The sequence below is a fragment of the Xanthobacteraceae bacterium genome (assembly GCA_019454205.1).
Taxonomy (GTDB): Bacteria; Pseudomonadota; Alphaproteobacteria; order Rhizobiales; family Xanthobacteraceae.
Genome location: CP075369.1, coordinates 2319208 through 2430574, shown reverse-complemented (window position 1 = coordinate 2430574; position 111367 = coordinate 2319208). Strand labels below are relative to the sequence as shown.

The following is a 111367-nucleotide window of genomic DNA, read 5'->3' as shown; positions in this document are numbered from 1 at the left end:
ACCGCCGTGCAGATCTTCAAGGATCGCGGCGTCGAGACCGACGTGAAGACCGGCCTCGAGCGCGACGAACTCATCAAGATCATCGGCGACTATGACGGCATCGCCATCCGCTCCGCGACCAAGGTGACTTCGAAGGTGCTGGAAGCCGCGAAGAAGCTCAAAGTCGTGGGCCGCGCGGGCATCGGCGTCGATAACGTCGAAATCCCGGCCGCGACCGCCAAGGGCGTGATCGTGATGAACACGCCGTTCGGCAACTCGATCACCACCGCCGAGCACGCGATTGCGCTGATGTTCGCGGTCGCGCGGCAGATTCCGGCCGCCGACGCTTCCACGCAGGCGGGCAAGTGGGAAAAGAACCGCTTCAACGGCGTCGAAATCACGGCGAAGACGCTCGGCATCATCGGCTGCGGCAACATCGGCTCCATCGTCGCCGACCGCGCCCTCGGCCTGCGCATGAAGGTGGTCGCGTTCGATCCGTTCCTCTCCCCGGAACGCGCACTCGACCTCGGCGTCGAGAAGGTCGAGTACGACGAGCTGCTCGCCCGCGCCGACTTCATCACTTTCCACACGCCGCTGACCGACAAGACCCGCAACATTCTCGACGCGGCGGCGCTCGCGAAGACCAAGAAGGGCGTGCGCATCATCAACTGCGCACGCGGCGGCCTCGTCGACGAGAAAGCGCTCGCTGCGGCGCTCGACAGCGGCCATGTCGCGGGTGCGGGCTTCGACGTCTATTCGGTGGAGCCGGCGACGGAAAATCCGCTGTTTGGCCATCCGAACGTGGTCTGCACGCCGCATCTCGGCGCTTCGACTTCCGAAGCGCAGGAGAACGTCGCGCTGCAAGTCGCGGAGCAGATGTCGGACTACCTCATTCGCGGCGCGATCTCGAACGCGGTGAACTTCCCGTCGATCACGGCGGAAGAAGCGCCGAAGCTGAAGCCCTATATCGAGCTTGCCGAAAAGCTCGGTTCGTTCGCGGGCCAGCTTACCGAGACCGGCATCAAGAAGGTGCAGATCACGTATGCCGGCTCGGTCGCGGGCATGAAGATCAAGGCCATGACCTCGGCCGCGATTGCGGGCCTGTTGCGCCCGAACCTGCGCGACATCAATGTCGTGTCGGCTCCGGCAATTGCGAAAGAGCGGGGCATCATCGTCGAAGAGACCACGCGCGAAGCGGTCGGCGACTACGACAGCCTGATCACCGTCTCGGTCACCACTGAAAAGCAGACCCGCGACATTTCCGGCACGGTCTATGCCGATGGCCGCCCGCGCATCGTGAACATCAAGGGCATCCGCATGGATGCCGAGTTCGGAGAGCAGATGATCTACGTCACCAACCAGGACAAGCCAGGCTTCATCGGCCGCTTCGCGTCCACGTTGGGCGACGCGGGCATCAACATCGCGACCATGCATTTCGGCCGCACCGCGCCGGGCGGCGACGCCATTGCGCTGGTGCATATCGACAGCGCCGCGCCGGACGACGTGCTCACGAAGATCACCAAGCTGCCGCTGGTACAGCGCGTGAAGCCGCTGCGCTTCTGATCGCTTCAGACGAATCGAAAAAGCCCGGCTGTCCCAAGTCGGCTATGGCCGACTTGGGCATTTTAAATCTTGGGCATTTTAAATTTAGAAGTCGGGTAAACCCGGCTTCTACGCCGGGCTTCTTTTGTGCGCAGGCTTATTCAATTCTCATTTCGGGCGAAGGCGGGATGAGCGCGTGCCGATGAAAATTCCGATCAGCACGAGGGAGTAGCCGATGGCGTGGAAAATTTCCGGACGCTCGCCAAGGAATGCGATCGCCATCGCCGAGCCGAACACCGGGATCAGGTGATAGAACGGCGCCGAGCGGTTCGGGCCAATCAGTTCCACGCCGCGGTTGAAGAACAGATAGGCAAGCAGCGACGGAAAGATCGTGATGTAGCCGAGGATCAGGAACGATTTCAGGTCGAGCGGGAAGGTGCGGCCGGAAGCGAGTTCCAGCGCATAGACCGGCGAGAGCATCAGCGCGCCGGCGCCCATCGTGAAGGCGAGAAACGAAATCGGGCTGATCTTCGGGCGGCTTTTCAGCAGTGTCGTATAGAAAGCGTAGATGATCTGCGCGATGAAGAAGGCGAGGTCGCCGCTGTTGAAGCGCACGTCCTTCAATACCGTGAAATCGCCGCGCGTCAGTACCACCAACACGCCGCAAAGTGAGAGCGCGATGCCGATTGTCTGCCATAGCGTCAGGCGGTCGCGATAGAGGATCATGCTCCACGCCGCGACCAACAGCGGCTGGCAGGATGCGATCAGCAGTCCGTTTAGCGCCTGCGTATATTGCAGGCCCCAGTAGGCGAGGCTGTTGTAGATGGTGATGCCGGCAAGCGTCAGCAGCAACATGATGCCGATGTTGGTCCGGATCGTCTGCCAGTCGCGCTTCAGGAACGGCCAGGCGAAGACGATCACGATCAGGAACGCGCCGGTCCAGCGCACGAAGGCCAGCGCCACTGGCGGCACATGGCCTGCCGCGTAGCGGCCAAGCACGATGTTCCCTGCCCAGAACAGGGAAGTCAGGGTCAGCAGGAGGTATGGGGATGCAAAGAGGCGCGTGCCCAGATTCTGCATTTGCTTTTGCCGCCGCGCCTTTCAAAATGGCGGTTGCTCTTAGCCTGTCCTGCCCGTGTGCTCAACGCGAGGGACATGCGTTTCCTGCAAGGGGACATGCAATGGCGAACGACCAGACCCGAATCCGCAAGGCGGGCGCGAAGCGCGGGGAAAAGCCCGGCGAGGGCGCAACCGCGATGCGCCTGAAAAATCCGGCCGGCAAGCTGACCGCGATGAACGGTCCCGCTGCGGGAAAGGTTTTCATGCTGGACTATACGCGCGTCACGGTGGGGCGCGGCCCGAACAACGTGATCCGGCTGGACGACGACTACACGATCTCGGAACACGAGAACGCGATCTTCGAAACGAAGGGTGGCAAGGTCGTGCTTATCGACGGTGGTGGCACCAACGTGGTGCTGCTGAACGGCCAGGAAGCGCCGGGCGAACACGCGCTGAAATTCGGCGACCTGATCGTGATCGGCGAAACGACGCTGCGGCTCGACCCGCCTTAGCCGGTTACGCGCACGATCACGTCCGCGCGCCACGGATCGGTGAAGCGGAGTTCGCGCGCGCCGGTTTTTGCGACCGCGACATTCGCGGCTTCGAGCCGTGCGGCGAGTGCCGCAACGTCCCGCTCCTCCGGCAAATCCAGTTCCAGCGAAACGAGGCCCGCGGTGTCCGGCGAAGGCAGGCTGCCCTTGCGGCTGTCCCACACATTGAATGCGAGATGATGGTGATAGCCGCCTGCCGAGACGAACAGCGCGCCCGGCATCGTCGCGGTTTTCTCGAAGCCGACGAGATCGCAATAGAACGCGGAAGCCTTGGCGAGGTCGTCCACCTGTAAGTGAACGTGGCCGATGCGCGTGCCGTGCGGCATGGGGTTCGCCGCAAGCGCCGCTACATCCGGTTGGGAAAGCAGGCCGGGAAAATCCAGCGGCCGGTTCGCCATCTGCACGGTGCCTTCGCGCCAGTTCCATTCGCCGCGCGGACGGTCGCGGTAGATCTCGATGCCGTTGTTGTCGTCGTCCCAGAGATAGATTGCTTCCGAGACGAGATGATCGGCTGCACCGAGGCGCACGTCGTTCGCAGCGAGCCGCGCAATCGTGCCGCCAAGCGCGGGCCGGTCGGGCAGGAGAATCGCAACGTGATAAAGGCCGGTTTCATCTTTCCGGCGCGGCGCTAGGCCGGGTTGGATTTCGAGAATCAGCACTGCCTCGCCGCCCGCGCCGAGCGTCAGGCGCGAGGGCGTCTGTTCGAGGCGCTGCAAGCCCACCTTGTCCACGTAAAAGGCTGCTGCGCGCCCTGCATCGGGGACGCGTAGCGTCGCAGGGCCTAGTTGCAGGCGGGCGGGAAGGGGATTGCTCATGTTGCCTCTCACAGGGCGGCAGATCGTCACTCCGGGCGGTTCCCGCAAGCGGTTAAGTGCTTGCAACTACGCATCTTCGCTGGGCCAATCTTGCCTCGACGCCAGCGATTGGCTACCAACTTTCGGAACCGCCCCGGCGCTTCCCAGTGCCGGGGTTTCTGTTGTGTGCGGCTGATTTCGAGGCATCGCTTTGACGAACGTGGTCGTCGTCGGCTCCCAGTGGGGCGACGAGGGAAAAGGCAAGATTGTCGACTGGCTCTCCGAGCAGGCGGATGTCGTGGTCCGCTTTCAAGGCGGCCATAACGCCGGCCATACTCTCGTTATCGGCGGCAATACCTACAAGCTGTCGCTGTTGCCATCCGGCGTGGTGCGCCCCGGCAAGCTAGGAATCATTGGCAACGGCGTCGTGCTCGATCCGCATGCACTGGTGAACGAGATCGACCGGCTCGCGGGGCAGGGCGTCGAAGTCTCGCCCAGTACGTTGCGCATCGCGGAAAACGCCTCGCTCATTCTCTCGCTTCACCGCGAACTCGACGGGTTGCGAGAAGGCGCCGGTCCGGGGCTGAAGATCGGCACCACCAAGCGCGGCATCGGCCCCGCCTACGAGGACAAGGTTGGCCGCCGCGCGATCCGTCTCATGGATCTCGCCGAACCCGCGCAACTCGATGCGAAGCTCGACCGGCTGCTGGACCACCACAACGCCATCCGGCGCGGTCTGAAGCTGGACGAGATCAGGCGCGACGGCCTGCGCGAGGAATTGCTTTCGGTGGCGCCGCGCGTGTTGCCTTACATGGATCGCGTCTGGCACCTGCTCGACGAGGCGCGCCGCCGCGGCGACAGGATTCTGTTCGAAGGCGCGCAGGGCGCGCTGCTCGACGTCGATCACGGTACTTACCCGTTCGTCACGTCGTCGAACACGGTGGCAGCACAGGCAGCGACCGGTGCGGGGCTTGGCCCGAACGCAGTCGGCTATGTGCTCGGTATCACCAAGGCCTACACCACGCGCGTCGGCGAAGGTCCGTTCCCGACTGAACTCAACGACGCCACCGGCAAGCAGCTCGGCGAGCGCGGGCATGAATTCGGCACCGTCACGGGCCGCCCGCGCCGTTGCGGCTGGTTCGACGCCGTACTTGTACGGCAGGCGGTGCGTACCGGAGGTATTCAAGGCATCGCGCTGACCAAGCTGGACGTGCTGGACGGCCTCAATCCGCTAAAGGTCTGCGTTGGCTACAAGCTCAAGGGTCACGCCATCGATTACCTCCCTGCCTCGCAGGGCGCGCAGGCGCAGGTGGAACCTGTGTACGAAGAGATCGAAGGCTGGCAAACTTCCACCCGCGGGGCGCGCTCCTGGGCGCAGCTACCGGCGGCGGCGGTCAAGTATGTCAGGCGAATCGAGGAATTGATCGACTGCCCCGTGGCGCTCGTATCCACGAGCCCCGAGCGGGAGGACACAATTCTGGTGCAAAATCCGTTTGAATCCTGAGGCAACCGTTTCGGCCGTTCTGCGTTCAACCAATCGGGGCCAATGACCGACTATCGTCCGCTTCTTTCTCGCGCGATTGCGAACCTCGACCCGAATACGGGCGAGGCGCGCCGTGCCGTGTACGACCGCGCGCGGACGGCGCTGGTGAACCAGTTACGCGGCATGAATCCGCCGCTCGCGGAAGCCGACATCACGCGCCAGCGCCTCGCGCTGGAAGAGGCGATCCGCAAGATCGAAGGCGAGGCTGCGAGCGCGCAGGCTGCGCCTCCGCCTCCGCAGCAACCTGCGGCTCCGCCGTCTTTCGACGATCGTGCCCCGCGTGCGCCGATGCCGCCCCGCGCCGATGCGCCCTCCCGTGGCGCGCCGCCACCGCGCGATGCCTATGACAATGGAAACCGCGAAGCGCCGCGTCCGCCGCGCGAGCGCGACCCGTTCGCCGATGCGCCGCAGGCGGGCCGTGGCGCTCCGCCGCCAAGAGGCCCGCGCGAAGACGAATATCCTCGCGAGCGCGATCCGCGCGACACACGCGATCCTCGTGATCAGCGTGGCTTCAACGGCCGCGGTGCCGGTCCGCGCGGTCAGCGTCCGCAAAATGATCAAGGTTCGCTGCGTCCGCGTCATGGACGCGGCAAAAGCCCCGCGGATTACGCGCGCGAAGACGCGCGCCGCGCCGGCCGTACCAAGCTCGTGGTTGGAACAATCTTCTGTATTCTTCTTATTCTTGCGGGCACGCTCGGCTATCTGCATCGCGACAAGGTGTTCCGCCTGCTCGGCCGCGCCAAGACGGCGGTGACGCAGACGCAGACCGATCCGAACCAGAACAAGCCTGCCGACCGCATCCAGCAGAACGAACAGACGCAGCAGAACCAGCAGTCACCGCAGCCGCTGCCGCCGTCCACGCAGCAGACCGCAGGTGCGATCCGCGCGATCCTGTTCGAGGAAAGCCCAGGCGGACAGCAGTTCGTGAACTTCAACGGCACCGCCACCTGGCGCATCGAGACCATCAATCCGGGTCCGGGCCGGCCGGCTGATATCGGCGCGCGTGTCGATGTCTCGATTCCGGAGCGGAAGATGACGGCAGTGATCACCATCCGCCGCAATCCCGACCCCGCGCTGCCGGCCAGCCACTACGTCGAAGTGCAGTTCAACGCGCCCGACGATGCCAATGGGGGCATCGCGCAGGTGCCGGTGGTGCGCATGAAGAACAACGAGTCCGCGCAGGGCATTCCGCTCGCGGGCCTCAGCGTTCGCGTCATGCAAGGCTATTACCTGATCGGTCTTTCCTCGGTCGAAACCGACCGCGACCGCAATCTCGTTCTGCTCGGTTCGCAGCCGTGGTTCGACGTGCCGTTCGTCTACGGCAACGGCCGCCGCGCGGTGCTGGCGTTCGAGAAGGGCGCTGCCGGTGTGAAGGCTATGGACGAAGTGTTCGCTGCGTGGGGCTATGTCAAGCAGCAGGCGCCGCCGCACATCCAGCAGCAGTAACAAAAAAGCCGGGACAGATGTCCCGGCTTTTTCTTTTCGGTTTGTCGCCGTCAGTGCGCGGCGAGCGCCAGCGGCCGTTCGTCCTTCTGGATGCGCTCAACCACGGCCTTCTGCACCTTCTCGAAGGCGCGGACCTCGATTTGGCGTACACGCTCGCGCGACACGCCAAACTCCTCGGCCAGCTCTTCGAGCGTGACCGGATCGTCGGCAAGGCGGCGCGCCTCGAAGATGCGGCGCTCGCGATCGTTCAGTACGCCGAGGGCACCTTCCAGCGCCTTGTGGCGGTTCGAGCGCTCCTCCTGATTGGCGAGGACTTGCTCCTGGTTGTCGCTTTCGTCCACCAGCCAGTCTTGCCACTCGCCGGATTCGGAGTCGGTGCGGATCGGCGCGTTCAGCGAGGCGTCGCCGCCGAGACGGCGGTTCATCGAGATCACTTCTTCTTCGCTGACGCCGAGCTTGGTCGCGATCTGCTTCACGTGTTCCGGCTTCAGTTCGCCTTCTTCCAGCGCCGAGATTTTGCTCTTCGTTTTGCGCAGGTTGAAGAACAGCCGTTTCTGCGCGGCGGTGGTGCCCATCTTCACGAGCGACCACGAACGCAGGATGTATTCCTGTATGGAGGCGCGGATCCACCACATCGCGTAGGTCGCGAGGCGGAAGCCCTTCTCCGGCTCGAAGCGCTTCACGGCCTGCATCAGGCCGACGTTGCCTTCGGAAATGACCTCGCCGATCGGAAGGCCATAGCCGCGATAGCCCATCGCGATTTTCGCGACGAGGCGCAAATGGGACGTGACGAGCTGGTGTGCGGCGTCGCGGTCGTCATGCTCGCGCCAACGCTTCGCGAGCATGTATTCCTGCTGCGGCTCCAGCATCGGAAACTTGCGGATTTCCGCGAGGTAGTGCGACAGGCCGCCTTCGGAGACGGCCGGAAGATTGCCGGTAGATACGCGGGCCATGTTTGTCCCCTCTTTCCCGATCCCCGTAGGCGGATCGAACGCCGCTGCTTGGCTAAGCCAGTGGCAACGGACACATATAGGAACGCACTTGGCGGCTTTAAGGTGCCGCAGATGAAATATTTTTAACCTGCGCGTTTCGCCGGTTTTCGCAGCGAATCCCGCAATTTCCGAAGTTCCAGCGGCAATTTGCTTTCAAAGGAGAGCAATTTGCCCGTTCGCGGGTGTGAAAAAGCGAGACGCCAGGCATGCAGCGCCTGCCGCCCCAGCGCGTCGAGCGCGGCGCGCGGCGCTTCGGGCAGCAGCGCCGCCTTGGTGCGATAGCCCGGCCCGTAGACCTCGTCGCCGAGCAGCGGATGACCGCCATGCGCGAGATGCACGCGGATCTGGTGCGTACGGCCGGTTTCCAGTTCGCAGGAGATCATAGATGCGAGCGCGCTCTTGCCGTCCATGCCCGCGTAGCTTTCCAGTACTTCGTAATGGGTGATCGCCTCGCGCCCTTTTGCGCGCACGGCCATCTTCACGCGCGAGCGCGGATCGCGGTCGATAGGCGCGTCGATAGTGCCTTGCCGCGGCTTCGGCTCGCCCCAGACGAAGGCGAGGTAGCCGCGCGCGAGATCGCCGGTGCGGCCGTGATCGGCGAATTGCGCGGAGAGGGAGCGGTGCGCAGCGTCGTTCTTCGCCACCACCAGCAGGCCGCTGGTATCCTTGTCGAGACGATGCACGATGCCTGGGCGTTTCTCACCGCCGATGCCGGAGAGCGAATCTCCGCAATGTGCGATCAGCGCGTTGACCAGCGTGCCGGTGCGGTTTCCCGCGGCTGGATGCACGACCAGCCCCGCGGGCTTGTCGATCACGATCACGTCCTTGTCTTCGTAGACGATGGCGAGCGGGATTTTTTCGGCGGCGGGTTTCGCCGGTTCTGCCTCGGGCAAGACAAGCGCGATCTCGTCGCCCGCGTTGACCCTGTATTCCGGGTCTCTTACTGTCCGGCCGCTCACTTCGACTTCGCCTTCGAGGATCAGGTTTTTCAGCCGCGTGCGGCTCAACTCCTTGATGCGTTCCGCAAGAAAGCGGTCGAGGCGCGCGCCTTTATCTTCCGCGCCAGCGGAAATCCCGAAACGCTTTTCGTCCGAATTGGACATGATTTAGTTCTATGGCCGCCAGAAAAAAGAATCCCGATCCGCAAGATACAGAAGTCGCGCTCGATCCGCAGCAGGAAGCGATGGTGCGCAAACTGAAGCGGATGGCGGTGTTTTCCTCCGTGCTGATGATCGCGGGTTTCCTCGCGATCTTCGGCGTGATCGCCTACCGGCTCTCGAATGCGCCCGCGCCGCAAGCCGCCACGATCCCGGCGATCACCAACGCACTGCCGAAAGGCTCCCGCGTCGTGAACACGGCGGTGAGCGACGGCCGTATCGTCGTCACCATCGAGCGCGACGGCGTGACGGAAATGCGCGTGTTCGATCTCGCGACCCTGCAACTGCGCGGCACGCTGCGGCTTGAGCCGCAATAATACGCCACGATAGCGCATGGACCTGATCGTATTCCTCGCCGTGCTCGCGGGCGCCGTGATGCACGCGGGCTGGAATGCGCTGGTCAAAACCGGCCTCGACCGCACCACCTCGATTTTTCTGCTCGCGGCGTTTCAGGGAATCATCTCGCTCGCTCTGATTCCCCTCTTTGTGCTTCCCGCCGCACTGAGCTGGCCGTGGATCGCTGTGTCAGCGCTGCTGCACAGCGGCTACAAGATTTTTCTGATTCGCGCCTATGAGCACGGCGATTTCAGTCAGGTCTATCCACTGGCGCGGGGCAGTGCGCCGCTGATTGTCGCCATCGCCGGCATCTTCCTGCTGAACGAGAGCCTGACCGCGATGAAGTTCGCAGCCGTGTGCGCGATCGGGCTGGGCGTGATGCTGATGTCGGCGAAGTTCGGGGCAGGCGAGGCGATGCCGAGGAAGGCGCTCCTCTTCGCGCTTGGCACGGCGCTGTTCACCGCAAGCTATACGCTGGTCGATGCGGTCGGCGCGCAGCTTTCGGGAACGGCATCGGGTTTCACGCTGTGGATGTTCGCGGGCGACGGCATCCTGATGACGCTCTACGCGCTTCTTGTCCGTGGGCGCGGGTTGGCCGCTGCCGTGCGAGGCAATGTAGGAAGCGGAATCGTGGCCGGCGTGCTGTCACTCGGTTCCTACTGGATTGCGATCTGGGCCTTCACGCTGGCGCCGGTCGCGCTGGTGGCGGCGCTCCGCGAAACTTCGGTGCTGTTCGCCATGCTGATCGCAGTGTTCCTGCTCGGCGAGAAGGCGGGCGCGCAGCGCTGGCTGGCTGCGGCGCTGATCCTCGCGGGCATCGTGTTGATCCGGCTGTAGTTAATAAGGAGGCCCGCCGCTCGCTTGCTCCGCCCTGCGGCGCGCTGCTAGAACCCGCTCACGCTCCCTTCGTCTAGCGGTTAGGACGCGGCCCTCTCAAGGCTGAAGCAGGGGTTCGATTCCCCTAGGGAGCGCCAATTTTTTCGCGGGTCGTGCGTAGGGTTCTCATGAAAGCGGTAATTCTGGCCGGCGGTCTCGGCACCCGGCTCGGCGAAGAAACCCAGACGCGTCCGAAGCCGATGGTCGAGATCGGCGGCATGCCGATCCTTTGGCACATCATGAAGATTTATTCCGCGGGCGGCGTGAACGACTTCGTCGTGCTGTGCGGCTATCGCGGTTACATGATCAAGGAATTCTTCGCGAACTACTTTCTGCACAACGCCGACGTCACCTTCGACATCGCGAAGAACAAGATGGAAGTACACAACGCAGCCGGCGAACCGTGGCGGGTGACGCTGATCGACACCGGCGACAACACGCAGACCGGCGGCCGCATCAAACGCGCGAAGCGTTTCGTCGAGAATGATGCGGCTTTCCACGTCACCTACGGCGACGGCGTCGGCAATGTCGATATTCGCGCGCTGGAGAAATTCCATGCCGCGCACGGCAAGATCGCGACGTTGACCGCAGTGCAGCCCGCCGGGCGCTTCGGCGGATTGCGGCTGGAGCAGGATCGCGTCAGCGCGTTTCAGGAAAAACCGCTGGGCGACGGCGGCTGGATCAATGGCGGCTTCTTCGTGCTCTCGCCGAAAGTGTTCGACTACATCGACGGCGACGCCACGATCTGGGAGCGCAAGCCGTTGGAGCGCCTCGCGGGCGAGGGCGAACTGCACGCCTATCGTCATCCCGGCTTCTGGCATGCGATGGATTCGCAGCGCGACAAGGATGTGCTGAACGAGATGTGGCAGAAATCCGGGGCGGGCTGGAAAGTCTGGTGATGAACGCGGACTTCTGGCGGGGAAAACGGGTTTTTCTCACGGGGCACACCGGCTTCAAGGGCGGATGGATGGCGCTCTGGCTGGAACAGATGGGCGCCGAGTTGTCCGGCTATTCACTGCCGCCCGCGACAGAGGCGAGTTTCTTTGAAGCAGCGCGGCTATCGCGCGCAAACGGACGGTTCGCCGATCTTGCCGATCGTGATGCGCTTGCAAACTCGATCCGCGCGCATGGTCCCGACATCGTTATCCACGCCGCCGCGCAGGCGCTGGTGCTGCCCTCATATAAAGAGCCGGTCGAGACGTTCGCGACCAACGTGATGGGCACGGTGCATGTGCTGGACGCCGTGCGGGTTCTCAACGAGAAGCATGGCGGCAAGGTGCGCGTCATCGTCAACGTGACCAGCGACAAGTGCTACGAGAATAAAGAGACGACGCGCGGCTATCGCGAAGATGATCCGATGGGCGGACACGATCCGTATTCCGCGAGCAAGGGAGCGGCCGAACTCGTCACTTCCGCCTATCGCAATTCCTTTTTTGCGAAGGCGAGCGTGCGGGTGGCGAGCGTTCGGGCGGGCAATGTGATCGGCGGCGGCGACTGGTCGGAAGCGCGGCTGGTGCCGGACATTTTCCGCGCCTTCGCGCGCGGTGAGAAGGTGCATCTGCGCCATCCGAAAGCGGTGCGTGCGTGGCAGCACGTACTCGATCCGGTGCGCGGCTACCTGATGCTGGCGGAGCGGCTTTGGGAAAATGACGGTGCGAAGTTTGCCGGCGGCTGGAACTTCGGTCCGCCGCCGGAAGAAATCCACGACGTCGAAACCGTGACGCGCCTGTTCGCGAAGCGCTGGGGAAGCGGCGCGGGTTTTGAAATCGAAAAGAACGCCGCCGCGCCGCACGAAGCAGGCTTGCTGCTCCTCGACAGCGCGCGCGCGAACGAATTTCTCGGCTGGAAGCCGCGGCTTTCGTTCGAGCAAAGCCTGGAGTGGACTACCGACTGGTATCGCGCCTTCTACGAAGGCAAGAACGACATGCGCGCGTTCTCGCTTTCGCAGATCGAGCGGTTCGCTTCCGGCGCGGCCTGATCGTCATGGCGCAGGCTCGTTGCAGGTTCTGTTCGGCGCCGCTCTCGCGCGTGCTGGTCGATTTGGGCCTTAGCCCGGTCTCCAATTCGTTTCTGAAGAAAGAGCAACTCGGCGGCGCGGAGCCGCGCTTCCCGCTGAAAACCTTCGTTTGCGACGAATGTTTCCTGGTGCAGATCGAGCCGTTCGGGAAGCCGGAGGAAATCTTCGACGATTACGTTTATTTCTCCTCCTATTCGCAATCCTGGCTCGCGCATGCGAAGCAGTATGCGGAGACGATCGCGAAGAAGCTCTCGCTCGGCGCGAAAAGCCTCGTGGTCGAGATCGCAAGCAACGACGGCTACCTGCTGCAATATTTCCGCGCGCTCGACATCCCGGTGCTCGGCGTCGAGCCGGCGCATACGGTGGCGGAGGCCGCGGAAGCGAAGGGTATTCCGACGTGGCAGCGCTTCTTCGGCGTGGAAACGGCGAAGAAACTGACGGCGGAAGGAAAGCAGGCCGATCTACTGATCGGCAACAATGTGCTCGCGCATGTGCCCGACCTGAACGACTTCGTCGCGGGCCTTGCGCTGGCGTTAAAGCCGCGCGGCACCATCACGATGGAATTCCCCCATCTGATGCAGATGATCGAGAACACGCAGTTCGACACCATCTATCACGAACACTACTCTTATCTTTCGTTGGTGACGGTGCAGCGCGTGTTCGCAGCGCACGGCCTCACGATCTACGACGTCGAGGAGATTCCGACCCACGGCGGTTCGCTGCGCATCCATGCCGGACACCCGGCGGCATTCGCATCGCCTTCCGCGAACGTGACGAAGTTGCTCGAGACCGAGCGCGCGAAAGGCTACGAGAGTGCGGCCGCCTACGAAGGCTTCGCCGCGAAAGTGGACCGGATTCGCGACGATCTGCTGCGTTTTCTTCGCGCCGCGAAGGCGCAGGGGAAGAAGGTCGCGGGCTACGGCGCGGCGGCGAAGGGCAACACGCTCCTGAATTATTGCGCAATCGGCGGCGATCTCATTTCTTTTGTAGCGGACGCGAATCCGCACAAGCAGAACCTGTTTCTGCCCGGCAGCCATATCCCGGTCGCGGCGCCTTCGCGCATCTTTGCTGAGCGGCCCGACTATGTTCTGATCCTGCCCTGGAACCTGACGGACGAGGTTTCTTCGCAGCTCGAACAGGTCCGCGAATGGGGAGGGCGCTTCGTCACCGCCGTTCCGCACCTGCGGATTTTCTGACGGTGTCCATGCGTTTCGTCCCGGCAATCATCGCAGGCGTTTTCATCGTCGAGACCGATGTCTCGGAAGATATGCGCGGCAGTTTTGCGCGCGCGTTCTGCGAGCGCGAGTTTTCCGCTGCCGGACTGAACACGAACTGGCCGCAGCATAATTTCTCCCGCAATACGAAACGGGGTACGATGCGCGGTCTGCATTATCAGGTGCCGCCGCATGGCGAGATCAAGCTGATCCGCTGCGCGTCGGGCGCGATCTTCGACGTACTGGTGGACGTGCGCGAGAATTCGCCGACGTTTGGCAAGTGGGAGGGTTTTGAACTCTCTGCCGCAAATCACCGCGCGCTGTATGTGCCGGACGGCATCGCGCATGGCTTCCAAACGCTGGAGGACGACTCCACCGTGCTCTATCTGATGTCGGCGTTCTACGTTCCGGCCAGTGCGCGCGGCATTGCGTGGAACGATCCCGAACTCAATATTCCATGGCCGGTGGCGAACCCGGTGATCTCGGACGCGGACCGCTCGCACCCTTCGCTGCGAGCGATGTTCGGGAGAGGCGGGTAGCGAATGGCACGTTTCACCGTATTCGGATCGAACGGATTCGTCGGGCGTCATCTCACGCGGCATTTACGCCGGCAGGGGCACGAAGTCATAGCGGCGACGCGCTCCACGATGCCGAAGCCCGATACCATGATCGGACACGCGATTTTCTGCATCGGGATCACCGCCAATTTCAGGAACGAACCAGAGGCGACGGTTGAGTCTCAGGTGTTCGTGCTGACCGATATCCTGAAAAGATATCGGGCGGAATCATTTCTCTATCTTTCTTCTGCGCGAGTCTATGACGGAGCGGTAAGGACCGGCGAGAACGCGGTCTTGTCCGTAAGGCCGGGGTTGGATCATCTCTACAATCTGACCAAGCTGACCGGAGAAGCGCTGGTGCTGGCGCACGACAACGCTGCGTTCCGCGCCGTGCGGTTGTCGAACGCAATAGGGCCCGGTGCAAAGCCGGTGGCTTTTCTGCCGAGCGTGGTGGAGGAGGCGCGCAGGACTGGCCGGATCGTGTTTCGCACCGCGCCCGACTCCGCGAAGGACTATATCGCCGTGGAAGATGCGGTTGCGGTTATGGAGCAGATTGCGCTGCGCGGCGGACAGCGTCTTTATAACGTGGCGTCGGGCGCCAACACGACCAACGATGAAATCGCCGTGCTGGTGCGGAAATATCTTGCGGCGGAAACCGTTTTTGCCCCAGATGCCCCGGCGACGCGTTTCCCCGCTATCGATATCGCGCGCATTCGTGAAGAGTTTCAGTTTTCGCCCCGGACATTCGAGCAAACCTATGTGCGCTCGCTCGAACCGGAGCCGTCCGAGGTTGCAACATGATTACGAGTATCGACGAGGAAAAGGGCGAGGTCGTCGTCCGAGCTGGCGGCAAGGAGACCCGTTATTCGCTCGACAGTGCGGAGGGGTTTGCGGCCGTGTCGCGCGCATGGGTGCGTGCAACCTGGGATTCGAAATACATCTACAGCTTTAGCTGGTTCGGGCGTCCGGTGATCCAGCTACCGGACGACATGATGCGTATTCAGGAAGTGATTTACGCTGTGAAGCCGGACGTGCTGATTGAAACCGGCGTTGCGCATGGTGGTTCGCTGGTTTTTTACGCCAGCCTGTTCAAGGCGATGGGTAAGGGCCGTGTGATCGGCATCGATATAGAAATCCGGCCTCATAACCGCGCTGCTATCGAGGCGCACGAAATGAAGCCGCTGATTACGCTGGTCGAGGGCAGTTCGATTGCGCAGTCCACTTTCGACCAGGTGAAAGCGATGGTGCGTCCGGGCGAACGGGTGATGGTGATGCTCGACTCGAACCATCTGAAAGACCACGTCCTTGCCGAGTTGCGCTTGTATGGTCAGCTCGTTTCAAAGGACTCTTATATCGTTGCAACCGACGGCGTGATGGAGATCGTGGCCGGCGGGCCGCGGACGAAGCCGGACTGGCCGGAGAACAACCCCCGGCAGGCAGCGCTTGCCTTCGTGCAGGAGAATCGGGATTTCGTGATCGAAGAACCGAAATGGCCCTTCAACGAAGGCACGGCGAAGGATCGTGTCAGCTACTGGCCGGATGCGTTTATCAAGCGTGTGAAGTAAAACGGTCGCTCACTTGATCAGCAACAAGCGCATCGACGAATACGCGGAAAGCATGTTCCGTTACGAACGCCCACATGTGCGATGGATCGATGCCTGCGCCGCCTATCTGCGTGATGTTTTTGGCGGTGCGATCGAAGGAAAAGTTTTCCTCGATTATGCTTTCGGCCGAGGTAACTGGTCGCTAGCTGCGCGGAAAGCGGGTGCGGGGAAGGTGATCGCGGTCGATGCTTCCGCAAGTAATGTGCGCCGCTTCAGTGAATTCTGCCGCGAAGAGAGCGTCTCCGGCATCGAGATCGTCCACGGCAACGCCATGCTGGAACCGTTATCTGTGCGTGCCGATATTCTTTGGATTTACGGCATTCTCCATCATATCGCCGAGCCGGTGATATTCGCGAAGAACATCGCCGGATTGCGCAGTGACGACAACGCGCTCGCGCTATTCTATTCCTATGATCGTGGAAGCCTTCGCGAAGCCGTGGTCGAGAGTGCAAGAAGCGGATTTGTATACGAGAACGCGCAGGAGTTTTTTTCGGACTCTTTTCTTTATTCTCCTGCTGCGCGCCTCCGGGCGAGGGACGATCTGACCGCGCCGGTTGTGCAATGGCATACAGCGGAGGGGCTGGGGGAAATTCTGAAGAAAGCCGGGTTCGCGATCCGGCAGCAGTGCCGCAGCTTTTCCGAATTCGGCGGCGCTAAACAGGACGGCGAGTTTTCCCCGCATCATTTTCTTTGTGGGCTTGGTTCAGGTCAGCCGGTTTCGCTGCGCGAACCGGATCGCCCGGATGCAGCAGATTTCCCGATCCTTACTGCGCTTGCCGAGCAAGTTTTTGCAGCGGCGGATAAGGACCAGAAGCGCAAGCTTGCGATTGGGTTGTGCAACACGCACTTCGCTACGCTGCATGCGAACCCTGCGGCGAGCGCTTGCGTCATCGAGGATTATACTTTTCTGGCGAACGCAGGCTTCAGGCTTGGCGTCATGGATGACCGGCTGCCAGCTTCGTTGGCGCCTTATGCCGATGCCACACGAGCGGCGATGGAGGGTAGGTCGAGAGGATTGCCGGATAGCGTGCTGGAGAAATCTCCACTCGCGCGATTTCTCGACAAGAACACAGTTCGATTCTGAGGCTCGTCCGCCTGGTTTTTATGACTTGCCGAATGCCGTTCGTATCGCGTGGCGGACGCGCCTGCGCCAGATCGTTCGTGCCGGCATGATTTTTCTGGCCATGAAATGCAGCAGAAACAGCCGCCAAGTCGCGGCACGGACAGGGTTTGAAATTGCTTTGTCGATCCACTGCGAGCCAATGCGATAAAAGCGCTCGCGAAGCATAACTTCGAAATCTAGCTTCTCCGTGATCGTGTCGCCTTTTTTATACTGATGCGTGGCGCTTACTGGCGCGTCCTTTTTTTCGAAGCGCTGCATCGTGAACGTGGTGTCGTTTGTGCCTGCGATCAGCCCGTTTAAGCCGAAGTAAAAGAGCACGAGCTGGTCGCAAGCCCATGGTTCGACGTATTCAGCCAGCGCCTGTTCCAGAACGGGCAACAGAACGTCGTGGTCATAGATTCCGTATACCCAGCTTGGCGTTGATTTGAGCAGCAGACGCATTCTCGCGATATCGCCGGTGCCGACTTGCGGGAAAGGTATTTCGCCGCGAATTTCGCGCTCGGCGCCATCGATGCGTTGCTGAATAGTTCTGGCGGCAACCAGTCTGCAGTGAGGGCTGGCATCGCGTGTCGCAATCAGCTTCTCGAGATAATCTGGCGCCCACAGGTCGTCATCGGCCCGCCACATGAATAGCGGCGAACCGGCGCGCCGTAACCCGTCTGCGAAATTGATCAGGCCGGGTATATGTTCGGGCTGTCTTAGGTGACGAAAACGGGGATCCTTGGCGCAAAACTTCGAGGCGATATCGGCGGTCGCATCAGTCGAGGCATTGTCGAGGATCAAAACGTGGTAGTCGCGATGCGTCTGTGCTGCAATGTTATCGAGACAACTTTGAAGATATTCACTGCGATTGAATGTCGGTAGTGCAATGGTCAGGCGGGATTCGGGAGAAGGCATCGATCGGTTCGTCCGAGGTCGGTTCTTTGGGCGCCGGGCTGCGAGAAGGGCGCTTGCGAACCACTGTGCCGGACTTTTCGCAGGAAGAGGCAGCTTTGCCCAGCCAACTCTTTTTTGCCCTGCGGACCAACTGACGCAGGCAGATGGGATATTCGTTGGGAAATGCCATCAGTGGAGGCAGTGCATAAGCCTTGAATCCTCTGTCTTTTTGGGCGTTTGAACAGCCTATGGGGATGGTGTAACAACCCCGCATGCGAAAATTAACCGATCAGGAACTGGCCCGTTTTGAAGAGCATGGCTACGTCGTTGCGCGTGGTTTCTTCGACGGCACCTCATTTCTCGACCAGACTTCGGCGGAAATCGAAACGCTCGGCAAGGTATTCGACGCGAGCTTCAGTATGCCGGAGGCAACCGGACGGCTGGAAAAGATGGCCGGTCCCATTCGCGGAAAATTCTACGACGCGTTGCGTTATCTCGTGACGCTCAACCAGCTGGCTTCAGCAGAGGCTCTTACCGGCGTTTCCAGGCAACTCGGCCTGCAACTGCCTGCTGTGATGAAGTCCTACAACATCCGTATGGACATGCCTTCGGAAGACAATCGTCTGTTTCATTGGCATCAGGACATCACTTACCTTTTGGGTTCGCTGAATTCGCTCACCTACTGGATTCCATTCGGTCCGGTCGGTGCCATGCATGGCAGCGTCGAGGTCGTATCCGGAAGTCACAAGGAGGGTATGCTGCCGGTACGTTACACGCGCGATGGAACGCCGCCCTCTAACAAGTCGATGTCGCCGACCGATCTGGTGCTCGTGAACGAGCCGACCGAGAACGGTGAAGTGGTAGAGGCGGATCGCGGCGATCTCGTCGTGTTCTCTCAATTCATCCTGCACCGGAGCGTTCCCAATCGTAGCGACAAGGTTCGCTGGACAGCGCAGGTGCGTCACGCCGATCTGGCCGAACCGGAATTCGTTGCCGCAGGCTATCCGTGGGGCGATGTGACAAATATCTATCACACTAATTATCTCGCCGAAGCGCGCCTAAAATGAAGGACAACGTGCTCGCCGAAGTCGGCATGTCGCGCGACCGCAACACGGCCGACACCCTTTCCTATTACGACGATCTCGTTGCGTTCTTCCGCGAGGACGACACCGGCGACCTGATGAAGCTGCGGTCGTTTTCGGTCTATACGCCGCGGCAGGCGATCAGCGATTTTCTCGCGCGCTATGAACTGTTCCGGCAGATCAAGGACGTGCAGGGATCTGTTCTGGAATTCGGCGTGTTCAACGGACAAGGGTTGATGTCCTACGCGCATTTCAGCTCCATTCTGGAGCCGAACAACCTGACGCGTGAAATCGTAGGGTTCGACACCTTCGAGGGTTTTCCCGACATCTCCGACAACGACAAGCGGGGCGATTCGGCGCTTGTGAAAAAGGGCGGCTTGCGCGCGGATTCGTACGAGCGCTTGCAGCGCGCAATCGCGCTCTCCGACCGCAATCGTTTTCTCGGCCATATGCCTAAAACCCGCTTGGTGAAGGGTGATGTGCTGGAGACGCTGCCCAAATTTCTTGACGAAAGCCGTCATCTCCTGATCGCGTTGCTCTACCTCGATCTCGATATCTATGAGCCGACGAAATTCGTGCTTGAGAACTGCCTCAAGCGCGTTCCCAAGGGCGGGATTGTTGCGTTCGACGAACTCAATCACCGCGCATTCCCGGGCGAGACCGCAGCGCTGCTGGACGTGCTCGATGTCGGGTCGGTGGAAATCAAGCGCGTGCCGTTCTGCTCGCGCATTTCCTATTTCGTCCGTTAGTTTTCCAGAAAAGTACGCATGGTGATTATTCTCGGCCTGCATCGCGACCCTTGGCACAATACCGGCGCGGCTCTGATCCGCGATGACGGCAAGGGTCCCCATGTCGTCATGGTGTCCGAGGAGCGCCTCGATCGCGTGAAGGATTCGCGCGCGTTTCCGAAGCGCGGCATTGAAGCCTGCATGCGCGATGCGGGCGTGAATTCGCTCGATGAAATCGACATGGTGGTGCTCGATTACATTCGCGTTCCCGACTGGCGGCGCGACGTATTCGAGAAATCATCGATTGCGGGGACGCTGCTGGAGAAAATCGATCCCGCGCGTATCCATGTCATCAACCATCACCTTGCGCATGCCTGTTCGACATTTTTCTCCTCGACGTTCGAAGATTCCGCGATTCTGATTGTCGATGGCCGCGGTTCGGACAACGAGACGCAAAGTCTATTTGAGGGGAACGACCGCGGAATTCGCCGCGTAGCGCATACCGATACCATCGGCATCGGTCTGATGTACGCCGCGGTGACGCATGCGGTCGGTTTCGGACTGTTGCAGGAAGGCAAGACGATGGGTCTCGCCCCATATGGCCGCGATCTGCCAGGACCGCTTCTGCACATCAATAAGCATTACGACGGTATCGTCACGGATTACTCGGATTTCTGCGTCGAAGGTGAGTATGCACTGCGCAATCCAGTGAAAATCGAAACCTTCGACGAGAAGGCGCGCGCTTCTTTTGATGCGCAGAAGGAGTGCGAAGAGGCGCTACTGCACCTCGCGGCCTATGCAAAGGAAATGACCGGCAAGAAACGGTTGTGTCTGTCCGGTGGCGTGGCGCTGAATTCGGTTGCCAACGACATCATCCGCAAGAGCGGCATTTTCGAAGAAGTTTTTATCAATCCCGCGTCGTCCGACACCGGCATCCCGCTCGGCGCGGCGCTGTATGGTTATCATGTCATCGCCAACCGTCCGCGCATGACAAAGGAAGTTTCGCCCTATATCGGGCCGCTGTATGGCAAGGACGACGTGGAAGCGGCGGTGAAACTCGCTGAAGGCCGATGCAAGATCGTGCGGGAAAATGTGCTGGAGCAAACCGCTGACATGCTTGCGGCCAACAAAATCGTCGGTCATTTCCACGGCCGTTCTGAAATGGGTCCGCGCGCACTCGGCAACCGCAGCATGCTGATGAGTCCGATGAAAGCCGAGAACAAGGACACGCTCAACGCGCGGGTAAAGCATCGCGAAGCGTTCCGGCCATTTGCGCCAGCTTGTCTGGAGGAACGTGCGGCAGAATTTTTCGAGATCGACTGCCCTAGCCCGTACATGCTTCTTGTGCCGATGGTGCGAGAAGAGAAGCGCGCCGTCATTCCCGCGGTCACGCATGTCGATGGCACGGGACGGCTGCAGACGGTAAGCGAGAACGACAACCCGCGCTTCCGCAAGCTGATCGAATTGTTCGGGCAGCGCACCGGCGTCCCCGTTTTGCTCAACACCTCGTTTAACGACAATGGCGAACCGATTGTGGAGACGCCTGCCGATACTGTCCGATGCTTCCTCAAGGTAGACCTCGATGCGCTTTTGCTCGACGATGTGCTCCTGATCAAAAATTGAGCGCTGGGGTCTGCTTACAGCGCCGGCTTTTGCAAGAATCGTAACTGGTTCTATCGAGCCACTTGTCTTGCCTCCGTGCCTGTAGCAATTTTGCGCTTCTATGCGCGACCGCTTTCTCCAACTGATCTGGCGCGAACTCGACAAGATCGACGAGAACGACGCCTCCCAGCGGCAAGCGGTCTATGACCGTATGCATCGTGCCCTTGTTCGCGGTTATGCCGGCGGGTCTCAAGGTTCCGCCGATCCGGCCTACTTGGAAGCTTCGCTCGATCTCGATGACGCCATCGCCGAAGTGGAAGATTATTTCCATGCCGCGCCCAAAGGCAGGGTGGAGCGAGCCGTCGGTGCTACTACGAGGGGCTTCAAACTCCTGAAATTGCGCTACGGCGCATTCGCAGGTGCGCTTACGTTTCTCGGCGACCTTCTGAAACCCATTGTCGAACTGACGCAGCCGGTATTGATCGGGTCGGTGTTGTTCGGCGGGCTGTTGCTGATACTCAGGCGTTTCGCTGGCGGAATGAAAGCGCAGGTCACGAATGGCGCGCAGTTTTGCGGCGTCCTTTTCGTATGCAGCGCAGCGCTGTTCGGTTTGCAGAATGCCGTACCTAACGCCAAGACCAACGGCGCGATAGCCGAGATCGTACCGGGTGCCGGGGCCGTGCAGAACGCGCTGCTTGCCGCGCTGGGACGCATCGAAGCACAATCGCAGCGTACGGCGGACATTCTTGAGCGGCAGGAGAAACGGCAGCTCGAAGAAAAACAAAAAGCGGAAGAGCAAGCGACTGCCACCGAGCAGGCCACGCTCAAGGAGCACCGGGACACTATTCTTGCCGCCGGATACTCACTGGATGCCGAAGGCGTGGTGAAAGCCTATGCCGATCAGCAGTACATGCTTCAGTTTCACTATCAGATGCTGAAGATCAGGCCGACGGAGGAAGCGACGCGGAAAATATTATCCGAATTGCGAAATCCAGAATTTGCCAATCTCATAGGACGGATGGAGCTTGATGCTGCGATGTTTCCTTTCGGAAAAGGAATCGTGCAGCAGGTCAAGGAAAAGCGTAACCGCCTGTCTTCCGTCAATTTCAACAATCCTGAAACGCTCGGTATTCTTTGCCAGCCTTCATCCTACGCGCCGAAGATCGACGAGCAGTTGCTGGCGAGGATATGCGCGAGGGACCGGCGCTCGGCCGAGTTTCTCAGCAGTCTCGCCGTGTTCGTACAGCAGAACTACTGACTGTGCCGCGCAGAAGAAGAAGGCTTCGCCGCGCCTAACTGTGCCGCCGCCCGCAACCGGCAACGACCCCCGATTGCACCCGATTTTTTTCTACTTATAGGCCGCAACCCACACGCGAATCCAAAAGAAATTTCGCGCGCCGCTATAGCGCTGCCCGAAACGCCTTCCTAGATGCCGCCGACCGCCCGTTCCGGGTGGATAGAGGGAAGCATCATGAACGCACCGGTCCGGGTTCGCGACGAAAGCATCACGCTGCATCAAGCCAAGAAGCTGGTGCAATGCATGGCCCACGAGCAGAGCTTTCTTCTGCTCTCGCCCCCGGGCATCGGCAAATCGGACATCGTCTATCAGGCGGCCGCCGAGGCCGGGCTGCCGTGCCGCTCGCTGCTCGGCACCCAGATCGCCCCGGAAGACGTCAGCGGCATCCCGCGCATTGTGGGCGAGCGCTCGGTGTTCTGCCCGCCGCGCATCCTGCTGCCCGAAAACCCGGAGCCGTTCTGCCTGTTCCTCGACGAACTGCCCGCCTGCGCGCCGGACGTGCAGAAGGCGTTCTATTCGCTGCTGCTGGAGCGCCGCCTCGGCGAGCACCAGTTGCCGAAGGGCACCTGGGTCGTTGCCGCCGGTAACCGCGCGCAGGACCGCGCGCTTGTGCGCGCCATGAGTTCGGCGCTGGTCAACCGCGTCACCATCCTGCACCTGCGCGCCGACGTCTCCGAATGGCAGGCGTGGGCCGCGAAGAACGGCGTGCGTGCCGACGTGCGCGCGTTCATCTCCTACATGCCCGACGCGCTGATGCGCGAGGTCCCGGCCGATCCGGTGCCGTTCTCGACACCGCGTGCATGGGCGCAGTTCTCCCGCGCGCTCGACATGGCGGAGCAGGCCGGCGTGCTCAACGACGAGTCGCGCCGCGCGCTCGCCTTCGGGCGGCTGTCGGCGGAAGACGCAGCCGTGTTCTGCGCGCTGGCGGAAGAATCCATCGGCCAGATGCAGCCGATCGAGGACTACATCAACAAGCCGGACCTGTTGCCGAAAACCGATGCGGCGCGCTGGTTCGTCCTGAATTGCATCCGGCAGAACCTGCGCGACGGCAAGCTCGCGAACCTGAAGCCGCGCGCGGTGAACAAGTTCCTCGAAAGCCTGCCGGCGGAAGCACGGCTCACCGTCATCAGCGAACTGGTGGAGCCGTGGGGCGCGCTCGGCGCGGACAAGGCGATGCTGAAGCTCTTGAAGGAAGTCACCTCGATATGAGCGACGTCCCTTCCATCGAGCAGACGCTTGCGCGTATCCGGCGCGGACTGAAGCTGGTCACGGTGCCGATGCCGCACCTGGCCGGGCTGGCCGCGGCGGTGCGCCCGGAGATCGACGACCGGATTCCGACCATGGGCATCTTCGCCTCTGGCCGGATGATCGCGAACCGGCAGTTCACCGCCAAGCTGAAGGAGAACGAGCTGATCTTCGTGCTCGCGCACGAACTGATGCATCTTGCGCTGCTGACCCACGACCGCGCCCGCGGTTCGGGGCGGCTCGAGTTCAACTACGCGCACGATTACATCATCAACGACATCCTGCGCGCCGAACTCGGCTTCACCTATGTCCCGGCGGGCGGCCTCGACATGCCCGGCGCGAAGGAAAAATCCGCCGAGCAGATCGTGCTGGAGATGCGCAAGCGCGGCAACGAAATCCAGTCGCGCACGCAGGTCTGGAACGGGAAGGAGACATCGGCCCGCAATGCCCTCGATCCCGCTTCGCCGGACCGCAGCAGCGAGCAGGAAGGCGAGGAGCCGGGCGACGTGCTCAGTGCCGAGCGCGAGCGCGAGATGTTTCCGGACTGCAAGGGCGACCAGCAGGACGCCATCAAGAAGGTGCGGGCTGCCGCCGCGCGTTCGAATGCGCTCGGCAAGGCCATGGGCGCGGCGCAGGGGCGGGGTTCCGCGAGCGGCGGCACCGTGCAGGCGGTCACCGCGCTGCGCGGTGTCTACCGCACGCCATGGGAAATGGCGTTGCAGAAATGGATGGAGTCGGTTGCCCCGGGCGAGCGCACGTTCTCGCGGCCTTCGCGACGGGAGGCGGTGCGCGGCGACATCGTGCTGCCCGGCCGCAAGCGCGAGTCGTGGATGCTGAACGTCGTGCTCGATTCCAGCGGCTCGATGACCGAGGCGATCCCCTATGCGCTCGGCGCGATCGCGGACTTCTGCGACGCGGTTTCGGTCGATGAAATCCGCCTCGTGCAATGCGATGCCGAAGTCACCAGCGACGAGGTGCTCTCGCCGCAGGAACTCTCGCAGTATCAGGTCAGCGGCTATGGTGGCAGCGATCTTACCCCCGCCATGCGCGCGCTGGCCGAAGATCCGCGCATCACCGCCGTCGTGGTCATCACCGACGGCGACATCCTCTATCCGCAGGACGAGATGCCCTACGGCGTCCTGTGGGTGCTCACCGCGCAGGGCAATCCTTCGTTTCGTCCGTCCTACGGACATATGATTACGATGCAGGGAGGCCGCTCGTGAAAGTCGTGCAGGAACTCGTTCAATATTTCGACCGGCGCGGGCAACTCACGCGCAAGCAGATCCACGCGCTGCTGGAGCAGGGCTTTCTCGCGGGAGAAGCGCCGAACACGATGCTTGAACTCGGCGACCAGATCGGCGCGAGCTATTACTTCCGCGTGAAGGGCAATCCCGAAGGGCAGGTCTGGGGTACCGGCACTTATACCGGCGACTCCAATGTCGCGACCGCCGCGATCCATGCGGGTCTCGTGAAGGCGGGCGAGGTTGTTGTGGTGAAGGCGACCGTGGTGCAACCGCTCCCCAAATATCAGGGTAGCAACATGCACGGCATTACCAGCCACGACTTCGGGCGCTACGGCACGGCGTACAAGCTGTCGGCGATTTGACCTGAGAGAGCAGCCGGCACAGGCCCGGCTACTGCGAAGCGAAAACAAAAACGCCGGCCTCTAGGGCCGGCGTTTTCCTTTTGAATTCCGCCGCTCAGCTTGCGGGCGCGTCTTCGGCCTTGGCGTTGCGCTTGATGTCCATGCCATGCGCGCGCTTGTAGGACTGGATGTCCTTGAACTTTCCGCCTGCGTCGCGGACTGCGTAGAGCTTCTTGCCCTTCGAGCTGTAGAGGACCGTGCGGCGGCCCTTCTTGCGCTTGGCTTTCTTCTTCTTGGCTTTGGGCGCAGCCTTCTTGGCCTTTACCTTTTTTGCCTTTTTCTTTTTGGCCTTCTTCGCCTTTTTCTTCTTTGCACGCTTTGCCATCTGGATTCCCCTTTATGGTCTGCCGCGAAATTCGGAATTCGTACATTAGCCCTTGCGTCCGATTCGCCGTCAACTGCATTTCACGGCCTTCCCCAATTCGATGGCGACGTATTTGGCAATGCGAAAGCTCTGACGCATACTCGCCGCCTCACAAAAACAGAACGAAGCCAAAGGGAGTTGGAAGCGTATCGCCATGTCCGCACAACAGAACCGCCGTATCGTCCTTGCCTCGCGCCCCGAAGGCGAGCCGAAGCCCGAACACTTCCGGCTCGAGACCGCGCCCATTCCCGAACCGAAGGAAGGGCAGGTGTTGTTACGGAATCTCTGGATGTCGCTCGACCCTTACATGCGCGGGCGCATGAGCGCGGCGAAGTCCTATGCCAGTCCGGTCGAGGTCGGGGAGCCTATGGTGGCAGGCACCGTCAGCGAAGTGGTCAAATCCAACCGCCCCGAATTCGTGCCCGGAGACATCGTGCTCTCTTACACGGGCTGGATGGACTACGCGCTTTCGAACGGTTCCGATCTGCGCAAGCTAGATCCGAAGGCCGCGCCGGTGCAGACCGCGCTGGGCGTGCTCGGAATGCCGGGCATGACCGCCTATCTCGGTATGCGCAACATCGGCATGCCGAAGCAAGGCGAGACCGTTGTAGTCGCTGCCGCCTCCGGGGCGGTCGGCTCCTTTGTCGGCCAGTACGCCAAGCTGAAAGGCTGCCGGGCGGTCGGCATCGCGGGTGGTGCCGACAAATGCAAATACCTCATCGACGAACTGGGCTTCGACGCGGCAGTCGATCATCGCGATCCGGACATGGCGAAGAAGCTGGTCGAGGCCTGCCCGAAGGGTATCGACGTTTACTTCGAGAATGTCGGGGGCAAGGTATTCGATGCGGTCTTCCCGCTGCTGAACGATTTCGCCCGCGTGCCGGTTTGCGGTGTGATCGCGAACTACAGCATGACGGCGCTCCCCGAAGGACCTGATCGTACGCCTTTGCTGATCCGCGCCATCCTGACGAAGCGGCTGACCTTCCGCGGCTTTATCGTATGGGACTTCGCGGAACAGGCCGGCGACTTCTATCGCGAGGCGGGCCAGTGGCTGCGCGAAGGGCGCATCAAGTATCGCGAGGACGTGGTGAACGGTCTGGAGAACGCACCGGAGGCGTTCATGGGTCTTCTCAAGGGCAAGAACTTCGGGAAGTTGCTGGTGAAGATCGCTTGATGCTTATGTATTATGCGCACCCTCCCCTGGACGGGGAGGGTGGCTTCGAGCGTAGCGAGAAGCCGGGTGGGGTGTGGCAAACGAAGTTGCGCGAAAACTTCGCAATAATCTGACTCCGCAGGAGCTTGCCGTGTGGCGACGCTTGCGAATGCTCAGGCATTCGCATGGCTTTCATTTTCGAAGGCAAGCTCCCATCGATCGTTTCGTTGTTGATTTCGTATGCTTTGAGAAACGATTGGTGATCGAAATAGATGGCGGTCAGCACGCGGCTGATACAAATATTCTAAAGGATATGTCTCGCGACGGTTACCTGAAGCGCCATGGATTTCGTGTGCTGCGCTTCTGGAATAACGACGTGAACGCAAACCTGGACGGCGTAGTCGAATCCATACTGCTCGAGCTACGCGCTCCCCCACCCCGGCGAGCTTTGCTCGCCGACCCTCCCCGCAAGGGGGAGGGTTAAAAATATTCAACGCCGCTCCACCCCCGTCACCCGCCCACCGTCGATCTTCACGATGGTCTGCGCCAGACGCTCGATCTCGTCGCGGGCGTGGCTGACATAAAGGATCGGGATTTTCGCCGCCGTCACCAGCCGCGTCAGGTAGGGGATGATCTCGTCCTTGCGTCCCGCGTCGAGGGAAGCGAGCGGTTCGTCGAGGAGCAGCGCCTGCGGTTCGGCCAGCAGCGCGCGGCCGATGGCGACGCGCTGGCGCTCGCCGCCGGAGAGTTTGCGCGGGCGGCGGGCGAGCAGCGGCTCTATGCCGAGGAGCGTGACGATCTCGTCGAACTGCGCGTCGCGCTTCCTGCCTGCGAGCCAACGTCCGAACATCAGGTTCTGCGCCACCGTGAAATGCGGGAACAGGCGGCTTTCCTGAAACACGATGCGCACGCCACGTTTGTGTGCGGGCAGGTCGATGCGTGCCTCGCTGTCGAACAACGTACGGCCGTTGACGACGATCTTTCCGCGCGCCGGACGAAACAAGCCTGCAATCGCCGCGACGATGCTGGACTTGCCCGAACCGGAGGGGCCGGACAGCGCGGTCACCATCGTTTCGCTTTTGAACGAAACGTCGAGATCGAATTCGCCGAGCGTGGCGGCGACGGAAACATCGAACATGCGTCAGCCTTCGATCCGCGCAGCGGTCTTGCGTGCCAGTATTTCCGAAATCACCAGCGCGCCGAGCGCGATGACCATGGCGACGGCTGCGAGCCGGAATGCGCCCGCGTCGCCGCCCGGTATTTGCGTGAAGGTATAGATCGCAGAGGGCAGCGTGCGCGTCTCGCCGGGGATGTTCGAGACGAAGGTGATGGTCGCGCCGAATTCGCCGAGTGCTTTCGCGAAGGAAAGCACGAGGCCGGCGAGGATGCCGGGCAGGGCGAGGGGCAGCGTCACGAGAAAGAAGGTCACGAGGCCATTCGCGCCCAGCGTGCGCGAGGCGTCTTCCAGGCGGCGGTCGGTGCTCTCTAGCGAAAGCCTGATCGCGCGCACCATCAGCGGGAAGCCCATCACCGCGGCCGCGAGCGCCGCGCCGGTCCAGCGGAACGAGAATACGAGGCCGAAGGTCTGCTCCAGCCATGCGCCGATCGGACCTTTGCGTCCGAACAGGATCAGCAGGATGTAGCCGGTGACGACCGGCGGCAGGACGAGCGGCATGTGCACCAGCGCGTCGAGGATGATCTTCCCCGGAAAACGCCAGCGCGCGAGCGCATAAGCCACGAACATGCCGAGCGGCAGGCTCGCCAGAATACCGATCGACGCGACCCACAGGCTCAGGCGGATCGCGTCGATTTCTTCTGCGGTAAATTCGAACACAGGTACGTCCGCGAAAATCAGTCCACGCCGACCATGACGTCGGAAGCCTTGATGATGGCCTTGACCGAGCTGCCGGTCTTCAGGCCGAGTTCATCCACGGCTTCGTTCGTAATCGACGCGGTGATGGTGGTGCCGCCGATGTCGATTTTGACGTGGGCGGTGGTTGCACCTTTGGTCACGGCAGTAACCTTGCCTGCGATCTGGTTACGGGCACTGATTTTCATGGTTTCCCTCCGCAAGTTTAGTTGGTCGGTGCGGTGACGAGCGTCGCGAAGCCGTGCTTCGTGAAAATCGCGCGCGCCGATGCCGAGTTGAGCGCCTTCAGGAAATCCGCCGCCTTCGGGTTCTTCGAGCTTTCCAGGATGGCGAACGGATAAATGATCGGCTCGTGCGTCCCGGCCGGGAAAGTGCCGGCGATGGTGACGCCCTTTTCCGAGACAGCGTCGGTGCGATAGACGATGCCGTAAGGTGCCTCACCGCGCGAGACGAAGGCCAGCGCCGCGCGGACGTTCTCGGCTTCGGCGATCTTGCCTTCCACCGACTTCCATACGCCGAGCTTTTCCAGCGCGGCCTTGCCGTATTTTCCTGCGGGGACGGTCGCGGTCGCGGCCATCGAGAGGCGGCCGTTGCCGAGCAGCTTCGCGAGATCGAAGTTGGGGGCGATTTTCACTTCCTTGACCGGAGCGTCCTTGCTCGCGATCAGGACCAGCGTGTTGCCGAGCAGGCTGATGCGCGTGCCCTTGCGTACGAGGTTCTTCTTCTCGACGTAGTCCATCCAGTCGAGGTCGGCCGAGATGAAGAGATCGGCGGGGGCGCCGTTCTCGATCTGCTTTGCGAGCGCGGAGCTGGCCGCATAGCTGATCTTCACTTCAACCTTGTTCGCCTTCGACCATTCGGCCGCGATCTCATCGAGCGCATTCTTGAGGCTCGCCGCGGCGAACACGACGATCGGCGGATTATCCTGCGCCTTGACGGGCGTGGTGAGGGGAAATGCAACAACGAACGCGAGCGCGCACAACGCAACGCGAAGCAGAAGCCGACGCTTCATGACAAAATCCTCCAGCGGCGCTTCCGCGCCTGGTTGTTTTCTTCTGAGAGCGCCGCGGCTTTCGCTCCATCGAGCGGCAGGCGGGCGAAAAACCGCCTTCTCCGGCGGGCCGCGCGCAGCGGCGGTATGACCTTACGCGGAAAGGGAGGCTGCCGCCAAGCGCTGCACGGGCGGCGGTTTAGCGCGGGCGGCTTTGCAGGTTGCGGATGCGCTGGGCCAGCGAAACGCGGCTGTCGCCGTTGGTGTCGCCATTATGGTGGCCGTTGGTCTGTGCGGCGTCGGCGGCCAGAATCCGCTCGATCGGCGAATCCACGCCCTCCATGTTGGCGACGAGGCGCGCGACTTCCGCCGCGACATCGTTGATGCGCTCGCGCAGCAGCGCGTTCTCGACCCGCTCCTCGGCCCAGCTTTTTTCCGCTTCGCTGCGCAGGTGCGCGAGTTCCGCGTCCAGCTTGCCGCGCTCCTCGCGCATCTGGTTCATCGCGCCTTCGAGCTGCGCCTTCTCGGCGCGCAGCGTTTCGATGGTCGCGTGGAAGGAGGCGCTGGCCTGCTCGATCTTGTCGTGCATCACGCGCGCTTCCGCGCGGTTGCGCTCGATTTCATCCAGCGCAGACGACAGCTTGCTTTCGCGCTCCGCGATCTGGGCCATCGCCTGAATTTCGGATTTCTCGAGCATGCGCTCCAGATCCGCTTCGCGGCTCTTGCTCTGCGCGAGGAGATCGGCCTCGCGCTTCGCCAGATGTGCATGCAGTTCCGCTTCGCGCTCCGCGAGACGTACGGCGAGTTCGCGCTCGCGCTTTTCGGAAACGTCGGAGGCCTTGCGCGCTTCCTCATTCAGTTCGGCGAGGCGTTGCGTGAAGCGTAATTCCATTTCGGCTTCGCGTTGTTCCGCGAGTTCGACGGCGTTGCGAAGCTCGCCGTTCAGTTCGGCTTCGCGCTCGGCCAGACGGTGCTGCAATTCCTGCTCGCGCTGCTCGGCCAGTCCGGCTGCCTTGTGCGCCTCGTTCTTCAGCGCCTCGATGTTTTCGGCGAGCGCTTCCGCCTCGCGCTTGCTGGCGGCGAACATTCCTTCCATTTCGCGCAGGCGCGTTGAGAGGTCCTCGACGTTGTTCTTTTCATGCGAGAGCGCGTCGGCCGCAGCCTGCGCGGCGTCGCGTTCTTCCGCGAGCCGGTGCTCGGTCGCCGCGATTTCGAGTTCGAGCGTTTCGATGCGCTCTTTCAGCGTGTCGCGCTGGGTGGTGAGCGCGACGATCTCGACCTGACGGCTGTCGGACTCGGCATTCACGCCCGCGAGCGTGCGTTCGATATTGGCGAGTTCGGTGTTCTTGGCGGCGAGGGCCGCTTCCGCCTCGCTCAGCATCCGCGATTTCGCGGCGAGTTCTTCTTCGGTCGAGTGGAGCTTGTCGCGCAGCGTGCGTTCCTGCGCGTCGAGCGCCATGATCTTCGCGGTCTTTTCCTCGACCTCGTTCTTGAGCAGGCGGATGCTTTCGCTCTTGCGGCCGATCTCGGCGAACTGTTCGGTGGTCTTGAACTTGAGCTGTTCGACGCTGTTCTCGAGGCGGCGCGTGCTCATCGCGAATTCGGCGCGGAGCTGATCCTTGTCGGCCTGGATCTCCGACATGGAAACGGGAATCGCACCCTCGATGCGCTTGGTCGTGAGGCGGACCGCGCGATGCCAGACCGCGGACAACACCACAAGCGCGATGAGAGAAGCGCCGAGAAAGCCCAGCGCGAAATACATGATCGCTTCGATCATGCGCCCGGCTCCATTTGTATGACGGTTTTATACGCTCGGATCACGCAACACCTGCCCCGTGGCGCGCACCATAGAACAAGGAAACGCCCGCCGCCACGGTCTGCGGCAGCGGGCGGCTTACGGAAACGCGAAATTGAACGGCGGCGTTAATGCCGTAATCGCGTCAAAGCGGATTCCACGTCGAAGTCGGGGTGAATTTCAGGTAGCCGACATTGGCCCCCAGCCGCAGTCCAACGCCGGAGCGGATCGGGACGATCACGACGCGGTCCCACGTTACCGCCGTCATGCCGAGGCCGCCCACGAAATAGGCCGAGCCGGAAATACCGACGTAACGGTTCCAGAGCGCATCGATGGCGGGCAGGTTGTAGACCAGCATCATGACGCGCGCGCCTTCGCCGCCCACGTCGAAACCGATGGACGGACCCTGCCAGAATACCCGGCGGTCGCCGGCATTGCGGGTGTAGAGCGTGCCTTCGCCGTAGCGCAGGCCGACGGTGATCGCGCCGCCGCCTTCCTCGCCGAGGATGTAGCCGTTGGGCTGGCCCCATTGCCGGGTCGCGCGCTCCACCAGCAGGGCAAGCTCGCGCGAGGTGGTGCCGAAGAAGCGGTGACCCGCGTCGACTACCTCGTTGTTGGAATAGGTCTGGCGATAGTTGTTGGGCTGGGGTTGTTGCGCGGACGCGGGAGCGGCAGCGAACAGCGCGGCAAGCACGAGGGGGATAGCCCGTAACAGCATGTTGTCTCTCCGGCAGATCGGTCGGGCCTATGCCTCGGCAGGAAATGCGCCCTTTTCAGGCCCGGAGCGGGGCCTTAACGGGCCGCATACCCACGCCACCTACATTCGCCGAATCAAAGCCCACGGCGCGGAGTCTCGCGCCTTTGGGCCGGGAAGGGAATCGCGGACATGGCGCGGAAGCTGGGATCGGGCGGACTGGCGTTGCTGTTGAGCCTGCTGTTCGGCATGGGCGCGCTCAGGGCCTCGACCACCGAAATGATTGTCAGCGATCCCAGGTCGGGCGCGGCGCTCTACGGCATCGACCCGGTCTCCTACTTCATCGAAGGCAAGCCGCAGGAAGGGCGAGACGACTACGAGCTGCGTTTCGGCGGACTGGTCTGGCGCTTCGCCAGCGCGGCCAACCGCGCCGCCTTCGAGGCTTCGCCCGCACTCTATGTCCCGGAATTCGGCGGCTACGATCCGCTCGCGATCGAGGAAGGCTATCCGGTGCCCGGCAACCCCGCGCTGTTCGCGATCGCGGGCGACAAACTGTTCCTGTTCTCCAGCGTCGAGCATCGCGAACGCTTCCTCGCAAACGTGCCTGCCCGCACCAAGGCGGCGCGCGCGCAGTGGGAAGAAGTGAAGAAGAAGCTGGTGCCCTAGAACGCGACGGCGGAAGCGACGAAACTTTCCGCCTCATAGCCTTCGCTGCGTTTGCCGTAATGCAGCGGCTTGCCTTGCGGCGTTCGCATGATGCCGCCTGCCGCCTGCACCAGCGCGTGACCGGCGGCGATGTCCCATTCGCTGATGGAAGCGAGCCGCGCATAGACGTCGGCCTTGCCTTCGGCGACGCGCGCGAACTTCAAAGACGAGCCGACCTTGATCGTCTGCGTGATGCCGCGCTGCTTCAGCCATGCCTGCGTCGCGCTGTCGGGATGCGAACGGCTGACGACTGCGACCGGCTCTTTCGGTTTTGGGCGAACCCGTATCTCTGTCTGTTCCGCCCGCGAAACTTCCATGCCCGGCGCAAGCGCGAGGCGGAACGCGCCGTTCGCGCCGCCGGCGAACAGTTCGGCCAGCGCGGGCGCATAGATCACGCCGAGCGCGGGCGAGTGGTCGATCAGGAGCGCGATGTTGACGGTGTATTCGTCGCGCTTTGCCATGAACTCGCGCGTACCGTCGATGGGATCGACGAGAAAGAAACTGCTGCCCGGCTTCACCTTCACGCCGCGTGCATAGGATTCTTCGCCGACCACCGGCACGCCCGGCAGCAGCTTCGCGAGGTATTCCTCGATGATCGCTTCCGCCGCCTCGTCGGCTTCGGTGACGGGACTGGAGTCCGGCTTGGAGCGCGCGACCACCCCGGCTGCAGCCATCTCGCGGATACGGGTGCCGGCGCGCGCCGCGGCTTCCACCATGCCGGCCAATACGCGCGCTCGCTCGGTTCGATTCATTTCCGCTCCGGGGTGATGCCGTGCCTTATCATGGCACTGCACGGCCCGCTCGACCAAAGCGCGCCGAATCGCATAGGGCTTGGAGCATGAGCGCTCCCGTCGAACTTTCCTCCCTCGATCTTGCGGCCCTGCTTTGCTCCAAGGTCTGCCACGACCTCATCAATCCGGTCGCGGCGATCAAGAACGGCTTTCAACTGGTCGACATGGACCAGAAGCCGGAGTCCCGCGAGGAAGCCTACAAGCTGATCCGGCAAAGCGCGGAGAGCGCGACCGCGAAGCTGGAATTCGCGCGGATCGCCTTTGGCGCCGCCGGTTCGGCAGGCGCGCAGATCGATGTCGGCGACGTGGCCGACCTGGCCCGCGGCGTGTTCGAGCCGGGGACCAAGGTCGCCTTCAACATCCCCAAGACGCTGCTTCCGAAAAACCGCGTGAAGCTGCTCCTCAACCTCATCGTCATCGCGGGCGCGATGATCCCGCGCGGCGGTACCATGACCATCGACCCGATCGGCTCCGGTGAGAGTATGGGCTTCACGGTGCGGGTCGAAGGCTCGCGGGTCGTGGTCCATCCGGCGGTTGAGGCGCTGCTCTCCGGCACGCCCGCCGAGACGGTCAACGCCCAGTCGATCCAGCCCTTCTATACGGGGGTGCTGGCCCGCGCCGAGGGCATGAAGGCGGTGCTTGCCGCCGACAGCGCAGGGGCGACGCTGAGCGCTCAATAAGCCCTTCGATTCAAGGGTTTCGACGGTTCAGGGCTACCGCTAAGGCGCCCCTGTTTTAAGCAATGTTAACCCCCCGCTACCCATACTGGCCGCAGCTTCGCGGACTGTGCGGGAAACGCGCGCAGGTCCGCTTTTTGGATATGCGCGGCCGCCATGAACGACCTGCTTCAGGAGTTTCTCGCCGAAACCAGCGAAAGCCTCGACGTCGTTGACGTCGAGTTGGTCCGGTTCGAGCAGGAGCCGAACAACGCCGAGATGCTGGGCCGCATTTTCCGGCTGGTTCACACCATCAAGGGTACCTGCGGCTTCATCGGACTGCCGCGACTCGAAGCGCTGGCGCACGCCGCTGAAACGGTGATGGGCAAATTCCGCGACGGCGCGCAGGTCACGCCGGAAGCGGTGTCGCTGGTGCTGGCGACCATCGACCGCCTGAAAGAAATTCTCGCCGAACTGGAAAAGACTCAGAGCGAACCGGCCGGTTCGGACGGCGATCTCATCGTGCAGCTCGAACAGATGGCGATTGCCGGCGTGGATGCGCCGCCGCCCGCGGAAGAAATCACGGTCGGCTCGCTCAGCCCGCAGGTGCTGGAGCGTCCACTGAAGCCCGGCGAAGTCTCGCTCGACGAACTGGAGCGCGCGTTCCGCGAAACGCCGGGTCCGGGCGAGGAAAAGGAAAAGCGCGACGGTTCTGACCGCCGCATGGGCGAGCGCCGTCATCCCGACACCGCGCCGGGCGGTGTGCAGACGTTGCGCGTCTCGGTCGACACGGTCGAAAAGCTGATGACGATGGTTTCGGAGCTGGTGCTGACGCGCAACCAGTTGCTTGAAATCGTCCGCCGTCATTCGGAGAGCGAATTCAAGGTGCCGCTGCAGCGGCTCTCGAACGTGACCGCCGAGTTGCAGGAAGGCGTCATGAAAACGCGCATGCAGCCGATCGGCAATGCATGGGCCAAGCTGCCGCGCATCGTGCGCGATCTCGGCCACGAACTCGGCAAGGAAATCGAACTGGAGATGCACGGTGCCGAGACCGAACTCGATCGGCAGGTGCTCGACATCATCCGCGACCCGCTGACCCACATGGTCCGCAATTCCGCGGACCACGGACTGGAAAGCACGGAAGATCGCCGCGCCGCCGGCAAGCCCGTGCACGGCACGATCCGGCTCTCCGCCTATCAGGCGAGCGGGCAGATCGTCATCGAAATCGCCGACGACGGCCGCGGGCTGAATACCGAGAAAATCCGCAAGCGCGCCATCGCGTCGGGCCTGATCGGCGAGAACGACCGGCCGACGGAAGCGCAGTTGCAGAAGCTGATCTTCGCGCCTGGCTTCTCCACCGCCGAGAAAGTGACGAGCGTTTCCGGCCGCGGTGTCGGCATGGATGTTGTGAAGACGAACATCGACCAGATCGGCGGCACCATCGACCTGCGCTCGACGCCGGGCCGCGGTTCCACGTTCACGATCAAGATTCCGCTGACCCTCGCCATCGTTCCGGCGCTGGTCGTCGAAGCGCATGGCGAGCGTTTTGCGATTCCGCAGGTTGCGGTGGTCGAACTCGTGCATCGTGGCGCTGGCAGCGCGAACACGGTCGAAACCATCAACGATGCGCCGGTGCTGCGCCTGCGCGACAAGCTCCTTCCGCTGCTTTCGCTTGGCAAGATGTTGAAGCTGCCCGGCGCGATGAAGGTGCAGGAAGAATCCTTCGTGGTCGTGATGCAGGTCGGTGCCAGCGTGTTCGGCGTCATCGTGGACGACGTGCTGCAAACCGAAGAAATCGTCGTGAAGCCGATGGCTTCCAAGCTGCGCCATATCAAGGTGCTCGGCGGCAACACGATTCTCGGCGACGGCTCCGTCATCATGATTCTCGACCCGAACGGGATCGCGGAGACGATCGGTGCGACGCGCGAGGAGCGCATCATCGACGACTTCGCGAAAGAGAAAGTGCAGGACGAAGACGAGGCTTCGCGTCCGGTTTCGCTCCTGATGTTCAGGGCGGGCAGCGACTCGCTGAAAGCCGTGCCGCTCTCGCTGGTGACGCGCCTCGAAGTAATCGACGCTACGAAGATCGAGCGCTCCGGCAATCGCACGATGGTGCAATATCGCGGCGGGTTGATGCCGCTGGTTCCGGTCGATCCGGCTTGCAAGCTGGTCAGCGAAGGCAAGCAGCCGCTACTCGTATTCACCGATGGCGGACGCTCGGTCGCGCTGATTGTCGACGAGATCGTCGACATCGTCGAGGACCGCCTCGAAATCCGCGTGGGAAGCGAGAGCGATGGCATGATTGGTTCCGCCATCGTGCGCGGGCAGGCGACCGAGATCGTCGATATTGCGCACTTCCTGCCGCTCGGCTTCGCCGACTGGTTCCACCGCAAGCAGGGCGGTGCGCAACTGCGCAAGCGCCTCGTGCTGGTGGATGACTCCGCGTTCTTCCGCAACATGCTCGCGCCGGTCTTGCAGGCCGCGGGATATGAAGTCGCGGTCTATGCCAATGCAAAGGATGCACTTTCCGCGCTGGATCGCTCAGGCAACGCCGATGTTATCGTGACCGATATCGAGATGCCGGACATGGACGGCTATGCCTTCTCGGAAGCGCTGCGTGGGAACGCGCGGCTCGCGCAAATTCCGGTGATTGGTCTTTCCTCGACCATCAATAACAATGCAGTCGTGCGCAGCGAGCGCGCGGGTATGGCCGGTTATGTCGCGAAGTTCGATCGCCGCGGGTTGTTGCAGGCGCTGAAAACGCTTTCCGTGGACATGCAGGAGGCCGCATGACCGCGAGCACGAACGAAACGGAATATGTGACCGCGTGGATCGCCGGGCAGTTGTTTGGCATTCCGATCCATCAGGTCCACGACGTATTCGAAATCGGCAAGATCACCGCCGTGCCGCTGGCGCAGCCCGAAGTTGCGGGCGTACTCAATCTGCGCGGCCGCGTGGTGACGGCGATCGACATGCGTCGCCGCCTCGGCATTGCAGCCGGCGAGAAGGCGGCGCGCATCGCCATTGGCATCGATTACGGAGGAGAAGCCTACGGGTTGCTGGTCGACTCGATGGGCGAAGTGCTGAGACTGCCCGCGGCGTCGCTCGACGCCAATCCCATCAACATGCCGGCCGGTTGGGCGCAGGTCTCCACGGGACTGCACCGGCTCGAAGACCGCTTGATGGTCGTGCTCGACATCGACCGCGTATTCGATCTGCAAACCGGCACGCTCGCGGCGTGAACGAAAGACGAGAAGGATATTCGAAATGAAACACTGTCTTATTGTCGACGACTCCAGCGTGATCCGCAAAGTAGCGCGGCGCATCCTGGAAAATTTCGGCTTCACCGTGATGGAGGCCGCCGACGGACGTCAGGCGCTCGACACCTGCACCAAGCAGATGCCCGATGCGATCCTGCTCGACTGGAACATGCCGGTTATGGACGGCTTCGACTTCCTGCGGGCGCTTCGTGCCATGCCGGGCGGCGACAAGCCGAAGGTGGTTTTCTGCACGACGGAAAACGACCTCGCGCACATCGCGCGTGCGATGCATGCCGGCGCGGACGAATACATCATGAAGCCGTTCGACAAGGAAATCGTCGAAGCGAAATTCCAGGAAGTCGGGCTGATCTGAGGCGGCGCGCGTCATCGCCGCCGCTTCACGTCCGTAACCCCGGAATTTCCGTTTCATGCCCATACCGCGTCCGCTGCCTGCTGCCAGAACCGCGTCTCCGATCCGGGTGATGATCGTCGACGACGCGGTGGTCGTGCGCGGGCTGATTTCGCGCTGGATCGGCGTGGAATCCGACATGGAAGTTGTACGCGTCTGCAAGAACGGGCGCGAGGCGCTGGAACAGGCGGAGGCGGCGCGGCCGGATGTCGTGCTGCTCGACATCGAGATGCCGGAACTCGACGGCATCGCCACCCTGAAGGAGCTGCTCGCGCGCAAGCCGGGCTTGCCGGTGATCATGGCGTCGACACTGACGCGGCGCGGCGCGGAAATCACGCTGAAAGCACTGTCGCTAGGCGCCGCCGATTGCGTGCCGAAGCCCGACATCAATCGTGTCATCACCGCTTCCGAAGATTTTCGCCGCGAGTTGATCGATAAAATCCGTCATCTCGGCAAGCGCATCGCGCAGGTTCAACCGCTCGTGCGCCGCGAGCCGCGATTGCCGCAAGCCTTCGCGCAGCAGGCGGCAGCGAACGAAATCAAGCTGCGCGCGGTTTCGAGAATTGCGCCGCGCGCCATTCTGATTGGTTCGTCCACCGGCGGGCCGCAAGCGTTGCACACTTTGCTCAAGGGATTGGCGCCGGCCGTGGACCGCGTGCCGGTGCTGATCGTGCAGCACATGCCGCCGATTTTCACCGCTACGCTCGCCGAACATCTTGGCCGTGCCGCTGGCAAGCCTGCGCGCGAAGCAATCAACGGCGAGCCGCTAAAACCCGGCATGATCTACGTCGCCCCTGGCGGCAAACACCTTGCGCTGATCCGCCGCGATACCGGACCGGAAGTCCTGATCGACGACGGCGCGCCGATTCATTTCTGCAAGCCGGCGGTGGACGCCTTGTTCATGTCGGCTTCGCACGCGCTTGACGGACGCGCTGTCGGCATCGTGCTGACGGGCATGGGCACCGACGGCAAGAAGGGCGCGCTATCGATCGCCGATAATGGCGGCAACATCATCGCGCAGGACGAAGCCACCAGCGTTATCTGGGGAATGCCGGGCGCGGTAGCGAATTCCGGTGCGTGCTGCGCCGTACTGCCGCTCGGTGAGATCGCCGCGCGCACGCTCAGGATTATTTCAGGAGAACGCTCGTGACGCCGCAGGATTACGCTTATCTGAGCAAGCTCCTGAAGGAGCGCTCCGGTCTCCAGCTCGCGGGCGACAAGCAGTATCTGCTGGAGAGCCGCCTGCAGCCGATCGCGCGCGAACGCAATTGCGGCTCCATCGGCGAACTGGTTGCGAAACTGAAACAGGCCACGGAAGAGCAACTGCGCGCACGCGTTACCGAAGCGATGACGATCAACGAGTCGTTCTTCTTCCGCGACAAAACGCCGTTCGAGCGTTTCGAGGACACTGTCATCCCCGCGCTGCTGAAAAACCGCGCCGAGGCGAAGCGCATGCGCATCTGGTGTGCTGCAGCGGCGACGGGACAGGAGCCGTATTCGCTTGCCATGATGATCAAGCAGCGGCCGGCGCAATTCGCGGGCTGGAAGATCGACATTATCGCGACCGACATTTCCAATGATGTGCTGGAAAAGGCGCGAAGCGGCCTCTACACGCAATTCGAGGTGCAACGTGGATTGCCGATCCAGTTACTTCTGAAATATTTTAAGCAGGACGGCGATCAGTGGCGCATTGCGCAGGAATTGCGCGACATGGTGCAGTTCCGCAAGCTGAACCTGCTGGATAACTTCTCCAGCCTTGGCGTGTTCGACGCTGTATTCTGCCGGAATGTGCTGATCTATTTCGATGCGACGACGAAAGAAAGCGTGCTGACGCGGATCGCGCGCAGTCTCGCGCCGGACGGCCATTTGCTGCTCGGCGCGGCCGAAACGGTGGTAGGCCTGACCAAACTGTTCGTGCCGATGCCGGAGAAACGCGGGCTTTACATTCATGCCGCGGCGGCGGCCGCGTTGAAGGCACCTGCGCGCGTCGCCTGATCGTCGCGAAATCAACAAAAAACCCGCCGTCTACGGCGGGTTTTTCGTTTCGCGAAATGTGCGATATGCGGGTCTAGCCCTTCGGCATAGATGCTTCGATTTTGTCGTAGTACTTTTTCACCAGCTCGATGTTTTCCGGATACTGGACCGGCTTCACGTTCTTCAACGCGCTGTTGAGTTCTTCCAGCGCCTGCTTCTTCTCAGGGGCCGGGATCGATTTGTCCGCTTCGATTTCTGCGATCTCGCGCTTGATCTGCTCGGCCGGCTGGATGAACGTCTTCGTCTTCGGATCGAGGCCTGCGAAAATCAGGTTGATGCTGACGGAAACGGCGTCCAGTTCATCAAGGTTGGCGAAGCCGTGCTTCTTGGCAGCGGCTTCAAGCTGCGCGAGCAGTTTCGGGTCGGGTTTGTCGCCCTTGATCTGCGACGTCACCGCGTTGATGTCGCTCTGCGCTGCGATGTAGCTCTGTACCTGCTTCTCGGTCAGCTTGATCTCTTTCGGGCCGTCCTGCGCGGCAGCGGGCGCCGCGGCGAAAGCCAGCGCGGTCAGCGCGAGGGCGGCCGCGCGGAAAATCTTGAGCATGGGAAGTTTCCTCTGGGGAATGAAAAGTGAATCGCGGCGGGAGTGAGGGGCCGCATTGCGGCCAATCTTGGACCGGACGAATCTTCCGGAGAATTCGCATGAAATTTACGCATGGCCGTCGCCCGCGTGCGTTGCTGCATTCCGTCCCGCCGATGCATTGCGAAACGGCGGTACACATGCCATCTGCTCTCGCATCCGTACAGATACATAGTTTTTCATGCAGCCGATCATTCAAATCTCCGGGCTATCGAAGACCTACGCCACCGGCTTCGATGCGCTCCGGAACATCAATCTCGAAATTCGCCGCGGCGAAATCTTCGCGCTGCTCGGCCCCAACGGCGCGGGCAAGACCACGCTGATCGGGATCGTCTGCGGTACGATCAATCCGAGCAAAGGCACGGTGCGGGTCGACGGACACGACAACGTCACGGACTTTCGCGCCGCGCGCGAAATGATCGGACTGGTGCCGCAGGAACTTACGACCGACGCCTTCGAATCCGTGTGGGCGACGGTCTCGTTCAGCCGCGGGCTGTTCGGCAAGCCGAAGAATCCGGCCTATATCGAGAAGATTCTCAAAGACCTGTCGCTCTGGGACAAGAAAGACAACAAGATCATGACGCTTTCCGGCGGCATGAAGCGGCGCGTGCTGATTGCGAAGGCGCTCTCGCACGAGCCGAAGATTTTGTTCCTCGACGAACCAACTGCGGGTGTCGATGTCGAGTTGCGCAAGGATATGTGGCAAGTGGTGCGCGATCTGCGCGCGTCGGGCGTCACCATCATTCTCACCACGCATTACATCGAAGAAGCCGAAGATATGGCCGACCGCATCGGCGTCATCTCCAAGGGCGAGATCATCCTCGTCGAGGAGAAGAAGGAACTGATGCGTAAGCTCGGCCAGAAACGCCTCACGCTCCAGCTTCAGGAAAAGCTCTCCGCACTGCCGGAAAATCTGTTTGGCCGCGCGCAGCTTTCGCTTTCGCAGGCCGGCGACGAACTCACTTATACGTATGACACGCAGGCAGAGCGTACTGGCATTACCCGGCTGCTTGCGTCTCTCAACGAAGCTGGCATCCGGTTCCGCGATCTTTCCACCAAGCAAAGTTCGCTTGAGGAAATCTTTGTCGGTCTTGTACACGGCGATCGTAATGGAGGCGCGAAATGAACTGGCGCGCAGTCCACGCGATTTATCGTTTCGAGATGGCACGCACCGCGCGCACGCTGATGCAGAGCATTCTCGCGCCGGTGATTTCGACCTCGCTTTATTTTGTGGTGTTCGGTGCAGCCATCGGCTCGCGCATTACCACGATGGAAGGCGTCGATTACGGCTCCTTCATCGTGCCGGGCCTCATCATGCTGACGCTGCTGATGCAGAGCGTGATGAACGCGAGCTTCGGCATCTACTTTCCGAAGTTCACCGGCACGATCTACGAACTTCTATCCGCGCCGATCTCGTTCATCGAAATCGTGATCGGCTATGTCGGCGCGGCGGCAACGAAGTCGATCGTACTCGGCCTCATCATTCTCGCGACTTCCTATCTGTTTGTGCCGGTGAAGATCGCGCATCCGTTCTGGATGCTGTCGTTCCTGGTGCTCACGGCGGTGACTTTCAGCCTGCTCGGCTTCATCATCGGCATCTGGGCCGACGGCTTCGAGAAATTGCAGGTGGTGCCGCTGCTCATCATCACGCCGCTCACCTTCCTCGGCGGTGCATTCTATTCGGTGAATGTGCTGCCGCCGTTCTGGCAGGTCGTGACCTTTTTTAATCCCATCGTCTATCTGATCAGCGGGTTCCGGTGGAGCTTCTATGAAGTCGCCGACGTGAACGTAAGCGTAAGCATTGCGATGACGCTGGTGTTCCTTCTCGCATGCCTTGCCATCATCTGGTGGATTTTCAGGACCGGATACCGGTTGAAGAACTAAACGTCGGAGCCAGATACCTCCGATCCCAGCAAATTTCATTAAGGTGCATCGCGGTATGCATAACTGCCTACTAGCTTTTTGCATTCAATCAATTTATTCCCGCCGCTGTTCGTTATCTGACGAAACTAAATCTTTGTTCGATGGCGAAGAAATGCGGCAAATGAGAACAGTGATTTTTGCAAAGCATCGCGGGCTTGATCCGCGTGCTGGAGGCCGCCACCTCACGGCGCTGTGACACTCGCTCTCTCCTGAAATGCTTGACTCACTCTCGAATAATCACAGTATTCGAGAGCAGAGTTCCGCTTTGACTGCCGCAGGGATGTGGAGGCAGATCGTGTTGGAATTTTTCGCGAACGTGAGCACGAGTGAGATTTGGCTCGTGCGGTTTCTCGAATCACGACTTCATTGCGGGCTGATGCAGCGCAGGCTCGGCTCCGACGAGATGTATTGGTCTCGTGGGATGTTCACAATTCTTGATCTTGATCCAGCGGTCGATAAGCCTTCTTTCTCGCTCCTGCAAAGCCTGCAACACCCAGATGATCGCGTGAGTATCGAGCGTGCAAACGCTAATATCGAGGCTGCGAAGCCGCTCACCCGGCGCTATCGTGTAATTCGCCACGACGGCACTATGCGGGTGATCGCGGAGTATATCGAAATGCTATTCGATTCGGCCGGAAAGCCCGACCGCTCGATCGGTGTGATATGCGATGTCACCGAGCAGGCTGGCCTGGAAGCGCAAACAAAATTGCTGGAAAAGCGTTTCGAGGCGATTACACGCTACACCGGACTGATCGTGAATATTCTTCGTCCAGACGGCGCCGTTACGGGCATCGTCGGCAGCGGCCCAGAGCACGATGACGAATTGAATCGGCGGCTGGGGTATCTCTGGAAAGACCTGATTCATCCGGAGGACGTGCAAGCGACGCTCGCTTCGTTCAAGCAGGCAGTCGACAACAGGCAACTCGTAATAAGAGAGCACAGGATTAAGCAACGAGATGGGGAATACAGATGGCGCAGGTCGATCTGGACGCCGGTTCTGGACGATCAAAGCAACTTGAAAGAGTTCGTCTCGGTATCTGAAGATATTGAAGGCGAAAAAGTCGTTCCGAAATGCAGCGGGAAAAATTGCAGAATAACCGGCGCACAGATCAGGGCGGCGCGGGGCATAGCACGCTGGTCGGTGCAGCAATTGGCGGATACAGCCTGCATTTCACCTTCCGTGATCCGAAGAATTGAAGACTATGACGGCGTAACCGAGGGAATTGCGGATACTCTCTCCTCGATTTGCGATGCTTTTGCGAAAGCGAATGTCGAGTTCATCTTTCCGCGGACCGGCAAACCAGCGGTTCGTTTAGCCTGATTTTCGCGATTTTTTACCGCGTCGCAAAGGCAATCCGAATTTGATAAAATTTGTGTCGCGAGGCGGACTTATCGTGAGCAGGCCGATAAATTTTGCTCTGTTCGATTTTTTCGACCGAACGTGCCCGCAAATTTTCGCGGCGATTTCCCGTTTCCCGTAATCTTCGGCGCAAACCGGATTTACCCCCTTTGCCGGACGATTCCCTACGCTGCCATAGGGCAAATGATTCGGAGGGCTCATGTTTCTGGAAGGAAAGGCGCAAAATAACGAAGCGGTGCGAGACGATTCGCAGGCATATACCGCTTCCCAACTCGAAGTCGCTTCCTATATCGGCGATATGACTTCGGAGCTGCAGGCGATGGCCCACAAGTCCGGACTTACAGTTCTGGCTTATGTGCTGTCGATGGCTCTTATGCGGGTAAGACAAATAGAATCTGGGTTGCCGACGATTGTCGAATCGTCTGAGAAATCCTGTAGGGTCGGCTAATTTTTTAGCCGTCTTGAACCGCCAAGACATCCTTACCGGAATATTTTCATCGTCAGCCATTCTCCTGCCACAGTCAAAGAATATATTCCTAGTCAATCCTGCTCGACGAAGGGCGCTTCGCGAGGCGTCGCATGAGCGGAGCGGGAGGCGGCGCTTCTGCGCCTCGCGTTCGCAGCGCGGGTTCAGGAGCGGCTTCGGGGCACCGCCCGGCGAGACTAGACTCGCCTGCCGGGAGCACGGCTGACGGAGAAGCGCGTTCTTGTTTGCGCTTCACGAAAAGCGCGGCCCGAAGCCGGAAAAACGCCGATACGGAGTGCTGCATGGCGCCCGCGTTTCGTTCGCGAGAGCGAAACGCCACAAAGGACGATGTTTGCGCCTTGCGGCGCTCCGTCCCCTTCTTTCAACAATCCGGGCTGGAACGCGCCGCGGAAAGGATTGGTATTGGCCAAATCGCTTCGTCTCGTCAGCGACATTCTCTCGATCCCGCATCTTTGCGATCGCGCGGCATGTCGGCGCGCGAAGCAGTGCAGGGGAAATGCGGCGCGATGCCTCTCACTGTATTCGGAGTGCGTTCCGCGGAGGCGCGCGAATTCGTCGTCGATCTGCTCGTCTCGCGCGAGTTCGGTTACTCGTTCGCGGAGGCGATGCAGATTTGGGGTAAAAATATAAGCGCGCTCGCGTATTTTGATAAATCGTTGAAAGTGTAAATCTTCAAATGCTAGCGTTTAAGAATTATTGCCACTCAACCTTATTGCCAATGGAGATTCGCAAATGCCGAATTGCAAACGTTGTGGCGGAGATGAATATATCTCGTGCAGTCGATGTGACGGAACAGGCTCGGTGTGGCCAGGTATTCCGACAATGGCAAACGAAAAGGATGAATGCAGCCGCTGCGACGGTACCGGCGACCTTCGATGTAATGTGTGCGACGGTACCGGATCGGTAGGCGACGACGATTAGTTTACTTATCGACGAGGTAACTCAAACAAAAACCCCGGCCTCAGGCCGGGGTTTTGAATCTTGTATGCCGTTGACGTTACGCGGAGATGCGTGCGTCCGCGGCGGTGGGTTCGCGCAGCACGTAGCCACGGCCCCATACAGTCTCGATGTAGTTCTTGCCTTCCGGCCAGTCCGGCGCCTTCGAGGCATTCGCGAGCTTCTTGCGCAGCTTGCAGATGAACACGTCGATGATTTTCAGTTCCGGCTCGTCCATGCCGCCGTAGAGATGATTGAGGAACATCTCCTTGGTGAGCGTGGTGCCTTTGCGGAGCGAGAGCAGCTCCAGCATCTGATATTCCTTGCCGGTGAGGTGCACGCGGGCACCGTCTACTTCGACCGTCTTCTGGTCGAGGTTCACGACGAGGTCGCCGGTATTGATGACCGACTGCGCATGACCCTTGGAGCGGCGCACGACCGCATGGATCCGCGCAATCAGCTCGTCCTTGTGGAATGGCTTGGTGAGATAGTCGTCGGCGCCGAAGCCGAGACCCTTCACCTTGTCCTCGATGCCGGCGAGACCCGAGAGGATCAAGATCGGAGTCTTGATCTTCGCGACTCTCAACGACTTCAGAACTTCGTACCCGGACATATCGGGCAGGTTCAGATCGAGGAGAATGATGTCGTAATCGTAGATTTTTCCGAGATCGACGCCATCGCCGCCGAGGTCGGTCTTCCAAACGTTAAAGCTCTCCGACTTCAGCATCAGTTCGATGCTTTTCGCCGTCGCGCTATCGTCTTCGATCAGCAGAACGCGCATGCCAATCCCCTATCCAGGCCTCTTTGGGGGACGAAACCAATTCCAGGACCCGCCCCGCCTGCGTGCCCGGACTGACTCTTTTCTCGACTCGCGACGCTAACCAGCAATGGTTAACAGAATCTGATTCTGTCCCACAAGAGCGATCTGTGATTTTCTTCGCGAATCGCCGTAACCTGCTGGCAAAACGCGATATTTCCCAGATCGCCCGGTTAAAGTCCGACTTCAAGAAGCCAGGCCAAGCGACACCCTTGAATAAGACCCGCGTCCTGCGGCTCCTTCGATCCAAGGCATGACCCGATCATTAACGAAGCCGGTAAAGATCGGGTAAACAGACACTTGGCCCGTTAAGCGGTGATTCTCCATGAAGGCGCTGGCGGAACAGATTTCCGAACTGGACGGCACGGTCATTTATGGCCGCGTGGCCGCCGTGAAAGGCCTCATGATCGAGGTCGCGGGACCGGTTCACGCCATGCCGGTCGGTGCCCGTCTGGTGCTGGAAACCGGCACGGGAGAGGGCGTTCCCTGCGAAGTAATTGGCTTTGCCGGCGACAATGCCCTCGCCATGCCCTTTGCGGCGGTCGAGGGAGTCCGTAGAGGCGCACGGGCCATCGTTTCCCGTGCAGGCAACGTAGTCCGGCCCTCGGCCTCCTGGCTGGGCCGGGTCGTTAACGCCCACGGCCAGCCGGTGGACGGCAAGGGGCCGATCCTGCCCGGACCGTCTCCTTATTCTTTTCGCACGCCGCCGCCTTCCGCCCATGCGCGCAAGCGCGTCGGCAGCCCGCTCGATCTCGGCGTGCGCGCGCTGAATACGTTTACGACCGTCTGCAAGGGACAGCGCATGGGCATCTTCGCCGGCTCCGGCGTCGGCAAATCGGTGCTGCTGTCCATGCTCGCGCGCTACACCGCCTGCGATGTTGCGGTGATCGGACTGATCGGCGAACGCGGCCGCGAGGTGCAGGAGTTTTTGCAGGACGATCTCGGCGAGGAAGGATTGAAGCGCTCGGTGGTCGTGGTCGCGACCTCGGACGAACCCGCCCTGATGCGGCGGCAGGCGGCACTCTTGACGCTCTCCATCGCCGAGTATTTCCGCGACGAGCAGAAAGACGTGCTGGTGCTGATGGATTCGGTCACGCGCTTCGCGATGGCCCAGCGCGAAATCGGCCTCTCCGCGGGCGAGCCGCCGACCGCGAAAGGCTATACGCCGACGGTGTTCTCCGAATTGCCGCGGCTGCTGGAACGGGCAGGGCCGGGTGCGGCCGATCAGGGCACCATCACCGGCATCTTCACCGTGCTGGTGGATGGCGACGATCACAACGAGCCGGTCGCCGACGCGGTGCGCGGCATCCTCGACGGGCATATCGTGATGGAGCGCGCCATCGCGGAGCGCGGGCGCTATCCCGCGATCAACGTATTGAAGTCGATCTCGCGCACTATGCCGAAGTCCAGCGACCCGGAGTTCTATCCTTCGGTGCTGAAAGCCCGGCAGGTGCTGGCGACCTATGGCGACATGGAGGAGTTAATCCGCCTTGGCGCCTACCGGCAGGGGTCTTCCCCGGAGGTGGACGAGGCGATCCGGCTCAATCCGGCACTGGAGACTTTTCTTTCCCAAGGTAAGGAAGAAAAAACCAATCTGGGCGATGGTTACCGCGCACTCGCTCAAATTGTCGCTAGTGCAGTATCCGAGTCTTAACCGGTCGCGTGGAGTATCGCCGGGATGAAATCGCGTGAAACCCTTATCCGCCTGAAGCGCTTTCAGGTCGACGAAAAGCGGCGTCAGGTCGCCCAGATCGAGGCGATGGTCGCCGAGTTTGAGCGCATGGCCTCCGACCTCGACCGCGAAATCGCCGTCGAACAGGACCGTGCCGGCATCAATGACCCCGGCCACTTCGCCTATCCGACCTATGCCAAGGCGGCCATGACCCGCCGCGACAACCTCAAGCGCTCGGCCTCCGAACTGCACGGCCAGCTCGAGGATGCCCGCGCGCAACTGGCCGACGCCTTCGAGGAATTGAAGAAAGTCGAGATCCTCGAGGAGCGCGATCAGGTCCGCGAACGCGGTCTGGAAGCCGCCCGCGAACAGGCCGAAATGGATCGCGTCGGCGCTCAGCGCGTCCGCGTCTAGGCAGTCCGATACCATCTTCCGTCGTCGAGCCGACGTAGCCTCTTAATTCCGGGGAGCGCTTCCCTTTCTGCGGACAGTCTTGCCGTGTTTGGCTAGATTGTGCGGCGGGGGAGTCGGCTTGGCTGCGCGATCGGACCGATTGCAAGACTTGATTTATGCCGTTGCAAACGGCGACGCGCCTGCGTTCGAACGGCTCTATCAACTCACATCGCCGCACGTTTACGGGACCGTGCTTCGGATCCTGCGCGAGCAGGATGCGGCGGCGGGCGCGGCCGAAGAATCCTATTTGCGGATATGGAGAGGTGCTGCCCTCTACGATCCGTCGGTCCATAAGCCGCTTAGCTGGTTGCTGACGATTGCACGCGCGACGGCGTTCGATGCTGCGCGCGGCAAGGCCAGCCTTCCGCTCGACGCCTATCGCCAGCCGATGCCGGAAGCGGAAAGCGACAGCGAAATCAGCGCCGACAGTCCCGAACTGAAGCGTCTGCTCGCGGCCTTCGCCGAACTGTCCGGCGACCTGCGCAGGATGAGCCTGCTCGCCTACTACGACGGCTGGAGCCGCGAGGCGCTCTCGCTCGAATTCGACGCGCCGCAAAGCACGATCCGGACCTGGCTGTTGCGCAGCCTCGAACATATCCGTTCGCGGGTGCCTGCATGAGCGTGCTGCACGACACCGACCTGATCGCGGGTGAGTATGTGCTCGGCACGTTGTCGCTGGAAGAACGCGAGGCGGTCGAGGCGCGCGCGGCCGAGGATATGGCCTATGCCGCTTCCATCGTGGTGTGGGAGCGCCGGCTAGGGCCGTTGAACGAACTGATTGCGCCGCGCAAGCCTCCCGCAGAAATCTGGACTGCTATCGTTGGAAGGCGGCGCGACACACCGCAGCTGCAGCGCGCGCGGCGCGACAGCTTCGCCGATATGGTGCACAGGCTTTCGCGCGAACGCGGCACCGATGTCGCGGCCGAACTGCTGGCCGATGTCCGGCGCTGGCGCTACACCGCCTTCGCAGGCGTGGCTGCGACCGCCATTTTGCTCGTCTATATCGGTTTTTCGCTGGTGGGCGGTCCCGTGATTGCAAGTCTGACCGGTCCGAAAGCCGCCCATGCCATCGAGCAGCCTATTGAGCAGCCGCTGAAATCCGGCCAATAGAACGTCCGCGCAGAAACTCGCTCAGGGCGTCGCTCCGATGACGGTTGTTTTCAGGTACCTCGCAGGCCGCATCATCAAGCTTGGCAATCTGCTGAAGGGTCCGTTCTACGTCCTCCACTGGATTGCCCCGAACCTGCGCTTCTCCATTCCACATCGCGCTGCGCCGCTGGTGCGAGGCCGCTCCGGCCACAAGATTCCGAAGATCATCTGGCAGACGAACTACACCGACCGCGTCACGCTCGCGGTCTATGTGAACTACCTGTTCAACCGGATGATGTCGCCGACCTACGAATACCGCTTCATGCTCGACGACGGGCGGGTGGCCTTCATCAAGGAAAACTATCCGCAATATCTGGCGACCTACGAGAAGATCCAGCTTGGCGCGGCGCGCGCGGATTTGTGGCGGCTGCTCGCGATCCATAAATTCGGCGGCGCGTACATGGATATCGACGCGCACACGGTCTGGCCGCTCGGCTACATCATTCCGAAGGATGTAGCCGAGCTTTACATGATCGACCGCAACAACCGGCTCACTAACTGTTTCTTTGCGAGCGTGGCGGGTAATCCGAACCTGCAAACGCTGATCGAGCGCATCGCGCAGAATGTTGAAAATCCGCAGACGATCCGCGTCCACGAAATCACCGGGCCGGGCGTGTTCGAGAAAATCCTGCGGCCATTACCGCTGCCGTTCGTATCGTATCGCATCACCTGTTTCCAGGGCACGTTCACGAACCAGTTCTTCCAGTACGTCGATCATCCGCAGGGGAAATATACGCTGACCCAGCGCACCATCGGCGTTGTGAAGGGCATCGAACTGCCGCCCGCGAAGAAGGACGGCTAGACACTGCCGACCGTTTTCAGCCGCACGCGCGGGTGAATCTCGGCCTGTGACATGACGGCGGTCTGCGGCCGGAAGCGCTCCACGATCTGGCGCACGAACGGCCGCGCGCTGGCGCTGCTCAGCAGGACCGGCGCTTCGTTCTGGCGCGCAGCGTCTTCGAAGCGTTCGCGTACCGCGTTCACGAATTCGGTGAGCTTCGAGGGCTGCATTGCGAGTGCGCGCTCCTCGCCCTGTCCGACGATGGACTCGGCGAAGGCCGTTTCCCATTTTGGCGAAAGGGAAATGAGCGGGAGATAACCGGCGGGCGAAGTGTGTTGCGCGCAAAGCTGGCGGGCGAGACGCACGCGCACCATCTCGACGATCTGCGAGGCATGGCGCGAACCCGGCACCGCTTCGGCGATGCCTTCGAGGATGGTGCCGAGGTCGCGGATCGAAACGCGTTCGGAGAGCAGGAGTTGCAGGACGCGCTGGATGCCGGACGCGGTGATCTGGCTCGGCACGATGTCTTTCAGCAACTCCGCCTGTTCCTTGGGGAGTTCTTTCAGGAGCTTCTGCACTTCCGCGTAGGAAAGCAGGTCGGCCATGTTGGCTTTGAGGATTTCCGCGAGATGCGTCGAGACCACGGTGGCCGCATCGACCACGGTGTAGCCGCGCAGGCTTGCTTCCTCGCGTAGCGAATCGTCCACCCATGTCGCGGGCAGGCCGAAGGTCGGCTCGGTGGTGTGGATGCCCGCGAGGTTCACCTGACCGCCCGCCGGGTCCATGACCATGTGGCTGCCCGGATGCACCTTGCCGGTGCCGGCATCCACTTCCTTCAGCTTGACGATGTATGTGTTCGATTCGAGCTGCACGTTGTCGAGGATGCGAACGGCGGGCATCACGAAGCCCATCTCGCTCGCGATCGAGCGGCGCAGCGCCTTGATCTGCTCGGTGAGGCGATCCGAACCGTCCGGGCCGTTGACAAGCGGCAGCAGCGCGTAGCCGATTTCGATTTTCAGGTCGTCGATCTTGAGCGCGCTGGAAATCGGTTCTTCCTGCGGGAGGCTCGGCTCCTTGCTCGCGACCTTGGCGGCCTGCATTTGCGCGGCCGCTTTATTCTTGCGGGTCGCGACGAAGGCGAGCGCGGCAGCGCCGCCGCCGAGCGCGAGGAACGGCAGCGAGGGGATGCCGGGCAGCATCGCCAGCACGATCATGACGCCCGCGGCCATGCCGAGCGCCTTCGGGTAATGCGAGAGCTGCTTGATGAGCGCCTTGTCGGCCGCGCCGGAAACGCCGGCCTTCGAGACGAGAAGGCCCGCCGCGGTCGAGACGATCAGCGCCGGGATCTGCGTGACGAGGCCGTCGCCGACCGTCAGCAGCGTGTAGACCTGACCGGCTTTGGCAAACGTCAGGCCCTGCTGCGCCATGCCGATCACGATGCCGCCGATGATGTTGATGAAGACGATCAGCAGGCCCGCGATGGCGTCGCCGCGCACGAACTTCGACGCACCGTCCATCGCGCCGTAGAAGGAGCTTTCGTCTTCCAGGTTCTTGCGGCGCTGGCGGGCGGTGTCCTCGTCGATCAGGCCTGCGGAAAGATCGGCGTCGATCGCCATCTGCTTGCCGGGCATGGCGTCCAACGTGAAGCGCGCCGCGACTTCCGCGATGCGGCCCGAACCTTTGGTGATCACCACGAAGTTCACGATGATCAGGATCGCGAACACGATGATGCCGATGACGAAGTTGCCGCCCATCACGAAGTTGCCGAACGCCTCGATAACGTGACCGGCGGCCGACGTGCCCTGATGGCCATGGGTGAGAATCAGCCGTGTCGAGGCGAGGTTCAGCGCGAGGCGGAACATGGTCGCCATCAGCAGCACGGTCGGGAAGGCGGAGAATTCCAGCGGACCCTGGATGAACAGGGCGGTCATGAGAATCAGGACCGAGAGGATGATCGACAGCGCCAGCAGCAGGTCGAGGACCATCGGCGGCAGCGGCATGATGAGGACGACGAGAATGCCGATGACGGCGGCGGCCAGCATCAGGTCGCCACGGCGCATCATGGCGCCGATCTCGCCCGCAGTCGGCATTTTCGGCTTGTAACTGACGTTGCCGGCGGTCGCGTCGCTCATAATGATTCTCCGCGCCCGTACAGGCGCGCTCCCCCGGCAAAAATTGCCTCCCTTATGGTTAGCGAATGGTTAACGGGAGCGTTTGGAAGGCTCCCCGCCGCCGTATCGGGGGACCCGAATCAAAAGAAAAGGCCGGACTTCTGTCCGGCCTTTTCCGTTGGGCCTTGGGGTCTTCAGGGTCTTGAAGCTATGCGGCGGCGACGCCGCTGGCGGGCGCCGGGATAGCGTGACCTTCCGCCGAATATTCGTTGAGCTTGTTCCGAAGCGTGCGGATCGAGATGCCGAGCACGTTCGCGGCGTGGGTGCGGTTGCCGAGGCAGTGCTTCAGCGTTTCCAGAATCAGGTGACGCTCGACATCGGCGACGGTGCGGCCGACGAGGGTGGCTGCAAGTTGCCCCGCGACTTCCGTGGCATGGGCGACCGGACCGCGCGAGGCGTCGTCGATGCGGGTGCCGTCGGGCAGGCGGATCGCCTCGACGCCGATCTCGTCGCCGGAAGCGAGCAGCACCGCGCGGTGGATGGTGTTTTCCATCTCGCGCACGTTGCCGGGCCAGCGGTTGCGAAGCAGTTCGCGCTTGGCGTCCTGTGAAAGCGGTTTCGCTTCGACGCCGTTCACATCGGCATAGTGTTTGATGAAGTGTTCGGCGAGTTCGAGAATGTCCTGCGGCCGCTCGCGCAGCGGCGGGATTTGCAGGTTCACGACGTTGAGACGGTAGAGCAAATCTTCGCGGAAGCGGCCGGCGCGGACTTCTTCCGTCAAGTTGCGGTTCGAGGTTGCGACGATGCGGATGTCCACCGGCACCGGGCGCGTGCCGCCGACGCGGTCGATCACGCGTTCCTGAATCGCGCGGAGCAGCTTCGCCTGCAGCCGCACGTCCATTTCCGAGATTTCGTCGAGCAGCAGCGTGCCGCCGTTCGCTTCCTCGAACTTGCCGATGCGGCGCGCGATGGCGCCGGTGAACGCGCCCTTTTCGTGGCCGAACAGTTCGGACTCAAGGAGGTTCTCCGGGATCGCGGCGCAGTTGACCGAGACAAAAACTTTCCCGGCGCGCGGGCTTTTCACATGCACGTAGCGCGCGAGCATCTCCTTGCCGGTGCCGCTTTCTCCGGTGATCAGGATCGAGGCTTCCGAACCTGCGACCTGCGCGGCGAGGCGCACCACCTTCGCCATCGCTTCGTCGCGGAACACGAAGTCGCGTCCGTCGTCGGCGACGGCGGCCAGCACGGCTGCGATCAGTTCGGGATCGGGCGGCAGCGGGATGTATTCCTTCGCGCCGGCATGAATGGCATCGACCGCGGCGCGCGCATCATTCTCGACGCCGCAGGCGACGACCGGCGCGTGCATCCGCTCGTCGGAGATTTTCGTCACCAGTTCGCGGATGTCGAGGCCGACATCGGCCATGATGAGATCAGCGCCGCGGGCACGCAGCACCTTCAAGCCCTGTTCGTTATCGACCGCGTGCGTCACGGTGGCGCCGCGCTCGATGGCGATCTTGGTGGCCGCGCTGAGCTGGCCGTTGAGGGTTCCGATGATGAGCAGCCGCATGGTTCTCTCCGCCCGCCGGTTCAGGTCCGGTCGGCTTTAATGATTTCCGTCATGGTCACGCCGAGCCGGTCTTCCACCAGTACGACTTCGCCGCGCGCGACGAGACGGTTGTTCACGAAAATATCGATGGCCTCGCCGACCTTGCGATCCAGTTCGAGCATGGTGCCGGGTCCGAGCTTGAGCAGTTGACCGACATCCATGCGCGTGCGGCCCAGTACGGCCGAGACATGCACCGGAACGTCGAACACCGCTTCGAGATCGTGCGCGTTGCGCTCGCCGCCATTGTCGTCGGGCACCGTCGGCGGCGCCGCCGGATTGACCAGGTCGACGTCGGATTCGAGGTTCGGCAGCGGCGGCTTTTTATCGTCGCTCATCGGTTACTTCTCCGGCACTTTGGGCGCGGTGTTTCCCGCGCCGAGAAAATTCTGGATGGCTTCCGCGATCCGCTGCTGGATCGCTTGCGCTTCGCGCGCAACGCCGCCGTCCGCCCATTCGATCAGGCAATCATCGCCCTTCAGGTTCGGGTCCGGCAGAATCACGAGACGGCTGGCAAAGCCGCGTTCTTCCGCGAGTTTGCGCAGCCGCGCGGCCGCGCCTTCGCTCATTTCCGGCGCGACGCGCACCGCGACATGGGGCGCCGCGCGTACATGCGAAAGCACGTCGAGCACCAGCGCCTCGATTTCCGCGAGTGGCTGCCGCGCGATCAGCGCGCTGGAAAGCTGGTTCGCGACCGCGCAGGCGACGTCGATGGCTTCGCGTTCCAGCCGCGTTTCGGTCGCGGCGAGACGGCCCACCACAAGATGAATGTCAGCGGCAATGCGGCTTAGCTGATCGGCGCAGCGCTGTTCCGCTTCCTTCTTCGCGGCTTCGTAGCCGCGGCGATAGGCTTCCTTCTCGGCGGCATCGAGCGCTGCTTTCGCGCCGCTGCCGAGCACGGCGAGCGGCCCGCCGTCGAAGGCGATATCGAACATGTATTTGGCGGGGCGGGCGGGAGCAGTCATGTCAGTACACCAGCTCCTCGTCGGCATTCGCGCCCTTCGCGATCACGATCTCGCCTTTGTCGGCGAGGTCTTTCGCGGTCGCGATCATCAGGGCCTGCGCTTCGTCCACTTCGCGCAGGCGCACCGGACCCATGTTCGCAAGCTCGTCGGCCATCATCTTGGCCGCGCGCTGCGACATGTTCTTCATGAAGTATTCGCGGATGTTCTCGTTCGCGCCTTTCAGCGCGATGGCGAGCTTGCCCTTGTCCACATGACGCAACAACGTCTGCGCGGCGCCGGTATCGAGCTTCGACAGATCGTCGAAGGTGAACATCAGCATCTTGATGCGGTCGGCGGCTTCCTTGTTATCCGTTTCCATCGCGCCGAAGAAGCGGGTCTCGGTGCTGCGGTCGAAATAGTTGAAGATTTCCGCGATCTGCGCATACGGGTCGCGCTTGCTGGTCGAGGACAGCGTGGACATGAACTCGGTGCGAAGCGTTTGTTCGACGCGCTCCAGCACGTCTTTCTGTACGGCTTCCATCTTGATGAGGCGGTTGATGACGTCGAGCGCCAGCGTTTCCGGCAGAATCGAAATCACGCGCGCGGCGTGCTCGGTGCGGATTTTCGAAAGCACCACCGCGATGGTCTGCGGATATTCGTTCTTCAGGTAATTCGCGAGCACTTCCTCCGGCACGTTGGAGAGCTTTTCCCACATATTGCGACCGGCGGGTCCGCGAATTTCCTCCATGATCGCGTTCACGCGATCTTTCGGCAGATATTGCGTGAGCAGGCGCTCGGTCGCGGAAGTATTGCCGAGCAGGCCACCGTTGCCGGAAACCTGGCCGACGAAATCGACCAGCAGCGTATCGACCACGCCGGAATCGACGACGCCCAGCCGCGCCATCGAAACGGAAAGCTCGCGCACTTCGTCTTCGTCCAGCATCTTCCAGATTTCGGAACTGTGGTTCTCGCCCAGCGCAAGCAGCAGGATGCCGGCGCGCTCGACGCCGGTCAGCGGCCGGCCCTTGTGCATCGGGATCGGCGGCCGCTTGTTTTTTCCTGCCTGATCCAGGTTCATTAGTTTCAGGCGACTTTCTCGTTCATCCATTGGCGAATAACTGACACGGTTTCGAGCGGGTTGTTCTGGACCAGTTCACCGACCTTCTGCATCGACTTCTGATGCGACTCGCCCATGATCTGCGCCGACTCGATAAGGCGCGCGGCGGGATGGTCGGATGCTTGTGAGGCCGTCGCCGCCGCGGGAGCGGGCGAAGCGTGGCCGCCTTCAGGTGCTGGCGGCGCCAGTGCGGGCGCGGGTGTCATGGGAAGCGAAGGCCGCGCATTCTCGTCGGGCGTGATGATGCGGCGAACCAGCGGGCGCACCACGAACAGCAGAACCAGTACGGTGAGAATCAGCATCACGCCGATTTCGACCACGCGCATGATGTCGTCGGTGGTGAAGCGCAGGAACCCGAACATGCCGCCTTCCGCCGCGGGCGGCACGACCGCGACCGGCTCGGCAAAACGCAGGTTCACGACTTCCACCTGATCGCCGCGTTTGTCGTTGAAGCCGATGGCGGAGCGCACCAGCGCGGTGATGCGGTCGAGGTCTTCCTTCGAACGCGGGGTGTAGGCGATATCGTTGCCGTTCTTCGTATAGGTGCCATCCACCAGCACCGCGACCGAGAGGCGCTTGATGCGGCCCGGCTCCAGCACCTCGGTGCGGGTGGTGCGCGTGATCTCGTAGTTGATGACTTCTTCGGTCTTCTTGGTCGAATCGCGCGGCTGCGCCTGCTGCGGGTTCTGGTTGCGTTGCTGTTGCCCCGGCAGATCGTTCGAGACGGTGACGCCGTCGTTGTTGTTCGTGCTCGCGGTGAGGGCCTGCTCCTCGCGGGTCTGCGTCGAGCGGACCACCTTATTTTCCGGGTCGAAGCTGTCGGACGTCTGTTGCACGCGGGTGTAATCGAGTTCGGCGGCGACAGTGACGCGGGCGCGCTGCGCACCGACCACGCTGGTCACGATCGCTTCGACCTGCTCGCGCAGGCGGCGTTCATAGGCGGCGTTGCGTTCGTCGAATCCGGTGATGCCGGCGCCCGCCGGGTCCGAAGAGCCGTCGGCAAGCAATTGGCCGCGTTCGTCGACGATGGAAATGCGCTCGACCTTCAGCCCGCGTACGGCGCTTGCGACCAAATGCCGGATCGCACGGACCTGCGAGAGTTCGAGCGTGCCGCGGACCTGCAACACGATCGAGGCCGAGGGTTCCTGCCGGTCGCGCGCGAACAACTGGCGCTCCGGGATCACGAGGTGCACGCGTGCGGCGGCGATGCGGTCGATGGAGCGGATGGTGCGCGACAATTCGCCTTCCAGCGCGCGGACGTGGTTCACGTTCTGGACGAAAGACGTGGTGCCGAGGGTGTCGCTGCGGTCGAAGATTTCGTAACCGACCGAGCCGCCGCGCGGCAGGCCGTTTTCGGCGAGGCGCATGCGGACGCGGGTTACCTGATTTTTCGGAATCAGGATGATGCTGCCTTCGTTGCGCAGTTCGTAGACGATGCCCTGGGCTTCCAGTTCCTTCACGATGCGGCCGGAATCTTCGACCGCCAGTTCCGTGAACAGGGGGGCCATCGCCGGGGCCGATACCTTCGAGATCACGAAGGCGAAAAACACGATCAGGGCGGCCGCGACCGCGCCCATGGCTGCGATCCGGGCCGCGCCCAGGGTGCGTACGAATTCGATAATTCCGTTCACGAAAATTCCCCCAGCCACCCCCGGGACTCAGGGGTCACTAGGCAGAAATTTCCCTGTTCATAGTTTCCAAAGGGTTAACGCCGGTAAACCAATGATGAATTTGTGCCGGCAAGATATGTTGCGTCGCAACATTGGCAGGACGGTGAAACTGTATCTAATTACCATTCGGCACCCTAATTGATCCGGCACAAGGTGTCGCCGCGACGTTCTGGCACTTTCTTGATACTGTTCTAAGGACGAATGTGCCGAGGCAGTAGCAGAATCGCCAAGCAAGAAGGCTCGCGTTGAAGTCCTCCGACTACGAAAAACTGTTCGATCAGGCGCTGGAAGGGCTGCGTTCCGAGCGGCGCTATCGCGTGTTCACCGCAATCGAGCGCGAAACCGCGCGTTTTCCCCGTGCCGTCTGGCATTCGGCGGAAGGGCCGCGCGACATCGTCATCTGGTGTTCCAACGACTACCTCGGCATGGGCCGCCACCCCGCCGTCATCAACGCGATGGCCGAGACGGCGCAGCGTTGCGGCACGGGCGCTGGCGGCACGCGCAATATCGCGGGAAACAGCCAGGCGATCTGCGAACTCGAAGCCGAGCTGGCTGATCTCCATAAGAAAGAATCGGCGCTGGTCTTCACCTCCGGCTACGTTTCCAACGAAACCGGAATCGCAACGCTCGCGAAGCTGCTGCCCAACTGCCTCATTCTTTCCGACGCGCTCAACCATAATTCGATGATCGAGGGCGTGCGCCAGTCCGGCCGCGACAAGGTCATCTTCCGTCACAACGATCTTGCTCATCTCGAAGAACTGCTGCGCGCGGCCGGCGACCGGCCCAAGCTGATCGTGTTCGAGAGCATTTATTCGATGGACGGCGATGTTTCGCCGATCGGGGCGATCTGCGAACTGGCGAAGCGCTACGGCGCGCTCACTTATCTCGATGAAGTACACGCGGTCGGCATGTACGGTCCGCGCGGCGCGGGTGTCGCCGAACGCGACGGCGTGATGGATCAGGTCGACGTGATCGAGGGCACGCTCGGCAAGGCGTTTGGCGTTGTCGGTGGTTATGTCGCGGGCAGCAAGAATGTTTGCGACGCGATCCGCTCTTTCGCGCCGGGCTTTATCTTCACGACAGCATTGCCGCCTGCGGTTGCCGCGGCGGCGACGGCTTCGATCCGCCACCTGAAAACATCGCAGGCCGAACGCGTCGGACACCGCGCGCAGGTAGCGCGCGCAAAATCCGAACTGTTCAAGGCGGGACTGCCGGTGATGCCGGGCAACACCCACATCATCCCGCTGATGGTCGGCGATGCCGCGCTGTGCAAGGCGGCAAGCGATATGCTGCTCGCCGAACATGGCATTTATATCCAGCCGATCAACTATCCCACCGTGCCGCGCGGTTCCGAGCGGCTGCGGGTCACGCCGACGCCGTTCCATACCGACGCGCTGATCGGCGAACTGGTCGAGGCGTTGCTCAAGGTCTGGCAGAAGCTGGGCCTGCAATATGCCCGCGCGCCGCAAGCCGCCGAGTAACATCTTCGCTTATTCGTAGCGTCACGGTTGCCCGGCCGCTGCCGCGACCGTAGGTTGCCTTCCGTTGCGGACGGAGGGGGCGGGATGAAATTCCTCAAGTGCGGATTGCTGGCTGCGGCGCTGGTTCTCGTTGTTGCCGAACCTTCTTTCGCGCAGACCGCACCCGCGTGCCGCAACACCGGCAGCTTCGACCGCTGGCTCGCCGAGTTCAAGAAAGATGCGCTGGCGCAAGGCATCACGCCGCGCACGCTTGCGCGCACAGAGCATCTGCTCACGCTGGACCAGAAGATCATCGGCATCGACCGCGGGCAACGCGTTTTCAGCCAAGCGTTTCTCGAGTTCTCCAATCGTATGACCGGCGGCGGCCGCGCGCCGCGCGGGCAGGAACTCATCAAGAAGCACGCCAAGCTGTTTCAGAAGATCGAACAACAATTCGGCGTTCCCGCTCCGGTGATCGTCGCATTCTGGGGACTGGAGAGCGATTTCGGCGCGGGTATCGGCAAATTCGAGGTGCTGCGTTCGCTTGCAACGCTGGCTTACGATTGCCGCCGCAGTGAGCGCTTTCGCGGCGAACTGATCGCAGCGTTGAAGATTATCCAGCGTGGCGATCTTACGCCGGACAACATGATCGGTTCATGGGCTGGCGAACTGGGGCAGACGCAGTTCCTGCCTTCGCATTATTTCAATCACGGCGTCGATTTCGACGGCGATGGCCGCGTCGATCTGCTGCGCTCTGTACCGGACGTGCTCGCGAGCACCGCCGCCTACATCAAGTCAATCGGCTGGCGGCCGGGCGAGCCTTGGATGCGTGAAGTGCGGGTACCGAACAAAATGGACTGGAGCCAGGCCGATCTCGACATCATGCATCCGCATGCGAAGTGGGCCGAATGGGGCGTGACGTTGCCTGATGGCAAGGCGCTTCCTGATAACGCACCGAATGCTTCGCTTTTGCTTCCGATGGGACGTCTGGGGCCAGCGTTCCTCGTTTATCCGAACTTCCGCGTCTATCTCGAATGGAATCATTCGCTGATCTATTCGACCACGGCCGCTTATCTCGCGACGCGCATCGCGGGCGCGCCGCCGCTGCGCAAGGGCAATGGCAAGCCGGAAGCATTCTCGATGGAGCAGGCGCGAGAATTGCAGCAATTACTGGTGCGTGCGGGTTATGACGTCGGCGGCGTTGACGGAAAGCTGGGCGCAGCCTCGCGTAAGGCGATTCAGAAAGCGCAGCAGAAGTTTAATTTGCCCGCCGATGGTTATCCCACCGAAGAGCTGGTCAACCGGCTTCGCCGCGCTCGCAACGCGAACTGAACTTCGCCGGGTTCTGGATTTTCTTCGTGAGAAGGCTTTGCGTTTAACGCAGCAGCTTGATCAGCAGCTTCAGCACGCCTTGTTTCACGCCTGATTTGTGCGGACTCGCCCATTTCGAGCGGGCCACTTCTTCGCGGTGGGCGAGATACCAGTCGTAGCTTTCGATCAGCATTTCGTCGTTGGAGTATTTCGGCTGCCATCCGAGTTCGCGTTGCGCGTCGGAAATATCGAACCAGCTCGGCTTGCTGTAGGCGAGGTAATGATAATTGCCCAGTGGAGAAACGCCGAGCTTCGTGAGCACAGCCATCAATAGCCTTGTCGGTGCGTCGGGTACGGATTTTACCTTCGCGCCGGTGCCGGCATGGGCGCAAAGGGCTTCGAGCGTGGCGCGCACCGAAGCGAAACGGTCGGTGCCGATATTGTAGATTGCGGGTCCTGCGCGGCGCGCGGCGAGGATCGCGGCATCCGCAAGATCGCGCGCGTGGATGAACTGGAATTCGGCGTTACCCGAACCAAGCACCGGAACATTGCTGCCTTCGCGAATCCACTCGAACAGCATCTGGAAAATGCCGAGGCGGCCGTGGCCGAGGATGGTGCGCGGGCGGATCAGCGTTACGTCTAGTCCTTTTGCAATGAACTCGCGGCATACTTCTTCCGCGGCAACTTTCGTGCGGCCATAAGCTTCGACCGGGGTCGCTGGTGTTGCGCGGCGGATCGGCAATTCATCCGGCACGCCGAAGATGGACGTGGATGAGAAGAAGATTGCTTTCCCCACCTTGTTCTTCAGCGCGGCCGCGAGCAAGTTACGCGTGCCGTCGATATTCACGCTCCGCATCAGCGCGGGATCTTTGGAGAGTGGCTGCTGCGCGACCGCGTGAAAGATTACGTCCACATCCTTGCATGCGGCGTCTACCGCGGCGGCATCGCGGATGTCGCCTGCGAAATACTCGACACTGGACGGATGATCTTCGGCGGAAGCAAGATCGAAATTCCGGATACGGGCGTTGCCTGCCGCAAGCTGCTCGATCAGCACGCAGCCGAGGAAGCCCGATCCTCCGGTGACGAGCGCGCGCATTTCAGGATTTTCCGGCTTGCAGGAAATGCAGCGCGTTGCGTCGCGCGAAGGCCATGATCGAACCTTGCGGGTTCACGCCCGGCGCGGTGCAGAGCAGGCTCGCATCGTTGATATAGAGATTGTCCGCTCCATGAACCTTGCCGAAGGAATCGGTTGCGCATTTCTCGCGGTTTTCGCCCATCGGGCAGCTTGAGAACAAATGCACGGACATCAGGTTCGAACGGCCGGCGGGAAGGATGCCGGGGAAGTTTTGCACATCCTCCATGCTCCTGAACGGGGCGCTTCCGGCAACGCTCGGATACAACGTCTGCGCGCCAGCCGCGAACAACAGTTCCGATAATTTTTTCGCGCCGTCCGCGAGATTGCGCATATCGGTTTCGTCCAGCGCATAACTGACCACGGCGTCGCGAAAACCGGGCAGCGTGCGGATGCGCCCGTTGCCGCCGGTTATCATGGCATAATAGATCGCCATGTGCTGCCAGCGCTCGTCGATGTTCTGGTGCGCGGGATGGTCGAGCATGGCGAGCGAGAGATAAGGTGCGCGGCTCACCGAGACACCGAAGCCAAGCCGGGGCGAGAACTCCTTCACCTGATGCACGGTGATGAAGTCGCGGGTGTTAATGGCTTCAGGAAATTCGGCAATCACCTTCACCGTCGGGTGGACGCGAAACGATTTTCCGATGTTCGTGCCGATCCCGCTACGAAGCAACAGCGCCGCGCTCTGGATCGCGCCGGCGCAGACGAAGGCAGTGTTGCAGGAGATCGTTTCGCGAATGCCGTTGCTTTCGCACTCGATATTCCAGCGGTTGCCGTCGCGGCGCAGGCGAAGCACGGTGGTATCGCTTTTCAGCGTACATCCGGCCTGCAAGGCGCGCGGAATATAAGTGCGCGACATGGATTGCTTCTGCGCGCTACCGTCGGCGCTGTATTTGTACCAGCGCGGCACTTCGAAGGATTTCCAGCCCAGCCGTTCCGCGCCGAGTTGCATCTTAAGCGAGGTTTCCGGCTGCGGGCAGGGCAGCGGCGAAACGCTGACATCGCGTTCGCAGGCTTCGAAATGCGGAAGCATTTCAGCGGGTGACGCGGCTTGCAGATCGAACTCCTGCCGCCAGCGTTCCAGAATGTCGTCCGGCGTACGGTGATAGAGACCCGCGTTGATCTCGCTGCCACCGCCTACGCAGCGGCCTTCGACATAGGAAATCTTGGTGCGGCCGAAAGCAGCGGTAATGCCACCATTGCGGTAGCGCTGTTCCATCTCCTCGCGGCTAAACTCGGTCTTGTCGCCAAGTGGAATGTTCGCGCCGGCTTCGAGCAACAGCACGTCGCGGCCCGCTTCCGCGAGCAGGCAGGCGGTGATTGCGCCGCCGGGACCGGAGCCGATAACGACAATATCGTGGCGGTTCTTCGTGGGAGCAACCGCGGGCGCGGCGACGGGCGCACTCGCGGAGACGCCGCTATCTTTTTCGTCGCCGAAGGCAAAGACGCTCAGGCCTTCGTAAAAGCGCATCAGATCGCGAAACGGGCCGAGTTTTCGTGCGCGCTCAATATGCCGGCGCTGGCTTTCAAAAGACAACCGGTGAAAAGGTTTTCCGCTCGTCAGCAGCGAGGCGTAGTTGAACGTCAGCGTTGCGAGCATGAACGGAGCGCGCAGGTAATCCGGCATCCTCGCATGCTGCGCGATCACGAACTGAACCGTATGCGCGAGCGTCGGGTCTGTGCGGTCGGTTACGTGGTATCGCGCGCGAACAAATACTTCGCAAAGCGCCGCGACTGCGCGCCCGAACGCGCGCCTCATTCGTGCACCTTCACGGTTAGCCAGAACATGCCGTTGTTGATCAGGAGTAACGTGGCCAAAACCGCGAGAATATAGACTTTTCCCGGTATGCGCGACTGTGAGAAGGGAATCGCGAGCAACAAGAGATGGGTCAAGGTCACGCTTGGACCATAGAGGAAGTATTCCTTTGGAATGAAAAGCAGAAAGAAAATTGCGCGTACAATCGCGTATGCCGCAAGGCTAAGTAGCAACGAGGTCTGCGCCCTTACTTCGCTTCCCGCGCGCCGCCAGAAACATGCAATGAAGATTGCGATTGCAAGAATTGCGATCGCGCCGGAAACGGGTTCGTAGAAATAACTCAGCAGTGCCGGATGGAAATCGCCGCCATACTTGAATTCCGGGTTGGCGAAGTAAACGTTCGGCACCGGGGCGGCGATGCTAAAAAATATCCAGCGAACCAGATAAGCGTAAATCACCGCGAAGTTGTAACTGTTCTGCTGCACGTACCAGATCAGGGTGCGCAGGTGGTTGGTGCCCTCAGGGTGGGGCGTGGTCGGCTGCGTGAACAGATGAGTCAGTAATTCGATCAGCAGGTATGCTGTTGGCGCGGCCAGCGCATGCGCAAAAATCCAGCGCAGTTCACGGAAATTGAAACCACGCCGTAACAGCGTATCCACAGCCGGAATTGCAACGATGAACGCGGCGACGATCTCGTTGAGGCAGGCAACCAGCAGGATCGCGGTGAGAGTCAGCGCGCCGCGTGGCGTCCAGCGGTCACGCATGCGCAGATAATAAGCGATGTAGAGGACCGCGAGCGTCGCAGAGATGATCTTCGATTCCTCGATGCTCGAAAAATACCAGATGTTCAGCGAGAAGGCGTAGATCAACCCCCAGAGCAACGCCTGTGCACGCGGAAGAACGGATGCGAAGGCGGTTATCGCAATCCAGACACCTGCTGCGCCGACCAGCGCGAACATCGCCCGGAGCAAATGCAAGGGTGCGATCCATGCCGTCAGGGGCTCGGTAATCTTCATCCAGCCGGCGGCCAGCGCGACCGTCACCGGATGGAAGCGAAACACGCGGTCGATGTGGTAGTCGCTGGCGAGGCGCCCGAAGATGTCGCCCTTCGCGAACTCGGTATAGAACCATGTATCGGCGCCGAACAGCGCGCTGATCTTGCGCTCGACCACGACGAAAGACGTGTACCAGTAGAGCGCAAACGCGCCGCCACATATCAGCAGAAGCAGGAGCGGGTGAATCGCCGCCCTTGCGCCAGTATGGCTATCGGCAATTTCGGTTTGCTTCATTTTATTCTCACTGAATCAATTTTCCGGCAATGAATATCCCGTTGCACAAAATCAGCGCCAGCGCGAAGGCACCTAGCAAAAGCTGTTTTCGTGGCAGTTGGGATAGGGCGAACGGAATACACAACAGCAAAAGGTTCGCGAGGCTTGCCGAATTGCTGAACAACATGCCTTCCAGCGGGTGAATGAAATAAAAGAAAGAACAACGAAGCAAAACATAGGCCGCGACCGCGATCAGGCAGATGGCCACATCCTTCGGCAACATGCGCCGCCACAGTGCCCAAAGCGTTCCAGCAAGAATGAAGAGAAAAAGAACGACAACCGCTGTTTGCGCAGGGAATCGAAGATAATTGCCGAGCGCCGGTTCGAAGTAGAACGGGTGCATCGGCCACTTATTGAACATGTAGTCGGCCACCGGCGCGGGCGCGGCGATATTGAAGAAGAAGAAATTGATCAAATAGATGTGCAGGTTCGCGATGCTGTATTCGTGGATGAGATAATAAAAGAACATGCTGAAGTGCGATGCGTTCTCCGGATTCTCGGTCGGCGCAGCGATAATTCCGTTGACGACCACTTCCAGAAAAAACAGCGTTGCGGGAACGGTCAGCGCGTGGAGGAAAATCCAGCGCCCCTTTCGCAGGTCGAAACCGTTCCGCATCAGAAAATCAGCGGCCGGTATGATGACCAGAAATCCGGCAACAATTTCGTTGAGACATGCGGCCAGCAGTGCGGCGGTCAGCAGGAGGATTCCGCGCCGGGTCCAGCGATCGCGCTGGTGAAGGTAGATCGCGATATAGAGCGATGCGAGCGTCGCGGAAAGAATCTTGGATTCCTCAATGCTCGCGAAATACCAGATGCCCAGACTGGCGGCGTAGACGATGCCGAGGATGGCGACATGCTTGCGCGGCGCGAGCGCGGCGAAAGCGGAAAGTGCTGCCCAGACACCGAGTGCTCCGATCAGCGCGTACAGCGCGCGGTGCAGATATTCCAGTTCCAGCCACAACGCGAGCGGCTTGGTCAACGCCATCCACGTCAATGACAGTATGATTGTCAGCAGATGTAGGCGCACATTGCGCGGATTGACCCCGCCTTCGGCCAGCGGCCAGTAGTCGAGCGTGTCGGCACCAAAATGAATCGTGCCTTGCCGTGCATCGAGCAGGAAGGAAGAAGCCCAGTAGACCGCGAAGGCGCCTGTGCAGATCGCCGCAAGTAGCAAAGGGTGAACAGGAAAGAGCGCTCCGCCGGGTTCACCGGCGTGAAGTGCTTTCGAGCCGGTCTCGTTGTTCCGTGCGGTACGATTGAGCATTCCGGCGAGTATGCGAAAGCGGCGTTCGCCGCGCAAAGCCCGCACGCGTAATTTTCCGGAAGATTATCGGCGGTCCGTGCCTGCGTTTATGAGGAAATTGGTAGCGGGGGAGGGACTCGAACCCCCGACCCCAGGATTATGATTCCCGTGCTCTAACCAGCTGAGCTACCCCGCCGCCTGTATTTCCCAGCGACAAGCTACCGTTTGGGAGCGCGGGATATGAAACCCTCGCCCCGATCTGTCAAGGATGAGCGGTGTTCAGGCGTTGACCGCGGCGTTCTGCGGAGCTGCCGCGGTGTCGCGCGTGAAACGAAGCAGCGTGAATACGCCGAACGGCGGCACGGTACGGCGCTCGACGAGGCGCACGCCGCCATGTTTCGCGGCCCAGTCGGAGAGCCGCGCGAAGGGGAACTCCGGCGTCCAGCCCAGCTTGCGGGCGTGACGCGAGAACCAGCGTTCGAAACTCGCGCGCAGGCCGCGCTCGGCCCCGATGTGATTGACCAGCACGATTTCTCCGCCCGGCTTCAGCACGCGGGCGAATTCGTCGAGGGTCTTTTCCGGCTGTGGGACCGTGGTGATAACGAACTGCGCGACCACGCAATCGAAGGATGCGTCGGCGAAAGCCAGATTGGCGCCGTCCATGACGGTCAAACCCTTCACGTTGGTCAACTTCTCACGGACCACGCGCTCTTTCGCCTTGCGCAGCATCGGTTCGGAAATATCGACGCCGATCACGTCATGCGATTTGTCGAAGTACGGCAGTTCAAGTCCGGTGCCGACGCCGACATTCAGGATGCGGCCGCCGATGCGCGTCGCCGCGTTGGTCGCGGTGCGGCGGCCCATGTCGAGTAGCGGACCGAATACGAGATCGTAGACCGGCGCCCAGCGCGCGTAGGCCTTCTCGATGGTCGCGCGATCCATGACCGGGATTGCGGTTTCGGATTTCTCTTTTGTCATTGCCCAGCCTTCAAACTGCCATCGCAGGGGCGGCCTTACCGGCCGATATATTCACCGGACTGGCCTGCATCGGCAAGGCCGTGGCGATCACGCCGCCGCCAAGCACGCGCCCTTGTGCGTCGCCGCTGTCATAGAAAACGCAAGCCTGACCGGGTGCGACGCCTTCTTCGCCATTGCGAAATTCGATTGCGTACCCATCGGTATCGTTGCGAAGCATGGCTGCAACCGGCGTGCGCGTGGAGCGCACCCGCGCGAAAATCTCAACGTGGTCTTTCGCGAATTCCTCGGCCGTCCGCTCATGCAGCCAGTTGACCGCGCGCAGTTTCGCACCGCGCGCGAAGAGCGCGCTGCGCGGTCCGACGACGATGCGCCGCGCAGGCGCGTCGATCTTCACGACGAACAACGGCTCGCCTTCGGCGATATTGAGGCCGCGGCGCTGGCCGACGGTGTAGTTCACGATGCCCTTATGCGTTCCGAGAACGCGGCCGTCGATGTGTACGATCTCGCCGGGTTCGGCGGCGTCCGGCTTCAACCGGTCGATGATCGTGGTGTAACGGCCGGACGGCACGAAACAGATGTCCTGGCTGTCCGGCTTGTGCGCGACGATCAGGCCGAGTTCTTCCGCGATTGCGCGCACCTGTGGCTTCGCGAGACTGCCGAGCGGAAAACGCAGATAGTCGAGCTGCTCCTGCGTGGTGGCATAGAGGAAATAGCTCTGGTCGCGGTCGGCGTCGTGCGCGCGAAACATGGCGCGTCGGCCATCGGCGCGCTTGCGGCTCGCAATGTAATGGCCGGTGACCAGCGCCGCGCCGCCGAGGTCGCGCGCGGTCGCAAGCAGGTCGGTGAACTTGACGGTCTGGTTGCAAGAGATGCACGGCACGGGTGTTTCGCCGCGCGCATAAGAGTCCGCGAAGGGCTGGATCACCTGCTCGCGGAAGCGCGTCTCGTAGTCGAGCACGAAATGCGGAATGCCGATCTTCGCGGCCACCGTGCGCGCGTCATGGATGTCGGAACCGGCGCAGCACGCGCCCTTCCGCTTCGTCGCTTCGGCGTGGTTGTAGAGCTGGAGCGTGACGCCCACCACGTCATAGCCCGCGCGCTTGGCCAGCGCGGCGGCGACCGAAGAATCCACGCCGCCCGACATCGCCACGACGATGCGGGTGTTCTCCGGGCGGCCTTCGATCTCGAAATGCGGGTTCATGGCGGCGGTTATAGGATGGTGCGGGCGCTTGGCAATAACGGCAGGGGAACAGGCGGCAAAAGCTGCCGGGAGGGAGGATTTTTCCCGGTCCCGTGTTTGGCCGTCTTCGAAGAAAAGCCAGCAATTTTAGGCATTTCTGCGGTTCCCGAACTGGCCCGCCGCTTGCTGCACTACTTGGAGACCGATCCTGACCCGAGGGTGCTGTGCCGAGCGTAAATCCCGTCTCTTCTTCGTCTTCCGATGTCCGCTTTTCGACGCAGGCCGGAAGCGCGCAAAACCAGACCGACAGCGATCCTTTTTCGCTGCTGCTGAATGCCGTGACGGACGGGAATGTCTCGGCAGGCGAAACCACGCCGCCGCAATCCAGGCAGGCCGCGCGAGACGACGTGCCGGTTCAGCAGAACCGGCGTGACAATTCCGATCGTCCGGCGAAACAGAATTCCGAGAAGGCCGACAAGCCGGAGGCGAGCGCGAAGGACACGCGGCCGGTAAAACCCGAAGCGGATGCCGCTGCCGAAGACGACAACGGCGATGACGAGCATGACGACACGGCCACTGCCGCCATCGACGCCGCGCTGCTCGCCGCGTTGAACGCGACACAGGGCGAGCAGCCGCAGGCGGCTCCCTCCGTTGGTGACGCGGTGGCTACCGTTAAACTGACGGTCAATGTTGAAGCCGCAGTCATGGCACAGACCATGGTGCCCGCAGTTGCAGAGGCCGCGGGCGATCTCTCCGTGGAGCTTCAGGCCGCGCAAAACTTGCAAGCGCAGACAGACGGTAAGGCTGCCAAGCCTTCGCAGGCGATTGGCAGCGCTGCGTTCGCCGCAGAAGTCGAAGCTATCGCGAAGCCCGAAGCTCCGATTGCGCAAGGCGTCGCAAACAACACAGACAAACAGGCGAAGCCGGTTTCGTCGAATACAAACGTGAATGCGCACTTGCAGGTGCAGCAGCTTCAGCCGGGTAGCGTGAACGTCACGGCGGCGACGCCCTTGGCGCACGCCCTGCCTTCGCAACTGGAGGCATTGCAGGCCGCCATGGCGAAACATGTCCAGCTTTCGCTTGGCGTGGATACGGGCAGTCAGCCCGCCGACGGCGCGGCGAAGTCCGTTGCGCAAGCAAATACGGGTGTGCCGGCCTTCGCCGTGCTTACGCCTGCGACGCCGATGGCCGATGTGCGCGTGCAGGCGCAGGCCGAAACGGCGCGGCCGGTGCCGCTGGAAAATCTCGCCGTCGAGATAGCGACCCGCGCCAAGAACGGCGAGCGGCGCTTCGACATTCGGCTCGATCCGCCGGAACTCGGCCGTATCGACGTGCGTCTTGAGATCGACTCCAAGGGCAACACCTCGACCAAGCTGATCGTGGAGCGTTCGGAAACGCTCGACATGCTTCAGCGCGATGCGCGCGGGCTGGAAAAAGCCTTGCAGAATGCCGGCCTGAAAACCGACGCCGGCGGTCTCGAATTCTCGCTGCGGCAGGACACGCAGGCGCAGCAGGGGCAGCACAATCACCCGACAGGCTTCCGCGACCGGCCGGACGCCGTACAGGCCAACGCCGAGGTCATGACGGAAGTGCAGATCAACAACGCCTCGCTGGCCGCGCAGATTCGCGGCGGCGTGGATATTCGAATCTAGGCGATCACGATGGCCGTCACCTCCGCCACTAGCGCAACCACCTCAACGACGGCCACCAGCCGCGCGACGATTGCGAATAATTTCGATACGTTCCTGCTGCTGCTGACCACGCAGCTCAAGAACCAGAATCCGCTCGATCCGCTGGATACCAACCAGTTCACGCAGCAACTCGTGCAGTTCGCGGGCGTGGAACAGCAGATCCGCACGAACGAGTCGCTCGAAGCGCTGGTGAACCTGAACAAGACCAGCCAGCTTTCGACCGCGATGAGTTATGTCGGCGCGACGGTGACGGCCGACGGCGCGACCAGCGCGCTCAAGTCCGGCGTTGCGACCTGGTATGTCACCGCGCCGCGCGCGGCTTCGGCGACCATCAATATCTCCGACTCGACCGGCAACGTGATCTTCACGCAAGAGACGACGATGGAGGCCGGCACCTCCAGCTTCAACTGGGACGGCAAGAAATCGGACGGCTCGACCGCGCCGGAAGGCCAGTACACGATCAAGATCAACGCCAAGGATGCGAACGGCCAGGGCGTCACCGTCTCCACCCAGTTCTCCGGCGTGGTGGATGCGGTCGACCTCTCCGGCGACCAGCCGCTCCTGATGATCGGCACGGCGCTGCTGTCGCTCGACAAGATCAAATCGGTACAGCGGCCCACCACCACGACCACCACCGGCAACTAAAAACCCTTATTTTACAGGGCTTTTCGCGCTGTTCCCGTTCCCTCGAATGTGAGCGGGGGCAATAACCTTTTGGAAACAACCTCTTAGGGAAATCTTTATGGCTAATGGCTAGGCTCCAACCCATCGAGTTGTGTGTGTTGTGAGTTTTTGTAATGACGGAAGCGCATCGCCCGCGGGTGAAGTATGTAATCGGACCCGACGGCAGTCCTTTGACGATTGCTGATCTTCCGCCGCCCTCGATGCGGCGCTGGGTCATTCGCCGCAAGGCCGAAGTAGTTGCGGCCGTGCGCGGCGGTCTGCTTTCGCTGGAAGAAGCGTGCACCCGCTATACGCTCACCGTCGAAGAATTCCTCAACTGGCAGGCGTCCATCGATAAACACGGTCTCGCCGGCCTGCGTACCACGCGCATTCAGCAATACCGGATGTAATCCGCAGGCCTTCTAGAAAGGCCAGCGTAACAATCCAATCCCCAAGACAATAAGCGCCAGCGCGGCCCAGCGTTTCGGGCCGAAGCTCTCGCCGAATAGCGCCGCGCCGAGGATTGCTGCGAACAGCACCGAGGTTTCGCGCAGCGCGGCGACGAGACCGATCGGCGCCTGCGTCATTACCCAGATCGCGATGCCGTAAGAGGCCAGCGCAAGTCCGCCGCCGATCATGGTGCGGATCCAGAAGCCGCTTTCCTGCGCCCGCAAAACCCCGCGATAGAATACGACTGCGATGATGGCCATCAGCGCGGCGGTTCCGGCCATCATCCATGTCACGTAAGACACAGCGTTTCCTGCGACCCGTCCGCCGTAGCCGTCGACCAGCGTATAGGCGACGACGACCGCGGCATTTGTGAATGCGAGGATCGCCGCGCGCTTCGTCAGGCCGCCGCGCAAAAGCGCATCCGCCGAGAGCGTCACCACGCCGGCCGCGATGGCGCCGACCGCAAGCCATCCGTTCAGCGCGAGATTTTCGCCGAGCCATACCGCGGCGAGGATCGCAGTGAAGGCCGGCGCGGACCCACGCGTCAGCGGGTAGGCGACGCCGAGATCGGCGTGGCGCAGCGCGTAGCCGACCAGCACGAAATAAAGCACGTGGATGATCGAGGAGAAGACGATCAGAGGCCATGCGGGCGCGAGCGGCAACGGCACGAAAAAGAGAATTGGCAGCGCCGCGATTCCGGCGCCAGTCGCGATCGCCCCGGAAGCGACTACCTTGTCCGGCTCCCATTTGATGAGGGCATTCCAGCTCGCATGCAGCAACGCGCCGAAAAGGACGGAAAAAACCAGGAAAGTGCTCAAGGGGAAGGCTCAAATTGAAGATTTTCTAAAGGAATAGCGGGCTTTGGGGCCATGCGCCAACCTGTCTTGCGCTTTTCATGCCCAGCCGCTTCGATAGGCGCGTTACAGGGGGTAACGATGTTTCGGTTTGCGGCGAACCTGAACACGCTGTTCGGGGAATACGCGTTTCGCGACCGTTTCGGCGCGGCACGGCGCGCGGGCTTCTCCGCGGTCGAGTTGCTGCACCCTTATGCCGAGCCGATCGAGACGATGAAGGACTGGCTCACGGCAAGCCGTGTCCATTGCGTGCTCATCAACAATCCGTTCGCGCCGCAAAGCAACGATTTCGGCACTGGGGCCGTTACGGGCAAGGAAGACGACTTCGCTTCGCGCATCGATCTCGCGCTGAGCTATGCCCGCGCGCTGGAAGTGCCCGCCGTGCATGTCATGGCAGGCGATGCCAAGCCGACCGACCGCAATACCGAGACCTTCATCAAGAATCTGCGTGCTGCGGGAAAGAGTGCGGCAGAACTCGGCATTACGCTGACTATCGAACCGCTGAACGCGCGCGACCGGCCGAAATATTTCCTGCGCTACACCGATCAGGCGGCGGAAATTATCCGTGCGGTTGGGCTGGATAACGTGAAGCTGCAATTCGACCTTTATCATGTGCAGATCACGGAGGGCGATCTCATCCGCCGGATTGAGCGGCTCTCGCCGATCATTGGTCATGTGCAGGTGGCCGGCGTTCCGTTCCGTGCGGAACCCGACGAAGGCGAAGTGAACCTTGCCATTGTGCTCGATGCGCTCTCCGCTTCCGGCTACGACGGTTATGTCGGCTGCGAATACAAGCCGCGCGGCAAGACGGAAGCAGGGCTGGGCTGGCTCGCGCCCTTCGCCCGCGCGGTCGCGTGACTCTCCCATGACAGGCCGTTAGTCTCCCCGGCGGGAGACGGACATGGACACCAAGAACAACGAGCAGGCGATGCCTGCGGCCACACCCCTGCGGCAGGCACTGCATGATGCGCGGGTCGAGGCGGCCGAGCGCTCGGCGGTCATCATCGAATTGCGCGACGCCGAGATGGCGCGGCTGCAATTGCTGAACGAGGCCATCGAGCCGGTGTTCAAGGACATTCCTGCGCAACATACCGAGTTCTTCGACCGCGGCGTCAGCGGCGGCACGGCTCCGCGGCTGTGGCTCGACGCGGTCACCCATGTCGCGATGGGACGCGACAAGCGCACCTATCGTCTGCTCACCGACACCGCGAACGGCCGCCGCATCCTCGAAGAGTCGGCGGAAGTCACGCCGATGCAGGAAGCGATCACCCGCTATGTTGCGCGCAAGCTGGTGCAGCGCGAACAGGCGCTGGCTGCCACCGAGGAGCCGCTCGAAAAAAACGAGAAGCAGCCTCCGCGTCGCAAGTCGGGAGTTGGCGCTGCATTTTTGCTCGGCGCGCTGTTCGGCGCGGCCGCGCTGATCGCCTTCGTCCTGCTTATGCCGGTATCGAACTGAACAGTTCGATGTTTGCGCGTTGCTGCACGCCCGAACCGTCGGGCGCGAAACCGTAGGACTCCACGGTGCAGCGCCATTCGCCCTGCCGTCCATCAATCCGGTACAGATTGTAGGCGCCGCCGCGCAGCGGATTGGCGGAAGGGTTCGATGCGGATGGCACGGCGATCACCGGCACCGCGCCATCAGGACCGTCAATTCGATTGATCGAAGCGCGGTGGATGTGGCCGTGCAGGACAAGTTCGGCCCCGTGCTTTGCAATCACGGCGCGGAAGGCGCCCGCATCGGTAAGCCTGTCATGGGGCGACTGCACGCCAGCAGGCGGGTGGTGAATCAGGATCACGCGAAAGCGATGCTCCGCTTTCAGTTTCTCAAGCAGGTGTTCGAGTTCGAGCAGTTGTGCCTTGCCGAGCTTGCCGGTGGCGAGAAACGGTGCGGTCGGGATCGCGGTGGAAAGGCCGATGACTGCGATCTGCTCGCGCCGCCGGACATAAGGAAACGGTGCGCCGCCGAGAGCGGTCTTCGACGCGTTTTCGTCGCCCGCGATATATTCCTTCCACATATCGAGATGCAGCATCGCGGTACCGCGGACATATGCGTCGTGATTGCCGGGCACCATCGAAACGCGGTCGCCGGGACCGAGGCTTTCGAGGAAGGTGCGCGCCGCTTCGTATTCGCCGGGCAAGCCGAGGTTCACAAGGTCGCCGGTCACGGCAAGATGATCGAAGCCGCGCGTGAGGAGATCGGCAACCAGCGTGTTCAGATAGCCGGTCTGGTGATGGACCGCGCGGCGTGCGCGCCAGTTGAAATAACCAACCGCCCGCTTCCCCATCAACTCGAAGAATCTCGGCCTCGGCATCGGCGAAAGATGGGGATCGGACAGATGGGCGAGGGTGAACATGGCGTCCTGTGTAACCGGGAATAGGCCAAGCGCAAACGCGCAAATATAATGCGGCATGATCCGGCGGCTGATTCACCTCTATTGGCGCTTTGCACGCGGCATGACGCTCGGCGTGCGCGGGGTGGTGCTGCGCGACAACGAGGTGCTGCTGGTACGTCACGGCTACACCAAGGGCTGGCATCTGCCGGGCGGGGGCGTCGAGCCGGACGAATCCTTTCTCGATGCGCTGCGCAGAGAACTGTTGGAAGAAGGCAACGTGCGGGTGACCGGCGAGCCTGTGCTTCACGGCATATTTCAGAATCGCAAGGCTTCGTTACGGGATCATGTCGCGGTCTATGCAGTGCGCGTGTTCGAATATGACGGGCCGCCCGTGCCGAATTTCGAAATCCGCGAATCGCGCTTCTTTCCGTTAACCGCATTGCCTCCTGACACGACACAGGCGACGCGCCGGCGCATTGACGAAATCGTTTCCGGCTTGCCCGCGCCCGCGCAATGGTGACGCGCATGGACCGCCTTGCCCTGCCGTGGTAATGCGGCGCGCACTTTCCGGCAGGCTTCCGTGGCAGACCTCTCGCTCAACATCGCTCCAGAGCAACCCGAAGACGACGCTGCGATCGAACGGCTCTCCGAGCGCACGTTCGGTCCGGGGCGCTTCGCGCGTTCGGCGTACCGGTTGCGCGAAGGCGCGGAGCACCGGCGCGACCTGTCCTATACCGCGCGCATCGGCACGCTGCTGGTCGGCTCGGTGCGGCTCACGCCCATTCGCATCGGCAAGGCGAATGCGCTTTTGCTCGGCCCGTTGACCGTGGAGCCGCCGTTCCGCAGCCGCGGTGTCGGACGAGCGCTGATGGAAGCCTCGATGAAAGCTGCCAGGGATGCCGGCGCGAAACTGGTTTTTCTTGTCGGCGACGAACCGTATTACGGCCGCATTGGATTTAAGAAAGTCGAGAAGGGCCGCGTGAAGATGCCGGGGCCGGTCGATCCGGAGCGCGTACTGATCGCCGAACTGACGCCCGGCGCGTTCGATGGTGTCGAAGGCGCGGTGCGTCCGTTCTACGAAGACTGATGGATTGAGCGCGCGGCTTAGCGGCCTTCGCGCGCCCATGCTGCGGAAATACCCGCCAGCAGAATCAGCAAGCCAGACAGGCCCGCGAATACCGGAAACAATCCGAGGCCGCGCACGACGCTCGCCTCGCGCTGCTTTACGCCGATCCAGTCCGGGCCGAAGTAGCGCTCGCCGGTGCGGATCGCGACCACGCGCGGCGCGTTGCCGGAAAGATCGGCGAGGCGGAGCACGCCGCCGCCGGTCGCGTTTGCGACTGGCAGCAAGACTTCGCGCGTGCTGGTCACTTCCATATATTCGCGCGGGTTGAGCGGGCCGACATTGACGAGCGCGGTGAGCTTGCCGTCGGTTGCGCGGAACAGGCCGAGTTCGCCGGCCGGAATCACGCCGCGGAAAATGCCGGGTTCGGCGCGGTCCAGCTTCACGATCTGCGTGCCGCCGGACGGCGCGGTGACCGTAACCGGTTCGGCACTGTCGCCCATCGTGCGGCGCTCGATCTGCAACTGATTGCCGCGCGCGAACATGACGAGACGTTCTTCTTCCAGTTCGGGCTGCTTCATCAGCCAGTGCGAAAGACGGCGCAGAAGATCGAGATGCGGGCCGCCGCCTTCGTAGCCGCGCGCCCATAGCCAGATGTGATCGGAGAGCAGCAATGCAACGCGCCCTTCGCCGTGCCGCGAGAGCACGAGCAATGGACTGTCGTTCGGGCCGTTCATGAGTGCGGTGCCTTGCGAGGTCTTCGCGTCGATGGCGCGGAACCAGCGGCTCCATTTCGGCGGCGTTGACTCCGAACCGGGCAGCGCGCGCGTCACCGGATGGCGCTTGCCGTCATCGGTGAGACCGGCGCGATAAGCGGCCTCCGTCACCGTGCCGGTCGGCGCGGCGGGGAGGATCGCTTCCAGCGGTGTGCGCCACACGGAATTGCGGCCCGCATAATCGGGACCGGCTGCGATCAGGAGCGCGCCGCCGGTGCGCACATATTCGACGATGTTGTCGAAGTAGATGAGCGGCAGCACGCCCTGCTGGGCGTAGCGGTCGAAGATGATGAGGTGGAATTCCTTGATCTTCTGCTGGAACAGTTCGCGGGTCGGGAAGGCGATCAGCGAAAGCTCCTGAATCGGCGTGCCGTCCTGCTTCTCCGGCGGGCGGAGAATGGTGAAGTGAACCAGATCGACGTTGGCGTCGGATTTCAGCAGGTTGCGCCAGGTGCGTTCGCCGGAATGGGGTTCGCCCGACACCAGCAATACGCGCAGCTTTTCGCGGACGCCTTCGACGGTGAGCGCGGCCTTGTTGTTCAGAAGCGTAAGCTCGCCATCGAGCGGCTCGGCCTCGATCTCGACGATGTTTGCACCCGGATGCGTGATCTCCACGGAAACCTGCTCGGTGTTTCCGGCAGTAACTACCGTGCGGTTTACGATCTCGCCGTCGCGGCGGATCACGATGTTCACGCGGCTGCCGCGGGCAATGCCTTCGTCCTCGATACGGAAACCGATCGCTTGCCGCTGGCCGACGATGCCGAAGCGCGGCGTTGAAGTGAGCGCCACGCGCCGGTCGCGCTCGCCTTCCACGCCGGTAATCAGTGCATGGACCGGAGCATCGAAGCCGAGATAGGCGGCGTTCGGCACGTCATGCACGCGGCCATCGGTGATCAGCACCGCGCCTGCGATGCGGTCCGGCGGTACATCGGACAGCATGGCGCTCAGTGCGCCAAACAGGCGCGTGCCATCGCCGTCGTTTTCGCCGCCCGCCTCGACAATGCGAAGTTCGAGGCCGGCGATGGTTGCAAGACGTTCGCGCAACGCGGCGAGCGCATTATCTGAGACCTTGGTGCGCTCGCCGAAACGCTGGCTTGCGCTGCGATCCACGACCACGGCGAATACGGACGTGAGCGGATCGCGGTCTTCGCGGGTCAGCGAGGGATTGGCGAGTGCGAGCGCACCCAGTGCAATCGCAAGTGCGCGGAAAAACGATCCGCGCGAGCGGGTAAGCAGCAACGCTCCCGCGACGAGCGCGCCCAATGCAATCGCTGCCGCGAGCAACGGCAACGGGGGCAAGGGTTCGAATGCGATGCCGAGGTTCATGGTGCTATTGCCCCAGACGCTCGAGCAGGGCAGGTACGTGCACCTGATCGGCCTTGTAGTTGCCGGTCAGCACGTACATCACGATGTTGACGCCGGTGCGGAATGCGAATTCGCGCTGGCGCGGCTCGCCGGGCGTGAGCGGCAGCATCGGCTGGCCATCCGGACCGAGCGCCCATGCGCCTGCGAGATCGTTCGACGTGATGATGAGCGGCGAGACGCCGTCGCCCGCGCGCGCGGGACGTTTGCCGTCGTCATCGTCATCGGGCTGCAACGCTTCGACCCACATGCTGCCTGTGGTGAAACGGCCCGGAAAATCGCGCAGCAGATAAAACGATTTGGTCAGCACATGATCACGCGGCACGGGCTCGAGTTCGGGGATGTCGAGCGAGGAAAGAATGTCGCGCAGCGTCTGGATCGCGGGAGATACGTCCCCACGCGGCGAGGAGATCGCAAGCGCGTCGCGGGTGTCGAACAGGATGGTGCCACCCTGTTTCATGTAGGCGTCGATGCGCGCCAGTGTTTCGGGTGAAGGCTTCGGCGCGCCGGGCACGATCGGCCAATACAGCATCGGGAAGAATGCCAGTTCGTCGCGCGAAATATCGACGCCGAGCGGCGTGCCGGGTTCGAGTGCGGTGCGCGTGGAGAGGAAGGTGGTGAGCGTCTCCAGTCCCGCGCGGCTCAGCATGTCGGTTTCGGCGTCGCCGGTAATCACATAGGCAAGGCGCGTTTGCAGGCTGGCGCGCAACTCGAAGGTTTGCGTGGGGTCGTCTTTCTTCGGATTTTGCGGCTGCGCGAAGGCCGGGCTGGCGAGCGCGAGTGTCAGCAAGGCGAAGAGGGCGATCGCTGCCGTGGCCCGCTTGCGGGTGAGTTTGTTGATGCCGCCCGCCATCCACAACACGACCAGCGCGTCGAGCAGGAGCAGCAGGAACGCGCCGGAAAGCAGCGCTGCCCGCAGATCAACCGGCTCGCTGCGCCGGTAGACTTCGAACTTTGCTTTCAACTGCGAGAGATCAAGCCGCGCGATGCGTTCGCCCGGATTGAGCGTATTCACCGCCAGCATGCCGTCGGCGGGACCGTAGAAACCGGCAGGATGATCGATGTCGGCGGGACCCGCGAAGTCGGCGGGAACAGGCTTCACTTGCGGGCCGGGCGCGGTGAAAACACCGAAGCCGTCGAGCAGGCGGCTCGGCGCGAGCGTCTGCACGTTCGGATTTGCGGGCTGATTGGCATTGGCGGGCGCGGCCTGGTTCGCGGTACTACCGAGGCCGACGGTCCGGTGCAGCATTTCGACGAACGTGCCCGACAGCGGCAGGTTCGACCATGCGGTGTCTGCGGTCACATGAAACAGGATGATGATACCGCGTCCCCGCTTCTCGGCGGTGACAAGCGGCGTGCCGTCCGCGAGCGAAGCCCATGTGCGTTCGGCCAGCAGGCCATCCGGCTCCGCCAGCACCTGCCGCGTGACCAGAATGTCGCCGGGCACTGCGAGATCGGCGAAGGGACTGTCTTTCGAGAAGGTGCCGAGTTTCTGCGGTTGTTCCCATGAGAGCGAACCGCCAAGCACGCGGCCGCCACGGCGCAGCTTCACCGGAACGAGATCGTCGTCGGTCGCGCCTGCGAGGCGGCGGCCCGCGAAGCGGATCAGCACGCCGCCGTTCTCGATCCAGCGGATCAACCGATCGCGTGCTTCCGCGGGAATGGTGCCGACGTCGGAGAAGACCAGCACGGGCAACTGCTGCTCGATGAAGCGGGTGATCGCTTCCGAAGTGCCGGTGCCGTCGGCGAGCCGTACATCGGCAAACGGTCCAAGCGCGCGGGAGAGATAATAAGTCGGCGCGAGCAGCGGCTGGCTGGTGTCGATGGTGCCGCCCGCGACGACGCCGACCGTGCGCCGCCGCCAGCGCTTGTCGAGCAACTGGATCGCGCCGGCCGAACGCTCTCCGCTGATTTCGAGGCGGGCGATGTCGTTGCGGATTTCGACCGGCAGGTCGAACTTCGCTTCTGCTTCGAGCTTGTCGCCTTCAAAAGCGAAGGGCGCGTCGCCGAGCGGCAGGCCGCGCAGGTCGCGCGCGCGAACGACGCCGCGTTCCGGCGCAGTGTTGTCGGCACGCAGTATCTTCACGGTCAGCGCACCCGCCGAGTTATCGACATTGCCGAGCGCGAGCGGTCCGCGCTGGCCGCCGGTGACGACGGTGAGGCGATCCGCGCTCACGCGCGCGTTCAGCGTCGCGATGAAGTTGGCGCTGTCGGCGGAGTCGATGCCGTCGCTCAGCCAGATCACGGAAGCGTCGGGCTGGCGCGCGAGCAGCTCGATCAGGCCCGGAAGAACCTCGCCGCGCTTTGGCGAATGCGGCGCGGGGGCGAGCAGCTTCAGCGCTTCGCGTGCCTCGAACGGACGCAGCAGCGAAACGTTCTTCAGCGGCCGGCCGGTGGCGAGCAGCGCGATGGGGCGATTCTCGGCTTCCGCGCGCGCGATGATCGCGTTCGCGGTGTAGAGCCGGTTCTGCCACTGCGCGGCGGAAGCCCAGCCGGAGTCGACGATCAGCACGATCGGGCCGCTCGATTGCGTGGTCGCGGGGGGCGGATTGAGCAAAGGCCCGGCGGCGGCGAAGATCACGAGCGCCGCGAGAAACAGACGGAGCGCGGTCAGCCACCACGGCGTGCGCGCGGGCGTTTCTTCCTTCGGGTCGATTTCGAGCAGCAGGCGCGTCGGCGGGAAATGAATCCGGCGCGGGCGCGGCGGCACCAGCCGCAACAGGAACCACAGAAGCGGCAACGCGAGGAGCGCGAGGAGAAGATAAGGAGCGGTGAAGCCGACCGGCAAACCGATCATGCCGCCTCCCACTCGCCGAGTTTCGCGGTGACGCGCTTGCGCGACAGCACGTCGCGCGACTCGCCCATGCGCGCGTGGAGCGCGATCAGGAGTTCGCTCGCCGGACGGTCGGTGCGGTGGATCGCGAAACTCCAGCCGTGGCGCGATGTTTCTGCCGCGATGGCGGAGCGATGCAGCGTCACGCGCTTCAGGTAATCGCGCGCCCAGAGTTCGGCGCGGCCGACCATGAGGTTCGCGCCGGTTTCCGGTTCGCGGAAGTCGATGCGGCCGGCATAGGGGAAAGTCTCCTCGGCCGGGTCCACCACCTGCACCAGATGGCCGCCGCAGCCGCGCTTCGACATGTATTCGACCGAGGCGGTGATCTCTGCGGACGGATTCCAGAAGTCGCTGAGCAGAACGATTTCGTCGCGCGGGCCGGGAGTCACGGGCGGCGGCAGGCTTTGCCAGTCGCCGCTATGATGGATGATGGCTTCCGCCATGCGCTCGATCACGTTGCGGTTCGCGGTCGGACGCATCATGCCGGGAATGGCGACGCGCTCGCCGCCGCGCACAAGCAATTCGCCAAGCGCGAAAGCGAGTACCAGCGCGCGGTCGCGCTTCGTTTCCCACACCAGCGGCGAGGCGAACACCATCGAGGGCGACAGGTCGGGCCAGATCCAGACCGTGTGCGAGGCTTCCCACTCGCGCTCGCGGACATAAAGATGATCGTCGCGTGCGGAACGCCGCCAGTCGACGCGGGTTGCCGGTTCGCCGTCGTTGAAGCGGCGGTACTGCCAGAAATTTTCGCCCGGCCCCGCGCGGCGCCTGCCGTGCGTGCCGTGAAACACCGAGGCAGCGGCGCGTCGCGCTTCCAGAATCAATCGCGGCATCGCCGCGACGATTTGCTGTGCGCTTTGCGTCGCGCTCCTTACCGGAGCGACGTCGTCCTCGCGGATACCGGCTGCGCCGATGCCTTCGTTCATCCGACCTTTGCTTTCAGCTTCGCAATCACGCTTTCCACGGTCGCGCCATCGGCGCGTGCTGCGAAGGTGAGCGCCATGCGGTGCTTCAGCACCGGCTCGGCGAGTTCGAGCACGTCATCGACCGAAGGTGCGAGACGTCCGTCGAGCAATGCGCGCGCGCGAACCGCGAGCATCAGCGCCTGCGAAGCGCGCGGGCCGGGTCCCCATGCGATCTGCTTTGCGAGTTCGCCCGCGCCGTCCGGGCGCGCGGAGCGCACCAGATCGAGGATCGCTTCGACCACGGACTCGCCGACCGGGATGCGGCGCACGAGGCGTTGCGCCGCCATGAGGTCTTCTGCGCTCATCGCGGCGCGCGGCTTGGTTTCCTCGACGCCGGTGGTGTCGAACAGGATTTTCTTTTCCGCTTCGCGGTCGGGGTAGGTGACGTCGATTTCCATGAGGAAGCGGTCGAGCTGCGCTTCGGGCAGCGGATAGGTGCCTTCCTGCTCCAGCGGGTTCTGCGTCGCGAGTACATGGAACGGCTTGGGAAGATCGTAGCGGTTGCCTGCGACCGTCACATGATATTCCTGCATGGATTGCAGCAGCGCCGACTGCGTGCGCGGGGATGCGCGGTTGATTTCGTCGGCGAGCAGCAACTGCGCGAAGACCGGCCCCTGAATGAAGCGGAACGAGCGCTTGCCGGTCTGGCTTTCTTCCAGCACTTCCGCGCCGAGAATGTCGGAGGGCATCAGGTCGGGCGTGAACTGCACGCGGCGCGCGTTCAGGCCGAGCACGGTGCCCATCGTATCGACGAGCTTCGTTTTCGCGAGGCCGGGCACGCCGAGCAACAGCGCATGACCGCCCGCGAGCACGGTGATCATCGCGTGATCGACCACTTTCTCCTGGCCGAAGATGACCGCGCCGATGGCGGTGCGGGCGGCCTTCACGCTGGCCGCGGTGGTTTCCGCGGCACGGACAATCATCTGGTCGAAGTTTTCGGGGTTCGCGGGACTCAACGGCTCCTCCATCGGAGTGCGAGGGGCAGGAAGACTGAACCGGAGTTGTATTCGCAGCCTTCCGACTCACATATTCCAAGCATGTTCATGCAATTTCCATGCGCACGAAAGGCTGCGACTGGGTCGCAATCAAGGCGGTCCCAAAAGGCCTTTCAGGCGTTTAGGCTATGATGAAACCACGCTTTTTCGCGATCACAATCCGGGTAGGTTTATGACGGTGGACAGCGCCAATCCGGGAACAGCGCCGAAGGGGCTGGAATCCCTGATCGCGGCGGTCGGCAAGCAGCGCAAGCTGCCGCCGGTCCATCTCTGGAATCCGCCGTTTTGCGGCGACCTGGACATGCGGATTGCGGCGGACGGGACGTGGTTTTACCTCGGTACGCCTATCGGCCGTCCCGCGCTGGTGCGACTCTTTGCTTCGGTGCTGAAGCGGGAAGGCGATAAATATTTTCTCGTGACGCCGGTGGAAAAGGTCGGGATCAAGGTCGAGGACGCGCCGTTCCATGCGGTCGAGATGGCGGTGGAAGGCGAGGGTGCAAGCCGGACGCTGACGTTCCGCACCAATGTCGACGATCTGGTCCGCTGCGACCGGGAACACGCGCTGCGCTTCGAGCCGGAAGATGCGACCGGCGGGCTGAAGCCGTATCTCCATGTGCGAGCAAATCTCTGGGCGCGGGTAACGCGCGCCTTGTTTTTCGATCTGGTCGAGATGGGCGAAACCATCGGCGCGCAAGAGAGAGAACGAGGGAAAGAAATGTTCGGCATCTTTTCCGGCGGAGAATTTTTCCCGATGGCGCCGGCCGAAAGCATCGCGGGTTTGCGCTGAATGAACGAAGCCAATGTCCTGGAGGAAAAGTTTTCGCCGACGCTTCGCACTTTCGTCGCGCTGGCGCGAGAAAAACTCTATCGCGAACCGCAAATCGCAGACTCGTGGCAGCCGCGGGATTTCGTCAGCGGGGACCACAAGCTCAATCCGGAATTCGACGAGGCTCACATTTCCAAAGCGCCGCGCCCGGCCGCCGTGCTGGTTCCCATCGTAGCGCACGACGAGCCGACCGTGCTGCTCACGCAGCGCTCGCAACACCTGAGCACGCATGCGGGGCAGGTCGCGTTTCCCGGCGGGCGCATCGATCCGGGCGATGCTTCACCGCTGGCTGCGGCGCTGCGCGAAGCGGACGAGGAGATCGGGCTGCCCGCGCGGTTCGCGACCCCGCTCGGCTATCTCGATTCATATTTATCCGGCACCGGATTCCGCATCGTGCCGGTGGTGGCGCTGATCGAGCCGGGCTTCACGCTCAGGATCAACCCGGACGAAGTGGACGAGGCGTTCGAGGTGCCGCTGTCATTCCTGATGACACGGGAGAACCATGCGAAGCGCAGTGGCGTCTGGAAGGGCGTCGAGCGGCACTTCTACGCAATGCCCTTCGAACAGCGTAATATCTGGGGAGCAACCGCCGGCATGATCCGCAACCTTTACGAACGGCTTTACGAATAATGGCCCGTACCATCCTCACCGAAATCGCGTTGTTCTTCACGCCGTTCGCGCTCTATTTCATCGCGCTGTGGCTGACCAAGCGCGGTCCGCGCGACCGCGAGAACTGGCCCGCGAAGGTGGTGCTGTCGCTGGCCGGCGTCGGCATCGTCCTGATGGCGATCAGCCTGCTGTTCTTCTCGCATTACGGCGGCTACCGGCCGGGCGGCACCTATGTTCCCGCCTACATCGACAAGGATGGAAAGTTTCATCCGGGCGAAACGAAATGAGCGGCGCGGTTACGCGCAAACTTTCCGGTGAAGAGGGCGGGTGGCTGCGGGAAGAACCGCTCGCAAGACTGCTCGGCGCGCTGAACGGAAACGGCGAGGAGGCGCGTGTCGTCGGCGGCGCGGTGCGCAATACCCTGCTCGGCATGTCGCGCAACGAGATCGACGTCGCCACTACCTCCGAGCCGAAGGAAACCATCGCGCGCGTTACCGCTGCGGGCTTTCGCGCGGTGCCTACGGGCATCGAGCACGGCACGGTGACGGCGGTGCTCGACAAGCAGCCGTTCGAGGTGACCACGCTGCGCGAGGACATCGAAACCGACGGACGCCATGCGACGGTGCGTTTCGGCCGCGACTGGAAGAAAGACGCCGAGCGGCGCGACTTCACCATCAACGCCCTTTCCGTTTCGCCCGATGGTACTTTGTACGATTACTGCGGCGGTCTGGAAGACATCGCGGCGCGGCGCGTGCGCTTCATCGGCGACGCCGATACGCGGATCGCGGAAGATTATCTGCGGGTGCTGCGCTTCTTTCGCTTCTTCGCGGCCTACGGCGAGGGCGAGCCGGATGTGCAGGCGATGAATGCCTGCGCGCGGGCGCGCAACAACCTCGGCGCACTATCCGGCGAGCGTTTGCGCGCCGAAGTTCTGAAACTGCTCGCCGCAAAACGCGGGCCGGAGGCGATGGTTGCGATGGCGGACACCGGCGTGTTCGACCGCGTGTTCTCGAATGCATCTGCGCAGCATTCGCTGCTGCGCCTCTCGGACATCGAGGCTGCGCTGGAGATGGAGCGCGACCCGGTGCGCAGGCTTGCCGCCGTGGGCGTGCGCATCATCGAGGATGCGGATCGCCTGCGCGAGCGGCTGCGGCTTTCGAACAGCGAATACCGGCGGCTTACTTCCGTGGCCGATGGCTGGTGGCTTCTTTCGCCGGAGCGCGGCGAGGCATATGCGCGCGAGACGCTCTACCGTATCGGTACGGAGGCTTACCTGGACCGCGCATTGATTGCATTCGCGCATGCGGATGCCTCGCTCGCGGACGAGGGGTGGGGGGCGCTGCTGTCTCTTCCCGCGCGCTGGACGCCGCCGAAATTCCCGTTTTCCGCCGACGATTTTCTCGCGCGCGGCGTTGCGAAGGGGCCGGAACTCGGACGGGCGCTGGGGAAAGCGGAGACCGCATGGATTGCCGAGGGTTTCCCCGAAGATGCCAATGCGTTGAAACGCATTGCAGACTCCACGCGCGGCTGATTTCGCGGCGCACCTTCCCCGGTATCCGGCTCAAGCATTTGTCATCGAAACGTGGCTGGCGGGCGATTACGGCTCGGTTACACTCTCAGAAAGCATAGGAGATCGTGATGCGCCGTTTCCTGCGTGGCTTTCTGATTTTCGCGATTGGCGGCTTGCTCGGCGCCGGTGCCGGTTTCGGCGCGGGCATCTGGTTCTTCCCGTATCTTTTTCCGCCTCCCGTGGGCACCGATGTGATGACGCAGGAGGAGAAGGCGAAGCCGACCTTCGCGACCGGCACCTTCATCCATGCCGATCCGAGCGATCGCGTTCACTGGGGACGCGGCAACGTCACGGTACAGAAAGATCAGGTCTATCTGGAGCCGAACTTCGAAGTCGGTCCCGGCCCGGATTACCGCGTGCTGCTGGTGAAGAAGGCGAACATCAAGACGAAAGCGGAAGTGGTGGAAGCGATCCGCAACAAGCAGTTCGTCGAGATCAGCGGCCTGCGTTCGTTCAAGGGCGGGCAGCGTTACGCCGTGCCCGCGGGCGTGAATGTCGAGGAGTACCAGAGCGTCGTGATCTGGTGCTGGGCTTTCTCGCAGCTCATCTCACCGGCGACGCTGGAGCGGAAATAGTCAGTCCTCATCCTGAGGAGCGGGCGAAGCCAGCGTCTCGAAGGATGAGGTTTGGGTTTCATGGTTCGAGACGCAAAGCTGCGCTTTGCTCCTCACCATGAGGATGGTGGCGGTATCGCTCCTCCGCTTTCGTGGCAGCGACTACAGGATGCGCTTAAGGCCACTTCACCACGGGCGGCAGCGACGAGAGGATCGAGTTCACGTTGCCACCGGTCCTGAGGCCGAACACCGTGCCGCGGTCGTAGAGCAGGTTGAATTCGACATAGCGTCCGCGGCGCACGAGTTGTTCCTCGCGTTCCGCTTCACTCCACGGTTTCATGAAGTTGGCGCGGACGATCTTCGGATAGATATCGAGAAAGGCGCTGCCGACGTCTTTCGTGAAGGCGAAGTCCGCATCGCGGTTTCCGCTGTCCAGCCAGTCGTAGAAGATGCCGCCGATGCCGCGCGGCTCGTTGCGGTGCTTGAGAAAGAAATACTCGTCGCACCAGTTTTTCAGTTTCATGTAATCGGCGACAGCGGCGTGTTTCTCGCACGCCTCTTTCATCGCGGCGTGAAACGCAATCGTATCGGGGTCGGCCTGCGTGCGCCGCGCATTGAGCACCGGCGTCAGGTCCGCGCCGCCGCCGAACCATGCTTTCGCGGTCACGACATGGCGCGTGTTCATGTGAACCGTGGGGCAGTGCGGATTTTTCGGGTGCGCGATCAGCGAAATGCCGGACGCCCAGAAGCGCGGGTCTTCCTCCGCGCCCTTGATCTCTTTCCTGAACTCCGGCGCGAATTCGCCATGCACGGTGGAGATGTGAACGCCGGCTTTCTCGAACAGCCGCCCGGCGAGCATGGACATCTCGCCGCCGCCCCCCGGATTGCCGGAGTGATCGGTCCGCTCCCACGGCGTGCGCACGAACTTACCCGGCGCGCCTTCATATAAAGAGGATGGCGCTTCTTCTTCGAGTTGTTCGAAGGCGGCGCAAATCCTGTCGCGCAGCGAACGAAACCATGCGCGCGCAGGCTCCTTGAATGCCTCATTCATCGTTCAGCCTTCCGGTTTGACGCAGTGCTTCGCCCAAAACCATCGAAAGGGCTACCGCGATGTTGAGCGAGCGCAGGCCATCGCGCATCGGAATCCGCAGCGAAACATCAGCGCTCGCATGTACCCGGTCGGGAACCCCCGACGACTCGCGGCCCACCAGCAGGATGTCGCCATCCCGGAATGCGAAAGAGGGGTACGCCGTCTTCGCCCGCGTTGTGAGCAGGACCAGACGCCGGCCCTGCGCCTTCCGCCACTCCTCGAACGCGGCAAACGAGATGTGCCGCTCGATCTTCACGGCATCCAGATAGTCCAGTCCGGCGCGCCGGAACGCCCGGTCGCTGACCGGAAAGCCCGCCGGCTCGATGATGTGGACGGGCACGCCGAGGCAGGCCGCCATCCGCAGGATGGTCCCGGTGTTCTGGGGAATGTCCGGTTCGTAAAGCGCGATTTCCATTGGCCGTTCAATGGACTGACCTGTACCGGGAAGTATAGGGAAAACCGCCCATAACGACTCCGTGCCGCATGGCCGGATACTGGACAATATGGGGCTTCAATGTAATTAGAAGCGTTCAATTGGGGCGCCGGAATCGACGGAATTCTGCAGGCTTTGCAGCGTTTTTCGCTGCATCGTTCGCGCCGCGAGCAGGGGCCGCCGACCCACTTCGAAGGCCGGTCCGCGCCGCGGCGTCATGTCGAGTGACGGCGTTCCACGCGCAGGATCGAAAGGACCGAACCTTGGCCACGAAGAACAGCGGCGCAGCCACCATGCATGGTCCCGCGCCGACCCGCCGGGATTTCCTCTACATCGCGACCGGAGCCATGGGCGCAGTCGGTGCTGCCGCCGTCGCCTGGCCGCTGATCCACCAGATGAACCCCGACGCCTCGGTGCAGGCGCTCGCCTCCACGGAAGTCGATCTCACGCCCGTCGCGGAAGGCCAGATCATCACCGTGAAATGGCGCGGCAAGCCGGTTTTCATCGCCCACCGTACCAAGAAAGAAATCGAAGAGGCCCGTGCCACGCCGCTGCGCGACCTGCCGGATCCGGCGGCCGACGATACGCGCGTGAAGAAGGGCAAGGATCAGTGGCTGGTGCTGATCGGTGTCTGCACCCACCTCGGTTGCGTGCCGCTCGGTCATCAGGGCGACTATCAGGGTTTCTTCTGCCCCTGCCATGGCTCGCACTACGACACCTCCGGCCGTATCCGCAAAGGTCCGGCGCCGGCGAACCTTGAAGTCCCGCCGTACGAATTCACCTCCGACACCCAGATCCGCATCGGCTGATCCTTTTCGCGCACGAACGAAAGTTTGAAGAATGAGCGGTCCCTCCGATTTCCAGCCGAAGAACCCGATCCTGCAATGGACCGAGCGCCGTCTGCCCATCCTCGGGCTGATGCACTCTTCGTTCGTCGCCTACCCGACGCCGCGTAACCTGAATTACTGGTGGACGTTCGGCGGCATCCTCTCCGTGATGCTGGGCATCCAGATCATCACCGGCGTTATCCTCGCGATGCACTACACGCCGACGGTGGCGGGCGCCTTCGACTCGGTGCAGCACATCAAGCGCGACGTGAACTTCGGCTGGCTGATCCAGCCGATCCACGCCAACGGCGCGTCGATGTTCTTCGTCGCGGTCTACATCCATATTTTCCGCGGTATGTATTACGGCTCCTACAAGGAGCCGCGCGAGATCCTCTGGATCCTCGGCGTCATCATTTTCCTGCTGATGATGGCAACCGCGTTCATGGGCTACGTGCTGCCGTGGGGCCAGATGAGCTTCTGGGGCGCGACGGTCATCACGAACCTGTTCTCCGCCATTCCGGGCATTGGTCCGAAGATCGTCGAACTGCTCTGGGGCGGTTACTCGGTCGACCAGCCGACGCTGCAGCGCTTCTTCTCGCTGCACTACCTGCTGCCGTTCATGATCGCGGGCGTCGTGATCCTGCACGTCTGGGCGCTGCATGTCGTCGGCCAGAACAACCCGGCCGGTATTGACGTGAAGAGCGACCGCGACACGGTGCCGTTCACGCCCTACGCGACGGCGAAGGATAACTTCGCGATCGTCTGCTTCATGATCCTGTTCGCGTGGTTTGTGTTCTACGTTCCCGATTATCTCGGCCACGCCGACAACTACATCCCCGCTAACCCGCTGCAGACGCCGACGCACATCGTGCCGGAATGGTACTTCCTGCCGTTCTACGCCATCCTGCGCGCGATCCCGTCGAAGCTCGGCGGCGTGATCGCCATGTTCGGCTCGATCGCGGTCCTTGCGTTCCTGCCCTGGCTCGACAGCTCGAAGGTTCGTTCGGGCCGCTATCGCCCGCTGTTCCGCCAGTTCTTCTGGATTTTCGTCATCACCTGCATCGGTCTCGGCTGGCTCGGTTCGAAGCCCGCGGAAGGCATCTACGTCATCGCCTCGCGGCTGCTGACCGCCTACTACTTCGCCTACTTCCTGATCATCCTGCCGCTGCTGACGAGGTACGAGAAGACTTCGCCGCTGCCTGCTTCGATCGCGGAGTCCGTTCTGGGTAACCAGCCTATGGTGCCTTCCAAGGCCACCACGAAGCCGAATGCGTAAGGAGCGAACCATGAACAAGAAATCGCTTCTCGCGCTCGCTGCCGTTACCGCAATCACTTTCGTTTTTGCGGCGCCGTCGTTCGCGGCGGACGCAGGCCATCCGCAGCCGCCGCGGCTGAAGTGGACCTTCTCTGGCCCGTTCGGAAAGTTCGACAAGGCGCAGTTGCAGCGCGGCTTCAAGGTCTACCGCGAAGTTTGCGCGGCGTGCCATTCGATGAAGCTGATTGCATTCCGTACGCTCGGCCAGCCGGGTGCGCTCGGTTTTTCGGAAGGCCAGATCAAGGCGCTCGCCGCCGACTATCAGGTCACCGATGGTCCGAACGACCGCGGCGAGATGTTCCAGCGTCCGGGCCGCCCGTCCGATTACTTCCCGCCGGTATTCCCGAACGAGCAGGCCGCCCGCGCCACGCATAACGGCGCATATCCGGTCGATCTTTCGGTGATCGCGAAGGCGCGCACCTTCGAGGTCGGTTTCCCCGGCTTCGTCATCGACGTGTTCCGCCAGTATCAGGAGAACGGCGTCGATTACCTGCACGCACTGCTCACCGGCTACGAGAACCCGCCGTCGAACGAGAAGCTGCCGGCGACGCAGTTCTGGAACAAGTATTTCCCCGGCCACAAGATCTCGATGCGTCCGCCGCTCGAAGACAAGCGCGTCGAATATTCCGACGGCTCGCCGCAGACGGTCGATCAGTACGCACGCGATGTAAGCGCGTTCCTGATGTGGGCCGCCGATCCGCACCTCGAAGTGCGCAAGCGCGTCGGCTTCCAGGCCATGATCTTCCTGATCGTGTTCGCGGGTCTTGCCTACTTCACCAAGAAGAAGATCTGGGCGGACGCGCACTAACGAGTGCGCACCGCGTCTAAAAAGAAGGCCCCGCTCCGGCGGGGCCTTTTCGATTCAGGCGCTCAGCCTTTTTTCGGCGCGGGCGGGGAGGAAGGACCTCTGCCGCCGCCATACTCCGACTTGTAGGACGACTGCCCCTTCTTGGAAGACTCGGCCTTCGGCTTCTTCTTTTCCTTGGTCGAGCGCTGCTGACCCTTGGCCATGGTGGTGCTCCTGGTGAGCTTTCGCGAATCTGTCGCGATCGCGCGATTAGGCTATTCTCGCTTGCTTCATTCCGGCAAGGCGGTTGCAGCCGTCCATGCCGCTTTCAGGGCCATCCATGAACCAGTCCGACGCGCTCGACCTTCGCCATGCCATCCGCATCATTCCGGACTATCCCAAGAAGGGGATCATGTTCCGCGACATCACCACGCTGCTCGGCAACGCGCGGGCGTTCCGGCGCGCGGTGGACGATCTGGTGAACCCGTGGGCCGGGTCGAAAATCGACAAGGTGGCGGGGATCGAGGCGCGCGGCTTCATCCTCGGCGGCGCGGTGGCGCATCAGGTTTCGGCGGGTTTCGTGCCTATCCGCAAGAAGGGCAAGCTACCGCACCAGACCGTGCGCATGGTCTACGCGCTCGAATACGGCACCGACGAAATGGAGATGCATGTCGATGCCGTCAGCAAGGGCGACCGCGTCGTGCTGGTGGACGACCTGATCGCGACCGGCGGCACGGCGGAAGGAGCGGTGAAGCTCCTGCGGCAGGTCGGCGCGGAAGTGCTCGCTGCCTGCTTCATCGTCGATCTGCCGGAATTGGGCGGCGCCGCGAAGTTGCGCGCATTGAACGTCCCGGTGCGGACGCTGGTGGCATTCGAGGGGCACTGATTTAACAGGCCACTCTCTGGCGCGTTACTTCGGCTTTCGCTGGAGGAAGGCCGAGCTTTCGAATTCGAGTACGCGCTCGCCCTTCTGGTTGACGCCCGTGGTGCGGCTGCGCATCAGGCCCCATTCCGGCCTGCTGGCAAGATCGCGCAGCTCGATCACTTCGCTCGAATAGGTAACTGTGTCGTTGGCGAACACGGGCTTCAGCCATTTCAGGTTCTTGAAGCCGGGCGAGGGACCGAAGCGCGCCGGGGTCTCGCCGCGCGCCGCCGCTTCCGCGTACACGCGCTTGCTGTAGTCCACGACCTGCCGCATGAACGCGGCGGTCGTATGCCAGCCGGAGGCGCACAACGCGCCGAACAGCGAGTTCTTCGCGGCTTCCTCGTCGAGATGAAACGGCTGCGGATCGAATTTGCGCGCGAAGGCTTTGATCTTTTCCGGCGTGAACGTGTAGGAGCCGTACTGGTGGCTGTCGCCGATCCTGACGTCTTCAAAGAATTTCATGCCGGCGTCCCCGGATTGCGCTTGCCGAACATGCCGGGCCAGGTCGCCTGCAACACGACTTCGCCGTTCTGATTGGTGATTTCCATGCTGTGCCGGACGAAGCCCATGTTCGGGCGGCTGTTGGACTCGCGCTTCTCGAGGCAGGTCATGCGCGCGGTGATCTGATCGCCGGGACGCAGCGGTTTCACCCACCGCATTTCCTCGACGCCCGGCCCGCCGAGCGAATATGCGTGTTGCAGCAGCCCGTCGAAGACCATGCGCATCATGATTGCGGAGGTGTGCCAGCCGGAGGCCGACAAACCTTTCAGCATGGATTTGTTCGCCGCTTCCTCGTCGAGGTGCATCGGCTGCGGATCGAACTCGGTGGCGAACTCGATGATCTCCTCGCGCGTGACGAGGCGCGGGCCGAAGGTGCGAACGGTGCCTACTTCAAAATCCTCGAAGCAGATTTTCGAATTCGATGCGTTCTTGGCTTCCATGGGCCGTTTGTACCGGCTCAGTTTGCGAAGCGGAAGTGCATGACGTCGCCGTCCTGCACGACATATTCCTTGCCTTCGAGGCGTAGTTTGCCTGCTTCGCGCGCGCCCGCTTCACCCTTGCCGGAAACGTAATCCTGGTATGCGATGGTCTCGGCGCGGATGAAGCCCTTTTCGAAATCGGTGTGGATGACGCCGGCCGCCTGCGGCGCCTTCGAGCCTTTCTCCACCGTCCATGCGCGCGCTTCCTTCGGGCCGACCGTGAAGAACGTAATCAGGCCGAGCAGTTCGTAGCCGCTGCGGATCAGGCGATCGAGGCCCGGCTCGACCAAGCCGACCGCATCGAGATAATCCTTGCGGTCGCCGATCGGGAGCATCGCGATCTCGGATTCGATCTTCGCGGAGATGACGACCGCGACGGCTTTCTCCGCCTTCGCCTTGGCCGCGACCTTTTCCGAGAAGGCGTTGCCGGTTGCCGCGGCGCTTTCCTCGACGTTGCAGACATAGACCACCGGCTTCGCGGTGATGAGTTGCAGCGCCTGAAACGCGGCTTCCTCTTCGTCTTTGCGGGCCACGGTGCGGGCCGGCTTGCCGTTCGAGAGCGCTTCGATCGAGCGCTTCACGAGGTCGAGTTGCGCAACCGCTTCCTTGTCGCCGCCGCGTGCCTTCTTGTTCAGGTTGTCGACGCGCTTCTCAAGGCTGTCGAGGTCGGCCAGCATCAGTTCGGTTTCCACCGTCTCCGCGTCGCGGAGTGGATCGATACCGCCTTCGACGTGGGTGATGTCGCTGTCCTCGAAACAGCGCAGCACATGCGCGATGGCATCGACCTCGCGGATATGGCCGAGGAACTGGTTGCCGAGGCCTTCGCCCTTCGATGCGCCGCGTACCAGCCCCGCGATGTCAACGAAGTTGAGTTTGGTCGGCACGATCTCTTGCGAAGGAATGATCTTCGCAAGCGTGTCGAGCCGCGGATCCGGCACCGCGACTTCGCCGACGTTCGGCTCGATGGTGCAGAACGGATAGTTCGCCGCCTGCGCGGCCGCGGTCTGGGTGAGGGCGTTGAACAGGGTCGATTTGCCGACGTTCGGCAGGCCGACGATGCCGCATTTGAATCCCATGATGGACTTCTTCTTCGTTCAGGGGCGCGGGGCGCCGGTTGGAATCGTGTTGCTCTTTTCCATCGTCAGATGGATGCGCGTTTGAAACTCGACTTGCTGCCTCGCGACGAGCAACTGGGCGGCGTCGGAGATCGCTTCGCACATCGCCTCGACCCACGGCTGCTCGGATTTCGCGAAGTCGCTCAGCACATGGCGTGCAACGAGCGCCTTGTCGCCGGGATGACCGACGCCGATGCGCACGCGCTGGTAGTCGTTGCCGCAATGGGCGGTGATGGAGCGCAGGCCGTTATGGCCCGCGTTGCCGCCGCCGGTTTTGACGCGCAGTTTCGCGGGAGGCAGGTCGATCTCGTCGTAGAGGACGACGATGTCGCCTAGCGCGACCTTGAAGAAGTTCTGCGCGGCGGAAACGGCGATGCCGGAATCGTTCATGTAGGTTTCCGGCTTCACCAGCAGGATTTTCTCGCCCGCGATTTCGCCTTCGGCGGTCTGCGCCTGAAAGCGCTTGCGCCACGGCGAGAAGCGATGCCGGTAATGGATCGCGTCCGCGGCCATGAAGCCGATGTTGTGGCGGTTGCGGCGGTATTTTTCGCCCGGATTGCCCAGTCCCGCGAAGAGTTGCATCGGGCGGTCTCCGGCGAGGAAACGGGCGGGCGCGTATTCGCGCGCGCGCCTCGCGATTACTTCTTGTCGCCGCCTTCGGCCTTGGCGTCGGCAGCCGGAGCGGCGGCAGCGTCGCCCGCCGGAGCAGCGCCGGCAGCCGGGGTTGCGGCCGTTGCGGCAGCGGCGTCCGCCTTTGCCTTCTCGGCGGCGGCGGCGAGTTCTTCGAGGTAGCCCGACGACGGCACGATGGTCGCGATCGTGAAGTCGCGGTCCTTGATCACCGGGCGCACGCCTTCCGGCAGCTTTACTGCCGAGATGTGCAGCGAGTCGTTGATCTCAAGGCCGCTCAGGTCGGCGGTGATCGACTCGGGAATGTTTTCCGCCGCGCAGAAGAATTCGACGGTGTGGCGCACGACGTTCAGCGTGCCGCCGCGCTTGATGCCCGGCGAGGCTTCCTGGTTCGTGAAGTTGACCGGGATCGCGACGCGGATGGTCGCGCCCGCGCCGAGGCGCTGGAAGTCAACATGGATCGGCTGATCCTTCAGCGGATCGAGCTGGAAGTCGCGCGGGATCACGCGGGTCTTTTCGCCGCCGAGGTCGAGTTCGAACACGGTGGTCAGGAAGCGACCGGCGAAGATGCGGCGGGTCAGTTCGGTGCGATCCAGCGAGATCGACAGCGCGTCTTTGCTTTCGCCGTAGACGGTGCCGGGGATGCGGCCTGCGCGGCGCTCGGCGCGGGCAGCGCCCTTGCCGGCTTTTTCGCGCTTGGTGGCGGTGAGTGCGATCGCTTTAGCCATGGTCGGTCCTTCGTAAGTCTCTGTGCCGAAAGCAAAAATTATTCGCTCCGGCGGGGGCACCGGGTTCGCGCGGTCGCGCTGGCCGTGGTCCTGGGGGCGTTGTCGAGCGGGCTTATACCGGCAGGAAAAGGCTGAATCAACGTGGGATTCAGCCCTTTCGGGAAGACCCTGCGGGGGCCCGAAACCGGGGCCTAGAAGCGCTGGGTGACGCCCGCCCGGAGCACGTCCAGCGGGTTCACCGGGGTCGAGGAGGGCGCTACCTGCCAGGGCGTGGTGCGCTCGGCCGAGAGGAAGCCCTCGAAATCCGAACCGAACTTCTGGCGGTACTCCAGTCGGGTCTTGGCGTCGCCGTAGGGGTTCACCTCGAAGGCGGTTCCGATCTTGCCGCCCCAGAGGCTCTGCGGAAGCTTGTAATAGGTTCCGCCGACAATGGCGTTGGCAATGCTCAGCGTGCCGTCGTCGTTCGCCACGACGCTACGGTTGGTGCCCCCGAAGAACTGCCAGGACGAGCCGACATATTCGACCCGGCCCCTGATCTGGCCCGTGCCGCCTGAAGACGCGCCGGGGATCGTTCCGGCAAGCGCGTTCACGGGAATTACGTTGTTATAGCTGGCGGTGGTGACGTTGCCTTCGACGTTCACGCGAATCTGGCCGCGGTTCAGCTCGAACTTCGAGGGTAATGCGCGGCTGGTTGATTGCACCGGCTTCAGCACGAAATAGTCGGGCGTTTTTTCCTGCTCGGCGATGCTGTTCAGGATCGCCTCGTCGCTCAGCGCGCTCCAGTCGGTTTCCGCTGCGGGATGCTGTTCGAGCTTCGAATCGGCGAGCGACTTCTCGATCAGCGCGCGAAGCGGATCGTCCTGGTTCTGGCCCGCCGGTTCGGCGTGGGCCATTCCCGCGGCGAAGGCAAAAATTGCGGCGGCAGCGATAGCGTGTCTCATAGGGCCCTCCCTATGGAATTGAACGGCGATAGCGCGAAGATGCGGGAACTCTTTGCCCCGGAAATTAGGAGCCTATGTGGCGGCGCCGCACAATTTCGTTAACGCGCAGCCTGAATTTTATGCGGTCATAATATTGTGATGGCCACAATCAGTCGAAGAGGCTGGAAACGCTCTCTTCGTGCGCGGTGCGGCCGATGGCTTCGCCGATCAGGCTGGCAATCGAAAGCACGCGGATGTTGCGCGCGACGCGCACGGCTTCGGTCGGCTGGATCGTGTCGGTGATCACGAGTTCCTTCAGCTTCGACGCGGTGATGCGCGCGACCGCGCCGCCGGAGAGTACGCCGTGGGTGATGTAGGCGTGCACGCTGGTCGCGCCTTTTTCGAGCAGCGCGTCGGCGGCATTTACCAGCGTGCCGCCGGAATCCACGATGTCGTCGATCAGGATGCAACTGCGGCCCTCGACGTCGCCGATCACGTTCATCACTTCGGATTCGTTCGGGCGCTCGCGGCGCTTGTCGATGATGGCGAGCGGCGCGTCGATGCGCTTCGCGAGCGCGCGGGCGCGCACCACGCCGCCGACATCCGGCGAGACCACGGTGAGCTTGCCGAGGTCGAAGCGTTCCTTGATGTCGCGCGTCATCACCGGCGAGGCATAGAGGTTGTCGGTCGGAATATCGAAGAAGCCCTGAATCTGTCCGGCGTGGAGATCGACCGTCATCACGCGATCGGCGCCGGCGCGCGTGATCAGGTTCGCGACCAGCTTCGCCGAGATCGGCGTGCGCGGGCCGGGTTTGCGGTCCTGCCGCGCGTAGCCGAAGTAGGGCACGACCGCGGTGATGCGGCGCGCGGACGAGCGGCGCAGCGCATCGGTCAGGATCAGCAATTCCATCAGGTGGTCGTTCGCGGGGAACGAGGTGGATTGCAGGATGAAGACGTCCTGACCGCGGACGTTCTCCTCGATCTCGACGAAGATTTCCATGTCGGCGAAGCGCCGCACGGTCGCTTTCGTCATGGGCGTTTCGAGATAGGAAGCGATGGTCTCGGCCAGCGCGCGATTCGAATTTCCGGCGACGAGCTTGATGCTGCCGTTGTTCTTGACTGCGCGACCCGACATGAACGCCATCATCCGCGGGCACCCGGTAGCGGGCTTTGCCCTTTACACAAACGTCACTAGCGGCCACGCGCAGCCGTGTAAATACGGGGCGGGATGCAGTCCACCTCCAAGTCGGGCTTGTCCGACCTGGACGATTAAATATTGCCGATCCGGTGCAGACCAGAGATCGGACTCAGGGGGTGAGTGCGATTGCCGCAATCTGCCGGCCGTAATCCGGCTCGCGCCGGTGGGTGGTACGGCGATAGGAAAAGAAGCGCTTCTCGTCCGCGTAGGTATCGAGGCCGAGGTCTTCGATCCGGCCGACGCCTGCGGCCTCCAGTTGAAGCTGGATGAAACCGCCGAGATCGAACATGAAATGATCCGGCTTCTGCGAGGGCGCGAAAAAGCGCGCATGGGCGGCGTCGGCCGCGCGGAATCGCTCCGCGAATTCGGGGCCGACCTCGTAGCTCTGCTGGCGGATCAGCGGGCCGATGGCGGCGACGATGTTGGCGCGCGCCGCGCCGAGGCTCTCCATTTTCGCAACCGTGGCTTGCGCGATGCCGCCGAGCGCGCCTTTCCATCCGGCATGGGCGGCGGCGACGATGCCCGCTCCCGCGTCGGCAAACAGAAGCGGTCCGCAATCGGCGGCAGAAGCGCCGACCGCGAGGCCTCTGGTGCGCGTCACGATGCCGTCGGCGCGCGCGGCGCTCTCGCCCGCCCATGAGCGATCAACGACGACCACGTCGGCGGAATGGATTTGGTAGCAGGTGAGAAGATGTTTCGCGCCGAGCGCTTCCGCCATGCGGCGGCGGTTTTCCGCGACCTTCACGGGTTCGTCGTTCGAACCGACGCCTCCATTCAGCGAAGCATAGATGCCTTCCGATACGCCGCCCTCGCGCGTGAAGAAGGCGTGGCGGATGCCGGGGAGTTTCGCGAGCGCGGCGGATTCGACTTTCATGGTTTTAAATTCGCGCGGATGGCTCGGCCGCGTCAAATCCCGGCAGCGAAGGAAGCGAAGCGTGCGCGAAGGCGAGCGCCTTGAACATCTCGCCCATCCCCGGCGCCGGACCTGTGAGGCGCGAGAGCGCGGAGACGATTTCATCGCGTTGCGCCTCGGTGGCTTTCTGCCGGAGCGCCGCGGCGCGGATTTCGATGCCGAGGTTTTTCAGGAACGCGCCTTGCGTGACGATACGTTCCGCGCGCACGGTTTCTGATGCGAGCGTGGCGAGCGACTCGAAATCGACCTGGGTGGTGAGATCCGCCTCGCCGGGATTCTCCAACGGCTCGGCGTAATCGTGCTTGGCGACCGCTTGCAGCGTGTCGCCGAAGCCGCTCTCGCTGTGGCCGTAGTCGATCAGCAATGCCGCGCCGCCCTGTGCGCCGATGCGCGAAACGATTTTTGCGACCGGCTCCTGCTCGCGGCGTTCGAAGATCGCGCCGTCGGGTGCAGGGCGCAGCCGCTCCGGCAAGGTTTGCTCGAACGATGGCGGCGTCGCAGGATGCAGGCCGAAGGCGAAACCGCCGTCCGCGCCGATACCGATCCTGCGCTCGAACCAGCGGCCATTTTTCTTCTCGAACTGACCGACCGGCAGCGCATCCACGAATTCGTTGGCGACGACGATCAGCGGGCCGTCAGGCAGAGTCTCGACGCTGCCGTGCCATGCAATCGAGGATACCGCGCCGTGCAGCGTTTCGCGCTGGCGTTCCTGCAACACCGGACTCATGTCCACGAGATGCAATTCGATGGCATCGGGAAAGCCTGGCATCGCTTTCGCGGCGCGCAGCGCGTCGCGCATCAGCGTGCCGCGTCCGGGTCCGAGTTCGGCCAGTATCACGCGGGCGGGCGAACCCATCAGCCGCCAGACTTCCGCGCACCACAGCCCGACCATCTCGCCGAACATCTGCGAGATTTCCGGCGCGGTGACGAAATCGCCACCCGCGCCGAAGGGATCGCGCGCGGTGTAGTAGCCGTATTCCGGGTGAGCGAGGCAGAGCGCCATGTAGCGCGAGAGCGGGATCGGGCCTTCGGCTTCGATCAGCGCACGGATTTCGCGCTCAAGCGCGTTCATTCGTCTTCGGCGGTTTTGGTGCCACGAATTTCACCGCGCCGCGTTTTACTGCGAACCAGATCGCGCCCGCGCCGACCAGCAGCATCGGCAGCGAAAGCAGCATGCCCATGGTCAGGCCGCCGGTGAGGTAGCCGATATGCGCATCCGGCTCGCGGAAGAACTCGCTCACGATGCGCGCAAGGCCGTAGCCGCCGACGAACAATCCGCCGATCGTGCCCGGATATTTCAGCGCGCCGCGCCGCCATGCGTAGAGCAGGACTGCGAACAGGATAATGCCTTCCAGCGCGCCTTCGTAAAGCTGGCTCGGATGACGCGGCAGCGGGCCGCCGTTCGGGAATACGAAAGACCACGGCACGTCGGTGACGCGGCCCCAGAGTTCGCTGTTGATGAAGTTGGCGATGCGTCCCAAGAACAGCCCGATCGGCGTAACGATGGCGGCAACGTCGAGCATCGAGAGCATCGGGATGCCGCGCGAGCGTGCGAACAGCAGGAGCGCTAGAATGGTGCCGAGCATGCCGCCATGGAACGACATGCCGCCGCGCCACAGCACCAGAATCTCCGAAGGGTGCGAGAAGTAATAGGCGGGGTTGTAGAACAGCACGTAGCCGATGCGGCCGCCGAGCACGACGCCGAGCGCCGCCCAGACGATCAGGTCGTCGATGTCTTCCGGCTTCATGGGCGAAGTTCCGCCCCACGGCTCCTTCTCCGCGGCAACGCGCCGCGCAAGCCACCAGCCGGCGACCAGCCCGCCGATATAGGCGAGCGCATACCAGCGGATCGCGAGCGGGCCGATGGAAATTAGCACCGGGTCGATCATCGGGAAGGGCAGCGCGAATAAGGGCATTGCGAGAGACATCCGCGGCTGCATCCGCCCTGCGTTAAGGCAAGTCAAGCGTATGCCTTGCGGGCGGCCTATTCGATCCCCATTGTGAAGGGACAGCGCCCGCCGGGCGAACAGGAGCCGCCAATGCCGCAGACCAGCAACCGACTGTTCGACGAGTTCGCGAAGCTCGCGAACGACGCCGCCGGGGTCGCCAACGGCGTGAAGCGGGAGATCGAGACCATCGTCCGCAGCCAGGCCGAGCGCATCATGCGCGGCATGAATGTCGTGACCCGCGAGGAGCACGAGGCGGTCAAGGAAATGGCCGCCAATGCCCGCGAGGAGAACGAGAAACTCGCCGCGCGCATCGCGGAGCTTGAAGCGCTCGCGAAAAAGCAGGTCCCGACCATCTGACGGGTTCTCCACCGCTTATTTGGGTTTTTGCGGCCCGGCGCTGTGGGAAGTCACCGAACCGCCATTGATGGCGGCGGCAAATTCGATTCTTCTGAACCCGCTGATTTGCGATTCATTTTGGCGAATCAGCAGGTTGCGGCAGCAATCGTCACGGAGAGCAAAGCGGCGACCCCGGCAGGCATGGCCGGGGAACGCGGAGCGATTCAATGGCGGGCCTGCGGGAAAGGAACGTGGAAATGGCGTTGGCTGAGTTCGAGTTTGGCGCGGGGATCAATCCCGTCGATCTCGTAGAACGGCTGGCCGCGGTCAACGACTGGTCGTTCGAGCGCTCGAACGAGTCCGAGATCACGCTTTCCATCAAGGGCCGCAACACCGATTACAACGTCTCCTTCCAGTGGATGGACGAACTGGAGGCGCTGCACATCGCCTGCGCGTTCGACCTCAAGGTGCCGGAAGCGCGCCGCGGCGAAATCTATCGCCTGCTGGCGATGGTCAACGAGCAACTCTGGCTCGGCCACTTCGACCTGTGGTCGGAGGAAGGCCTCGTCATGTATCGCGACGGGCTGGTACTCTCCGGCGGTGCGGAGGCCAGCGGAAGACAATGCGAAGCGCTGTTGGAAAATGCGGTGAGCGCCGCCGAGCGCTACTACCCGGCGTTCCAGTTCGTGATCTGGGCGGGCAAGACCGCGCGCGAAGCGATGGACGCCGCCCTGTTCGAGACCGCCGGCGAGGCGTGACGTCATGAGCGCGCTCTCCGCGCTGAAGGGCACCGTACTGCTCGCGGGCGCGGGCAAGATGGGCGGCGCGCTGCTCGAAGGCTGGCTGAAGGCCGGGCTGCCCGCTTCGCAGGTCGTGGTGCGCGATCCGGGGCCGCCGCCGGAAATGCGCGAACTGCTCGCGAAGCATAAAATCGAACTCAATCAGGATCCGAAAAGCAAAGCCGCCGCGATGATCCTCGCGGTGAAGCCGCAGGTCGCGCCGGAGGCGCTGCCGCCGCTCGCGGCTTTCGCGGACGAGAACACCGTCGTCGTCTCGGTGATGGCGGGGCGGACGATTTCGTTTCTCGAAAATATTTTCCCGTCATCGCCGGTGATCCGCACCATTCCGAATACGCCGGCCGCAATCGGCCGCGGTATCACGGCGGCGACACCGAACCGGAAGGCAGGCGTCGAGGCGCGCTCGCTGGCCGATGCGGTGCTGCGCTCCACCGGCCCCGTGGAATGGCTCGAAGACGAAGCGTTGATGGATGCGGCGACCGCCGTGTCCGGCTCCGGTCCCGCTTATGTGTTCCTGCTCGCGGAAACGCTGGCGCGCGCAGGCGAGAAGGCGGGTCTTCCGAAAGAACTCGCCGCCAAACTCGCGCGCGAAACCGTCTCCGGTGCAGGAGAGCTTCTGTATCGCTCTGACCTGCCGGCGTCGAAGCTGCGCGAGAACGTCACGTCGCCGAACGGGACTACTGCCGCCGCGCTGAAAATCCTGATGGGCGAGGGCGGTTTCGACAAGCTGCTCGAAGAAGCGGTGGCGGCTGCGACGAAGCGCGGCAAGGAACTGGCGGGGTAGTTTTCCTGCCTTGTCATTACGGATCGCCGCATACCAGGCAGGCTTTAGCCGATTTGGTCGTTTTATATTCCGATCTCGGTAAACCGGAGATCGGTGCAGCGCCCGAATAGCGGACGCCTTCCCATCGCCACAGGCTCTCCCTAGACTGAACCGCATCGGATTTCCGGCGTTTTCGCATCAGGAGGAATTCCTCAATGGCAGACGCACAGGCACGCGAAAAAATCCTCGGCGCATTCCTCACGCTGCTTGCCGAGAAGCGCTTCGAGCGCATCGAGCTTTCTGAAATCGCAAAACTCGCGAATGTCACGCTCGCCGACCTGCGCGGCGAGTTCGGTTCGACCTTCGACATGATCGCTGCGTTCATGCGCGAGACGGACAAGAAGGTGTTGTCCGGCGGCGAACAGTCGAAGCCAGATCCCGAACTGGCGGATCAGCCTGCGCGCGACCGCCTGTTCGAGGTGCTGATGCGCCGCTTCGAAGCGCTCGCGCCCTATCGCGAAGCGGTGCGCTCGCTTGCGAACTCGGCGCGCAGCAATCCGCGCCTTGCGCTTGGCCTGAACAAACTCGCGGTGCGCTCGCAGCAATGGATGCTGTCGGCGGCCGGGATCGGCTCGTCGGGCCTCGTTGGCGGAATGCGGGCGCAGGGTCTCGCCGCGATGTTCGCGCAAGTCACGATGACCTGGCTGCATGACGAAGATCCGGGGCTTGCGCGCACCATGGCCGCGCTCGACCGGCAACTGGAGAAGGGCGAGCGTCTCGCCAACTTCATGAACGGGCTTTGCCGTTTTGTGCCGGGCCGCGGGCCATCGCGGCATTCGCGCCGCGACGAACAATTCCCGGCCGACCCAAACGCGCCGGCAGCAATTTGATAATTTCAAGAAGGGGCTGAAGATGTCGCAAGTAACCGTCGATGATTTTGCGAAAGTGGACGTTCGTGTCGGTACGATTGTGGAAGCCTTGCCGTTCCCCGAAGCGAAGACGCCGGCTTTGAAGCTGGTCATCGATTTCGGCGGCGAGATCGGAAAGAAGAATTCCTCGGCGCAGATCACGAAGAATTATTCAGCCGAAAAGCTGGTCGGCAAGCAGGTCGCGGCGGTGGTGAATTTCCCGCCGCGCCAGATCGGCCCGCTGAAATCGGAAGTGCTCGTCCTGTGCTTCCCCGGCACGAATGGCGCGACGCTGGTCGTGCCGGACCTGAAAGTGCCGGACGGCGGCAAGATGTATTAAGCCCTGTAATTTCCGAGAACTGGAGAAAGCGATGGACGACGCTCCAGCGCCGCAGATTTCGTTCGGCGATTTCATGAAGGTCGATATTCGCGTGGGTACGATCGTCGAAGCCGCCGCTTTTCCCGAAGCAAAGAAACCCGCGATCAAGCTGAAGATCGACTTCGGGCCGCAGATCGGCGTGAAGAAGTCTTCCGCGCAAATTACGAAATACTACAAGCCGGAAGAATTGCCCGGAAAGAAAGTGGCCGCGGTGGTGAATTTTCCGCCGCGGCAGATCGGGCCGTTCATGTCGGAAGTGCTGACGCTCGGTTTCCCCGATGCGGAAGGCGCAGTCGTGTTGTTCTCGCCCGACCACGATGTCGCGGACGGCGCGCGCCTGTTCTAGTCAGACCGGAATGCGGATCGTCGCGCGCAGGCCGCCCATCGGACTGTCGCTCAGATAGATGTCGCCGCCATGCGCGATGGCGATGTCGCGTGCAATCGACAACCCGAGGCCGCTGTTGCCCTGGTTCTGGTTGCGCGAAGCATCGAGACGCAGGAACGGACGGAACACATCCTCGCGCCGGTTTGCTGGGATGCCCGGCCCGTCGTCATCCACCGCAATTTCCAGCCAGCGCGGCTCGCGCTTGCCCGCGATTGTCAGGCTCTTGCCGTAACGGATCGCATTCGCGACCAGATTGGCGGCGCAGCGGCGCAATGCTTCCGCGCGCACCTGCACGATGGGCGGGCCTGCGAAGGTCGCGGTAGCGCGGCGGCCTTGCCGCTGCGCGTCGGCGGCGAGTTCGCTCAGCATTTCCGAAACGTCGACCATCGCCGGGCCTTCGCCGGATTCGCCGCGGGCAAAGGCGAGATAGGCCTCGAGCATGTTGTTCAGTTCGTCGACGTCGCGGCGCATGGCCTCGGCTTCCGGCGTGTCTTTCAGCAGCGCCAGTTCGAGCTTGAAGCGGGTCAGCACGGTGCGCATGTCGTGCGAGACCCCGGCCAGCATGGTGGTGCGCTGCTCGATCTGGCGCTCGATGCGCCGTTTCATTTCGAGGAACGCGGCTGCCGCGCGCCGCACTTCGGTCGCGCCGCGCGGGCGGAAATTCGCGACCTCGCGTCCCTTGCCGAATGCCTCCGCCGCTTCCGCGAGCGCGAGGATCGGCCTGATCTGGTTGCGGAGGAAAAGCACCGAGATGGTGAGCAGCACCAGCGACGTGCCGACCATCCAGAGAATGAAGATGTGCGAGTTCGAGGCGTAGGCCTGGTTGCGCGGCGCGTAGATGCGCATCACCGCGTTCTCCAGCTTGATACGGATTTCGACCAGCGACGAGTTGCCGACCGTGTCGATCCAGAACGGACGCTTCACCTGACGGCTGATTTCGCGCGAGAGCGCGCTGTCGAGCAGGGAGAAGAACGGTTTCGGTCCCGGCGGCGGCAGGTCGGTTTCGTTCAGGAGTTCGACGGTGAGGCCGAGCCGCTCGCCGGCCATCTTGCGCAGAAACGCCGCGTCCCTGTCTTGCGGATATTTTTCGTAGACGTCGATCAGCGCCGCGATGTCGCGCGTGACCGCCGCCGAAAGGCGCTGCGTGACCGTGCTCCAGTGGCGCTCCATGAATACGAAGGCGAGCACCGATTGCAGAATGATCATCGGCAGCAGCACGATGAGCAGCGTGCGCGCGTAGAGGCCCTTCGGCAGCCGCGCGTTCATCCATGAGGCGAAGCGGTCATAGGCATCGTAGATGCGGCCGAAGATCGACCGGATGCCGCGCAGACCTGCGTCGATGGATGTCACGGCGAGATCACCAGCCGGTAGCCGACGCCGCGCACGGTGCGCAGATAGGCGGGATCGGCGGGATTTTCCTCGATCTTGCGGCGCAGGCGGTTGATCTGCACGTCCACCGCGCGGTCGGAGGCATCGCCGCCGGGCGCGACGAGATCCTGTCGCGGCACCACTTCGCCCGCGCGCAGCGAGAGCACGCGGAGCATGTCGCATTCGCGGTCGGTGATGCGGACCGGCTCGCCGTTCCGAGTAAGGTCGCCACGCTCCAGCTGGAATTCGAATTCGCCGAAGCGCACCGATTCCACCGGCGGCACCGCGGGCTGCGCCGAGCGGCGGAGAATGTTGGTGATGCGCAGCAGGAGTTCGCGCGGATCGAACGGCTTCGGCAAATAATCGTCCGCGCCGTGTTCGAGGCCCGCGATGCGGTCGCCGGTTTCGGCGCGCGCGGTCAGCATCAGGATCGGTACGTCGGAAGTCTCGCGGATCGACTTCGCGAGTTCGAGGCCGGTCTCGCCGGGCATCATCACGTCGAGCACCAGCATATCGAACACCATGCCGCCGAGCTTCGCGCGCGCATCCGCCGCGTCGGCGGCGGTGGTGACGCGGAAGCTGTGGTCGGCGAGATAGCGCGACAGCAATTCGCGGATGCGCTGGTCGTCATCGACCACCAGCAGGTGCGGGGCTTCGTCCGAGACGGGTTGCGGACGGCGGGCGAGTGCGGGGGAGGATTCGGTCATGGCTTGGCGTTCGCGCGCGCGATCAGCCGTTCGACTTCGGCGCGCGACTCCGGGTCGATCATGGAAGCGAGGAACACGCGCGCCGCTTCGCGCGCCCCGGGTCCGCATTCGTTCAGCGCGCGGGCGAAGCGCCGGGTCTGCAAGGCGACGAGCTGGCGGGCGAGTTCCTCGCCCTTGGCGGTGACATGCAGCAGCCGCTCACGCCGGTCGGTCGCGCCGGCACGCTGCTCAACATAGCCGTTGTCGACCAGTTCGCGCAGCACGCGGCCGAGGCTCTGTTTGGTGATCTTGAGCACCGCCAGCAGGTCGGCGACCCGCATGCCGGGGTGGCGGCTCACGAAGTGGACGACGCGGTGGTGGGCGCGGCCGAAACCGAGGTCGAACAGCAACTCATCGGCGTCGCCGACGAAGTCCCGGTAGGCGAAGAACAGCAGTTCAATCAGTTCGACCGCCGGAATCGCCTCGCCCGAGGCGTCGGTTTTCCGGCCTGAACCGGGGCTATGGGATAGCGTTGAGACGTTTACGTCAGCCATATTGACTTATTTCGGTTGGATTGTTACCGAGAGGCCGCCTTTTGCGAAATGATCGTGCCCGCAGCCCCCAGGCAGACAGGCCGAACATTGCGCGGAATGACGAGAACCGCTCTCATTGCGCCGAAACATAACGGGTGTCGGCCGGTGAGGCAAAAGCCCGAAAACAAGCCCGAAGCGGGCTTCCGTGTTGGAGGAATGCGTTATGGCCGGTGAACCTTTCGATAAACGTCCCGGGAAAATCTGGTACGACGGCAAGCTGGTGCCGTGGGAGAGCGCCAATCTCCACGTACTGTCCCACGGCCTCCACTACGCAAGCTGCGTGTTCGAGGGCGAGCGCGCCTACGGCGGCGAAATCTTCAAGAGCACTGAACATTCCGAGCGGCTGCGGAAGTCGGCCGAACTGCTCGATTTCGAGATTCCCTTCTCGGTCGCCGAGATCGACGAAGCCAAGAAGCTGGTGCTTTCGACCAACGGCCAGAGGGACGCATATGTGCGCCCGGTGGCGTGGCGCGGTTCCGAGATGATGGGCGTCTCGGCGCAGATGAACAAGATTCACCTCGCGATCGCGACCTGGGAATGGCCGAGCTACTTCGACCCGGCGCAGAAGATGAAAGGCATCCGCCTCGATGTCGCGGAATATCGCCGTCCCGATCCGGCGACGATCCCGTGCAAGGCGAAGGCGGCGGGCCTGTACATGATCTGCACGATCTCGAAGCATAAGGCCGAGCGCAAAGGCTATGCCGACGCGATGATGTACGACTATCGCGGCTTCGTCGCCGAGTGCACCGGCGCCAACATGTTCTTCATTCAGGACGGCAAGATCCACACGCCGACGCCGGATTGCTTCCTCGACGGCATCACGCGCCGCACGGTGATCGATCTCGCCAAGCGCCGCGGCTACGAGGTGATCGAGCGCCACATCAAGCCGGAAGAGCTTTCCGGCTTCAGCGAGTGCTTCATCACCGGCACGGCGGCGGAGGTGACCCCGGTCGGTGAAATCGGGGACTGGAAGTTCACGCCCGCCAAGATCACGCAGACGCTAATGGACGACTATACGGCCGCCGTGCAGCCGAAGCAGGCGGCGGCGTAGCTTCCGCTCGTATCTCGGATAATTAATTCGTCATGCCCGGCCTTGTGCCGGGCATCTACGTTTTAGGCGTTGCATTTCGGAAGGGGTGAATGGCCGGGACAAGCCCGGCCATGACGGTTTTTGTTGAGTAGCTAACGGATGAAAACGCCGCTTTTCCCGGTCAGCGCTCGATTCCCGGCCCAGCGCGAAGCGATGCGCTGATCCGCGTGACAATCGCATCCCAGCGCTGCTTTTCGCGCGCCGGATATTCGATTGCGAAACAATGGATGATGCCGGGATTGCCGCGTCCGAAGTTGCAGCGCAGGTAATGAATCCTGTCGCCGCGGACGCCGGAGGCGGCGAAGAAATTGCCGGTAATATGCTCGTAGGCGAGCGGGCCTTCCGGCCTCACATAATTATCGACGTAAGAGCGCGGGGTATCGTCCGTGCTGTTGAACGAGCCATAAATCGAAAGCCGCGCGCTGCCGTCGGTGCTGGTGAAGGCCTGTCCGTCGCCGTTCGTGGGCGGAGGTTCGCGCCGGGAAAATATCTGCGACGGATAGTCGGCGGTGGTGCCGAAACGTGGATTTGCATAGGTGCGCCAGCCCTGATCCTGCGCGAAGGCCGGCGCGCTCTCCGGTCCCGCGAGCAAGAGGAAAGCGAGAGCGAGGCCTGTAAGCCGCTTGCGCATGGCATTATTCCCTCTTATTTCCAGCGCGCGGCGGCGCGCTCGTCTTTCTCGTTCGCGTCCACCCATGCTTCGCGGCCGCCGCCTTCGCTCTTTTTCCAGAACGGTGCGCTGGTCTTCAGGTAGTCCATGATGAATTCGGCCGCCGCAAACGCCGCCTCGCGATGCGCGCTGGCGGTTGCGACAAAGACGATGACTTCACCGGGTTCGATGCGGCCGACGCGATGTACGACTCGCGCGGCAAGCAGCGGCCAGCGCTTGTTCGCTTCGGCGACATGCGCGGAAATCTCTTTCTCCGCCATACCGGGATAATGTTCGAGGTGAAGTGCCGCGATCTGCGCGCCCTTTTCGTCGGCGCGGCAGATGCCGGAGAAGGTCACGACCGCGCCGATCCCGGCTCCGGCCTGCGACAAGGCTTGCGTTTCGGCATTCGTGTCGATGGGTACGGCCGAGATGCGAACGCTTTCGCCGCCCATGGCGTCAGCCGCCCGTCATCGGCGGGAAGAAGGCGATCTCGCTCGCGCCGGCGATCTTCGCTTCCGCGCGCACATGGGTCTTGTCGATGGCGGCGCGGATCACCTTCGGGTTCTCGAACGCGAGTTCGTATTCTTCGCCGCGCGTCTTCATCCATTCCAGCAGGTCGCCGATGGTCTGCACGGACGCAGGCAGCTCGACGTCTTCCTCGGATTTGTCGAGACGTTCGCGCAGCCATGCGAAGTAGACGATCTTCATTTCCGATACCCGGTCCAGCTACTCGACAAGATGTTTCGAGCCGGCGCGGAAATAGTCATAGCCGGTATAAAGGGTGAGAAGCGCGGATACCCACAGCAACGTCACGCCAATCAGCGAGGTATAGGGCAAAATAACGTCGCCGGCATCGCCCGCGATCAGGAAACCGATTGCGACGAGCTGCATCATCGTTTTCCATTTCGCGAGATTCGTGACCGGTACGCTCACGCGCAATTCCGCGAGAAACTCGCGCAGGCCGGAAACGAGAATCTCACGGCAGAGAATGATGATCGCGGCCCACAGCGCCCAGCCGCGGATGGTGCCGTCGGCGGCGAGCATCAGCAGGCACGACGAAACCAGAAGTTTGTCGGCGATCGGATCGAGCATCCGGCCGAGCCGCGAAAATTGGCCGTAGGTGCGCGCGGCCCAGCCGTCGAGATAGTCGGTGATTGCCGCGGCAGTGTAGATGGCGAGCGCCAGCCAGCGCAGCCACAGGCCGCCGTCGAGAACCGCGATTCCGAACAGACAGGCCGCGACCGCGGGCACCGCGGCGATGCGGCCATACGTCAGCATGTTCGCGAGGCTGGTCGGCGAACTGTCTTGCTTCGGTGTGCTGACCGGTGAGGCCGTTTGCGGGTTCTGATTCATGTCTGCTGCAGAGCAAGACACCCCAATTTGGCGGCGTCAATGCGGCACTGCGCAACGTGGCCGTCATCCATTCGCATGAAAGTAGTCGTAGACTGCCTTTGCCAGCCGCGCGTCGATGCCCGGCACATTTTCGAGGTCGGCGAGCGAGGCGCTCTCGATGGCTTTCAGGGTGCCGAAATGGTGCAGCAGCGCGCGCTTTCGCGACGGCCCGACGCCGGGGATTTCCTGTAGCCCGGTACTGCCGATGCTTTTCGCACGCCGCGCACGGTGCGAGCCGATGGCGAAGCGATGCGCTTCGTCGCGCAGACGCTCGACGAAATAGAGCACGGGGTCGCGCGGCGGCAGGCGGAACGGTTCGCGTCCCATGATATGGAAGGTTTCCCGGCCGGACTCCCGGTCCAGCCCCTTTGCCACCGCGAGCAACGGGATGTTTTCCACGCCCGCTTCTTCCAGCGCTTCGCGCGCAGCGCTGAACTGCGTCTGCCCGCCGTCCACGATGACGAGGTCCGGCCACGGGGTATCGGAGGCATTCTCGGGCACCATGTCGCGATGGCTGCGCGGATGTTCTTCCGCGAGACGCTTGAAGCGGCGCAGCAGCACCTCGCGCATCATGCCGATGTCGTCGCCAGCCTTTGTTTCAGGCCACTTGATGTTGAACTTGCGGTATTGGCTTTTCGCGAATCCTTCCGCGCCAGCGACGATCATCGCGCCGACCGCGTTCGTGCCCATGATGTGGCTGTTGTCATACACCTCGATCCGGCGCGGCGCATGAGGAAGGCCGAGCGTTTCGGCGAGGTTGTTCAGGAGCCGGTGCTGGGAAGCAGACTCGGCGAGGTTACGCTCCAGCGCTTCGCGCGCGTTCTTCATCGCGTTCGCGATCAGCTCGTATTTCTCGCCGCGCTTGGGCAGCGAAATTTCAACCCTATGTCCCGCCTTCTCGGATAGCGCCTGCGAGAGTAATTCGTGCTCGACGGGAAGATGCGAAACCAGAACCAGTTTCGGGATCGCCTTGTCCGCGTAGAATTGGCCGAGGAAGCTCTCCATGACTTCCTCGATGCTCACGTCGCGTCCCGCGCGCGGGAAGTTCGCGCGGTTGCCCCAGTTCTGGCCGTTGCGGATGAAGAAGCTCTGCACGCAGGTCAGGCCGCCCTGCTGGTAGCAGGCGAATACATCCGCTTCATCGAGGTTTCGCGGATGCACGCCTTGCTGCGACTGCACCGCCGAGAGTGCGGCGAGCCGGTCGCGCAGCATTGCCGCGCGCTCGAAGTCCAGTCCATCGGAGGCTTGCTGCATCTCCTGCGCGAGCCGTTCCTTGATGGCGTTGCTCTTGCCGGAGAGAAACTGCCGCGCTTCGCCGACCAGGCGATTGTATTCTTCGAGTCCAATCTCGCCCGTACACGGCGCGGAGCAGCGCTTGATCTGAAACAGAAGACATGGCCGCGTGCGGCTCTCGTAGACTGAGTCGGAACAGGAGCGCAGGAAGAACGCGCGCTCCAGTGCGGTGATGGTGCGGTTCACCGACAGGCCGGATGCGAACGGGCCGAAATAATCGCCTGCGCGGTTGCGTCCGCCGCGATGCTTGGTGATGGCGGGCGCGGGGTGGTCGCCGGTCAGCAGAATGTACGGGAACGATTTATCGTCGCGCAGCAGCACATTGTAATAGGGGCGGAAGCGCTTGATGAGGTTCGCTTCGAGCAGAAACGCTTCCGTCTCGGTGTTCGTGGTGACGAACTCCATGCTCGCGGTCGCCGCGATCATGCGCTGGATACGGCGCGAGTGTCCGGTAGGGCGCGTATAGGAGATCACGCGCTTGCGGATGCTCTTGGCCTTGCCGACGTAGAGCACCGAACCCTGTGCATCGATCATGCGGTACACGCCGGGACCGGCGGGAGAGTTCTTCTGGAAACGCAGGATGGTTTCGCGGCCGGTGCGGAACGGTGCGTTGTCCGGCTCGGAATCATCATCCTCCGGCTCCTCGACGAGGACTTCTTCTTCCTCTTCCTCGTCGTCCGCCTCGGCGCCGATCAGGCCTTCTTCTTCCTCGATCTCGCGCGGATCGGGTTGCGGGCCGGGATTGATGCGTTCGCGCTCCATTTTAGGAAAATAGGAGTTTGTCCGGCTTACGGCCAGCGGGTGCGCTTCCGTGCCGCCGAAGGCGAAGAACGGCAGCACTTCCGGCCTCAAATCGGGTTCGGGAGAACCGGAATTAACCGATCATTAGGCACGGCAACGAAGAAGCCCGCCGCGGGCCGCCACGGTTAACGACTCGGATTATCCGAAAATTTTATCGTTACCCGAAATGCGGTTCTGGAAGTCCGCTCCGGCGGAGGAGGCCATCTTGAAAAAAATCATGCTCGCACTGGTGGCGGTGATTGCCGTTACGGGCACGGTGCGCGCGGGCGACATCCCGCAGCGCTACAACAACAATCCCCAAGTCTATCGGAACCTGTTCAACTGGACCGGATTCTACGGCGGCCTCAACGGCGGCTGGGGCTGGTCCGATGCGAACGGCAACGACCAGAGCGGTTATCTGATCGGCGGTCAGCTCGGTTACAACTATCAGCTCGTCAGCGGCATGCTGTTCGGCGTCGAAACCGACATCACGTTCACCGGCATCGACGGTGCGATTCCCGGCGGGAATTTCGCGGTCAATAACATCGGAACGATTCGCGGACGTCTCGGCTACGCGTTCGACCGGGTGATGCTCTACGCCACCGGCGGTCTT

General features: G+C 62.4%; 119 protein-coding genes and 2 tRNA genes (2 of these 121 running past the window's edge). 66 read left to right on the top strand and 55 right to left on the bottom strand.

The genetic code is table 11. The features are described from left to right. On the top strand, positions 1-1542 hold the 3' portion of the coding sequence (serA, locus tag KF794_12235; protein QYK44531.1) for a phosphoglycerate dehydrogenase. The gene continues 42 nt to the left of window position 1, outside the view; the window shows 1542 of its 1584 coding nt (coding positions 43-1584); its start codon lies beyond the left edge, outside the window; the stop codon is at positions 1540-1542. A 147-nt stretch (positions 1543-1689) separates the two neighbouring features. Here serA and KF794_12230 read toward each other — a convergent pair whose 3' ends face one another. Further along, positions 1690-2601 (bottom strand): DMT family transporter, encoded by a 912-nt coding sequence (locus KF794_12230; protein ID QYK44530.1) that lies wholly within the window; start codon positions 2599-2601, stop codon positions 1690-1692. A gap of 101 nt (positions 2602-2702) precedes the next feature. Between KF794_12230 and KF794_12225 the strand changes: the two genes are divergently transcribed. Continuing rightward, positions 2703-3092: an FHA domain-containing protein gene (locus tag KF794_12225; GenBank protein ID QYK44529.1), complete on the top strand. Its 390-nt coding sequence runs from the start codon at positions 2703-2705 to the stop codon at positions 3090-3092. Here the strand turns inward: KF794_12225 and KF794_12220 are convergent. Continuing rightward, complete coding sequence (locus tag KF794_12220; protein ID QYK44528.1) at positions 3089-3946, bottom strand: VOC family protein; 858 nt, start codon at positions 3944-3946, stop codon at positions 3089-3091. The genes KF794_12225 and KF794_12220 overlap by 4 nt on opposite strands. A gap of 190 nt (positions 3947-4136) precedes the next feature. Here KF794_12220 and KF794_12215 point away from each other — a divergent pair, with 190 nt between their 5' ends. Together KF794_12215 and KF794_12210 are read left to right on the top strand one after the other, a co-directional pair. Further along, positions 4137-5429 (top strand): adenylosuccinate synthase, encoded by a 1293-nt coding sequence (locus KF794_12215; GenBank protein QYK44527.1) that lies wholly within the window; start codon positions 4137-4139, stop codon positions 5427-5429. 42 nt (positions 5430-5471) lie between these two features. Next, entirely contained in the window at positions 5472-6914 is a 1443-nt protein-coding gene (locus tag KF794_12210) for a hypothetical protein (GenBank protein ID QYK44526.1), read from the top strand. Between the two features lie 50 nt (positions 6915-6964). On the opposite strand, the gene rpoH is transcribed toward KF794_12210, so the two are convergent. Both rpoH and KF794_12200 read right to left on the bottom strand, forming a co-directional pair. Further along, entirely contained in the window at positions 6965-7867 is a 903-nt protein-coding gene (gene rpoH, locus KF794_12205) for an RNA polymerase sigma factor RpoH (protein ID QYK44525.1), read from the bottom strand. A 122-nt stretch (positions 7868-7989) separates the two neighbouring features. Next, positions 7990-9009: an RluA family pseudouridine synthase gene (locus KF794_12200; GenBank protein QYK44524.1), complete on the bottom strand. Its 1020-nt coding sequence runs from the start codon at positions 9007-9009 to the stop codon at positions 7990-7992. A gap of 11 nt (positions 9010-9020) precedes the next feature. Between KF794_12200 and KF794_12195 the strand changes: the two genes are divergently transcribed. From KF794_12195 to KF794_12150, 10 genes are all read left to right on the top strand, one after another. Continuing rightward, positions 9021-9380: a hypothetical protein gene (locus KF794_12195; protein QYK44523.1), complete on the top strand. Its 360-nt coding sequence runs from the start codon at positions 9021-9023 to the stop codon at positions 9378-9380. Between the two features lie 16 nt (positions 9381-9396). Continuing rightward, positions 9397-10236, top strand: a complete 840-nt coding sequence (locus KF794_12190) for an EamA family transporter (protein QYK44522.1) — start codon at positions 9397-9399, stop codon at positions 10234-10236. A 62-nt stretch (positions 10237-10298) separates the two neighbouring features. After that, positions 10299-10373 (top strand) — tRNA-Glu (locus KF794_12185). Positions 10374-10403: 30 nt separating this feature from the next. After that, on the top strand, positions 10404-11174 hold the full coding sequence (gene rfbF, locus KF794_12180; GenBank protein ID QYK44521.1) for a glucose-1-phosphate cytidylyltransferase: 771 nt from the start codon (positions 10404-10406) through the stop codon (positions 11172-11174). Beyond that, a complete protein-coding gene (gene rfbG / locus KF794_12175) occupies positions 11174-12253 on the top strand; it encodes a CDP-glucose 4,6-dehydratase (protein QYK46693.1) in 1080 nt (359 codons plus the stop codon). The genes rfbF and rfbG overlap by 1 nt, the downstream gene beginning before the upstream one ends. A 5-nt stretch (positions 12254-12258) precedes the next feature. Beyond that, complete coding sequence (locus KF794_12170; GenBank protein ID QYK44520.1) at positions 12259-13488, top strand: methyltransferase domain-containing protein; 1230 nt, start codon at positions 12259-12261, stop codon at positions 13486-13488. An 8-nt stretch (positions 13489-13496) separates the two neighbouring features. After that, positions 13497-14045: a dTDP-4-dehydrorhamnose 3,5-epimerase gene (rfbC, locus tag KF794_12165; GenBank protein QYK44519.1), complete on the top strand. Its 549-nt coding sequence runs from the start codon at positions 13497-13499 to the stop codon at positions 14043-14045. A gap of 3 nt (positions 14046-14048) precedes the next feature. Then, on the top strand, positions 14049-14864 hold the full coding sequence (locus KF794_12160) for an NAD(P)-dependent oxidoreductase (GenBank protein ID QYK44518.1): 816 nt from the start codon (positions 14049-14051) through the stop codon (positions 14862-14864). Continuing rightward, the gene (locus tag KF794_12155) at positions 14861-15628 is read left to right on the top strand and encodes a class I SAM-dependent methyltransferase (protein ID QYK44517.1); all 768 of its coding nucleotides are present in this window, start codon (positions 14861-14863) and stop codon (positions 15626-15628) included. The genes KF794_12160 and KF794_12155 overlap by 4 nt, the downstream gene beginning before the upstream one ends. 13 nt (positions 15629-15641) lie before the next feature. Continuing rightward, on the top strand, positions 15642-16751 hold the full coding sequence (locus KF794_12150; protein ID QYK44516.1) for a class I SAM-dependent methyltransferase: 1110 nt from the start codon (positions 15642-15644) through the stop codon (positions 16749-16751). Between the two features lie 18 nt (positions 16752-16769). On the opposite strand, the gene KF794_12145 is transcribed toward KF794_12150, so the two are convergent. Next, complete coding sequence (locus KF794_12145) at positions 16770-17687, bottom strand: glycosyltransferase family 2 protein (GenBank protein ID QYK44515.1); 918 nt, start codon at positions 17685-17687, stop codon at positions 16770-16772. Positions 17688-17938: 251 nt separating this feature from the next. Between KF794_12145 and KF794_12140 the strand changes: the two genes are divergently transcribed. From KF794_12140 to KF794_12110, 7 genes are all read left to right on the top strand, one after another. After that, on the top strand, positions 17939-18733 hold the full coding sequence (locus KF794_12140; GenBank protein ID QYK44514.1) for a phytanoyl-CoA dioxygenase family protein: 795 nt from the start codon (positions 17939-17941) through the stop codon (positions 18731-18733). Continuing rightward, positions 18730-19497, top strand: coding sequence for a class I SAM-dependent methyltransferase (locus tag KF794_12135; GenBank protein QYK44513.1), 768 nt, complete (start codon positions 18730-18732; stop codon positions 19495-19497). The genes KF794_12140 and KF794_12135 overlap by 4 nt, the downstream gene beginning before the upstream one ends. A gap of 18 nt (positions 19498-19515) precedes the next feature. Then, a complete protein-coding gene (locus KF794_12130; protein ID QYK44512.1) occupies positions 19516-21099 on the top strand; it encodes a hypothetical protein in 1584 nt (527 codons plus the stop codon). Between the two features lie 100 nt (positions 21100-21199). After that, on the top strand, positions 21200-22336 hold the full coding sequence (locus tag KF794_12125) for a hypothetical protein (GenBank protein ID QYK44511.1): 1137 nt from the start codon (positions 21200-21202) through the stop codon (positions 22334-22336). Between the two features lie 213 nt (positions 22337-22549). After that, a complete protein-coding gene (locus KF794_12120) occupies positions 22550-23584 on the top strand; it encodes an AAA family ATPase (protein ID QYK44510.1) in 1035 nt (344 codons plus the stop codon). Next, positions 23581-24843: a hypothetical protein gene (locus KF794_12115; protein ID QYK44509.1), complete on the top strand. Its 1263-nt coding sequence runs from the start codon at positions 23581-23583 to the stop codon at positions 24841-24843. Before KF794_12120 ends, KF794_12115 begins: the two co-directional genes overlap by 4 nt. Next, entirely contained in the window at positions 24840-25226 is a 387-nt protein-coding gene (locus KF794_12110) for a hypothetical protein (protein QYK44508.1), read from the top strand. The genes KF794_12115 and KF794_12110 overlap by 4 nt, the downstream gene beginning before the upstream one ends. 94 nt (positions 25227-25320) lie before the next feature. On the opposite strand, the gene KF794_12105 is transcribed toward KF794_12110, so the two are convergent. Continuing rightward, a complete protein-coding gene (locus KF794_12105; GenBank protein ID QYK44507.1) occupies positions 25321-25590 on the bottom strand; it encodes a hypothetical protein in 270 nt (89 codons plus the stop codon). Between the two features lie 193 nt (positions 25591-25783). Here KF794_12105 and KF794_12100 point away from each other — a divergent pair, with 193 nt between their 5' ends. Both KF794_12100 and KF794_12095 read left to right on the top strand, forming a co-directional pair. Next, the gene (locus KF794_12100; GenBank protein QYK44506.1) at positions 25784-26803 is read left to right on the top strand and encodes an NADP-dependent oxidoreductase; all 1020 of its coding nucleotides are present in this window, start codon (positions 25784-25786) and stop codon (positions 26801-26803) included. A gap of 73 nt (positions 26804-26876) precedes the next feature. Beyond that, the gene (locus tag KF794_12095) at positions 26877-27266 is read left to right on the top strand and encodes an endonuclease domain-containing protein (GenBank protein QYK44505.1); all 390 of its coding nucleotides are present in this window, start codon (positions 26877-26879) and stop codon (positions 27264-27266) included. A gap of 6 nt (positions 27267-27272) precedes the next feature. On the opposite strand, the gene modC is transcribed toward KF794_12095, so the two are convergent. The 6 genes from modC to KF794_12065 all read right to left on the bottom strand — a co-directional run bounded on the left by modC (position 27273) and on the right by KF794_12065 (position 32156). Continuing rightward, the gene (gene modC, locus KF794_12090) at positions 27273-27920 is read right to left on the bottom strand and encodes a molybdenum ABC transporter ATP-binding protein (GenBank protein ID QYK44504.1); all 648 of its coding nucleotides are present in this window, start codon (positions 27918-27920) and stop codon (positions 27273-27275) included. Positions 27921-27923: 3 nt separating this feature from the next. Then, the gene (gene modB, locus KF794_12085) at positions 27924-28616 is read right to left on the bottom strand and encodes a molybdate ABC transporter permease subunit (GenBank protein QYK44503.1); all 693 of its coding nucleotides are present in this window, start codon (positions 28614-28616) and stop codon (positions 27924-27926) included. A 17-nt stretch (positions 28617-28633) separates the two neighbouring features. Continuing rightward, positions 28634-28840 carry a TOBE domain-containing protein gene (locus tag KF794_12080; protein ID QYK44502.1) on the bottom strand — a complete coding sequence of 69 codons (207 nt, stop codon included), beginning with the start codon at positions 28838-28840 and terminating at the stop codon, positions 28634-28636. 17 nt (positions 28841-28857) lie between these two features. Beyond that, positions 28858-29664 carry a molybdate ABC transporter substrate-binding protein gene (gene modA / locus KF794_12075; GenBank protein ID QYK44501.1) on the bottom strand — a complete coding sequence of 269 codons (807 nt, stop codon included), beginning with the start codon at positions 29662-29664 and terminating at the stop codon, positions 28858-28860. Between the two features lie 178 nt (positions 29665-29842). Beyond that, entirely contained in the window at positions 29843-31420 is a 1578-nt protein-coding gene (locus KF794_12070) for a hypothetical protein (protein ID QYK44500.1), read from the bottom strand. A 163-nt stretch (positions 31421-31583) separates the two neighbouring features. Continuing rightward, positions 31584-32156 (bottom strand): DUF1134 domain-containing protein, encoded by a 573-nt coding sequence (locus KF794_12065; protein ID QYK44499.1) that lies wholly within the window; start codon positions 32154-32156, stop codon positions 31584-31586. 168 nt (positions 32157-32324) lie between these two features. Between KF794_12065 and KF794_12060 the strand changes: the two genes are divergently transcribed. After that, a complete protein-coding gene (locus KF794_12060; GenBank protein ID QYK44498.1) occupies positions 32325-32798 on the top strand; it encodes a hypothetical protein in 474 nt (157 codons plus the stop codon). Here the strand turns inward: KF794_12060 and cysQ are convergent. Then, a complete protein-coding gene (cysQ, locus tag KF794_12055) occupies positions 32795-33589 on the bottom strand; it encodes a 3'(2'),5'-bisphosphate nucleotidase CysQ (protein ID QYK44497.1) in 795 nt (264 codons plus the stop codon). The two genes, KF794_12060 and cysQ, sit on opposite strands and share 4 nt — an antisense overlap. An 86-nt stretch (positions 33590-33675) precedes the next feature. On the opposite strand from cysQ, the gene KF794_12050 reads away from it, so the two are divergent. From KF794_12050 to KF794_12025, 6 genes are all read left to right on the top strand, one after another. Then, positions 33676-34308: a histidine phosphotransferase gene (locus KF794_12050; protein ID QYK44496.1), complete on the top strand. Its 633-nt coding sequence runs from the start codon at positions 33676-33678 to the stop codon at positions 34306-34308. Positions 34309-34461: 153 nt separating this feature from the next. Then, the gene (locus tag KF794_12045) at positions 34462-37077 is read left to right on the top strand and encodes a hybrid sensor histidine kinase/response regulator (GenBank protein QYK44495.1); all 2616 of its coding nucleotides are present in this window, start codon (positions 34462-34464) and stop codon (positions 37075-37077) included. Next, positions 37074-37526 (top strand): chemotaxis protein CheW, encoded by a 453-nt coding sequence (locus KF794_12040; GenBank protein ID QYK44494.1) that lies wholly within the window; start codon positions 37074-37076, stop codon positions 37524-37526. The genes KF794_12045 and KF794_12040 overlap by 4 nt, the downstream gene beginning before the upstream one ends. Positions 37527-37551: 25 nt before the next feature. After that, the gene (locus KF794_12035) at positions 37552-37917 is read left to right on the top strand and encodes a response regulator (GenBank protein QYK44493.1); all 366 of its coding nucleotides are present in this window, start codon (positions 37552-37554) and stop codon (positions 37915-37917) included. Between the two features lie 55 nt (positions 37918-37972). Next, positions 37973-39103 carry a chemotaxis response regulator protein-glutamate methylesterase gene (locus KF794_12030; GenBank protein ID QYK44492.1) on the top strand — a complete coding sequence of 377 codons (1131 nt, stop codon included), beginning with the start codon at positions 37973-37975 and terminating at the stop codon, positions 39101-39103. Then, positions 39100-39948: a protein-glutamate O-methyltransferase gene (locus KF794_12025; protein ID QYK44491.1), complete on the top strand. Its 849-nt coding sequence runs from the start codon at positions 39100-39102 to the stop codon at positions 39946-39948. Before KF794_12030 ends, KF794_12025 begins: the two co-directional genes overlap by 4 nt. Positions 39949-40021: 73 nt before the next feature. Here the strand turns inward: KF794_12025 and KF794_12020 are convergent, their stop codons facing one another. Continuing rightward, positions 40022-40531, bottom strand: a complete 510-nt coding sequence (locus KF794_12020) for a hypothetical protein (GenBank protein ID QYK44490.1) — start codon at positions 40529-40531, stop codon at positions 40022-40024. Between the two features lie 217 nt (positions 40532-40748). Between KF794_12020 and KF794_12015 the strand changes: the two genes are divergently transcribed. The 5 genes from KF794_12015 (at position 40749) to KF794_11995 (ending at position 45005) form a co-directional block, all read left to right on the top strand. Continuing rightward, positions 40749-41693 carry an ABC transporter ATP-binding protein gene (locus KF794_12015; protein ID QYK44489.1) on the top strand — a complete coding sequence of 315 codons (945 nt, stop codon included), beginning with the start codon at positions 40749-40751 and terminating at the stop codon, positions 41691-41693. Further along, complete coding sequence (locus KF794_12010) at positions 41690-42451, top strand: ABC transporter permease (GenBank protein QYK44488.1); 762 nt, start codon at positions 41690-41692, stop codon at positions 42449-42451. Before KF794_12015 ends, KF794_12010 begins: the two co-directional genes overlap by 4 nt. Before the next feature lie 334 nt (positions 42452-42785). Next, positions 42786-43811, top strand: a complete 1026-nt coding sequence (locus KF794_12005) for a PAS domain-containing protein (GenBank protein QYK44487.1) — start codon at positions 42786-42788, stop codon at positions 43809-43811. Between the two features lie 238 nt (positions 43812-44049). Further along, positions 44050-44298 carry a hypothetical protein gene (locus tag KF794_12000; GenBank protein QYK44486.1) on the top strand — a complete coding sequence of 83 codons (249 nt, stop codon included), beginning with the start codon at positions 44050-44052 and terminating at the stop codon, positions 44296-44298. 320 nt (positions 44299-44618) lie between these two features. Continuing rightward, complete coding sequence (locus tag KF794_11995) at positions 44619-45005, top strand: hypothetical protein (protein QYK44485.1); 387 nt, start codon at positions 44619-44621, stop codon at positions 45003-45005. Between the two features lie 329 nt (positions 45006-45334). Here KF794_11995 and KF794_11990 read toward each other — a convergent pair whose 3' ends face one another. Next, complete coding sequence (locus KF794_11990) at positions 45335-46054, bottom strand: response regulator transcription factor (protein QYK44484.1); 720 nt, start codon at positions 46052-46054, stop codon at positions 45335-45337. 361 nt (positions 46055-46415) lie between these two features. On the opposite strand from KF794_11990, the gene fliI reads away from it, so the two are divergent. The 5 genes from fliI to KF794_11965 all read left to right on the top strand — a co-directional run bounded on the left by fliI (position 46416) and on the right by KF794_11965 (position 50166). Next, a complete protein-coding gene (fliI, locus tag KF794_11985; GenBank protein QYK44483.1) occupies positions 46416-47744 on the top strand; it encodes a flagellar protein export ATPase FliI in 1329 nt (442 codons plus the stop codon). Between the two features lie 24 nt (positions 47745-47768). Then, positions 47769-48176, top strand: coding sequence for a flagellar export protein FliJ (gene fliJ, locus KF794_11980; GenBank protein ID QYK44482.1), 408 nt, complete (start codon positions 47769-47771; stop codon positions 48174-48176). Between the two features lie 148 nt (positions 48177-48324). Continuing rightward, a complete protein-coding gene (locus KF794_11975) occupies positions 48325-48834 on the top strand; it encodes a sigma-70 family RNA polymerase sigma factor (GenBank protein QYK44481.1) in 510 nt (169 codons plus the stop codon). Further along, complete coding sequence (locus KF794_11970; protein ID QYK44480.1) at positions 48831-49325, top strand: hypothetical protein; 495 nt, start codon at positions 48831-48833, stop codon at positions 49323-49325. Before KF794_11975 ends, KF794_11970 begins: the two co-directional genes overlap by 4 nt. A 37-nt stretch (positions 49326-49362) precedes the next feature. Continuing rightward, on the top strand, positions 49363-50166 hold the full coding sequence (locus tag KF794_11965; GenBank protein QYK44479.1) for a hypothetical protein: 804 nt from the start codon (positions 49363-49365) through the stop codon (positions 50164-50166). On the opposite strand, the gene flhA is transcribed toward KF794_11965, so the two are convergent. The 6 genes from flhA to fliF form a co-directional block, all read right to left on the bottom strand. Further along, on the bottom strand, positions 50163-52277 hold the full coding sequence (flhA, locus tag KF794_11960; protein QYK44478.1) for a flagellar biosynthesis protein FlhA: 2115 nt from the start codon (positions 52275-52277) through the stop codon (positions 50163-50165). The two genes, KF794_11965 and flhA, sit on opposite strands and share 4 nt — an antisense overlap. Before the next feature lie 187 nt (positions 52278-52464). After that, positions 52465-53823, bottom strand: coding sequence for a sigma-54-dependent Fis family transcriptional regulator (locus KF794_11955; GenBank protein QYK44477.1), 1359 nt, complete (start codon positions 53821-53823; stop codon positions 52465-52467). 20 nt (positions 53824-53843) lie between these two features. After that, positions 53844-54197: a flagellar motor switch protein FliN gene (gene fliN, locus KF794_11950; protein ID QYK44476.1), complete on the bottom strand. Its 354-nt coding sequence runs from the start codon at positions 54195-54197 to the stop codon at positions 53844-53846. Positions 54198-54200: 3 nt separating this feature from the next. Continuing rightward, on the bottom strand, positions 54201-54824 hold the full coding sequence (gene fliH, locus KF794_11945; protein QYK44475.1) for a flagellar assembly protein FliH: 624 nt from the start codon (positions 54822-54824) through the stop codon (positions 54201-54203). Position 54825: 1 nt separating this feature from the next. Next, entirely contained in the window at positions 54826-55911 is a 1086-nt protein-coding gene (fliG, locus tag KF794_11940) for a flagellar motor switch protein FliG (protein QYK44474.1), read from the bottom strand. Then, the gene (gene fliF / locus KF794_11935; protein QYK44473.1) at positions 55887-57551 is read right to left on the bottom strand and encodes a flagellar M-ring protein FliF; all 1665 of its coding nucleotides are present in this window, start codon (positions 57549-57551) and stop codon (positions 55887-55889) included. Before fliF ends, fliG begins: the two co-directional genes overlap by 25 nt. A gap of 284 nt (positions 57552-57835) precedes the next feature. Here fliF and hemA point away from each other — a divergent pair, with 284 nt between their 5' ends. Together hemA and KF794_11925 are read left to right on the top strand one after the other, a co-directional pair. Then, on the top strand, positions 57836-59071 hold the full coding sequence (gene hemA, locus KF794_11930; GenBank protein ID QYK44472.1) for a 5-aminolevulinate synthase: 1236 nt from the start codon (positions 57836-57838) through the stop codon (positions 59069-59071). Positions 59072-59155: 84 nt separating this feature from the next. After that, a complete protein-coding gene (locus KF794_11925; GenBank protein QYK44471.1) occupies positions 59156-60382 on the top strand; it encodes a lytic murein transglycosylase in 1227 nt (408 codons plus the stop codon). A gap of 43 nt (positions 60383-60425) precedes the next feature. On the opposite strand, the gene KF794_11920 is transcribed toward KF794_11925, so the two are convergent. From KF794_11920 to mnmA, 7 genes are all read right to left on the bottom strand, one after another. Further along, a complete protein-coding gene (locus tag KF794_11920) occupies positions 60426-61457 on the bottom strand; it encodes an NAD-dependent epimerase/dehydratase family protein (protein ID QYK44470.1) in 1032 nt (343 codons plus the stop codon). 1 nt (position 61458) lies between these two features. Then, positions 61459-63252: a GMC family oxidoreductase gene (locus tag KF794_11915; GenBank protein QYK44469.1), complete on the bottom strand. Its 1794-nt coding sequence runs from the start codon at positions 63250-63252 to the stop codon at positions 61459-61461. Beyond that, the gene (locus tag KF794_11910) at positions 63249-64538 is read right to left on the bottom strand and encodes a hypothetical protein (GenBank protein ID QYK44468.1); all 1290 of its coding nucleotides are present in this window, start codon (positions 64536-64538) and stop codon (positions 63249-63251) included. The genes KF794_11915 and KF794_11910 overlap by 4 nt, the downstream gene beginning before the upstream one ends. A gap of 7 nt (positions 64539-64545) precedes the next feature. Then, complete coding sequence (locus KF794_11905) at positions 64546-65886, bottom strand: hypothetical protein (GenBank protein ID QYK44467.1); 1341 nt, start codon at positions 65884-65886, stop codon at positions 64546-64548. A gap of 53 nt (positions 65887-65939) precedes the next feature. Further along, positions 65940-66016, bottom strand: a tRNA-Met gene (locus KF794_11900). A gap of 83 nt (positions 66017-66099) precedes the next feature. Then, positions 66100-66762 (bottom strand): class I SAM-dependent methyltransferase, encoded by a 663-nt coding sequence (locus KF794_11895; GenBank protein QYK46692.1) that lies wholly within the window; start codon positions 66760-66762, stop codon positions 66100-66102. A 46-nt stretch (positions 66763-66808) separates the two neighbouring features. Further along, entirely contained in the window at positions 66809-67999 is a 1191-nt protein-coding gene (gene mnmA / locus KF794_11890) for a tRNA 2-thiouridine(34) synthase MnmA (protein QYK44466.1), read from the bottom strand. A 203-nt stretch (positions 68000-68202) separates the two neighbouring features. Between mnmA and KF794_11885 the strand changes: the two genes are divergently transcribed. The 3 genes from KF794_11885 to KF794_11875 all read left to right on the top strand — a co-directional run bounded on the left by KF794_11885 (position 68203) and on the right by KF794_11875 (position 70742). Then, positions 68203-69630, top strand: a complete 1428-nt coding sequence (locus KF794_11885; protein ID QYK44465.1) for a flagellar hook-length control protein FliK — start codon at positions 68203-68205, stop codon at positions 69628-69630. A gap of 3 nt (positions 69631-69633) precedes the next feature. Then, entirely contained in the window at positions 69634-70314 is a 681-nt protein-coding gene (locus KF794_11880; GenBank protein ID QYK46691.1) for a flagellar hook assembly protein FlgD, read from the top strand. Positions 70315-70466: 152 nt separating this feature from the next. Continuing rightward, positions 70467-70742, top strand: a complete 276-nt coding sequence (locus KF794_11875; GenBank protein QYK44464.1) for a DUF1153 domain-containing protein — start codon at positions 70467-70469, stop codon at positions 70740-70742. 12 nt (positions 70743-70754) lie between these two features. On the opposite strand, the gene KF794_11870 is transcribed toward KF794_11875, so the two are convergent. After that, on the bottom strand, positions 70755-71600 hold the full coding sequence (locus KF794_11870; protein QYK44463.1) for an EamA family transporter: 846 nt from the start codon (positions 71598-71600) through the stop codon (positions 70755-70757). A gap of 117 nt (positions 71601-71717) precedes the next feature. Between KF794_11870 and KF794_11865 the strand changes: the two genes are divergently transcribed. Further along, a complete protein-coding gene (locus tag KF794_11865; protein QYK44462.1) occupies positions 71718-72494 on the top strand; it encodes a TIM barrel protein in 777 nt (258 codons plus the stop codon). 43 nt (positions 72495-72537) lie between these two features. Next, positions 72538-73092, top strand: coding sequence for a hypothetical protein (locus KF794_11860; GenBank protein QYK44461.1), 555 nt, complete (start codon positions 72538-72540; stop codon positions 73090-73092). Here the strand turns inward: KF794_11860 and KF794_11855 are convergent. Beyond that, entirely contained in the window at positions 73073-73990 is a 918-nt protein-coding gene (locus KF794_11855; protein QYK44460.1) for a metallophosphoesterase, read from the bottom strand. The genes KF794_11860 and KF794_11855 overlap by 20 nt on opposite strands. Positions 73991-74045: 55 nt before the next feature. Between KF794_11855 and KF794_11850 the strand changes: the two genes are divergently transcribed. Together KF794_11850 and KF794_11845 are read left to right on the top strand one after the other, a co-directional pair. Then, positions 74046-74489: an NUDIX domain-containing protein gene (locus KF794_11850; GenBank protein ID QYK44459.1), complete on the top strand. Its 444-nt coding sequence runs from the start codon at positions 74046-74048 to the stop codon at positions 74487-74489. Positions 74490-74549: 60 nt separating this feature from the next. Then, positions 74550-75056, top strand: a complete 507-nt coding sequence (locus KF794_11845) for an N-acetyltransferase (GenBank protein ID QYK44458.1) — start codon at positions 74550-74552, stop codon at positions 75054-75056. A gap of 17 nt (positions 75057-75073) precedes the next feature. Here the strand turns inward: KF794_11845 and KF794_11840 are convergent, their stop codons facing one another. The 4 genes from KF794_11840 to KF794_11825 are packed head-to-tail and all read right to left on the bottom strand — an operon-like array spanning position 75074 to position 81924. Continuing rightward, positions 75074-77134, bottom strand: coding sequence for a hypothetical protein (locus tag KF794_11840; GenBank protein QYK44457.1), 2061 nt, complete (start codon positions 77132-77134; stop codon positions 75074-75076). 4 nt (positions 77135-77138) lie between these two features. After that, positions 77139-79967 (bottom strand): DUF4159 domain-containing protein, encoded by a 2829-nt coding sequence (locus KF794_11835; protein ID QYK44456.1) that lies wholly within the window; start codon positions 79965-79967, stop codon positions 77139-77141. Continuing rightward, complete coding sequence (locus KF794_11830) at positions 79964-80929, bottom strand: DUF58 domain-containing protein (protein ID QYK44455.1); 966 nt, start codon at positions 80927-80929, stop codon at positions 79964-79966. Before KF794_11830 ends, KF794_11835 begins: the two co-directional genes overlap by 4 nt. Continuing rightward, entirely contained in the window at positions 80926-81924 is a 999-nt protein-coding gene (locus tag KF794_11825) for a MoxR family ATPase (GenBank protein QYK44454.1), read from the bottom strand. The genes KF794_11830 and KF794_11825 overlap by 4 nt, the downstream gene beginning before the upstream one ends. 211 nt (positions 81925-82135) lie before the next feature. On the opposite strand from KF794_11825, the gene KF794_11820 reads away from it, so the two are divergent. From KF794_11820 to KF794_11800, 5 genes are all read left to right on the top strand, one after another. Next, complete coding sequence (locus tag KF794_11820) at positions 82136-82750, top strand: DUF1285 domain-containing protein (GenBank protein ID QYK44453.1); 615 nt, start codon at positions 82136-82138, stop codon at positions 82748-82750. After that, on the top strand, positions 82751-83419 hold the full coding sequence (locus KF794_11815) for a CoA pyrophosphatase (GenBank protein ID QYK44452.1): 669 nt from the start codon (positions 82751-82753) through the stop codon (positions 83417-83419). Then, positions 83419-83685, top strand: coding sequence for a hypothetical protein (locus tag KF794_11810; protein ID QYK44451.1), 267 nt, complete (start codon positions 83419-83421; stop codon positions 83683-83685). The genes KF794_11815 and KF794_11810 overlap by 1 nt, the downstream gene beginning before the upstream one ends. Beyond that, complete coding sequence (locus tag KF794_11805; GenBank protein ID QYK44450.1) at positions 83682-84929, top strand: CCA tRNA nucleotidyltransferase; 1248 nt, start codon at positions 83682-83684, stop codon at positions 84927-84929. The genes KF794_11810 and KF794_11805 overlap by 4 nt, the downstream gene beginning before the upstream one ends. Before the next feature lie 107 nt (positions 84930-85036). After that, complete coding sequence (locus KF794_11800; GenBank protein ID QYK44449.1) at positions 85037-85543, top strand: DM13 domain-containing protein; 507 nt, start codon at positions 85037-85039, stop codon at positions 85541-85543. Positions 85544-85697: 154 nt separating this feature from the next. Here KF794_11800 and hemF read toward each other — a convergent pair whose 3' ends face one another. Both hemF and KF794_11790 read right to left on the bottom strand, forming a co-directional pair. Further along, positions 85698-86573, bottom strand: a complete 876-nt coding sequence (hemF, locus tag KF794_11795) for an oxygen-dependent coproporphyrinogen oxidase (GenBank protein ID QYK44448.1) — start codon at positions 86571-86573, stop codon at positions 85698-85700. Beyond that, on the bottom strand, positions 86566-87027 hold the full coding sequence (locus KF794_11790) for a tRNA (cytidine(34)-2'-O)-methyltransferase (GenBank protein ID QYK44447.1): 462 nt from the start codon (positions 87025-87027) through the stop codon (positions 86566-86568). Before KF794_11790 ends, hemF begins: the two co-directional genes overlap by 8 nt. Before the next feature lie 311 nt (positions 87028-87338). Here KF794_11790 and petA point away from each other — a divergent pair, with 311 nt between their 5' ends. From petA to KF794_11775, 3 genes are read left to right on the top strand one after another with little or no spacing between them, the layout of a single operon-like run. Continuing rightward, on the top strand, positions 87339-87854 hold the full coding sequence (petA, locus tag KF794_11785) for a ubiquinol-cytochrome c reductase iron-sulfur subunit (protein QYK46690.1): 516 nt from the start codon (positions 87339-87341) through the stop codon (positions 87852-87854). Positions 87855-87885: 31 nt separating this feature from the next. After that, a complete protein-coding gene (locus tag KF794_11780) occupies positions 87886-89148 on the top strand; it encodes a cytochrome b/b6 (protein QYK44446.1) in 1263 nt (420 codons plus the stop codon). Between the two features lie 10 nt (positions 89149-89158). Further along, positions 89159-89995, top strand: coding sequence for a cytochrome c1 (locus KF794_11775; GenBank protein QYK44445.1), 837 nt, complete (start codon positions 89159-89161; stop codon positions 89993-89995). A 62-nt stretch (positions 89996-90057) separates the two neighbouring features. Here KF794_11775 and KF794_11770 read toward each other — a convergent pair whose 3' ends face one another. Next, positions 90058-90198 carry a hypothetical protein gene (locus KF794_11770; protein ID QYK44444.1) on the bottom strand — a complete coding sequence of 47 codons (141 nt, stop codon included), beginning with the start codon at positions 90196-90198 and terminating at the stop codon, positions 90058-90060. Between the two features lie 116 nt (positions 90199-90314). On the opposite strand from KF794_11770, the gene KF794_11765 reads away from it, so the two are divergent. Further along, positions 90315-90860, top strand: coding sequence for an adenine phosphoribosyltransferase (locus tag KF794_11765; protein ID QYK44443.1), 546 nt, complete (start codon positions 90315-90317; stop codon positions 90858-90860). Positions 90861-90884: 24 nt separating this feature from the next. On the opposite strand, the gene KF794_11760 is transcribed toward KF794_11765, so the two are convergent. The 10 genes from KF794_11760 to lgt form a co-directional block, all read right to left on the bottom strand. Continuing rightward, complete coding sequence (locus tag KF794_11760; protein QYK44442.1) at positions 90885-91361, bottom strand: MaoC family dehydratase; 477 nt, start codon at positions 91359-91361, stop codon at positions 90885-90887. Then, positions 91358-91840: a MaoC family dehydratase gene (locus tag KF794_11755; GenBank protein QYK44441.1), complete on the bottom strand. Its 483-nt coding sequence runs from the start codon at positions 91838-91840 to the stop codon at positions 91358-91360. Before KF794_11755 ends, KF794_11760 begins: the two co-directional genes overlap by 4 nt. 17 nt (positions 91841-91857) lie before the next feature. Beyond that, positions 91858-92955: a redox-regulated ATPase YchF gene (ychF, locus tag KF794_11750; GenBank protein QYK44440.1), complete on the bottom strand. Its 1098-nt coding sequence runs from the start codon at positions 92953-92955 to the stop codon at positions 91858-91860. A gap of 18 nt (positions 92956-92973) precedes the next feature. After that, positions 92974-93576 (bottom strand): aminoacyl-tRNA hydrolase, encoded by a 603-nt coding sequence (gene pth, locus KF794_11745; GenBank protein ID QYK44439.1) that lies wholly within the window; start codon positions 93574-93576, stop codon positions 92974-92976. 56 nt (positions 93577-93632) lie between these two features. Next, entirely contained in the window at positions 93633-94352 is a 720-nt protein-coding gene (locus tag KF794_11740; protein ID QYK44438.1) for a 50S ribosomal protein L25/general stress protein Ctc, read from the bottom strand. Positions 94353-94543: 191 nt separating this feature from the next. Continuing rightward, a complete protein-coding gene (locus KF794_11735) occupies positions 94544-95293 on the bottom strand; it encodes a hypothetical protein (GenBank protein QYK44437.1) in 750 nt (249 codons plus the stop codon). Positions 95294-95441: 148 nt separating this feature from the next. Then, a complete protein-coding gene (locus KF794_11730; GenBank protein QYK44436.1) occupies positions 95442-96407 on the bottom strand; it encodes a ribose-phosphate pyrophosphokinase in 966 nt (321 codons plus the stop codon). Positions 96408-96579: 172 nt separating this feature from the next. After that, positions 96580-97344 (bottom strand): peptidoglycan editing factor PgeF, encoded by a 765-nt coding sequence (pgeF, locus tag KF794_11725; GenBank protein ID QYK44435.1) that lies wholly within the window; start codon positions 97342-97344, stop codon positions 96580-96582. Positions 97345-97348: 4 nt separating this feature from the next. Continuing rightward, the gene (locus tag KF794_11720) at positions 97349-98455 is read right to left on the bottom strand and encodes an SAM-dependent methyltransferase (GenBank protein QYK44434.1); all 1107 of its coding nucleotides are present in this window, start codon (positions 98453-98455) and stop codon (positions 97349-97351) included. Beyond that, complete coding sequence (lgt, locus tag KF794_11715; GenBank protein QYK46689.1) at positions 98442-99299, bottom strand: prolipoprotein diacylglyceryl transferase; 858 nt, start codon at positions 99297-99299, stop codon at positions 98442-98444. Before lgt ends, KF794_11720 begins: the two co-directional genes overlap by 14 nt. 123 nt (positions 99300-99422) lie before the next feature. Between lgt and KF794_11710 the strand changes: the two genes are divergently transcribed. The 6 genes from KF794_11710 (at position 99423) to KF794_11685 (ending at position 102861) form a co-directional block, all read left to right on the top strand. After that, positions 99423-99689, top strand: a complete 267-nt coding sequence (locus KF794_11710; GenBank protein ID QYK44433.1) for an accessory factor UbiK family protein — start codon at positions 99423-99425, stop codon at positions 99687-99689. A 236-nt stretch (positions 99690-99925) separates the two neighbouring features. Next, positions 99926-100426: a YbjN domain-containing protein gene (locus KF794_11705; GenBank protein ID QYK44432.1), complete on the top strand. Its 501-nt coding sequence runs from the start codon at positions 99926-99928 to the stop codon at positions 100424-100426. Between the two features lie 4 nt (positions 100427-100430). After that, on the top strand, positions 100431-101249 hold the full coding sequence (locus KF794_11700) for a pyrroline-5-carboxylate reductase (protein ID QYK44431.1): 819 nt from the start codon (positions 100431-100433) through the stop codon (positions 101247-101249). A gap of 194 nt (positions 101250-101443) precedes the next feature. Continuing rightward, entirely contained in the window at positions 101444-102118 is a 675-nt protein-coding gene (locus KF794_11695) for a TetR/AcrR family transcriptional regulator (protein ID QYK44430.1), read from the top strand. A gap of 22 nt (positions 102119-102140) precedes the next feature. Next, the gene (locus KF794_11690; protein ID QYK44429.1) at positions 102141-102476 is read left to right on the top strand and encodes a tRNA-binding protein; all 336 of its coding nucleotides are present in this window, start codon (positions 102141-102143) and stop codon (positions 102474-102476) included. A 31-nt stretch (positions 102477-102507) separates the two neighbouring features. Continuing rightward, the gene (locus tag KF794_11685; GenBank protein ID QYK44428.1) at positions 102508-102861 is read left to right on the top strand and encodes a tRNA-binding protein; all 354 of its coding nucleotides are present in this window, start codon (positions 102508-102510) and stop codon (positions 102859-102861) included. Here KF794_11685 and KF794_11680 read toward each other — a convergent pair whose 3' ends face one another. From KF794_11680 to KF794_11670, 3 genes are all read right to left on the bottom strand, one after another. Further along, positions 102862-104166: a two-component sensor histidine kinase gene (locus tag KF794_11680; protein QYK46688.1), complete on the bottom strand. Its 1305-nt coding sequence runs from the start codon at positions 104164-104166 to the stop codon at positions 102862-102864. An 80-nt stretch (positions 104167-104246) separates the two neighbouring features. Then, positions 104247-104975, bottom strand: a complete 729-nt coding sequence (locus KF794_11675; GenBank protein ID QYK44427.1) for a response regulator transcription factor — start codon at positions 104973-104975, stop codon at positions 104247-104249. Continuing rightward, positions 104972-105508: a MarR family transcriptional regulator gene (locus KF794_11670; GenBank protein ID QYK44426.1), complete on the bottom strand. Its 537-nt coding sequence runs from the start codon at positions 105506-105508 to the stop codon at positions 104972-104974. Before KF794_11670 ends, KF794_11675 begins: the two co-directional genes overlap by 4 nt. Positions 105509-105710: 202 nt before the next feature. On the opposite strand from KF794_11670, the gene KF794_11665 reads away from it, so the two are divergent. Next, positions 105711-106598, top strand: coding sequence for a branched-chain amino acid aminotransferase (locus tag KF794_11665; protein ID QYK44425.1), 888 nt, complete (start codon positions 105711-105713; stop codon positions 106596-106598). Between the two features lie 160 nt (positions 106599-106758). Here KF794_11665 and KF794_11660 read toward each other — a convergent pair whose 3' ends face one another. From KF794_11660 to uvrC, 5 genes are all read right to left on the bottom strand, one after another. After that, positions 106759-107268: a hypothetical protein gene (locus KF794_11660; protein ID QYK44424.1), complete on the bottom strand. Its 510-nt coding sequence runs from the start codon at positions 107266-107268 to the stop codon at positions 106759-106761. Positions 107269-107282: 14 nt separating this feature from the next. Beyond that, positions 107283-107741, bottom strand: coding sequence for a molybdenum cofactor biosynthesis protein MoaE (locus KF794_11655; GenBank protein QYK44423.1), 459 nt, complete (start codon positions 107739-107741; stop codon positions 107283-107285). A gap of 4 nt (positions 107742-107745) precedes the next feature. Beyond that, positions 107746-107997, bottom strand: a complete 252-nt coding sequence (gene moaD, locus KF794_11650; GenBank protein ID QYK44422.1) for a molybdopterin converting factor subunit 1 — start codon at positions 107995-107997, stop codon at positions 107746-107748. Positions 107998-108015: 18 nt separating this feature from the next. After that, positions 108016-108642: a CDP-diacylglycerol--glycerol-3-phosphate 3-phosphatidyltransferase gene (gene pgsA / locus KF794_11645; GenBank protein QYK44421.1), complete on the bottom strand. Its 627-nt coding sequence runs from the start codon at positions 108640-108642 to the stop codon at positions 108016-108018. Between the two features lie 63 nt (positions 108643-108705). After that, positions 108706-110736, bottom strand: coding sequence for an excinuclease ABC subunit UvrC (gene uvrC / locus KF794_11640; GenBank protein ID QYK46687.1), 2031 nt, complete (start codon positions 110734-110736; stop codon positions 108706-108708). A gap of 256 nt (positions 110737-110992) precedes the next feature. Here uvrC and KF794_11635 point away from each other — a divergent pair, with 256 nt between their 5' ends. After that, a protein-coding gene (locus KF794_11635; protein QYK46686.1) for a porin family protein crosses the window boundary here: on the top strand, positions 110993-111367 show its 5' portion. Its footprint extends 228 nt past the window's final position; 375 of the gene's 603 nt are visible here — the first part of the coding sequence; it begins with the start codon at positions 110993-110995; the stop codon falls past the right edge of the window.

What these genes read in the sequence shown, in the direction of transcription:
- KF794_12020 (QYK44490.1), bottom strand. Translation starts at nt 40,531, where the DNA reads ATGCTCAAGATTTTCCGCGCGGCCGCCCTCGCGCTGACCGCGCTGGCT.
- KF794_12160 (QYK44518.1), top strand. Translation starts at nt 14,049, where the DNA reads ATGGCACGTTTCACCGTATTCGGATCGAACGGATTCGTCGGGCGTCAT.
- cysQ (QYK44497.1), bottom strand. Translation starts at nt 33,589, where the DNA reads ATGAATCGAACCGAGCGAGCGCGCGTATTGGCCGGCATGGTGGAAGCC.
- ychF (QYK44440.1), bottom strand. Translation starts at nt 92,955, where the DNA reads ATGGGATTCAAATGCGGCATCGTCGGCCTGCCGAACGTCGGCAAATCG.
- KF794_11965 (QYK44479.1), top strand. Translation starts at nt 49,363, where the DNA reads ATGACGGTTGTTTTCAGGTACCTCGCAGGCCGCATCATCAAGCTTGGC.
- lgt (QYK46689.1), bottom strand. Translation starts at nt 99,299, where the DNA reads ATGCCCTTATTCGCGCTGCCCTTCCCGATGATCGACCCGGTGCTAATT.
- KF794_11860 (QYK44461.1), top strand. Translation starts at nt 72,538, where the DNA reads ATGGACACCAAGAACAACGAGCAGGCGATGCCTGCGGCCACACCCCTG.
- KF794_11680 (QYK46688.1), bottom strand. Translation starts at nt 104,166, where the DNA reads ATGAACGCGCGGCTGCCGAAGGGCCTCTACGCGCGCACGCTGCTCATC.
- fliG (QYK44474.1), bottom strand. Translation starts at nt 55,911, where the DNA reads ATGGATGAACGAGAAAGTCGCCTGAAACTAATGAACCTGGATCAGGCA.
- KF794_11810 (QYK44451.1), top strand. Translation starts at nt 83,419, where the DNA reads ATGGCCCGTACCATCCTCACCGAAATCGCGTTGTTCTTCACGCCGTTC.
- KF794_11730 (QYK44436.1), bottom strand. Translation starts at nt 96,407, where the DNA reads ATGTCGGGTCGCGCAGTCAAGAACAACGGCAGCATCAAGCTCGTCGCC.
- KF794_11720 (QYK44434.1), bottom strand. Translation starts at nt 98,455, where the DNA reads ATGAACGCGCTTGAGCGCGAAATCCGTGCGCTGATCGAAGCCGAAGGC.
- KF794_11790 (QYK44447.1), bottom strand. Translation starts at nt 87,027, where the DNA reads ATGGAAATCGCGCTTTACGAACCGGACATTCCCCAGAACACCGGGACC.
- KF794_12230 (QYK44530.1), bottom strand. Translation starts at nt 2,601, where the DNA reads ATGCAGAATCTGGGCACGCGCCTCTTTGCATCCCCATACCTCCTGCTG.
- KF794_11920 (QYK44470.1), bottom strand. Translation starts at nt 61,457, where the DNA reads ATGCGCGCGCTCGTCACCGGAGGATCGGGCTTCCTCGGCTGCGTGCTG.
- KF794_11805 (QYK44450.1), top strand. Translation starts at nt 83,682, where the DNA reads ATGAGCGGCGCGGTTACGCGCAAACTTTCCGGTGAAGAGGGCGGGTGG.
- rfbC (QYK44519.1), top strand. Translation starts at nt 13,497, where the DNA reads ATGCGTTTCGTCCCGGCAATCATCGCAGGCGTTTTCATCGTCGAGACC.
- KF794_12140 (QYK44514.1), top strand. Translation starts at nt 17,939, where the DNA reads ATGCGAAAATTAACCGATCAGGAACTGGCCCGTTTTGAAGAGCATGGC.
- KF794_11865 (QYK44462.1), top strand. Translation starts at nt 71,718, where the DNA reads ATGTTTCGGTTTGCGGCGAACCTGAACACGCTGTTCGGGGAATACGCG.
- KF794_11760 (QYK44442.1), bottom strand. Translation starts at nt 91,361, where the DNA reads ATGAAATTCTTTGAAGACGTCAGGATCGGCGACAGCCACCAGTACGGC.
- KF794_11775 (QYK44445.1), top strand. Translation starts at nt 89,159, where the DNA reads ATGAACAAGAAATCGCTTCTCGCGCTCGCTGCCGTTACCGCAATCACT.
- petA (QYK46690.1), top strand. Translation starts at nt 87,339, where the DNA reads ATGCATGGTCCCGCGCCGACCCGCCGGGATTTCCTCTACATCGCGACC.
- KF794_11780 (QYK44446.1), top strand. Translation starts at nt 87,886, where the DNA reads ATGAGCGGTCCCTCCGATTTCCAGCCGAAGAACCCGATCCTGCAATGG.
- fliI (QYK44483.1), top strand. Translation starts at nt 46,416, where the DNA reads ATGAAGGCGCTGGCGGAACAGATTTCCGAACTGGACGGCACGGTCATT.
- KF794_11690 (QYK44429.1), top strand. Translation starts at nt 102,141, where the DNA reads ATGTCGCAAGTAACCGTCGATGATTTTGCGAAAGTGGACGTTCGTGTC.
- KF794_11830 (QYK44455.1), bottom strand. Translation starts at nt 80,929, where the DNA reads ATGAACGAAGGCATCGGCGCAGCCGGTATCCGCGAGGACGACGTCGCT.
- rpoH (QYK44525.1), bottom strand. Translation starts at nt 7,867, where the DNA reads ATGGCCCGCGTATCTACCGGCAATCTTCCGGCCGTCTCCGAAGGCGGC.
- KF794_12145 (QYK44515.1), bottom strand. Translation starts at nt 17,687, where the DNA reads ATGCCTTCTCCCGAATCCCGCCTGACCATTGCACTACCGACATTCAAT.
- KF794_12015 (QYK44489.1), top strand. Translation starts at nt 40,749, where the DNA reads ATGCAGCCGATCATTCAAATCTCCGGGCTATCGAAGACCTACGCCACC.
- KF794_11670 (QYK44426.1), bottom strand. Translation starts at nt 105,508, where the DNA reads ATGGCTGACGTAAACGTCTCAACGCTATCCCATAGCCCCGGTTCAGGC.
- modA (QYK44501.1), bottom strand. Translation starts at nt 29,664, where the DNA reads ATGAAGCGTCGGCTTCTGCTTCGCGTTGCGTTGTGCGCGCTCGCGTTC.
- KF794_11875 (QYK44464.1), top strand. Translation starts at nt 70,467, where the DNA reads ATGACGGAAGCGCATCGCCCGCGGGTGAAGTATGTAATCGGACCCGAC.
- KF794_12220 (QYK44528.1), bottom strand. Translation starts at nt 3,946, where the DNA reads ATGAGCAATCCCCTTCCCGCCCGCCTGCAACTAGGCCCTGCGACGCTA.
- KF794_12225 (QYK44529.1), top strand. Translation starts at nt 2,703, where the DNA reads ATGGCGAACGACCAGACCCGAATCCGCAAGGCGGGCGCGAAGCGCGGG.
- KF794_11970 (QYK44480.1), top strand. Translation starts at nt 48,831, where the DNA reads ATGAGCGTGCTGCACGACACCGACCTGATCGCGGGTGAGTATGTGCTC.
- pgsA (QYK44421.1), bottom strand. Translation starts at nt 108,642, where the DNA reads ATGAATCAGAACCCGCAAACGGCCTCACCGGTCAGCACACCGAAGCAA.
- KF794_11895 (QYK46692.1), bottom strand. Translation starts at nt 66,762, where the DNA reads ATGGATCGCGCGACCATCGAGAAGGCCTACGCGCGCTGGGCGCCGGTC.
- KF794_11710 (QYK44433.1), top strand. Translation starts at nt 99,423, where the DNA reads ATGCCGCAGACCAGCAACCGACTGTTCGACGAGTTCGCGAAGCTCGCG.
- fliH (QYK44475.1), bottom strand. Translation starts at nt 54,824, where the DNA reads ATGACTGCTCCCGCCCGCCCCGCCAAATACATGTTCGATATCGCCTTC.
- uvrC (QYK46687.1), bottom strand. Translation starts at nt 110,736, where the DNA reads ATGGAGCGCGAACGCATCAATCCCGGCCCGCAACCCGATCCGCGCGAG.
- KF794_12155 (QYK44517.1), top strand. Translation starts at nt 14,861, where the DNA reads ATGATTACGAGTATCGACGAGGAAAAGGGCGAGGTCGTCGTCCGAGCT.
- modC (QYK44504.1), bottom strand. Translation starts at nt 27,920, where the DNA reads ATGTTCGATGTTTCCGTCGCCGCCACGCTCGGCGAATTCGATCTCGAC.
- mnmA (QYK44466.1), bottom strand. Translation starts at nt 67,999, where the DNA reads ATGAACCCGCATTTCGAGATCGAAGGCCGCCCGGAGAACACCCGCATC.
- KF794_11815 (QYK44452.1), top strand. Translation starts at nt 82,751, where the DNA reads ATGAACGAAGCCAATGTCCTGGAGGAAAAGTTTTCGCCGACGCTTCGC.
- KF794_12035 (QYK44493.1), top strand. Translation starts at nt 37,552, where the DNA reads ATGAAACACTGTCTTATTGTCGACGACTCCAGCGTGATCCGCAAAGTA.
- KF794_11655 (QYK44423.1), bottom strand. Translation starts at nt 107,741, where the DNA reads ATGGGCGGCGAAAGCGTTCGCATCTCGGCCGTACCCATCGACACGAAT.
- KF794_12120 (QYK44510.1), top strand. Translation starts at nt 22,550, where the DNA reads ATGAACGCACCGGTCCGGGTTCGCGACGAAAGCATCACGCTGCATCAA.
- KF794_11990 (QYK44484.1), bottom strand. Translation starts at nt 46,054, where the DNA reads ATGCGCGTTCTGCTGATCGAAGACGATAGCGCGACGGCGAAAAGCATC.
- KF794_12045 (QYK44495.1), top strand. Translation starts at nt 34,462, where the DNA reads ATGAACGACCTGCTTCAGGAGTTTCTCGCCGAAACCAGCGAAAGCCTC.
- pth (QYK44439.1), bottom strand. Translation starts at nt 93,576, where the DNA reads ATGCAACTCTTCGCGGGACTGGGCAATCCGGGCGAAAAATACCGCCGC.
- moaD (QYK44422.1), bottom strand. Translation starts at nt 107,997, where the DNA reads ATGAAGATCGTCTACTTCGCATGGCTGCGCGAACGTCTCGACAAATCC.
- KF794_12100 (QYK44506.1), top strand. Translation starts at nt 25,784, where the DNA reads ATGTCCGCACAACAGAACCGCCGTATCGTCCTTGCCTCGCGCCCCGAA.
- KF794_11755 (QYK44441.1), bottom strand. Translation starts at nt 91,840, where the DNA reads ATGGAAGCCAAGAACGCATCGAATTCGAAAATCTGCTTCGAGGATTTT.
- KF794_11835 (QYK44456.1), bottom strand. Translation starts at nt 79,967, where the DNA reads ATGATCGGTTTGCCGGTCGGCTTCACCGCTCCTTATCTTCTCCTCGCG.
- KF794_11665 (QYK44425.1), top strand. Translation starts at nt 105,711, where the DNA reads ATGGCCGGTGAACCTTTCGATAAACGTCCCGGGAAAATCTGGTACGAC.
- KF794_11840 (QYK44457.1), bottom strand. Translation starts at nt 77,134, where the DNA reads ATGAACCTCGGCATCGCATTCGAACCCTTGCCCCCGTTGCCGTTGCTC.
- KF794_11770 (QYK44444.1), bottom strand. Translation starts at nt 90,198, where the DNA reads ATGGCCAAGGGTCAGCAGCGCTCGACCAAGGAAAAGAAGAAGCCGAAG.
- pgeF (QYK44435.1), bottom strand. Translation starts at nt 97,344, where the DNA reads ATGAAAGTCGAATCCGCCGCGCTCGCGAAACTCCCCGGCATCCGCCAC.
- KF794_12135 (QYK44513.1), top strand. Translation starts at nt 18,730, where the DNA reads ATGAAGGACAACGTGCTCGCCGAAGTCGGCATGTCGCGCGACCGCAAC.
- KF794_12105 (QYK44507.1), bottom strand. Translation starts at nt 25,590, where the DNA reads ATGGCAAAGCGTGCAAAGAAGAAAAAGGCGAAGAAGGCCAAAAAGAAA.
- KF794_12210 (QYK44526.1), top strand. Translation starts at nt 5,472, where the DNA reads ATGACCGACTATCGTCCGCTTCTTTCTCGCGCGATTGCGAACCTCGAC.
- KF794_11765 (QYK44443.1), top strand. Translation starts at nt 90,315, where the DNA reads ATGAACCAGTCCGACGCGCTCGACCTTCGCCATGCCATCCGCATCATT.
- rfbG (QYK46693.1), top strand. Translation starts at nt 11,174, where the DNA reads ATGAACGCGGACTTCTGGCGGGGAAAACGGGTTTTTCTCACGGGGCAC.
- KF794_11850 (QYK44459.1), top strand. Translation starts at nt 74,046, where the DNA reads ATGATCCGGCGGCTGATTCACCTCTATTGGCGCTTTGCACGCGGCATG.
- KF794_12125 (QYK44511.1), top strand. Translation starts at nt 21,200, where the DNA reads ATGCGCGACCGCTTTCTCCAACTGATCTGGCGCGAACTCGACAAGATC.
- hemF (QYK44448.1), bottom strand. Translation starts at nt 86,573, where the DNA reads ATGAATGAGGCATTCAAGGAGCCTGCGCGCGCATGGTTTCGTTCGCTG.
- KF794_12080 (QYK44502.1), bottom strand. Translation starts at nt 28,840, where the DNA reads ATGAAAATCAGTGCCCGTAACCAGATCGCAGGCAAGGTTACTGCCGTG.
- KF794_12115 (QYK44509.1), top strand. Translation starts at nt 23,581, where the DNA reads ATGAGCGACGTCCCTTCCATCGAGCAGACGCTTGCGCGTATCCGGCGC.
- KF794_12195 (QYK44523.1), top strand. Translation starts at nt 9,021, where the DNA reads ATGGCCGCCAGAAAAAAGAATCCCGATCCGCAAGATACAGAAGTCGCG.
- KF794_11910 (QYK44468.1), bottom strand. Translation starts at nt 64,538, where the DNA reads ATGAAGCAAACCGAAATTGCCGATAGCCATACTGGCGCAAGGGCGGCG.
- KF794_11685 (QYK44428.1), top strand. Translation starts at nt 102,508, where the DNA reads ATGGACGACGCTCCAGCGCCGCAGATTTCGTTCGGCGATTTCATGAAG.
- KF794_11740 (QYK44438.1), bottom strand. Translation starts at nt 94,352, where the DNA reads ATGGCTAAAGCGATCGCACTCACCGCCACCAAGCGCGAAAAAGCCGGC.
- KF794_11855 (QYK44460.1), bottom strand. Translation starts at nt 73,990, where the DNA reads ATGTTCACCCTCGCCCATCTGTCCGATCCCCATCTTTCGCCGATGCCG.
- KF794_12130 (QYK44512.1), top strand. Translation starts at nt 19,516, where the DNA reads ATGGTGATTATTCTCGGCCTGCATCGCGACCCTTGGCACAATACCGGC.
- KF794_11735 (QYK44437.1), bottom strand. Translation starts at nt 95,293, where the DNA reads ATGAGACACGCTATCGCTGCCGCCGCAATTTTTGCCTTCGCCGCGGGA.
- KF794_11925 (QYK44471.1), top strand. Translation starts at nt 59,156, where the DNA reads ATGAAATTCCTCAAGTGCGGATTGCTGGCTGCGGCGCTGGTTCTCGTT.
- fliJ (QYK44482.1), top strand. Translation starts at nt 47,769, where the DNA reads ATGAAATCGCGTGAAACCCTTATCCGCCTGAAGCGCTTTCAGGTCGAC.
- KF794_11955 (QYK44477.1), bottom strand. Translation starts at nt 53,823, where the DNA reads ATGCGGCTGCTCATCATCGGAACCCTCAACGGCCAGCTCAGCGCGGCC.
- rfbF (QYK44521.1), top strand. Translation starts at nt 10,404, where the DNA reads ATGAAAGCGGTAATTCTGGCCGGCGGTCTCGGCACCCGGCTCGGCGAA.
- KF794_11705 (QYK44432.1), top strand. Translation starts at nt 99,926, where the DNA reads ATGGCGTTGGCTGAGTTCGAGTTTGGCGCGGGGATCAATCCCGTCGAT.
- KF794_12200 (QYK44524.1), bottom strand. Translation starts at nt 9,009, where the DNA reads ATGTCCAATTCGGACGAAAAGCGTTTCGGGATTTCCGCTGGCGCGGAA.
- KF794_12060 (QYK44498.1), top strand. Translation starts at nt 32,325, where the DNA reads ATGGCGCGGAAGCTGGGATCGGGCGGACTGGCGTTGCTGTTGAGCCTG.
- KF794_11800 (QYK44449.1), top strand. Translation starts at nt 85,037, where the DNA reads ATGCGCCGTTTCCTGCGTGGCTTTCTGATTTTCGCGATTGGCGGCTTG.
- KF794_11820 (QYK44453.1), top strand. Translation starts at nt 82,136, where the DNA reads ATGACGGTGGACAGCGCCAATCCGGGAACAGCGCCGAAGGGGCTGGAA.
- KF794_11915 (QYK44469.1), bottom strand. Translation starts at nt 63,252, where the DNA reads ATGAGGCGCGCGTTCGGGCGCGCAGTCGCGGCGCTTTGCGAAGTATTT.
- KF794_11700 (QYK44431.1), top strand. Translation starts at nt 100,431, where the DNA reads ATGAGCGCGCTCTCCGCGCTGAAGGGCACCGTACTGCTCGCGGGCGCG.
- KF794_11660 (QYK44424.1), bottom strand. Translation starts at nt 107,268, where the DNA reads ATGCGCAAGCGGCTTACAGGCCTCGCTCTCGCTTTCCTCTTGCTCGCG.
- fliN (QYK44476.1), bottom strand. Translation starts at nt 54,197, where the DNA reads ATGAGCGACGATAAAAAGCCGCCGCTGCCGAACCTCGAATCCGACGTC.
- KF794_12000 (QYK44486.1), top strand. Translation starts at nt 44,050, where the DNA reads ATGTTTCTGGAAGGAAAGGCGCAAAATAACGAAGCGGTGCGAGACGAT.
- KF794_11695 (QYK44430.1), top strand. Translation starts at nt 101,444, where the DNA reads ATGGCAGACGCACAGGCACGCGAAAAAATCCTCGGCGCATTCCTCACG.
- KF794_12065 (QYK44499.1), bottom strand. Translation starts at nt 32,156, where the DNA reads ATGCTGTTACGGGCTATCCCCCTCGTGCTTGCCGCGCTGTTCGCTGCC.
- KF794_12050 (QYK44496.1), top strand. Translation starts at nt 33,676, where the DNA reads ATGAGCGCTCCCGTCGAACTTTCCTCCCTCGATCTTGCGGCCCTGCTT.
- KF794_12010 (QYK44488.1), top strand. Translation starts at nt 41,690, where the DNA reads ATGAACTGGCGCGCAGTCCACGCGATTTATCGTTTCGAGATGGCACGC.
- KF794_11995 (QYK44485.1), top strand. Translation starts at nt 44,619, where the DNA reads ATGGCGCCCGCGTTTCGTTCGCGAGAGCGAAACGCCACAAAGGACGAT.
- KF794_12030 (QYK44492.1), top strand. Translation starts at nt 37,973, where the DNA reads ATGCCCATACCGCGTCCGCTGCCTGCTGCCAGAACCGCGTCTCCGATC.
- flhA (QYK44478.1), bottom strand. Translation starts at nt 52,277, where the DNA reads ATGAGCGACGCGACCGCCGGCAACGTCAGTTACAAGCCGAAAATGCCG.
- KF794_12070 (QYK44500.1), bottom strand. Translation starts at nt 31,420, where the DNA reads ATGATCGAAGCGATCATGTATTTCGCGCTGGGCTTTCTCGGCGCTTCT.
- KF794_12190 (QYK44522.1), top strand. Translation starts at nt 9,397, where the DNA reads ATGGACCTGATCGTATTCCTCGCCGTGCTCGCGGGCGCCGTGATGCAC.
- KF794_11675 (QYK44427.1), bottom strand. Translation starts at nt 104,975, where the DNA reads ATGACCGAATCCTCCCCCGCACTCGCCCGCCGTCCGCAACCCGTCTCG.
- KF794_12170 (QYK44520.1), top strand. Translation starts at nt 12,259, where the DNA reads ATGGCGCAGGCTCGTTGCAGGTTCTGTTCGGCGCCGCTCTCGCGCGTG.
- KF794_12040 (QYK44494.1), top strand. Translation starts at nt 37,074, where the DNA reads ATGACCGCGAGCACGAACGAAACGGAATATGTGACCGCGTGGATCGCC.